This window comes from Rhodococcus sp. NFXS4 (assembly GCF_058139645.1).
The window spans coordinates 1,096,554-1,211,896 of sequence record NZ_CP192221.1 but is presented as its reverse complement, the minus strand read 5'-3'; the positions used below and the strand labels follow the sequence as shown (position 1 = coordinate 1,211,896).

Here is a 115,343-nt window from a genome sequence, read left to right as displayed (position 1 = left end):
GGTGGGTGTCCCCCTTGTCGGTGGTCACCGTGCGGGCGTCGCGATCGATCGCCGTGACCGTCGTCGACAACACCAGCGTCGCACCCGTCTCCTCGGTGCCCAACGGCACCTCGTCGGTGGTGAACTCCGCGTCGGTCCACAGCTTCTTGCTCAGCGCGGGGCGGGTGTAGGGACCGTCGACGTCGGAGCCGACGACGAGGATGGTGCCGTTCTCGTCGTGCTCGCGGATCCCCTTGGCGGCGTTGTCGGCCACCATTCCTCCGCCGACGATGACGTAGTCGTACTCGGACACGTTGTACCCCTCTTCATGAGCCGTGCGCGCCGACCGAGTCGGGCCGCGCGTCACCTGCACAGGGAGTAGCCGATGCGGGCTCCGCGGAAACCCGACCGTGTCGTACCTGCCTGCTGTGATGAGTTCCGACGCTCGGCCGAGTCACACCCGACGGGCGCATCGTCGTGTCACGTCCGGAAGGGAAGTCTCATGGCCTCACGCAGTTCGGGTGCCACCGCCATCAGCGCGGTCGGCCTCGTCAAACGGTACGGGGGCGTCGACGCACTCGACGGTCTCGATCTCGAGGTGCCCGAGGGCACGGTCATGGCACTGCTCGGGCCCAACGGAGCCGGGAAGACCACCACCATCCGCGTGCTCACCACACTGCTGCGGGCCGACGCCGGCACCGCACGGGTGGCGGGCCTCGACGTCGTCGCCGACGCGGCGGAACTCCGCTCACGCATCGGCGTCTCGGGGCAGTACTCCGCGGTGGACGAGTATCTGACGGGCTTCGAGAACCTCGACATGGTCGGCCGGCTGTACCACCTCGGGAAGAAGCGCAGCCGTGATCGGGCACGTGAACTGCTCGAACGGTTCGACCTCGTCGAGGCGGCCGACCGGCCGGTCAAGGGCTACTCGGGTGGGATGCGCCGACGCCTGGACCTGGCGGGCGCCCTCGTCGCCGATCCACCGGTCCTCTTCCTCGACGAGCCCACCACCGGGCTCGATCCTCGCGCCCGCCTCGAGCTGTGGTCGGTGATCGAGGAACTGGTGCAGGGCGGGACGACCCTGCTCCTCACCACCCAGTACCTCGAGGAAGCGGACCAGCTGGCCGACGAGATCGCGGTGATCGATCGTGGTCGCGTCATCGAGCGCGGCACCGCCGACGAACTGAAGTCGCGAGTGGGCGGAGCCAGGCTGGAGTTCGCCTTCGACACGGACGGCGATCTGACGACGGCGCAGGGCGTCATGGAGCGTTTCGCACCGGGTCAGGTCACCTCCGATGCCGCGTCCCGGCGGCTCACGGTCGGTGCGGACGACGGGACCACCACGTTCGTCGACGCGCTGGTCCTGCTCCGCGAGAACGGCGTCACCCCTGCCGACGCCTCGCTGGGCAAGCCCAGCCTCGACGACGTCTTCCTCACTCTCACCGGCCAGACGTCGACCCGGCCCGACGCGGCCGATCAGCAGCCCAGCGGACAGGAGACGGCCCGATGAACTCACCCACCACGGCGCTGAGCGACGGCGCGACCATCGCCCGACGCAACCTCATCAAGATCAAGCGCGTCCCCGACCTCATCGTCTTCACGCTGCTGTCGCCGATCATGTTCGTCCTGGTCTTCGCGTACATCTTCGGGTCGGCCATCGAGATCCCCGGCATGTCCTACCGCGAGTTCCTCATCGCCGGCATCTTCGCGCAGACCGTCATCTTCGGGTCCACGTGGACCGGCCTCGGGCTCGCGGAGGACATGCAGAAGGGCATCATCGACCGCTTCCGCTCCCTGCCCATGGCTCCGTCCGCGGTGCTCGTCGGACGGACCAGCAGCGACATCGTCATCAACGTCATCAGCCTGGTCGTGATGTCCCTGACCGGTCTGCTGGTCGGCTGGCGCATCCGGTCGTCGTTCTGGGAGGCCGCGGCGGGATTCGGGCTGCTGCTGCTCTTCGCCTACGCACTGTCCTGGGTGATGGCGGTGATCGGACTGTGGATCCGGACGCCCGAGGTGTTCAACAACGCCAGCTTCATCGTCATCTTCCCGCTGACGTTCATCGCCAACACGTTCGTGCAGAGTCAGGATCTGCCCGGGATCCTGCAACCCATCGCCGAGTGGAATCCTGTCTCCGCCATCACGCAGGCGAGCCGGGTGCTGTTCGGGAACACGAACCCGACGATGCCGCCTCCGGACGCGTGGCCACTCCAACACCCGGTGCTCGCGACGGTGGGATGGTCGATCCTCATCCTGATCGTCTTCGTACCGTTCGCCATCCATCGCTACACCAAGGCGGTGAGCCGCTGACGTGCTGAGCCGGGGCGGCCGCACCTCGCGTTCACAGCCTGATCACACGAAGTTCGTGTAGAAATTATCTCCTGTGACGGCAACCAGACCTTCTGCGGAGACTGCAGCGGCCGCCCCGTCCGGCGGGGCGCGCCGACCGCAGGAGATGCTGCGTCGCGCCCGCCGCGCGGATATCGCGGTCCCGGCGATCGCCTTCCTCCTGCTGACCCCGCTCTACAGCGCACTGTCCGTCGTCGGTCAGCACCAGCTGCGCACCTCCGGTTTCGACCTCGGCATCTTCGTGGAGCAGATCGCCTCCTACGCACGCCTCGACGCGCCGACGTCGGATCTGCTGGGCACGGGCTACAACACGCTCGGTGATCACTTCTCTCCAATCACCGCACTGCTCGCGCCCTTCTACCGACTCGCCCCTGTCCCCGAGACCCTGCTGATCGCCCAGGGCGTCCTGTTCGCCGTGGGTGTCGTGCCCCTCTCCCGGTGGGCGTGCCGCAGCCTCGGCACCGTCGCGGGCATCGTGGTGGCCCTCGGCTACGGACTGTCGTGGGGCCTGCAGTCGGCACTGAACTTCGACTTCCACGAGATCGCCTTCGGCGTCCCGATGCTGGCCTTCGCCATGGCAGCGCTCGGCCAGGGGCACTGGCGTGCCGCGGTGGCGTGGACGCTCCCGCTCGTCTTCGTCAAGGAGGACATGGGGCTCACCGTCATCGTGATCGGCGCCCTGATCGCCTGGTGGACCACGGGTCGCACACGGATTCTGGGCCTGGCGACGGCCGCGTGGGGCGCGGCGTGGATCGTGCTGGCCATCACGGTGGTCATACCGCTGCTGAGCGCCGACGACGCCTACGGTCAGGGTTCGAAACTTCCGCCCCTCGGTGAGGGCATCGCCGACACGACACACGGTCTCGTCAGCGGGGACTCGCGTGCCGCGACCGTGCTACTGCTGTTGGCCGTCACCGGCTTCGCAGCACTGCGGTCACCGTTGACGCTGGTGGCAGTACCCACCGTCGCATGGCGGTTCCTCAGCGACAACACCAATTTCTGGAAGCCGATCTTCCATTACAACGCGATCCTCATGCCGATCCTGTTCGCCGCGTTGATCGATGCACTCATTCGCGGTCGGCGCGACATGCACCTGTCACCGCGTGCCCAGAGAGTGGTGCTCGCCGCCGTCGCCGCCGTCGCTCTGGTCGCGCTGCCCTTCCAGCCGCTGGCTCGGCTCGCCGACGCCGACGGGTGGCGCGTCGACCCGCAGGTGACCACCGCGAGAGCCGTGTCGGCATCCATACCGCCAGGGGACCGCGTGTCGGCCTCCAACAACCTGGTCCCGCAGTTCGTGTCCGACCAACCCGTCTCGGTGTTCCCGCAGCGGGAGACCGATTCCACGACACCGGACTGGATCGTCGTGAACATCGGCCGGCCCGCCGGGTGGCCCAAGGACGAGTCGGGCGACAACACGGCGATCAGTGCAGCTCTCGCGGACGGTTACTCGGTCGTCTCCGACGTGAACGGCATTCTCGTACTTCGTCGGTGACGGGTCAGCGTCCGGGAACGGGATTCGTCCAACCCGGGTCGGGTGCCGCGTGTCGACCTTCTCCGGACCGCTGCACCGACTGCGGCGCGGTGTCGCTCGCCGACGGCGGAGCCGGGTTGCTCACCGACGGCGGAGCCGGGTTGCTCATCGTCGCAGCTCTCGGCGACGGCTGACGGGGCTCGTCGTCGTCACCGGGAGGCGGCGACGGAGGATCGATCGGGTCGCGATCCGGATCGGGGCCGGTGTGCGGCCCATGACCACCGGACTGCACCTGGGGAGTGGCGGGGAGCGGCGCGGGGCCGGGACCCGGTGTCGGGTCGGGGCGCGACGGTGCGGGGTCCGGCTCGGGAACCGGTGCCGGCGCGGCAGGTGCCGTGACGGCCGGCGTCGGCGCGGGAGCCTCCTCGACCTCGACGACGTCGGCGACGTCGTCGACCACCGGAGCCGGGGCCGTCGCGGGGGGCGGCGGTGCCGTGTCGACCGGCGGCGCGACCGGCTCGGGTGCCGTGACCGCCGGGGCGGGCGGCGTGACGCCGGGGATCTCGAACGGAAGCGGCGGAAGCTGGAAGACGAACGGCGCCGGCGCCGGCGCGGTGCCGTTCTGCACGGCCGCGGCCTGGTCCTCTCGCCGCTCCCTCCGCTCGTCGGCTTCCTGCGCCGCGAGGTCGTCGGCTGCCTGCTTCGCTTCCTTCTCCTGGCGTTCGCGTTCCGCGTCCTCTGCCGCGCGCTCCTTCTGCGACAACTCGTCGCGACGCCTGCTCTCGGCGACCTTCTCCGCCGCCGTGTTCGGTTCGTCGTTCACCGATGTCGGGGCAGCGGACGCCGCGGGAGCGACGAGGACGGACGCGCAGGTCACCAGCCCCCAGGCACCCACGGCCATCGCACTCACGGCCAGACCGGATCCCACTGTGCGTCGGCGGCGTACGGGCGCGCGGTGCGTCATCGTGTGTCTCTCTCGAGTAGTGGCGGGAGGAGGGCCGGAAGACGGGTCACGGAGCGGGACAGACGCCGGTGCAGTCGATCTTGCGGACGATGGCGAAGCCGTCGTCGTCCTCCCGCACCGTGAACTGCTGGTCGTACCGGAACTCCCGGCCGTCCGGAACCGTGAGTGTCAGGACGGCGTCGAAGACGAGCGGGTCGGAGGTGGGCGCCACGTCGATGCGGTGCCGTATCGCCGGGTTCACCGCGTCGATAGATCGCTGCAGATCGGCCACCGTGGCGTCCACACCGGCCGTGTCGGACAGATCCCAGAGCGCTGCGGCCGCTGCGGCGTCGCGATCTCGGTAGTACAGATCGTCGTAGCGCACGATCACGGCGGGACCACTCGCGCGGGCAGCATCGATCGGCGGCGGCGCCGCCGACGCGGTCTGATCGGCCGCGTCCGCACCGACACCCGCGGTGGCGACCGGGACTGGTGCGGAATCCGCGGGGGCGCGCTGCATCATGACGGCGGTGCCGAGTCCTCCCGCGACGAGAAGGGCACCGAGGGCGGCGAGGGCGGGAAGTCGCCCGCTGCGACGACTCGGCCGGGTGTCGGCAGAGCGCGCGCGCAGTGTCGCCGTCGTGCTGTCGAAGGAGGGTGTGTGGTCGTCGGCGTGCAGACCCGGGTGCGCGTCGGGAACGATCGGGCGTACCGGCCCGCGCGTCCGCATCACGACGGCGGCGACGTGCGACCAGGCGCGGCGAACGTCCGCATCGGAGTCCGACGTGGACGGCACGTCCAGCACGGTGCGGACGCCCGCATCCCCGAGCACGCGTCGCAGATCCGTGGAGCCGGATCGCGAACCGGCATGTACCGCATCGTGTTTGACGACGACGATGCGGTCCGACCAGGTGTCGCGGCCGCTGCCGCGGAGCGAGTCCATCAGTGCCACGACGCGCAGTGCGGCGGCCTCGGAATGGGGAATCGGGACGACGATCGAGTCCGCGTCGTCGATCATCGCGACGAAGTGCTGCTCGTCGCTGCGGGCGTGCACGACGACGGTCTGCCGGTGGTGCGTCAGGACGGTCAGAACGGCCTCGATGGCGTGCGGGTCCTGCAGCGACGCATCCGCTCCGAGAGCATCGTGCCCTTCGGGCCGGGTGTCGACGTAGTGGGACAGTGCTCGCGGATCGCACTCGGGCGCCACCAGGGCCTCGACGTCCTCGGCGATCTGCGCGGCGGCACCGTGCCCGGTGGCCTCACCGGCCAGATCCCAGGCGATCACGCCCCCCGGCCGACGCTCGCCGACCGCGGCGGACATCCCGGCCAGCGCATCGCTGCCGAGGATCTCGCCGAGACCGATGTCGGCGATCACGATGCGGTGTCGGACGGGGAGAGCGCCGGACAGAACCCGCCGATCCTCGCTCTCGGTGGTCCCGGGGTGCGAGCCGAACAACCCGCGGCGGTGCGGTCGCGGTTCGTGTTCGACGCCCGGGGTGAGGAATGTGGACACTAGGCGAGCTCGTCGTGGCTCGGTGCCGAGGTGGACCGGACGACGGGCAGGTGGTGACGACTCCTCATACCCTGTCCCCCGTCCTGTTTTCACCGCCTGTAACGGTCCCCCCGACCGCAGTCGAGGAGAATATAGCGCACACGCACGACGTGCGGGCAGTGCTCGGAGAACCGACTGCCACGAGACGCCGCGCGCGCGGTGGATCAGGAGTGACCGAAGGGCACCGGCGAGTCGCGACGCAGTCCGCTGGCCCGCAGCACCCGGCGACGGACACCGGCGCGCACCGACTCCTCGCTGCCGATGATGCGCACGGTGCGGCGGGCGCGCGTGATGGCCGTGTACAGCAGTTCCCTCGTCAACAGCGACGACGTCTCGTCCGGGATGACCACCGAGACGGTGTCGTACTGGCTTCCCTGACTGCGGTGAATCGTCATGGCGTACACCGTCTGCACGGCCGACAGCCTGCTGGGATGAACGAGGAACGGAGTCGACCCGCGCGCGAACGCGGCGACCACGCCGCCGTGTCCGTCGTCGACGACCACGCCGGTGTCGCCGTTGTAGATACGGTTGTCGTGGTCGTTCGTCGTCACCAGGAGCGGTTGCCCGAGATACCACTGTGCGGCGTCGAGGAAGGTCGAGGTGTCGGCGCCCACGCGGTCCATCGCCCACCGTGCCCAGTGATCCACACCGGAGGGGCCCTCACGGTGCGCGCACAACAGGCGGTGCCGCTCGAGAGCAGCGAGGGCCGCGGCCGCATCACCGGACGCGGCGGCCGCGGTCACGGCCCGGGCGGTCGAGACCACATCGCGTTCGAGCGACGACACGTCGGACCGCGGACCGAACTCGAGGGCGGGATCGCCCGAGTTCAGCAGGCGCACCACCTCGTCCTCGTCGCCGTCACGCACAGCGACGGCGAGATCGGCGATGACACCGCCGAACCGACGCCCGCGGCTCAGTCGCACGGTGCCCGCGGCGAGTCGGCGCACCTCGCCCGTCGAGAGACTCTTCTCCGACGAGTCCCCCGCCGCCGGGACGGACCCGAGGTCGGCGCCCACCAGGGCGGTGACCACCTCCGGCAACGCCGCCGTCACCGGCCGCGCGACCAGATCGGCCAACACCGCGCCCGCGTCCACCGAGGTCAGCTGGTCGGGATCGCCGACCAGTACGAGCCTGGTGTCGGCGCGGACCGCCTCCATGAGTCGGCTCATCAGCGTGGACGACACCATGGACGTCTCGTCGACGACGACCACGTCGTACGGGAGCCTGTTGTGTGCGTCGTGACGGAACCGACTGCGGCTGCCGGGCTGCCAGCCCAGCAGCCGATGCACCGTCATCGCCGGGATGTCGCCTCGCAGTCCGAGTTCCGGTGCCTGCTCGGCCACCGACTCCTGCAGTCGCGCAGCCGCTTTCCCGGTCGGCGCGGCGAGACCGATCCGTAGACCGGGGCCGTGCACTGCGGTGAGCAGAGCGAGAATGCGCGCGACCGTGTGCGTCTTGCCCGTTCCGGGGCCGCCCGCGATGACGGTGGTCCACCCGGTCACCGCGAGTGCCGCCGCGATGCGCTGCCTGTCGGGCACCTCGGTGCTCGGGAAGTAGGTGGCCAGTCCCTGCCGCACCGCCTCCACGTCGACAGCCGGCGCGTCGAGTGCGCGCGCAGCCAGCACGTCCCGGATCACTTTCTCCTGCAGGTAGTACCGCTGTAGGTAGAGCAACGGGCCGTCCGCGGTGTCCACCACGAGCACCGGTCGCAGCGGACCGCTCTCCCCGCCCAGGACGAGTGAGCTCGCCCGGAGGGCGGCCACGACCGCCGCGTCGTCCGGCCACGGCAGAGCGTCCGTGTCGACCCCGTCGTCGGCCGTGACGTCGCGCAGGCGGGTCAGGTCCAGGCACACCGAGCCGACGCGCACCGCGCGCACGGCGAGTGCCACGGCGAACAGCGCCAGTTCGTCCCGTTCCCCGCCGAGCGCGCCGAGTCGGAGGGCGACGTGCACGTCGGCCGCGGTGAGGACGCCGACGTCGTTGAACGCGCGCAGCACTCCCTTGCCGCGCTGCGCGACAGCGCCCGGGTACGCCGCGGTCACGACCGGACTCCTGCGAGCAGATCGGACAGCGCCGTCACGAGATCGGGGGACGGCGCCCAGGAGAAGACCCCGCGCCCGGGCGGAGTGTCCGGGCCGATCATGCCTCGGACGAAGTGGTACTGCACTCCTCCGAGGTGCACCCGGGGGTCGTATCCCGGTCGACGCCACCGCAGATAGCGATGCAGCGCAACGGAATAGAGCAGTGCCTGCAGCGGATAGTGCGACTCCATCATCTCGCCGGCCATGTCCTCGACCGTGAAGTCGTCGACGGTGAGGTCGCCACTTCTGATGCGATTGGTCTTGTAGTCCACCACCACGTAGCGGGAATCGTCGGACGACCCGACACGCAGGACCGTGTCGACACTGCCGGTGAGGTAGCCCCGGAGCGTCCGGTCGTCGAGTCGACGCATCCGCTGCGGATAGGCCGCGAGCACGTCGTCCGAAGTGAGGTGGTCCGCCACGAGATCGGCGACGGCGTGCACGGTCACGTGCGCCGTCGCGGCGTGGTCACCGCCCGACAACGGGATCTCGAAGTCCATCTCGGCGAGCCTGTTCGACGGGTGGACCTCGGCGAGCGTGCCGGTGCCCGCCGCGCCGAAGTCCAGGGGCGTGCGCAGGACGGCCGTCAGCGCCCGAGAGAGATGATCCGCATCGATGTCGGCACCGTGTGCCGAGACGGCCTCGACACACCGGCGCTGCACCTCTGCAGGCAGATCGTCGACGGAGGTGTCGACGTACTCGAGAATCTCGTGCACCAGGGTGCCGAACGCGGCTCCCGCGGGCAGACCGTTCATGAGCGAGGGGGCCCCCGCGCCCACACCTGCCGCGAACGGGTCCTCCACCGGTTCGTCGCCGAGTATCGGGTCCTCGGATTCGACGACCTCGACCGGCTGATCGTGCGCGCCCGCGGTCAGCGCAGAGTAGGACGTTCGCCGCCACGCGGTGTCCAGCCTCCGGTCGAAGTGCGCGACGGCCAGTGCGCCACCGCTTCTCTCGGACGTCCGCGCGGGCCGGGCCACCACCGTCACGTCCTGCACCGCCTCGACGCCGATCGCGCTGCCGCAGCGCGACTGCAGGGTCGTCGCCGCGGAGGCATCGTCCTGCAGGCGCACCGTCGACTCCGGTTCCGCGATGCCGAGCACTCTGCCGAAGAGCAGTCGATGCAACGGGGACGCCGCCGTGATCGCCGTCGGTGCCCACCACAGCACCAGACGGCACTGCGCGCGGGTCAGAGCGACGTAGAGGAGGCGCATCTCCTCGCCCGCCGCCTCCTCGTCGTGGCGCTGCTTGCGTTCGCGGTACCCCGGAGTGGAGGACCCACCGACGTCGCGCACACGCGCACCCTCGTCATCGTGGAAGAGCAGGGTGTCCGGATCGAACGATCCGGCGGCACCCCACGCGAACGGGACGTACACGATCGGGAACTCCAACCCCTTCATCGCGTGCACCGTGGCCACCTGCACGGCCTCGGCATCGCTGTCGAGCCGTCGGCTGCGGTCGGCCACAGCGCCGCTCGTGGGGTCCTGGATCCGGTCGGCCAGCCAGCGGGTCAACGAGGTCACCCCGTGTCCGCCCTCGAGCGACTCGCGCTGGACGAGTTGCGCGACGTGCCGCAGGTCCGTCAGATCGCGTTCACCGGATTCGGTTGCCAGCAGACGTTTCTGGAGCTCGGTGGATCCGGTGAGATTCTCGACCATCGCCGCGAAGCCCACCCCCGTGACGAGCGCGGACCACTCGCGGCAGCGCGCACTCAGTGCGGAGGTCGCGGCGTCGCCACCCTCGTCGAGGCTGCGAGCAGACCATCCGAGCAACGGTGTGAGCGCGGCGCGCCGCACGACGTCGGCACGGTGCGGTTGCTCCAGTGCCTGCAGGAGCAGCAGCCAGTGCACCGCGGACTCGGTGGCGAACACCGACGAGCCGCCGTACAGCACGGACGGCACGCCGGCGCGCTCGAGAGCGGACCGCACCTGCTCGGCCTGTCTGCCCGACCGGACGAGCACGGCGATGTCTCCGGGAGCGACAGGCCGCGGCGACGCGCCGTCGACCGTCAGCGTCGCGTCGCCGTCGAGAAGCGCGACGATGTCCTGCGCGACGTCGTCGGCGATACGCAGTCGAACCTTCTCGGTGGCCGGGAGGCCCTTGTTGTTCAGCGGACCGGAGCCCGTTCGACCGAACACGCGCAGGCGCACTGGAGGCAGCGGGTCCCGCGTCGTGGCGGCCAGCAGCCGAGGTTCCCGGTGCGATGCCGTCACCGGAGTGACGACGATGTCGGGATGTCCCAGTGCGGCACCCTCGTACAGGTGCGCGAGCGAGCCGATCACGGCCGCGTCGCTCCGCCAGTTGGTGGTGAGTGCCAGATGCCGGTCCGCCACCGCGACCGCGTCGAGGTAGCTGAGCACCTCGGCGCCGCGGAACGCATAGATGGCCTGCTTGGGATCACCGACGAGAACCAGGGTGCAGTGCCCGTGGAACGCCCTCCGCAGGATGGACCACTGCAGTGGGTCGGTGTCCTGGAACTCGTCGACGAGCACCACCGTGAACTTCTCGCGGACACGCGCGCACGCGGCCGAGCCGTGCGTCTCGTCCGACAGCACGCCGTGCAGGAGTTCGAGGAGGTCGTCGAAGTCACGGACCCCGAGCCGCCGCTTCCGGCGCTCGGTCTCCTCCCGCGCCTCGCGGGCCACCGCGACCCGCTGACCGGCCGCCGTGTCGTCGGGAGCGTCCGGACTGAGCACGGCCCGCCGGTCCGAGACCGCGGCCCGGGCCACCGTGCGCGCCTGCGCGACGGTCAGTGGCGGCGAACCGACCTCTGCGCTGTAGCGACGCAGATACAGGTCGTCGACCACGTCGTCGACGAGATCGTCCACGGACTCGACGAAGGTCGCGTCCGGTTCCCGCTCACCCGCGATCCCGAGTCCGTCGAGCATGCGTTGGCAGAAGCTGTGCGTCGTGGCGATAGTCCCGGCGTCGAACTCCGACAGCGCCGTCAGCAGCCGAGTGCGCCGCAGCACCACCTCGTCGTCGTCGACGTCGGCGAGCAGTGCGATCAGCTCGTCACCGCCCGTACGGGCCGCCGACGGATCCGCCAGGGCGGCCGCGACCTCGGCGAAGCGTGCACGCGTGCGTTCGCGTAGCTCGCGCGTCGCGCCCTTGCTGAACGTCACCAGCAGTACGCCCGCGATGTCGGTGACGCCCTCGGCGACGTAGCGGGCGGCGAGGCCCACGATGGCGTAGGTCTTGCCCGTGCCGGCGCTCGCCTCGAGCACGGTAGTGCCCAGCGGGAGCGGCCCGGTCAGATCGAACGTGCTCATCGCTGCTCCATACCTTCGGGAGCGCTCATCGCTGCTCCATACCTTCGGGAGCGCTCATCGCTGCTCCATACCTTCGGGAGCGCTCATCGCTGCTCCATGCTCTCGTGGGTGAGCAACGGCTGCCACACTCGTCGCGCGAGCACACCGAAGCGCGTGCCGTCGGCCGACCACGCCACCTCGTCGGCGGCCGGAGGAATCGCTGTCCACTGCCCGAAGTCGACTCCGCTTCCGTGCACCAGAAGTACCGCCGGCTCCGTGACGTCGCCGAACCGATCCGAGAACTGCTGAGCTGCCGCCGCGAGGGCCATCTCCTCGCTGCTTCCCCGAACGACTCTGGTGGCGTACGCCTCCCCGGACTTCAGCGCCAGGGGCAGTGGCTCGCGCAGACCGCGGTCACGCAGGTCCGCCAGCTCTGCCAGAACCGCGCGGGCGTCCTCGGGTGTCGTGAGGGTCGACCGCGACACGGGCCGTGAGGACCGACCCCGCGCGGTGGTGACCGCCGTCCACCCGTCCGAGCCGCTCTGCGCCGCGACCGCCAGCAGGTGGATCCAGGCCTCCAGTCGCCGCTTCGGTGCCATCCTCGAATAGGACGTGCGCGCCACGGTGGTGCCGTGCACCCCGGGAACGGTGCCGGTGAGCCGCCGCCCCCCGTCCAGATCCACGACGACGTCCACACTCTCCGGCGGCCCGACGTGGATCTCGGCCGCCGCGTCGGCGATGGGCACCACGTCGTTCTCGATCTGCTCGAGCAGGCGCGCACCCTGGGCGAAGGGCGGCAGCGTTCCGCGGCGCCATTCCGCGGCCCGGAAGTCGGCCAGTTCCACACCGGTCAGGAGCGCCGACAGCATGCGCTCTCCGATGTCCCAGGCCGACAGCGCGTCCAGCTCCACGGCGAGGGCGTCGACGACGTCGTCGTCCCGCCCCGACAGACCCACCTTCAATCGCTGCCGCACGAACGCGGTGACGGGGCTCTGCACGAACGCCACCAGCTCCGCCAACGCCACGTCCGCGGAGTCACGCGCTGGAAGCGGACCGTCGAGGAACGGCTGCCGCGGCACGAAGGGAGCGCTCGCCGCCACCGCGCCCGCGAGCGCGGCACTGTCGAACCCGGCGGGAGCGCTGCCGTTGAAGATCGACGGATCGAACGGCTGCAGCGGGTGCCGCGTGACCGCGCGGTTGTTCTCGACCCCCGCCGTGGCCGCCACGACCTCGATGACCTCGGACAACGGGATGGCGGGAGGTTCGTGGGCACCCGACACCGGATTCGCCCCGGTGTGGAAGAGAACCAGTTTCTCGCCGGCCGACATGAGGGCGTCGAGCAGCAGCTGACGGTCCTCGCTGCGGATGTCACGCTCGCCGATCAGCGCACCGCGTGCGAGGACGTCGTCGCCGTCGAGGTGGCCGGCGCGCGGGAAGACGTCGTCGTCGAGCCCGAGCAACACCACCACCCTGTGCGGCACCGACCGCATCGGGACCATGGTGCACACCGTCAGTTCTCCGGTGCGGAAGTTCGATCGCGTCGGGCGCCCGGCCAGGCGATCGCGCAACATCGACCGGATGTCGGCGAGCTGCAGGGAGATGTCGTCACCGTGTTCCAGCGCGGCGGACAGTTCCCGCAGCGCGTCGACCCGATGTCGGACGTCTGCCGGCCCGACCTCGGTGAGCAGGTCGATCGCTCGGATCAGGCTCGCGCGCCACGTCCGGACCGGATGCTCGCCCCGCATACCGCGCAACACGACAGAGACCCGGTCGACCAGTTCTGCGTACCGACCGGCGAGATCGATGTCGTTCCCGTCGACGTCGTCCACGGGAAGAGCCAGGCCCAGCCAGTCCCCCGTGGTCTCGTCGGCAGCGGCGCCGAGCAGCAGTCGGTCCATGGCCGCGGTGAACGTGTTCTGACGAAAGTCGCCCAGACCGAACAACTCTCGCTGCACAGAGTCGATGCCCCAACGCGCACCGGACACCCGTGTCCACTCGGCGAGCCGTTCGAGATCGTCGTCGGAGAAGCGGAACCGGGTCCGCACAGCCTCGGACGCAGCGAGATCGAGCATCTGCGACGCGGTGACGCGGTCCCCTGCCATCTCGATCATCGCCGCGATCACGTCGAGCACGGGATTGGTGCGCCGGAGCCCCCGATCCGCCAGCCGCACGCGGAGTCCGCGCGCCGGGTGCGCCGAGGGATCGCCCACCGCGCCCTCGTTCCCGAAGGCCGCTCGCACGAGCGGAGCGAAGGTGTCCACGTCCGGGCACATGATCAGGACGTCGCGCGGTTCGAGCGTCGGATCGTCCTGGAAGAGGTGCAGCAAGGTGTCGCGCAGCACGTCGACCTGCCGGGCGGGGCCGTGGCAGGCGTGGATCTGCACGCTGTCGTCCATCCCCGGGACGTCGGGCGCGGCCGGGGCGCGGTCGGCCACGATGTCGTTCTGCATCCGCCTCAGGACCGTCGTCGACGCCTCGACACGCCGCGCGTCGGACCGCTCCGGATCGGGGAGATGGCGGTCCGCATCGGCCGTCGGTTCGAGAAGCGGTTGCAACTCGCGCACGTCGCGGCCGAGGCTCACCAGCAGGGGATGACCCGCCGTCGACACCGGCGGCGCGTCGACACGCCGCACCGACCCGGCGCCCGCACGCCGGGACGTCGCAGCCCACGAGACCGGGCTGGGGTGTGGCAGCCACAGATGGACGTCGCGGTGATCGGCCACCGCCCGCAGCACGCGTCGCTGCAGGGTGGTGAGACGGGTCGCCCCGAACAGGGACAGGCGCGACGGAAGATCGAGCACCGACCCGTCCTCGGCGAGGGCGTCGCAGACCGGGTCCAGTCTCTCCGCGGGGCTGGGCACCCCGATGCGCTCCCGCACCCGGCGCCACAGCTCCGCCTGCCACAGGAGATCCGGCGCGAGCGGGGCACCGGCGCCGTCCGTGTCGGCACCGGCCGCCCAGTCGACGATCATCGAGGGCCGTTGTGCGGCATACGAACGGAAGAGCCCGGACACGTGGGACGCGGTGGACCAGCGTCGACCACGGCGGTGATCGTCGGGCGCCGCCGCCGCACCGCCGATGCTCCGGGAGAGAACCGAGCACCAGGGTTCGGTCGAACACTCGTCGATCACGCGTAGGACAGTCCACAGCAACGGGTCCGCGGCCCACGGATCCGAGTCGGCGTCCACGCCCGTCACCACGGCCAGGACGTCGTCGACCAGGCGGCCGGGCGACGGGAAGTCGATGTTCGCCGCGATGCCGTCCGACACTCCTGCCGCCCCCAACGAGAGGGAGAGCCGTTGTCGGAGCCACCGCTCCACGCCCTTCGCCGGGACCGCGACGACGTCTGCGGCGAAGGTGTCGGCGAGGGGCTCGGCGAGCAGCGTCGCGAGACCGGTGGCCAACGTGCTCGCGCGTTCGGCGCGGTGGAGCTCGAGCACGTGGCCCTCCTGGAACGTCGTGGTGTCCCACCGACCGTGAGGTCCGGTGTCGACCCGACCGTAGCGCCCGGCTCCGACAGATCACCGTTGACATCCACTGTGCCGTGGTTCACACTCAACCTGTCAGACAGCCTGACAGCAAGCGAAGGAGAACGCCGTGGCCGCCACCCGTACCGAGCACGACCTGCTGGGAGAGCGCGAGGTGCCCGCCGACGTGCTGTGGGGCATCCACACTCTGCGCGCCACCGAGAACTTCCCCATCACCGGACGACCGATCTCGTCGAACACCAAGCTGATCCGCGCGCTCGCCGCCGTGAAGTACGCGGCCGCGGCGGCCAACATCGAACTGGGTCTTCTCGACGAGGTGCGCGGCGACGCGATCCTGCAGGCCGCCCGCGAGATCCTGGACGGCCGGTGGCACGACCAGTTCGTCGTCGACGTGATCCAGGGCGGCGCAGGCACGTCGACCAACATGAACGCCAACGAGGTGATCGCCAACCGCGCGCTGGTGCTGCTCGGCCACCGTCCCGGCGAGTACGCGCACCTGCACCCCAACGAGCACGTCAACCTCGGCCAGTCGACCAACGACGTCTACCCCACCGCCTGCAACATCGCGACGATCCTCGCGGTGGCCGACCTGTCCGAGTCGATGCGCATCCTGCAGGACGCCTTCCGCGCGAAGGCAGAGGAGTTCCGCGCCATCGTCAAGATGGGCAGGACCCAGTTGCAGGACGCCGTGCCGATGACACTGGGCCAGGAGTTCGGCACGTTCGCCGTCATGATCGACGAGGACCGCGCCCGCCTCGAGGAGGCGTCACTGTTGGTGCACGAGATCAACATCGGCGCCACCGCGATCGGCACCGGACTCAACGCCGCCCCCGGCTACCGCGAGGCAGCGGTCCGGCACCTCCGCGAGATCACCGCACTCCCCCTCGTCAGCGCGACGGATCTCGTCGAGGCCACGCAGGACGTCGGTCAGTTCGTGCATCTCTCGGGAGTACTCAAGCGGTGCGCCGTGAAGCTGTCGAAGGTGTGCAACGACCTTCGACTCCTCTCCTCGGGACCGCGTGCAGGGTTCGGCGAGATCGACCTGCCCGCAGTACAGGCGGGCTCGTCGATCATGCCCGGCAAGGTCAACCCCGTCATCCCCGAGGTGCTCAACCAGGTGGCCTTCCAGGTCATCGGCCAGGACGTCACCATCACGATGGCGGCCGAGGCAGGTCAGCTGCAGCTCAACGCCTTCGAGCCCATCATCATGGAGTCGCTCACCTCCGGCATGACGCACCTGGGTGCGGCCTGCCGGACGCTCGCGGACAAGTGCGTCGTGGGGATCACCGCGCACGAGGCCCACCTGCGAGACAGCGTCGAACACTCCATCGGACTGGTCACGGCACTCAACCCGCACATCGGGTACCAGGCCGCGACCGAGATCGCCAAGGAGGCACTCGAGAGCGGACGTGGAGTCGCGGAGCTGGTGCTCGAACGCGGCCTCCTGACAGCGACACGTCTCGAAGAACTGCTCCGCCCCGAACATCTCGCGAACCTCCAGAACTGAGGACCCGATGACCACGACCACCGATCAGCACGGCGCCGACGACGCCCTCCACGCCGCCGAGAACGACGGCTATCACAAAGGCCTGAAAACGCGGCAGGTCCAGATGATCGCCATCGGCGGCGCCATCGGAACCGGCCTCTTCATGGGTGCAGGTGGGCGTCTCGCGCAGGCCGGCCCGGCACTCGTCATCGCGTACGCGGTGTGCGGGTTCTTCGCTTTCCTCATCCTTCGGGCGCTCGGCGAACTGGTGCTGCACCGGCCCACGTCCGGGTCCTTCGTGTCCTACGCTCGCGAGTTCTTCGGGGAGAAGGCCGCCTTCGTCTCCGGGTGGCTGTACTGGCTCAACTGGTCGATGACCGCCGTCGTCGACGTGACCGCGGTGGCGTTGTACATGAACTTCTTCGGCCGCTACTGGGACCCGATCGCGTCGGTACCGCAGTGGGTCTTCGCCCTCGCTGCACTGCTGCTGGTTCTGTCGCTGAACCTGGTGTCGGTCAGGGTCTTCGGCGAGCTGGAGTTCTGGTTCGCCCTGATCAAGGTGCTCGCCCTGGTGGCGTTCCTGTGCATCGGCCTCTATCTCCTCGTCAAGGGGACACCGAACCAGGAGCAGGGCCTGTCGATGATCGCCGACAACGGCGGGCTGATCCCCAACGGTCTGCTGCCCGCCGTCGTCATCATCCAGGGCGTCGTGTTCGCCTACGCCTCCATCGAGCTGGTCGGCACCGCCGCGGGCGAGACGCCGAACCCCGAGAAGGTCATTCCGAAGGCGATCAACACCGTCATCATCCGCATCGCGGTCTTCTACGTCGGGTCCGTGCTGCTGCTGTCGCTCCTGCTGCCCTACTCCGCCTACCGCGCGGGTGAGAGCCCGTTCGTCACGTTCTTCGGCTCGATCGGAGTCGAGGGCGCGGACACCGCCATGAACCTCATCGTCCTGACGGCGGCGCTGTCCTCGCTCAATGCCGGGCTCTACTCGACCGGTCGCATCCTCCGATCGATGGCCGCGGCGGGCAGCGCGCCGCGCTTCGCGATGAAGATGAGCAAGGCCGGCGTGCCCTACGGCGGGATCCTGCTCACGGCAGCGGTTACCCTGCTCGGAGTGGTGCTGAACGCGGTGGTGCCCGAGCAGGCGTTCGAGATCGTGCTCAATCTCGCCGCGCTCGGCATCGTCAGCGCCTGGGCCATGATCGTGTTGTGCCAGCTCAAGCTCTGGCACCTGTCGAAGGAGGGCGTGGTGACGCGGCCGTCCTTCCGGTTGTTCGGCGCCCCGTACACCGGCATCGCCACCCTCGTCTTCCTGGTGGTCGTCCTGGTCCTGATGGGCTTCGACTACCCGATCGGCACCTGGACGCTCGCCTCCCTCCTGGTCATCGTTCCCGCGCTGGTCATCGGCTGGCACGCAGCGCGCCCGGGCATCGAGCGGCTCGCCCGCGAGCGCGCCCGTGCGGGAGGGGGAACGGTCGCCCGATGAGTTCACCCGCACTGCCGACGGTCGTCGTCCTGACCACCGGCGGAACCATCGCCAGCCGCGTAGGCCCCGACGGTGTCAGCACCACGGGCCGTCACGCCCACGACGTCCTGGTGGATGCCGGACTCCGCGTGGGAGTCCGGGTCCGAGTCACCGACGTCCTGTGCGTCGACAGTGCCGCGATGTCGCTCCTCGACATGGACACCGTCCGCGGCGCCGTCACCGAGGCGCTGCGTGACGACGCGGTGAGCGGTGTCGTCGTCCTGCACGGCACCGACTCCCTCGAGGAGACGGCGATGCTGATCGATCTCTCCCACACCGACGTTCGCCCCGTCGTGATCACCGGCGCCCAACGCACCGCGGACCACGTCGAGAGCGACGGCCCGCACAACGTCGAGTCGGCGCTCCGCGTGGCCGCCGATCCCGAGCGACGGGGCCACGGTGTACTCGTCGCCTTCGGCCCGCGCGTTCTCCGGGCCCGCGGGGTACGGAAATCGCACACGACCGCGCTCGATGCCTACTCCGGAACGCCGGCGGTGGACCCGGTTCCGCGGGAGACGCTGCCGGACAGTTCGATCGACGGGATCCGGGTCGACGTGGTCGCGCTCTACCCGGGTGTCGACGGACTCGTCATCGACGCCCTGCGGTCCGCCCGCACCGACGGGATCGTGCTGCAGGCGATGGGCGCGGGCAATGCGAACGCCGCCGTCGTCGACGCTGTGCGCCGGTGTACCGATGCCGGTGTCCCGGTGATGTTGTCGACGCGGGTGCCGTCCGGCGGTGTCGTCACCACTTACGGCGGCGGCGGAGGGGGCGCCGACCTGGTACGTGCCGGTGCGGTGTCCGCGGGCGACCTCAGTCCCGCCCAGGCGCGAATCCTGCTGTGCGCGTTGCTGAGCAATCGCCTGCCGATCACAGCGGATCTGGCCTCGATCAGTACTGCTCGGTGACCATCACCGCAGTCGTCCCGTTCTCGAGTGCCTCGAACACGTGGGGCACGTCGCCGGGGTAGGACAGGTAGTCCCCCGGCCCCAGCTCCTCGGTCGCGTCCACCGGCCCGCACACCGCCCGGCCGGACGACACCACCACGTGTTCGATCACCCCGTGCATGTGCGGATCGGACAGCCGGGGCGTCCCCACCTCGGCGGCGAGCAGGTACAGGTCGCGGCGCGCGGTCGGTGGGCAGGACGACAGCAGTGTCGCGGTGTAGTCCGACGACTCCGCGGCGATCGACGGACCCTCACCGCGTCGTACCAGGCGGACCTCCTGCCGCGGCGGTTCCACCAGGCGCGCGAAGGGCACGTTCAGCGTCACGCTCAGAGCCCACAGCGTCTCGACGCTGGGATTGCCCGTTCCCGACTCTAGCTGGGAGAGGGTCGACTTCGCGATACCCGCGCGCCGGGCCACCTCGGCGAGAGACAGGCCCGTACGTCGACGCTCCCGGACGAGCGACGCGGCGATCGCGGCGATGGGTGCGCTGTCGGACATGACTGCATGATGCCACAGTGTTCGTCTCACACTCCCCTTGTTCGCCTTGACGAACGGCACCGCGACCGTTCACGATGAGCACCATGCGTTCGATATGGCGAACACCCCTGTGGCTCACGCTCCGGGACGACCCCGACGTGGCGGTGCGGGACATTGCCGTGGTGTGCCTGGCCGACGCCCTGGTCGGTGCCTCGCTCGGTGCGATCGCCGTCGCCTCCGATCTGCCGTGGTGGCTCCCCTGCCTCCTGTCGATCGCGGTCTTCGCGGGCGCCTCGCAGTTCGTCTTCGTCGGAGTGCTCACCGGCGGCGGCAGCGTTCTGGCGGCCGTCTCCAGCGCACTCCTCATCAACGGCAGACTGCTTCCCCTCAGCTTCTCGGTGGCACCGCTGCTCGGTGACCGACCCGCCGCACGACTGCTCGGGGCCCATCTGGTCACCGACGAGTCGGTCGCCTTCTCGATGGCCTCGACCACCAGGCGGGGCAGGACCCTCTCGTTCTGGTTCTGCGGCGCGTTCCTCTTCCTCGCGTGGAATCTGGGCGTGCTGGCCGGTGTGGGCCTCGGCGCCGGCGTGGAGAGCGCGGAGTCGCTCGGACTCGACGCCGCCTTTCCTGCCGTCCTGCTCGCACTCGTGATGCCCTCCCTGCGCGATCGCGTGACACGCATCGCCGCGGGTGTCGGCGCCGTGGTCGCCGTCGCCGCTGGGGTCGTGGTGCCCGCCGGCGTCTCCGTGGTACTCGCCCTGATCGCCGTCATGCCGTTCGTGCTCCGACACGGGCGTAGGAACGACGCCTCGTGAGCACCGGGGCCATTCTCGCGGGTGTCGCCGCACTCGCCGTCGGCACGTTCGCGTTCCGCCTGATCGGGATCGCGCTGCGCGGGCGCCGGGAACTGTCCGCGCCGGCCGAGAAGTCGATGACCACGGCGGTCGCCGTCGTGTTCGTCGCCCTCGTCGCGACCTCGACGTTTCCCCGTGACGCGGGCCTCGCACTCCCCGCCGGGGTCCTCGTCGCCGCTGTTCTCGCCTGGCGCAGAGCGCCTTTCGTGCTCGTGGTCGTCGCCGCAGCGGCAGTCACCGCGGGCCTGCGCTGGCTCGGCGTCAGCTGACCCGGGCACGGGCGTAGCATCGTCCGAGTGCCCTTGCTCCTGACCTCGCGTCGCTACGTCGACCTTCGCCTGCAGGCCAGCGCCATCTGTCGATAGACCGTGTTCCTCCCCGGTCCACTTGTCCACCGCGCACCCTTTTTCTCGGCCGTTGTTCTCGGCCGCCCCAGCATTCTCGGAAGGCACCACCATGTCCGCGCCCAGCGCTGCCCCCACCCGTCGACTGCCGCACTGGCTCACGTCGTTCGGGCCCCAGATCGTCGCCGGGTTGATCCTCGGCGTCATTGTCGGACTGATCGCCCGATCCATGCCCGACGCCGCCGACGGCAACCCCAACTGGCTCGTCGAGACGGTGTCGACCATCGGATCGAGCTACGTCAAACTGCTCACCGTCGCCGTGGTGCCCCTCGTGTTCACGGCCATCGTCAGCTCCATCGCCAACCTGCGCGCCGTCACCAACGCGGCACGCCTGGCGGGCCAGACCCTGCTCTGGTTCGCGATCACCGCGTTCATCGCCGTGATCGTCGGCATCATCATCGGGCTTGTCGCGCAACCGGGTTCGCGCACCGGCGTCTCGCCAGATCTCGGGAAGGAACCGTCGAGCACAGGGTCGTGGTGGTCGTTCCTCACCGGCCTCGTCCCCAACAACTTCCTGGCGCTCGGCGCCCGCACCAGCGAGACCGAGGGTGCGCTGAGCACCACACTGAACTTCAACATCCTGCAGCTGCTCGTCGTCGCCGCGGCGATCGGTATCGCCGCGCTGAAGGTGGGCAAGGCGGCCGAGCCGTTCCTGACGTTCAACGCCTCTCTGCTCGCGATCGTGCAGAAGGTGCTGTGGTGGATCATCCGGTTGGCCCCCATCGGTACGGCGGCGCTCATCGCCAACGCCGTCGCCACGTACGGCTGGGACGCGATCGGCTCGCTGGGTGTCTTCACGGTCTCGGTGTACTTCGGACTCGCCATCGTGTTCTTCGTCGTCTACCCGATCATTGTTCGGGCGCACGGTCTCTCGATCCGCAACTTCTACTCGGGCGTGTGGCCCGCGACGCAGCTCGGCTTCGTCTCCCGCTCGTCCATCGGCACCCTGCCGCTGACCCAGCGCGTCACCGAGCGCAATCTCGGTGTGCCCCGCGAGTACGCGTCGTTCGCGGTTCCGCTCGGCGCCACCACCAAGATGGACGGCTGCGCGGCCATCTACCCGGCCATCGCCGCGATCTTCGTCGCCCAGTTCTACGGCGTCGATCTCACGATCACCGACTATCTGCTCATCGTGGTCGTCTCCGTGATCGGTTCCGCGGCGACGGCGGGCACCACCGGTGCCACGGTCATGCTGACCCTGACGCTGTCCACGCTCGGCCTGCCGCTCGCCGGTGTCGGTCTGCTGCTCGCGGTCGAGCCGATCGTCGACATGGGTCGCACCGCCGTCAACGTCACCGGCCAGGCGCTGATCCCGGCCATCGTCGCCAAGCGCGAAGGCATCCTGGACCAGGAGCGGTTCGACGCCCCGCGCAACGGCGACCCGTTCGTCGACGACGTGGAGCTCGCGCGCTAACTCACGAACAGCGGCCCGCGCACGAAACCCACGATCAACACCAGTAGTCCGCCGATCTCGGTGGCCGCGAGCGCATACATGAACGCATGCGTTCCCGGCACCGGGCGGACGAACTGGTTGTCGGTGTCGCGCAGGAATCCGTGCACCACGTAGCTGACGATCGCAGCGACGAAGAAGAAGACGACAGCCCCCGACGCGACCAGATTCACCCACGTCGGCCACGCGCCGAAGTGCACCAGCGGCACCAGGACCAGAGTCGCGAACGAGTACATCAGCGCCGCCCGGTGAGCGATGTCCACGTACGGATGCGCCTGCCCGTTCTCGGACGTCGCCATCTGGCGGAATTTCCATACGCCGAGGATCAACGCGGCCAGCAGGATCAGTGCGGACGCCAGGATCAGGAGCGTCGCGTCCCAGTCGACCACGCGGTACGTACGGAGCGTCACGCGAGCATTCGATCATGGTGAGGCAGAATCCCCACCATGCGCCCCACGTCGTCCCCACCCTCACCGTCAGGGCTGCACAGCTCCGTCGAGGAGTACCGCGCGCGGTGGGATCACTTCGCCGCGGCCACGGCAGCGCTGTCGGCCGCCGTCGAGACGTTCGTCTCCGAGGCGGACATCGACATCGACGCCGTCGAGGCACGTACCAAGTCCGTGGAGTCCGCTGCCGGCAAGTTCGCCCGCCTCCGTGAGGACGGGTCGCTCGAGTTCAGCGATCCGCTCGCCGAGGTTACCGATCTCGTCGGGATCCGCGTCATCACATATCTGACGTCGGACATCGACCGCGTCGCGGACGCCATCTCGAAGCACTTCGTGCTGCTCAAGACCATCGACAAGTCGTCCCTCGCCCAGGAGTCCGGCGTGTTCGGCTATGCCGGACGGCACCTCATCCTCAGTGCGGACGGCGACCGCGTCCCGGCGGGATGCGAGCAGTTCACCGGCCTCGGCTTCGAGGTGCAGATCCGCACCGTGCTGCAGCACGCCTGGGCGGAGATCGAGCACGACATCCGGTTCAAGAACTCCCGCACGCAGGGTTCGCCGACCATCGACCGAGCGTTCACGCTCGCGGCGGGGCTGATCGAACTTGCGGACGCCCAGTTCGAACTCGCCGATCGGCACCACAAGGAGAAGATCACGGAACTGCGCGCGGCCGATGCCGCACGCGGGATGGATCTCCAGCTCACCGCCGATCAGCTGCGCACCATCGTCACCGACCTCCTTCCCGACTACACCCCCAGTCGGAGCGGTCACTACGAGTGGCTGCTGACTCTCGTCAACGCGAACGGGATCACGACGGGCGCGGAACTCGAGGAGGCCCTCGACCCCGCACGAGTCGAGTACGTGACGGCGGCCATGGACTACCAGTACCGCCCCGGTCAGGTGCGGATGGTGGACGACCTCCTGCTGGACCGCTTCGGCGAGGCCCACATCGCGCGCACCTCCTCGCTCACCACCGAGCGTGACCGTCCGGGCAAGCTGCGCTACCGACTGAGCAAGTTGCAGGGCCAGTCCGGCTGACGGGTGTCCGCTCGGTCTGGTATCCCTACGGCGTGACGACGCCACCGAACGACGCTCTGTCCACCATCACCGTGCGCGGCGCGCGGGAGAACAATCTGCGTGACATCGACATCGATCTCCCCAAACGGTCGCTGATCGTGTTCGCCGGGGTCTCGGGGTCCGGGAAGAGCTCGCTCGTGTTCGACACGATCGCCGCGGAGGCGCAGCGGCAGATCAACTCCACGTTCAGCGCGTTCGCCCAGACCTTCCTGCCGTCCTACGGTCGGCCGGACGCCGACCTCATCGCGAACCTGTCGGCCGTCGTCGTCGTCGACCAGAAGCGCCTCTTCGGCAGCCCTCGCTCCACCGTCGGCACCATCACCGACATCGGCGACTGGCTCCGCATGCTGTGGTCGCGCGGAGTCACCCCGTCCATCGGCTATGCCAACGCGTTCTCGTTCAACGATCCTGCCGGCATGTGTCCCGAGTGCGAGGGGTTGGGCGAGGCGAAGGTCATCGACATCGACGAGTTGGTGGATCAGTCGAAGTCGTTGCGTGAGGGCCCCGTCAAGCACCCGGACTTCCTGCCCGGCAAGTGGCCCTACCGGCTGTACGCGGATTCGGGACTGTTCGATCTCGACGTTCCAATCGAGCAGTACTCCCCGCGCGAGCGGCACCTGTTCTTCGACGCGTCGCCCGGCGAGGTCGAGATGGTCAACCCGGACGCCGTGTTCAAGACGTACGAGGGGCTGCTCTCCCGGTTCCGTCGAAGCTATCTCTCCAAGGATGCCGACGCGTTGAAGGGCAAGTCGAAGGAGGCGTACGACCGTATCGTCACGCGGGGAGTGTGCCCGTCCTGCAGGGGAACTCGCCTCAACGAGACGGTGCACGCCGCGACGCTCGAGGGACTCTCGATCCCCGACGCGTTCGCGATGCAGGTCTCCGACCTCGCCGACGTCATGGACACGTGGGCGCTCGGCGACCTGGACGGCCCACGCCGCGAGGTGGTGACACAGCTCCGTCGACTGGTCGATCTCGGACTCGGGTACCTGAGCCTCGATCGTGCGACGTCCTCGCTGTCGGGCGGCGAGTCCCAGCGCATCAAGATGGTGCGCCACCTCGGCGCCACGCTCAACGACATGCTGTACGTCTTCGACGAGCCCACCACCGGGCTGCACCCGCGCGACGTGCACCGGCTGAACGACATGCTGATCGCGTTGCGCGACAAGGGGAACACCGTGCTCGTCGTCGAACACGACGCGGAGGTGATGGCCATCGCCGACCGCATCGTCGAGATCGGCCCTGGCGCCGGAAAGCACGGCGGCACGGTGGTCTTCGAGGGCACCTGGCCCGAACTGCGGCAGTCCGAGACGCGTACCGGGACGGCGCTGCGTCGAGACGGTCGATCGCGGCGCACCCCGCGCACTCCGAACGGGTGGATGCGCATCGAGAACGCCGACAGCCACAATCTGAAGAACGTGTCGGTGGACATCCCGCTCGGCGTTCTCGTGGCGGTCACCGGTGTCGCGGGCTCGGGCAAGTCGAGTCTGATCCACGGCCACCTCCGCGACATCCGGCCCGACGCGGTGGTCATCGACCAGGCACCCATCCGCGGTTCGCGCCGCTCCTCACCCGCCACCTACACCGGACTGCTCGATCCGATCCGTGCACACTTCGCCAAGCGAACGGGACAACCCGCAGCGCTGTTCTCGCCGAACTCGGACGGGGCCTGCCCCGACTGTCAGGGCACCGGCATGATCTTCACCGACCTCGGCTTCACCGACCCGGTGTCGAGTACGTGCGAGACCTGCCAGGGTCGACGCTTCCGCTCCGGTGCGATCAAGCACACCGTCGACGGCGTCTCGATCGCCGACGTCTTCGACATGTCCGTCGACGAGGCCCGCGAATTCTTCACCGTGAAGAAGGTGCGCGACGTACTCCGGCGGTGCAGTGATGTCGGTCTCGGTTATCTGTCCCTGGGCCAGAACCTGACGTCCCTGTCCGGCGGCGAGCGTCAGCGCCTCAAGCTGGCGACGGAACTGGTGGGCAACTCCCCGGTCCTGGTGCTCGACGAGCCCACCACCGGACTGCACTCGTCCGACGTGGACAACCTGGTCGGACTGCTGTCCGGCATGGTCGACGAGGGTCGGTCGGTCATCGTGATCGAGCACAACATGGACGTCGTCGCGGCCGCCGACTGGGTCGTGGACCTCGGTCCCGACGGGGGTCACGACGGCGGCGAGGTGGTGTTCACGGGCACCGTCGACGAGCTCGTTCTGGCCCGGACGCACACCGGCACCCACCTCGCGCGGGCTCTCGCGGAGTAAACCCCCGGTAAAGTGCGGGCATGAGCGACACCGTCACCGCTGCCGCCAGTACGGAACTGGGTGGAATCGCAGGCTGGGCCGTCAGCCTGATGGAGAGCATCGGCGGGCCGGGCGCCGGCATCGCCGTGGCCGCCGAGAACTTCTTTCCACCGCTGCCCAGCGAGATCATCCTCCCGCTGGCCGGGTTCACCGCGTCGCAGGGTGGCTTCTCCCTCGCGAGCGCACTGTTCTGGACCACGCTCGGATCGGTGCTGGGCGCTCTCGGCCTCTACTGGCTGGGCAAGAAGCTGGGCCGCGACCGGATGTACGCCGCCGTGGACAGGATGCCGTTCGTCAGCACGGACGATCTGACCAAGGCCGACGAATGGTTCGTGCGCCACGGCCGCTCCGCCGTGTTCTTCGGTCGGATGATTCCGCTCGTGCGATCCGGCATCTCGGTGCCCGCAGGCGTGTCCGGGATGCCGGTCCTGCAGTTCCTGCTGTACACGACGCTCGGCAGCCTCCTGTGGAACACGATCTTCGTGCTCGCGGGCTACTTCCTCGGGGAGAACTGGCACTACGTCGAGGATTACGCCTCGGTGTTCCAGTACGTCGTCATCGGGCTCATCGCGGTGGCGGTGGTGGTGCTGGTGACCAAGCGAGTCCGACGGCGCCGACGGTCGGACGCCTGACCGCACCCTGCACCACCCTCCGCGAGTACGCCGATACTGCCGTGGTGGGAGCCAGGATCACGACAGTTCGGACGTACTCGCGGGGGGTAGTGACGGTCCTACTGCGCGAGCGTGGCCGCAGCCTGAGCCCACAGGAAGTACTTGTTGGTGCCGAGATCGCGCACCGTGGTGATGTTGAAGGCAGCCTTCAACTTCTCCGCATCGCCGTCGCTGACGCCCTTGAGGGCCGCGACCGGCGCGTCGGCCAGTTCCTCGATCGTCTTGTCCGCGTATGCCTTGTCGAACTTGTCGGCGATGCCTGCCATGATTTCCTCCTGACGACCGATGCGCCCGCTGCGCACCCCGGTCGACACTACGACTCGGGACTACTCGTGACCTGAGAGTGCGCTGAAAACACCGGCTGCACCATCATTTACGACGAACCGGACGTACTGCCACGTCAAGGAGACCCGGTAGCGTCGGCGCCATGACCCTCCACACCGCGGTGTTGCCGGGCGAACGTCGTCGAGCCACCGTGTTCCTTCATGGTCTCGGGTCGGCGGGTGTCGCTGCCTTCGGGACCGTGGCCGCGGGACTGGACGACCGCCTGCGGTTGCTCCCGGATCTGCTCGGATTCGGCGACAGCGCCGACGTGGCGACCGACGGCTACACCCTGGACGATCACGCGCTCGCCGTCGCCCGGATGCTGGATCAGCACGAACTCGTCGGACTCGACGTCGTCGGACACAGTATGGGTGGATCCATCGCCATCGTCCTGTCGCGGGCACGACCCGACCTCGTACGACGACTGACCGTCCTCGAGCCGAACCTTCTCCCCTTCGACGGCGAGGCGAGTGTCGAGATCGCGGGACAGTCGGAAGAGGACTTCGCAACACAGGGAGTGACGTCACTCATCGCCCGGGCCGACGCCGCGTGGGCGGAGACGCTTCGGCTGGCCGATCCGGTCGCGCTCCACCGCAGTGCTGTCGGCCTCTGTGTGGGCCCGCCGGACACCACCGTTCTCGACATCCTGCTCGCGTCCCACGTGCCGAGAACACTGCTGTACGGAGAACCAACGCACACCGGCCGGCTTCGTCAGGCCGGTGTCGAGGTCGTCGAGATACCGAACGCCGGGCACGTGATGATGGCGGACGATCCCGCTGCCGTCATCCAGGTGCTCAGGTGATCGATGTGCCGGAGCGAGGTCGGCCGAAGACCGCCCGCACGGACTCCAGATCAGCAGCGACGGCGGCGCAGTCCCGCTCGAACTCGTCGTCGGTCATGCTCAGTTGCCGGACCGTGAACACCACCTCGGAGCCGTCCGGATGAGCGAGCACCCGCAGCGGGTTGTTCACGATGGTGCCGTCGGGCAGCGTCACGTCGTGATCCAGCACCCCGAAAGCGTTGCGCGGGACGAACCGCACCCGGACCGTGCCCATCGGTGACTCGGCCAGCAAGTCATCACCGTCGCGGGTGAAGCCCGATGCGAGTCCTGCGGCCCAGGCAGTGAGGTTGTCGACGTCGGCCAGATAGTCGTACACGGCCTCGAGCGGCGCGGGTATCACTGCACTCACGTGTCGACTGATCATCGTAGGAGCGTAGCCACGCAGGAGGCTCTCCGCGAGTACGTCCACAGTGTCGTGATCAGCGGCGATGCGACGACACGTCGGACGTACTCGCGAGGCCCGGGATGGCTCGTCAGGCCGGCTCGGCGCGCGTCCAGGTGTTCACGAAGCCCACACCGCTGCGCACGAACAGCTGCGTCACGGGGCAGCGACGCTCGACCTCCGCGACGAAGTGATCGAACGCGTCACCGGTCGCGTCGGTCTCCACCGTCGCCTCGACGGTGACGGTGTCGAAGTTCGAGTTGCCGTCGGCGCCCTTGACCAGGACGTTGGTGTCCAGATCACCCTGCACACGGAAGCTGAACTTGCCCAGCGTGATGCCGAGGTCCTTGGCGACGAGGGTGGCGGTGACCTGGTTGCAGGAGGTCAGCGCACCGAGCGCGTAGAACAACGGACTCGGCGCCTCGTCCCTGCCGCCGAAGGCCGGGTATGCGTCGGCGTCGAACTCGTGCCCCGCCGTGCCCTCGACGACGAGGTGCTGGGCGACGCCGGTACCGGACGCCTCCACGACGAAGGGAACGACGGAGGTGCGAATGGTGGAAGTCATACCTTCCACGGTCGAGCACCGCACGCGCTCTCACCAGTGTTGCGATCACGCAGATTCTCGGGCAGTCCGTCCGCGACCCCCACGCCGAGGCGTCCAGGTGACGCGACAGGTGTGCGACGTTTCGGCGTTGCGCGTGCCTGCGCCGGACCGGGCAGACTGGAATGACCACAACCCACCTGAACAGGAGCCACACCGTGCCCTCAGTCGACCGGGACGTCGCCATCGTCGGAGCCGGGCCCTCGGGTCTAGCCGCCGCCACCGCGCTGCGGAAGGCCGGCCTCACCGTGGCCGTCCTGGAGGCACGCGACCGGGTGGGTGGCCGAACCTGGACCAAGGAGATCGACGGCGCCGTGCTCGAGCTGGGCGGCCAGTGGGTCTCGCCCGACCAGACGGCCTTGATCGACCTGCTCGGCGAGTTGGGGCTCGAGACGTTCGACCGGTACCGCGAGGGCGAGTCCGTCTACGTCGACACCGCGGGTGTCGCCACGCGCTATACCGGCGAGGACTTCCCCGTCGCGGAGTCGACCGTGAAGGAGATCGACCGTCTCATCGCGATGCTCGACACTCTGGCCGCGGAGATCGGGCCCGAGGAACCATGGGCCCATCCGCAGGCACGCGAGCTCGACACGGTGTCCTTCGAGGGATGGCTTGCGCAGCAGTCCGACGACGCCGAAGCCACCGCGAACATCGGCATGTTCATCGCGGGCGGGATGCTCACCAAGCCCGCCCATGCATTCTCTGCGCTGCAGGCCGTGCTCATGGCTGCGTCGGCAGGCTCGTTCTCGAACCTCGTCGACGACAGCTTCATTCTCGACAAGCGCGTCGTGCAGGGCATGCAGCAGGTGTCGGTCACCATGGCCGAGCGCCTCGGTGACGACGTGCACCTGAACGCGCCGGTGCGGACGATCCGCTGGACCGACGACGGCGTGACCGTTCTCGCGGACGGAAAGCTCGAGGTGACGGCGCGCCGGGTGATCGTCGCCGTGCCGCCGAATCTGTACACGCGGATCTCGTACGACCCGCCCCTCCCTCGCCGTCAGCACCAGATGCATCAGCACCAGTCCCTCGGTCTCGTCATCAAGGTGCATGCGGTGTACGACAGTCCGTTCTGGCGGGAGGAAAGGTTGTCGGGCACCGGTTTCGGCGCCACCCAGATCGCCCAGGAGGTGTACGACAACACCAACCACGAGGACTCCCGTGGCACCCTCGTCGCCTTCGTCTCCGACGAGAAGGCGGACGCGATGTTCGAACTCGGCGCCGCGGAGCGCAAGCGCACGATCCTCGAGTCGATCGCCACGTATCTCGGACCGAAGGCGCTCGATCCGGTCGTCTACTACGAGTCCGACTGGGGCACCGAGGAATGGACGCGCGGCGCGTACGCGGCCAGCTTCGATCTCGGCGGTCTGCACCGCTACGGACGCGACGTCCGCACCCCGGTCGGCCCGATCCACTTCTCCTGCTCCGACATCGCGGCCGAGGGGTACCAGCACGTCGACGGAGCCGTGCGCATGGGCCACCGCACCGCCGAGGTGATCGTGAGCGCGCTTCGAGGCTGACCGTCAGGTCCCGCGTGCGATGAGGGCGAGCAGCAGCTCGGCGCGCACACGGGCATCGTCGAGGGAGCACGGCACCGTCGCCTCGATGCGCGAGACCCTGCTGCGCAACGTGTGTCGATGCACCCCGAGGGCCGAGGCCGCCGACTCCCAGTGGCCGTTCGCCTCGAGGAACGCACGCAGGGACGCCACCAGATCGGTCCCGTTGGCGGTGTCGTACTTCTCGAGGGGCGCGATGGTCGCGTCACCGACGGTCGCGAGGGCCTGACGCGTCGAGGCGTGCGCCAACAGGACACCGCCCACCAACGAGCCGAACTCCACGGGATCGGCGCCCGCCGCGGCGGACGACGCCGCCAGCCGACTCTCCTCCACCGCCTGCGCGAGCTGCGGAACAGGATGCGGCGCACTGATTCCCACCCGGAGCCGCCGACGTTCCGAGATCTCCAGACCGGCGATCGTCGATGCCGCGAACGTCGAATCGTCCGTTCCGCGCACCACCAGGGTCACCCGCGACGACCATCGTCGAGCGAACAGCTGACGGCCCGCCGCTGCGCTGTGGGTCGCCATCGCGGCCTCGACACGCTGGGCTCGCGAGGGCGTGTCGGCATCGACGGTCACGGCGCGCACGGTGCCGTCGGCCCCCGCGGCCAGGTCGATCTGCGCCCACACGGGTGCCAGGCCGTCGAGATCGGACAGCACGAGGCTCAGTGCCACGGAGTTGAGCTTGTCCTGCGCCGACTGCACCCGCGCCGGCTTCTCGAAGTCGAGCGCCAGGAGTGACGCCGCGTGACCCACGAGAATGTGGTCGACGTTCCCCAGCACCGGCCCCACCACCGCCACGTGGCCGTGCGTCGCCGAGCCGATGGCGATGCGCTGCACACTGATCGAGATGCCCGCCGGGGTCACCGAGACCCGGCTGGACACGGTTCCGCGTTCGGCTGCGAGGGTGCGGATCTCTTCCAGCACACCGGAACCGCCACCGCGCGGATGCTGTTCGAGCACCCGTCCGGTGTCGTCGAGGAGCACCACCGCGGACGACGTGGCCGTCGCCAGCTCCCGTACGATCGCGGCGGCGCCCCCGGCGACCACGGCGCGGGTCATCCGCGGCTGCGCACGGGACGCACGCACGACGGCGTCGTACTGCTGCTCCGCCAATCGGTTCATCACGAGAGTCACCACCGCCGCGAACGGCGTGGGCAGGGGGACCTCGAGGACGGGCAGACCCAGCCGATCAGCGGCCTCGACGAGGTCGGACGGCACCTCAGCGAAGGAGAGGCCCGTGCCGAACCCCACCGCCGCCACACCGGCGTCGTGCAGTCCCTCGAGGTACGCCACCCGCTCCGGTGTCGTCACCGGCAGCCTCAACCCCGTGGTGAGCAGCAGTTCTCCGCCGGAGAGCCACCGGAACGGTTCCGACAGTTCCGTGGTGTGCACGAACGATACCTCGCGGTCCAGCCCGCCCGCGCCGGCTCGCAGTTCGAGGGCGAGCGCCTTCTGCGCCAGAACCCAGCGCACCGACACCGTCACGACGTACCCCTCTCCGGTCGGGAAGCTCCCGACGCAAGAGAACACCCCCGCTACCGCACTGGACAAGTCGGAGTGCCCCACCCCCGGACGATCATCGTTTTGTCCGCTGCCGTTTCGCAGCGTCAGGCGCACACTGATCGAACCACCCAGCCGCCCCGACGGAGAGGTACCTCGTGTCGCACGACGTGCTCCGCAACTACATCGACGGCGAGTTCGTCGCCAGTTCGTCCACCCTGACTCTCGACCTGATGAGTCCGGTCACCGAGGAGATCGTGGGCGTCTCCCCCATCTCCACCGAGGCCGACGTGAACGACGCCGTGGCCGCCGCGGAGCGCGCCTTCGCCACGTGGGGCAAGACGACTCCGAAGACCCGGCAGACCGCCCTGCTGAAGCTCGCCGACGCCCTCGAGGCCCACTCGGACGAGCTCGTCGAGGCGCAGAGCCGCAACACCGGCCAGCTGAAGCAGGTCATCGCCGACGAGGAGGTGACCGTCGGAGCCGACCAGCTGCGGTTCTTCGCGGGTGCAGCCCGGATGCTCGAGGGGAAGTCCGCCGGCGAGTACATGGAGGGTTTCACCTCCTACGTCCGCCGCGAGCCCATCGGTGTCGTCGGCCAGGTGACGCCCTGGAACTACCCACTCATGATGGCCATCTGGAAGATCGGGCCGGCGCTCGCGGCCGGCAACACGATCGTTCTCAAGCCGAGCGACACCACGCCCGAGAGCACTCTGGTGCTCGCGAAGCTGTCCAAGGGAATCCTTCCCGACGGAGTGCTCAACGTGGTGCTCGGTGACGGCGGGACCGGCGCGACACTCGTCGGGCATCGGTCGCTGGGCCTGGTGTCCATCACCGGGTCCGTTCGTGCGGGCATCGAGGTCGCCGTCGCCGCCGCCCGCCAGCTCAAGCGCGCCCATCTCGAGCTCGGCGGCAAGGCTCCGGCCATCGTCTTCGGCGACGTCGACATCGCCTCGGCCGCGAGCGGTATCGCCGAGGCGGCCTTCTTCAACGCCGGTCAGGACTGCACCGCGGCGACCCGCGTGCTGGTGCACGAGTCGATTCACGATCAACTCGTCGACGCGCTCGCGGCCAAGGCCCGCGAGCTGACACCGGGCAGCCCGGACGACGCGGACGCGTTCTACGGACCGCTCAACAACAGTCGTCACTACGCGACCGTCACCGACAAGCTCGCGAACCTCCCGGCCTCCGCGACGATCGTCACCGGTGGCAACCGAGTGGGAGACAAGGGCTTCTACCTCGAGCCCACCGTGATCACCGGAGTCGACCAGCGGGACGACATCGTCCAGGAGGAGACGTTCGGACCGGTGCTGACGGTGCAACCGTTCGCCGACGAGGCCGAGGCGATCGAGAAGGCCAACGACGTTCGGTTCGGGCTGGCCTCGAGCATCTGGACCAAGGACCACGGCGTCACCCAACGCGTCAGTGCGGCGCTGGACTTCGGCGCCGTCTGGATCAACTGCCACATCCCACTCGTCGCCGAGATGCCGCACGGCGGCTTCAAGTACTCCGGCTACGGCAAGGACCTCTCGGCCTACGGCGTCGAGGACTACACCCGCCTCAAGCACGTCATGAGCTCCCACGACTGACATTCCCTGCTCTGCGAAGGACTTCACCATGGACATCAGCTACCGCCTTCCTCAGAAGCGCGCTCTCCTCACCGAACTTCCCGGACCGCGTTCACAGGAACTGACGGCCCGACGACGCGCCACCGTCGCCGCCGGCGTCGGTTCCAGCGTTCCCGTCTACGCGGCCGATGCCGATGGCGGCGTGATCGTCGACGTCGACGGCAACTCGATGATCGACCTCGGCGCCGGCATCGCCGTCACGAGTGTCGGCGCCTCCGATCCCGCTGTCGCGGAGGCCGTCCGGGAGCAGGTCGGCCACTTCACGCACACCTGTTTCATGGTGACGCCGTACGAGGGCTACATCGCCGTCGCGGAGAAGCTCGCCGAGCTGACCCCGGGTGACCACGAGAAGCGCAGCGTCCTGTTCAACTCGGGCGCAGAAGCTGTCGAGAACGCGATCAAGGTCGCGCGACTGGCGACCGGCCGCGACGCCGTCGTGGCCTTCGACCACGCGTACCACGGCCGGACGAACCTCACGATGGCACTGACGGCGAAGACCATGCCGTACAAGACGAACTTCGGGCCCTTCGCACCGGAGATCTACCGGATGCCGATGTCGTACCCCTACCGCGACCAGCCGGGGCTGACCGGTGAGCAGGCCGCGCTGGCGTCGATCGACCGCATCGAGAAGCAGATCGGCGCCGACGCGGTGGCCGCCGTCATCATCGAGCCCATTCAGGGCGAGGGCGGGTTCATCGTTCCCGCACCCGGATTCCTGCCGACTCTGCAAGCCTGGGCGCGAGAGAACGGCGTCGTGTTCATCGCCGACGAGGTACAGACCGGGTTCTGTCGAACCGGGTCGTGGTTCGCGAGCGACGACGAGGGAATCGTCCCCGACATCATCACGATGGCGAAGGGAATGGCAGGCGGAATGCCGTTGTCGGCCATCACCGGTCGCGCGGATCTCCTCGACCTCGTCCACGCGGGCGGGCTCGGCGGAACGTACGGAGGCAACCCGGTGGCCTGCGCGGCTGCCCTCGCCGCCATCGAGACCATGACCGCACTCGACCTGTCCGGACGCGCCCGCCACATCGAGTCCCTCGCCATGCCGCGCCTGCGCGCCCTCGCCGAGGAGACCTCGGTGATCGGCGACGTCCGCGGACGCGGTGCGATGCTCGCCATCGAGCTCGTCCAGCCGGGCACCGACATCCCGGATCCCGTCATCACCAAGGCCATCGCGGCGCATGCTCTCGCGGAGGGTGTCGTACTGCTCACCTGCGGGACGTACGGCAACGTCATCCGGTTGCTGCCTCCCCTCGTGATCAGCGACGAGCTTCTCGACGACGCGATGACGGTGCTGGAGAACACGGTTCGAACGCTGGCGGCACAGTGACCGACTCTGCTTCCCTGCTCGCCTCCGTCCCCACCGGTCTGTGGATCGACGGCGCGTTCGTCGACGCCGCGGACGGCGGCACGTTCGCGGTGCACGATCCCGCCACCGGTGACGTGCTGGCCCGCGTCGCCGATGCCGGTGAGAAGGACGCACTGCGGGCGCTCGACAGCGCCGTCGCCGTGCAGGACGAGTGGGCGGCGACCGCACCTCGGACACGGTCGACGATCCTGCGCGCAGCGTGGGAGGCGGTGATCGAGCGCACGGAGGATCTCGCGCTCCTCATGACTCTCGAGATGGGCAAGGCCCTCCCGGAGAGCCGCGGCGAGGTGACGTACGGCGCCGAGTTCCTCCGCTGGTTCAGCGAGGAGGCGGTGCGCATCCAGGGCCGCTACACGCGATCTCCGTCCGGCGCGGGCCGCATCCTCGTCGCGAAGGTTCCGGTGGGTCCTGTTCTCGCGGTGACTCCGTGGAACTTCCCGCTGGCCATGGGAACCCGCAAGATCGGCCCCGCCCTGGCGGCCGGGTGCACGGTACTGGTGAAGCCGGCCGAGGACACGCCGCTGACGATGCTGCTGCTCGCCGAGATCATGGCGGGCGCCGGGTTGCCGGCCGGGGTCCTGTCGGTACTTCCCGCGTCGAACGCTCCCGCGGTCACCGAGCCCCTGCTCGCCGACGGGCGACTCCGCAAGGTCACCTTCACCGGTTCCACGCGGGTGGGCAAGATCCTCATCGAGCAGTCGGCGCGCAACGTTCTGCGTACGTCGATGGAACTCGGTGGTAACGCACCGTTCGTAGTCTTCGACGATGCCGACATCGATGCCGCCGTCGACGGCGCCATGGCGGCGAAGATGCGCAACGGCGGAGAGGCCTGCACGGCTGCCAACCGCCTCATCGTCGCCGAGAGCGTCCGCGAGGAGTTCACGGAGAAGCTCACCGCACGGATCGCGGCGCTCACCGTCGGGCCCGGCTCGAGCGACGGGACGAACGTGGGGCCGCTGGTGAACGAGAAGCAGCGCACCAACGTCCGATCCCTCGTCGACGATGCGGTCGCCGCCGGCGCCCGCGTGCGCACGGGTGGTCACGTCATCGACGGCCCGGGCTGGTTCTTCGAACCCACCGTGCTCGACGAGGTTCCGCCGTCCGCACGCATCGTGCGCGAGGAGATCTTCGGACCCGTCGCGGCCATCACGAGTTTCGTGGACGAGCAGGACGCCGTCGATGCCGCCAACGACACAGAGTTCGGACTCGCCGCATACATCTACACCCGCGATCTCGATCGGGCACTGCGTGTCTCGGACAGGATCGCGAGCGGCATGGTCGGTGTGAACCGGGGCGTCGTGTCCGATGTCGCAGCCCCGTTCGGCGGAGTCAAGCAGTCCGGTCTCGGCAGTGAGGGTGGCACCGAGGGCATCGACGAGTACCTCGACACGAAGTACGTGGCTTTCCAGTAGGTCCGGTTCCACCGAAGCTTCCCGAAGGGACGCACCATGCGGTTGATCGTCGGTTATCTCGCCACTCCCACAGGAGAGGACGGGCTCGTCCTGGGTGTGCAGCTGGCCCGCAGTCTGGGTGCGGCGTTGGACATCTGCATGGTGGTGCCGCCCGACCGCGCCGTCCCGGCCGAGGCCAGGTTCGCCGAACTGCTCGCCCAGCGCGGCCGGGCGTGGCTCGACCAGGCAGCCGCGTCGGTGCCCGACGACATCGAGACCGCGGTGCATCTGAGCTTCTCGGAGTCGTTCTCGTCCGGCCTCATGGACGAGGCGGCGCGGCTCGGGTCGGACGCCATCGTCGTCGGTGGCGCCAAGGACGGCCTGCTCGGACGCCACACTCTGGGCACCGTGTCGACCGAGCTGCTGCACTCCGCCCCGATCCCGTTGGCCCTGGCGCCGTTCGGGTATCGCACGTCGACAGCCGACCGGATCCGCGAGGTGACGTGTGCCATGGGCACCCGCACGGGCGCCGACCTCGTGCTGCGCACCGCGGTCCGGTCGTGCGAGCGGATGCACACGTCGCTGCGACTGCTCTCGCTCGTTCCGCTCGACGACACCTCCGACGTCGAGTCCCTGCGCGACCCGGACCGAGAGGCGCGCGCCATCGACCACGCACAGCAGATGCTCGACGCCGCCCGGTCCGGTCTGCCCGAGAGTCTGGCGGTGACGTCCTCGGTTGCCGACGGCTCGACGGTCGAGGCCGCGGTGTCCGGTCTGACGTGGGAGGACGGCGACGTGGTCGTCGTCGGGTCCAGCCGACTGGCACAACCGCGCCGCCTGTTCCTCGGCTCGACCGCGTCGAAGATGTTGCGGGCACTGCCCGTTCCCATGGTGGTGGTGCCCAGCACCGAGTTCCGTTCCGACATGCCCAGCAGCACCGATCCGACGGAGGCTTCCCGATGAGCAGTGAACTCACGTCGTCCAAGGGACTGGCCGTCGGACGGATCGGCACGTTGTCCGGCGCCGTTCTCGGCATCTCCTCCGTCGCACCCGGATACACGCTCACCGCCAGCATCGGGTTGATCGTCGCCGCGGTGGGCCTGAAGATGCCGGCCATCTTCATCGCCGGGTTCATCCCCATGTTCCTCACCGCCTACGCGTACCGGGAGTTGAACTCCGACTCCCCCGACTGCGGCGCCTCGTTCACCTGGTCCACCAAGGCCTTCGGGCCCTACGTGGGCTGGATGTGCGGCTGGGGCATGGTCATCGCGACCATCATCGTGCTCTCCAACCTCGCGGCCATCGCCGTGCAGTTCTTCTATCTGTTCATCGCGAAGCTGTTCGACACTCCCTCCATCGCCGACCTGCCGGGCAACAAACTGGTCAACGTCGGTACGACGGTCGTGTTCATCGCTCTCGCCACGTGGGTGGCCAGCCGCGGGATCACGACGAGCGAGAAGCTCCAGTTCGCGCTCGTCGGCTTCCAGATGGTGCTGTTGATCGCGTTCGCCGTCGTCGCGCTGGTCCACGTCAGCGCGGGGGACGCACCGGCCGGGTTGTCGTTCGACATCGGCTGGTTCGATCCGTTCAGCGGACTCACCATGGGCGCCTTCGTCATCGGCGTCACCGGCTCGATCTTCGCGTTCTGGGGATGGGACACGTGCCTGACGCTGGGCGAGGAGTCCAAGAACCCCACGAAGACACCGGGGCGCGCGGGGCTGCTGTGCGTCGCGACCATCCTGCTGACCTACCTGCTCGTCGCGGTCGCCGCGATGATGTACGCCGGTGTCGGCGAGGAGGGCCTGGGGCTCGGCAATCCCGACAACGCGGAGAACGTCTTCGGTGCCCTGGCCGATCCGGTACTCGGCAGCTGGGGCGGCATGCTGCTCTACCTCGCGGTCTTCGTCTCCTCGATCGCCAGCCTGCAGACCACGTTCCTGCCGGCGGCGCGGACGTCGCTCGCGATGGCGGCCTACGGCGCCTTCCCCAAGAAGCTCGCCGAGGTGAGCCCGCGGTTCCTCGTCCCCTCCGCCGCCACCGTCGCGGCCGGTGTGATCACCGCGGTCTTCTACACGGCGGTGACCTTCCTGTCGGAGAACACCCTGATCGACACCATCGCGGCACTGGGCATCATGATCTGCTGGTACTACGGCATCACCGCGTTCGCCTGCGTGTGGCACTTCCGCCGAACCCTGTTCGCCAGCGTTCGGAACACGTTGTTCCGGTTGACCTTCCCGTTGCTCGGTGGCCTGGTCCTGTTGGCGGTGTTCGTCGTCTCGGTCGAGGAGAGCATGGACCCGGAGAACGGCAGCGGCGCCGAGATCGGCGGCATCGGACTGGTGTTCTTCCTGGGCTTCGGCATCCTCATCGTGGGTGCGGTTCTCATGATGGTCATGCGCTTCGTGACGCCGGCGTTCTTCCGCGGCGAGACGCTCACCGTCGACACCGAGGCTCTGAAGGACGAAGCCGACCTGGTGGGCTGAGAGGCTCGTCAGCTGAGAGGCTCGTCAGCTGCGGGGCTCGTCAGCTGCGGGGCGAGCGTGCCTGCAGCCCCGCGATGAGCACTGCGAGCCCGAAATCGAACGCCGCGTCCGCGCGGCCGGCGCCCGAGGTCTCCAGCGCCGCGCGCATGGCGTCGTTCGCCTCGTCAGCCGAGGCCCAGACCTGTTCGGGCGCTGCGAGATCGAGCGCTGACCCCAGGACGAAACTGTCGACGGCGGTGATCGCGTGCAGCACCTCGGCGGGCGCGAAGCCGCCGTCGGACAGGGCCGTCGCCAACGCGTTGTACATGTCGAACGCCACGGCGGAGCGCACCGTGTGCGCCGTGAACAGCGGGATGGCGCGCGGATGTCGGGCGTAGTGGCGGCGGTACTCCTGCGCGATGTGGGAGACCGCCTCACTCCAGTCGCGGGAGTCGGCCGGGATCTCGATGCCCGCCATCATGCGCGTACGCATCAATTCCACGATCTCGGCCCGCCCCGCCACGTGGTTGTACAACGACGACGGCCGCACCGCCAGCCGCTCGGCGAGTCCCGGCATCGTGAAGTCGCCGTGCCGATCGACCAGCGCGAGTGCGGTATCGGTGATCAGGTCGGTGGACAGCAACCGTGTCGACGGACGCGGCATCGCCGGCTCCTTCCTCTTGCGTTCGGGCCGTAGTCACACCATACTTAACGAATCACATTCGTTTTACGGACGAGGACACCCGATGCTGACCATCACCGCCACCACCCCTCCGCCGTCGCCCGCCCGCACGCGCGAGACCGGCCGCCCACCGGTACGAGTGGCGCTGGTGCAGCATCGGTGGCACGAGGATCCGAGCGTGTTGCGCGCCGAACTGGAGGACGGGATCGCCACTGCGGCAGGGGAAGGCGCTCGCATCGTCTTCCTCCCGGAGCTGACCCTCAGCCGCTATCCGGCGTTCGTGCCGGGCGGCGAGAACCCCGCCCGCAGCGCGGAGGACCTGGCCACCGGGCCGACGGTCACCTTCGCCGCCGAGGTCGCCGCGCGTCACGGCATCGTCGTGCACGCGTCGCTGTACGAACGCGACGACACCGTCGGCGACGGCCTCGGGTACAACACCGCCGTCCTGGTCTCGCCCGACGGCGAGGTGACGGCCCGGACTCGGAAACTGCACATTCCCGTCACCGCCGGCTACCACGAGGACACGTACTTCCGCCCCGGACCTGCCGACGACCCGTACCCCGTGCACCGTGCGGCGGACCTCGCACTGGGAATGCCGACGTGCTGGGACGAGTGGTTCCCCGAGGTCGCGCGGGCCTACTCGGTGGCCGGCGCGGAGGTCCTGGTCTATCCGACGGCCATCGGCTCGGAGCCGGATCACCCCGACTTCGACACCCAACCTCTCTGGCAGCAGGTCATCGTCGGCAACGGCATCGCGAACGGCACGTTCATGGTGGTACCCAATCGCCACGGTGACGAGGGCGCCATCACGTTCTACGGTTCCTCGTTCATCTCCGACCCGTACGGCCGCGTTCTCGTGTCGGCTCCCCGCGACCGCTCGGCCGTCCTGGTCGCCGATCTCGACCTCGACCAGCGTGGCGACTGGCTGACGCTGTTCCCGTTCCTCGACACTCGACGTCCGGACACGTACGGCACCCTCACCCGGCCCGTGGCGGGTACCCGGTGACGTGGCGCATGCCCGCCGAGGGCGAACCGCACGAGCGCACCTGGATGGCGTTCCCCAGCCACGGTTACTCGCTCGGCGACACCGAGGAGGAGCGCCACGAGGCTCGCACGACGTGGGCCGCCGTCGCACGCGCCGTGGCCGAGTTCGAGCCGGTGACCGTCGTGGTGGATCCCCGTGAGGCACGCATCGCCGCGGAGTACCTGGGATCGGGCATCACGATCCTCGAGGCACCTCTCGACGACGCGTGGATGCGCGACATCGGGCCGACCTTCGTGGTCTCGGACGACGGAACCGTCGGCGCGGTGGACTGGATCTTCAACGGGTGGGGCGCGCAGGAGTGGGCGACGTGGGAGAACGACGCCCGGATCGGTGCACTGGTGGCGCGGGCGGCCGGCGTTCCGGTCGTCGCGTCCGACATGGTCAACGAGGGCGGCGGCATCCAGGCCGACGGCGCCGGAACTGTCCTCCTCACCGACACGGTGCAGCTCGACAGCGGACGCAACCCCACCTGGTCGAAGCAGGACGTCGAGGCGGAGCTGTCCCGCACTCTCGGTGTCGACCGCACGATCTGGTTGCCGCGCGGCCTGACTCGGGACTCGGAGACCTACGGCACCCGCGGCCACGTGGACATCGTCGCCGCGATGCCGACGCCGGGCGTCGCCCTCGTGCACGATCAGCGCGACCCCGCGCATCCGGACCACGAGATCAGCCGCGACGTCATGGATCTCCTCACCCGGGAGGGACTCCGTGTCGTTTCGGTTCCCGCACCGACCGTGCTGCGGGACGACGAGGGCGTCGTCGACTACAGCTACATCAACCATTACGTGGTCAACGGCGGGGTCATCGCCTGCAGCTTCGACGATCCGAACGACGACGAGGCGGTGCACATCCTGTCCGAGGCCTATCCCGGCCGACGCGTCGTGAGCGTCGACGCCCGGCCGCTGTTCGCCCGGGGCGGCGGCATCCACTGCATCACTCAACATCAGCCGGCGCCTGTCGTACCCCTCCCCTAGCGTGACGCCACCGACAACGGGGGGACGGACATGGGCGGACATCGCCGGGGGCAGCGCAGACGCAGCGAGCAGAGGACGGTGCGCGAGGTCGCCGCACTCGTCGCGGAGCCGGGGTCGCAGTACGGCAGCCGCTGGAACGCGGAGCCGTACAGGTTCTGCGACTGCGACGACGAGGAGTGCGTCGGCGGCGCCGTCTACTGCGAGAACAGGGTCTACGCGCACGAGGAGCTGGGCCGCGTTCTCGGCCGACCGGACCGGCAGCGCGGCGCCTCGTAGGGTGGCAGGCATGACCACGCGCCCTGCCCCTGCGACCGTGCCTCGTATCGTCGGGCGGCTCGTCCTCGGCGCGTTCCTGGTGTTCGCCGGACTGAGCCACCTGTTCTGGGCCCGGCAGGAGTTCGCCGCGCAGGTACCGACGTGGATGCCGCTCGACACCGATCTCGTGGTGGTCGCATCGGGTGTCGTCGAGGTGGTGCTGGGCCTGGCTCTCATCGCCGTGACGCGGTACCGGGTGGCGGTGGGGTGGGTCACGGCGCTGTTCTTCGTCGCCGTGTTCCCGGGCAACATCTCTCAGTTCGTCACGCACACAGACGCTTTCGGTCTGGACACCGATCGGGCACGAGGTATCCGGCTGCTGTTCCAGCCATTGCTGGTGATCTGGGCTCTGTGGGCCACCGGCGCCTGGTCTGCGTGGCGAGCACGTCGGCGATGACCGGTCATCCGACGGCCCGCGTCGTCATGCGGTGCACCTCGGCCGAGTAGGCCACCAGGGTCACGAGATCCACGGACACGGGCGCCGACGTCACCGCGCGCACCTGTTCGGCGACCGCCAGCTCCACCGGCCATCCGTACGCACCGCCCGAGATGAGCGGGAACGCGATCGAGGATGCTCCGAGCGAGTGAGCCAGGAGAAGGGAGCGCTCGTACGCTGCGCGCAGGATCGGCGAGCGGTCCTCGCGGGCCGAGTACCGCGGCCCCACTGTGTGGACGACCCACCTCGCCGGCAGACGGCCTGCGGGCGTCGCGACGGCGGCACCCGTGTCGAGTCCGTTCGGGAGGGTCGTCGCCCGCAGAATCTTGCAGGCGTCGAGGATCTCTCGTCCGCCTGCGCGGTGGATGGCGCCGTCCACCCCGCCTCCACCGAGGAGGGTCGAGTTGGCGGCATTGACGATCACGTCCGCGCGCACGGTGGTGATGTCTCCGGTGACCACATCGATGACACTCATGCTGCTGCTCCTTCTGCGAGGCGACGTCCCAGATCCGCGAGGTCCGCGGCTCGTCGTCCGGGGTACCCGTGCAGGATCGTGGTCCACGCCTCGGGGATCACCGAGGCGCCCCAGCGTGCGCCGAGAAGCCCACCGGCTATGGCCGCGGTGGTGTCGGTGTCGCCGCCCGCGCGGACACACGCCTCCAGCGCCGCTGTCAGCTGGTCCCCGTTCTCCTCGGTGGTCGTGATGGCCGACCAGGCCGTCTGGAGCGCGTGCACCACCCACCCGTTCCTGTCGAAGTCCGACGGGCGCCCCTTCTCCGCGGCGTCGAGCAACGGCGCCCAGGTGTCGCGCACCGACGGCTCCGCCGCGTCGAGGTACAGCGAGATGCCGTCGTAGGTGCCGTGCAGGACGGCGTGCCGGATGCCGGCACTCCAGATCTGGCATGCCTCCCCCGCCTGCGGATCACTGTGCGTCAGGGCGCTGATCTGCGCAGCGGCCACCGAGAGCTGATCCGGGTCGTCGAGATACGCCAGCGCCACCGGGGCAGTTCTCATCAGCGAACCGTTGCCACCTGTCCTGCCGGACAGTCCTGCGGCGACGGCGGTCATCTCGGTAGCCGACCTGCTGCGCCGGGACAACACCGTGCGCGTCTGGATACCGACGTCCGCCGGGTTCGTGTCGATCCAGGCCACGAAGTTCGCCGCGACGCCGTCGAGTCCCCGGCCCTCCACCAGCGCCTCGGCGATGCAGAGGGCCATCGACGTGTCGTCCGTCCACTCGCCGGGCGCCCAGTCGAAGGTGCCGCCGCCGATCATGTCGATCACCGTCTCGGGCGTCGGGTAGCCGAATTCGTATCCGGCGCCCAGTGCGTCACCGGCTGCGGTGCCGAGCACGACGCCCTCGGCGCGGTTCTTCTGTTCGTCGGTCAGCTTCATGTCTTCCCCTTTGCTCGTTTGTGCGCTAACCATAACGCACCACTGCGCTAAGCTGCAACCCATGCCCTCCGATCTGACGACGTACCCACGACCGTCCGTCGCTGTCGACGTCGCCGTTCTCACCGTCCACGGCGGAACGCTGAACGTGGTGACGGTGGAATCACCCTGGGGAGCTGCACTTCCCGGCACATTCCTGCATCCGGGCGAGACGCTCGCCGATGCGGCGAGGCGCGCGTTGAGCACCAAGGCCGGCATCGACGGCGTCGAGTTCCATCAGATCCGGATGTTCGACGCTCCCGACCGCGACGATCGAGGATGGGTCCTGTCGATGGCGCACTGCGCGGAGGCGCCCACCGACTCCCTGCCTTCCGACACCGATCTCCTGGCCGTCGAGGCGGATCGGCCTGTGGAACCGATGGCCTTCGACCATGCCGACATGGTGTCGGCCGCCGTGGGCGACCTGCGGTCTCGCTACCTCACCCGTCCTGATCCGTCGCACCTGCTGGGAACCACCTTCACGCTGCTCGACCTGCGCACCCTGTACGAGACCGTGTTCGACCGCCCGCTGCGCAAGGACACCTTCCGCCGTCATGTGATCGGGGCGCTGGTCGGTACGGGCGCCACCACATCGGCTGCGGGCGGACGCCCCGCCGAGCTCTACGAACGCAGGCCCGACGAGACGTTCCCCGGGTCCATCGCCGCGCTGCTCGTGTGAGTCAGTTGGGGGTCGGGCGCCGTGGCGTCGGGATCCACCACGCCAGCGCAGAACCCGCCTGCACCACCACCAACGGCCACACCATCGGGGAGTGCACCAGCGCCACCGCCCACACGAGGGCCACTGCCGTCACGACGACGCGTGCCGAACGTCGGCGTTGCACGATCATCGTCGCGAGCACCCCGTGCCCCACCGCAGCGACGACGAGAACGAACGCCCACGCATCGGCGAGTGAGCCCACGAACATCGCGCCGGGCGACTCGTCCGCACTCGCGAAGGCAGCGAGGGCACTGACGACGACGGCGCCGAATCCCGCGATCGCGGCGACACACGACACCGCACACTGGGTCGCGAACGCGACGAGCACGGCCAATGATGTTGCGTTGGTCAGACTTCCGATACCGCTGGAAGGAACGGGCAGAGTAGTCGAGTGCATGGTCAAGGCCTTCCGATCGTCCGCCGTGGCGCGGTACAGCCTTCGACGCCGCAACCACCCGCTCGGTTCCCGCCGCGCATTTCTGCACACAGAACGGTTCCGGATGGTCGGATGTGCCCGTGGGGACACCGTTGTGTGCAGTGGGAGCACGGAACCGCAGGAGCGGAGCGTGCGTCCAACGACGTGTGCACAGGAACTGTGGGGTACTCGCTGTCGCGGCAGTCGTCGCGTCACTCACCGGGTGCGGTGGGGTGAGCGGCACCGCCGAGCCGGTCGCGATGGAACTCTTCGACCCCTGCATCGTGGTACCCGACGAGGCCATCCGGGCGGCGGGGGCAGATCCGGCTGTCGTTGTCGACCAGCTCACGCTTCCACTCGACGACACCTGGAAGTGGTGCACATGGAAGGGGAGCGATCAGTTCCTGACCGTCTTCTCCACTACCCGGACGCTCGACGCGCTCAGGACCAGTCCGACCTCGGACAGGTTCAGCGCTGTCGACGACTTGGGTGTCGGCGCGTTCTCGTTCCGCGATCGCGGCGACCAGCAACTCGCTGCCTGCAGTATCGCGTTCGATTGGCGAGAGGGTTCTGTGGTGTTTCGTGCTGAACGGAATCTCGCTTCCTCCGTCACCGCGGATGTGTGCGCTGTGGCGAGGACCGGGGCGCAAGCATTCGCTTCCAGCATCCCCCGTTGACCCGCGAAGGAAGAACTTTCCATGACCGATGACCTCATCATCTCCGCCGATTCTTCGCGCAGGTGCGCGTCAGCGTGCGAACAATTCGTCAGTGACCTCGCCGAACTGCTGCCGTCGATCAATGCGCTCGAATTCAGCGCGGGTTTCGGCACCCTTCCCTCCGGAATCGCGCTAGCACGCAAGTACTCCGACCTCACCCACGGCCCGGAGGGTTCACTGAGCTCCGTGCTCGCGGCCCACATCACCGCCGTCACCAACCTCCGCGAGGCCTTCCTCGAAGCGGGTCGCGGGTACCAGGAAACGGAGGTTGACTCGACGTCCCGCATCGGCAACACCGGCCCTCGCTGACCGACCCGCACTACTTCCAGCCACCTTCACCCCGCTCCGCCGGCGGAAAGGGGTGTGCGCGCCACGCAACCCGCGCACACCACCGCCACGAGCCGCCAACCACCGGCAAAGCACCACCCAGCCGACCGACCCGCACTACTTCCAGCCGCCCACACCCCGCTCCGCCGGCGGAAAGGGGTGTGCGCGCCACGCAACCCGCGCACACCACCGCTACGAGCCGCCAACCACCGTCGCGCACGCACCGACCGACCGACCGCACCTCACGCAACCAGCGCACACCCCAAGCCACCCCCTACCGCTCAGGCACACCGACCACGGTGAAGGGCTCCACCGGAGTGCCACCGCGCTTGTCGAATTGGCTGTTGACCACCAGCAGCTGATCGTCGACGTCGGCGACGGTGGTGGGGTAGGCGAAGCTGGGGTCGGTGATCTCACCGGTCACCCGCCCACGGTTGCCGTCGTCGTCGAGATCGACTGTGGCGATGAGGCTGTCGCGGTTGCGAACCACGTAGAGCGTGTCGTCCTCCATCTCCATGCCGTCGCCGTTCTGAAGTGTCGCGCCGCCGAGGTCCACCTGCGTGACGGCCTTCGAGTCGCGGGCCACGCGGTACAGGTTGCCGGTGCTGGACTGCACGATCACCAATGCGTTGTCGTCGTCCGCCTCGACGATGCCGTTGGCGTTGAAGCCCTCGCCGTACGCGAACGGGGATCCGGTGAAGTCGACGAACGGCTCCAACTGGCCCTCGCCGGTGGCGTTCGCCGGGATGCGCCACAGCGTGGGGTTGCGCGAGTCGGTGATGAAGGCGTCGCCGTTGTCGGCGATGACGACGTCGTTGAGGAACGTGGCGTCCTGGCCGAGCCCGTTGGTGAACTTCCCGCGCAGTGCGCCGGACTCGGCGTCGTAGATCCAGACGGTGCCGGTCGCGCCGCCCGCCACGACGAGGGTGTTCTCGTCGTCGTCCCCGTCGACGTCCAGTCCCGCCGCGCCGGTGCGACCGTCCTGTCCACCGGGGAGGAACGGTTCGACGGTGGTGTTGCCGACCGTGCCGCGGAAGATGGCGCCGTCGGAGGTCGACGAGACGTAGAAGGTGTCGTCGTCGGCGGTGATGCCCTCGGGGAACACGCCGGTTCCCGGCAACGTGTAGACGGTGGCATTCGAGGCGGCGCTCGAGGACGTACTCGCCGCCGACGATGACGGAGCAGTGCTGGACGACGACGGAGCAGCGCTGGAGGACGCCGGCGTCGCCTGCCCCTCCTCGCTCGACGACGAGCAACTGGTCAGAACGAGGGCGGTGGCGCCGGCGAGGGCGACAGCGGCGGACAGTCTGGTGCGGTTCATGACTCCACCATGCCCCATTGGTCCGAAAAGCGAGGTCAGGCTGTGTGACGGTCCGAACGAGAGGTGTTGTCGATCGCGACCTCGAGGTACTCGCCGAGCTGCTCCTGCAGGTTGCGGTCGAGTGTGCGGCCGAGCAACGAATGCACGGAATCGACTGCGAGAGTGCGCATGATCTGCAACATCTCGGTGGCTCGGAGGACGTCGTCACCCTCGGGAATCCAGCCCTCGCCGTAGCGGTCGACGATGTGACTCTTCACAGTCGAGATCATGTCCTTGGACATTCCGTCGACGGCCGCATGGAGCCGTTCGTGGATGTCCATGACCTCGCGGATCCCGAAGCCGTAGGTCGCGAGGGAGGTGAAGCCCTGCAACAGCTTCGGATCGGTGAATGTGCATCGGTCGCCGTCGATGCGGGCGAGTCCGTACTCCACGAGCCTGGACAGCTGGACGCCGTCGGGGTCGCCGAGCATCTGCCGCGCCTCGTCGACGGAGACCGACTGCACCTCGCCGGTCGTCGACCACGGCTCGGTGAGGGCGCGCTGCAGACCGAGAACCTCGGTGAGGTCCTTGCCGCTCTCCCAACCGTCGATGAAGTCGCTGATGTGTGTGGTCGTGTAGCCGCGCTGGAGCAGGATGTCGATCAGTCGCAGCCGGGCGAGGTGCGAGTCGTCGTAGATGCCGACCCGCCCCCGCTTGCGCGGGGGCGGGAGCAGTCCACGTTCACGGTAGGCCCGGACGTTGCGCGAGGTCGTGCCCGCGGCATGAGCCAGTTCGTCGATGCGGTACTCGGTCATCGACTCACTCCTCCACTCGGCCGGACCTCCAGACTAACGCTCGGTCACACCGCGGCGACGACCTCGTCGACCGGTGCCGTCGCTGCCGCCGTCACCGAGTAGTCCGGCAACAGCACCGTCTCGAGCTGCTTGACGTACTGCGTGGCGAAGCCCGGGAACATCGTGGCGTTGAAACCGTCCTCGGTGAGGTACCAGCTCGAGCACCCCGAGTTCCACGTCGTCTTGGTCAGCCGCTGCTGCAGGTCCGCGTTGTACTCGGCCTGCACCGAGGCGCGGACGTCGAGCACGAAGTTCTGGTTCACGGCGGTGGCGATGGCATCGACCAGGTAGTCGATCTGCGCCTCCATGTAGACCAGGGCGGAGCTGTGGCCGGGTCCGGAGTTGGGCCCGAACGTGAAGTACATGTTCGGGTACCCGGACACCGCGATCGACTTGTAGGCGTGCGCTCCCCGGCTCCACTCGTCGGCGAGGACGCGCCCGTCGCGCCCGGTGATGGGGATCGGCGACCCGGTCTTGGAGACGTCGAACCCGGTGGCGAAGACGATCGCGTCGAACTGATGCTCGACTCCCTCGACCGTGCGGATTCCCTTCTCGGAGATCTGTGCGATGGGCCAGGTGACGAGCGTGCAGTTGTCCTTCTGCAGCGCCGGGTAGTACTTGCTGGTCATCAGCAGGCGCTTGCACCCGGCGCGGAACTCCGGCGTGAGCTGGCGCCGCAACCACGGATCCGGAACCTGACTGCGGAGGTGCAGCTTCGACACTCCCTCCACCACGCGGGTGAGCGGCGAGTTCCAGACGACCCCGAGGGCGACCGACTCGTGGCCCCAGAACCAGGCCTTGCGCGCGACGCTCTGACTGAAGGGCACGCGGCGGTAGATCTCGCGAGTCAGTCCGCGGGTGCGGAAGTTGGTGCGGGGCAGCACCCATCCCGGCGTGCGCTGAAAGACCTTGACCGACTCGGCGACCTTCACCAGCTCGGGAACGATCTGCACGCCGCTGGCTCCGGTGCCGACGACGGCGACCTTCTTGCCGGCGAAGTCGTAGTCGTGGTCCCACCGGGCGCTGTGGATCTTCGCTCCCGCGAAGGTCTCGACGCCGCGGATCTTGGGCAGGCTGACGTTCGCCAGCGGTCCCGACGCCATCACGACGGTGCGGGCGAGGACGGGTTCCCGATCCTGGACCGAGATCTCCCAGAGCGACCGGGACTCGTGCCAGGTGACGTCCACGACGGTGTGACCGAACCGGAGGTAGCGGCTCAGCTCGAACTTCTCGACCATCGAGTCGATGTAGCCCAGGATCTCCGCACTCCCGGAGTAGGTGTGCGACCAGTCCGGATTGGGGGCGAAGCTGTACGAGTACAGGCGGGACGGAATGTCGCAGGCTGCACCGGGATACGTGTTGTCACGCCAGGTCCCACCGGCACGTGTGCCGCGTTCGAGGATGGCGATGTCGCGAATCCCCCGTTGCTGCAGCCGGATCGCGGCACCGATGCCGGCAAATCCGCCTCCGATGATGGCGGTGGAGAGAATCTCGGTCATGCGACGGGCTCGTACGTGAGTTCCTTGGACCACGTGGGCTGCGGGCGCAGCAGCCGCTTCGGGTACTTGGCCGTCAGCGTCACCATCGAGTCGGCGAACTTGTGGTACGGGTGGTCGCGGTTGATGACGACGCTCCCGTGCCAGCTGATGAAGCGGTACATCGGCAGACGCTTCGGGAACTCGCTGCGTTCGCCCACCTTCTTGAAGCGCTTCATCGCGGTGTAGAGGCGCTCCTCGTCGACACCCATCTCGACGATGTTGTCCCGCATCTTGTTCAGCAGTGGGATGTACCGCAGGGTGCCGATGATGAGCGACGGATGCATCCAGGCGCCGATCGTCTCGACGAGAATGCGGCGCATCTTCGCGTGGCCCAGCAGATCGATGACCTCGAAGTCGACGGCGAGGTGCCGCGACTCGTCGGCGTTGATGCGCTTGAACACTTCCTGGCAGACCGGGTCGTCGATCTCGTCGACGATGAACTTGACCAGCGCACCGTCGAGCGCGACCTCGAGCATCGGGATGACGGTGCCCAGCACGGCGAGCGGCGTCTGATCCGAGTACTTGTCGAGCCAGTCGATGATCAGCTTGACGTTGACGTTCGGCTGCGGGATCTCGTCGTTCTCGAGCATGCCCCACCGACGCATCAGTGCCAGTTCGGCATTCGCGTGCTTCTGCTCCTCCGCGTGGAAGTAACGGTAGATCTCGCGCAGCGTCTCGGTGGGCGCCTTGCGTGCCATCGCGGCGAATCCGCGCGCACCGACGTTCTCGATCCACATGAGGTCGGACAGGAACGGCTTGAGCTTGGCGTGCTGCTCGGGCGGGATCATCTCGGCGCCGGGGGCGTCCCAGTCGATGTCCGCGAGGGACCACTGGCGGTCCTTGATCTTGTCCAGCATGGCGTCGAAGTCGAAGGCCATCGTCATACTCCTGTCGAGGCGGAAACAGCGGGAAGGGACTGTGCGGCGGGCTCGCCGGGGAGCAGGCGGTCGAGCAGCCCTGCTCCGCGGGTGTAGAGGGTGGGGAGGAGCCGTTTCGTCAGCCAGATCGCTTTCGCGTCGAGCTGGGGCACGACGTAGAGGCGGTTCCTGTCGTGCGCGTCGAGCGTGGTGACGGCGATCCGCTCGGGTGAGAAGCCGGTCCACCGCATCAACTTCTGCGCGAGTTCCGTGGAGCGCTCGGTGATGCGACCGTCGACCGCGACGTTGGTCTTGACGAAGGTCGGGCACAGCACGGTCACGTGGACACCCGACCCGGAGAGTTCGGCCGCGAGAGTCTCGGACAGCGACATGACGCCCGCCTTGCCGACGTTGTAGGGCCCCATCGTCGGTGCCGCCGCGAATCCCGCGGCCGAAGCCACGTTGATGATGCCGCCGCGGCCCGCGGTACGGAGCAGCGGAACGAACGTCTCGCAGCCGTGGACCACTCCCCACAGGTTGATGCCGAGCGCCCAGTTCCAGTCCTCGAACCCGATGTCGCCCACCGGCTTGCCACCGATGCCGACGCCGGCGTTGTTGATCACGAGCGTCGGCGCGCCACCGAACTCCAGTTCGGCGAACAGCGCGAGATCCTCGACCTGCGACTGCACGGCGACGTCGCACTGGACGGCGAAGCCGGGGCCGTCGAGCATCCGCACCGTCTCCTCGGCGCGTTCGAGCGAGATGTCCGCGCAGACGACGCGGCCACCGCGGCGGGCGATCTCGAGCGCGAAGGCGCGGCCGATGCCACTGCCGGCGCCGGTGACCACGGCGTCCGCCCCGTGAGTGAGGCGTGGTCTGGACCGAGAGAACATCAGTGTCTCGTCTCTGTTCGATGGAGGGCTGTCAGGGCATGTGCGGCGCGGGCGAGTGCCCGGTCCGCTTCCGGGCTGATGCGCGGCAGAGCCTGGAACACGTGCATCTGGTCGGGCCAGATCTCGAGCGTGCAGGTGCCACCGGCATCGACCACCAGATCGCGCAGGTGCTCGGCGTCGGCGACGAGCATCTCCGCACCGCCGGCCTGAACCAGGAAGTGTGGCAATGCCGTTCCCGCCTCGACCGCGAGTCGTAGGCGCCGCCCGTCGGGATCCTCGCCGCGTGTGTAGAGCGCGGTGAGTGCCCGCGCCGCCGCTGCGGAGATCATCGGGTCGCGACGGATACGCTCCCGGTTCTGCGCGAGGGTGAAGGTCAGATCGATCAACGGCGAGAACAGGAGGACCGCACTCGGCTGCAAAACCGATCGTCGGGCGTTGTCCAGCACCAGGTCCAGCGCGAGGTGACCGCCCGCCGAGTCACCGGCCACGACGACCGACTCGGGTGCGTGGCCGCTCGACAGCAGCCAGCGGTACGCCCGCTCGACGTCGTCGGCTGCGGCGGGGAAAGGGAACTCCGGGGCGAGTCGGTAGTCGACCACGAAGACCGGACGCTGCGTCGCGCGGGAGAGCCGCGACGCCAGGCCGCGGTGCGTCCGTGCGGAACAGATCGCGTACGCGCTGCCGTGCAGATAGAGGATCGGGCCGGCGGTGTCCACGGAACCGTCCCCACCCTCGACCGGCGTGCGATCCGCCCCACCCTCGACCGGCCTCCGGCCTGCCCCATCTCCGACCGGCCTCCGGCCTGCCCGGGCGTCGACCCACTCCCCGACCACACCGTCCTCGCGCACGGTGCGGACGACCGTGCCGGGTGCGATTCCGCCGCAGGCACGCATGGCCACCTCGACGAGGACGCGGGCGACGCGTTCGCCGCCGCGTCCGAACGGCAGTCGGGACGCGATGGGTCGCAACGTCGACTGCGTGGCTCGGGCCGCGGCGCGGGACCGCAGGGACCCCCGCTCGGGGATCGGACGCGTCGATGTCATGCCGGAAGCGTCACGGATGACTGTGCCATTTGTCAATGGCCTATAGTTCAATGAAACAATCTTCGGTGTAGTCCGGAGTGCCGGACACACCCGGCCGACGAGGGGAAGACATCGTGGCGATCGACTCCGCGGACACCGCCGTCCGCACACTCCGACTGCAGGTCGACGAGGTGATCCGCGAGACGGCGAACGCGGTGACGTTGGTCCTGTCCACCGCCGACGGCGAGGCCCTGCGCTACCGCCCGGGCCAGTTCCTCACGGTCGAAATTCCTCTGAGCGACGGCGGTTCCGCCGCTCGGTGCTACTCGTTGTCGAGCAGTCCCGACACCGGCGAGCGCCCCGCTATCTCCGTCAAGCGCACCGCGGGCGGCCTCGGGTCGAACTGGCTGTGCGACACCGCGGCGACAGGATCCGCACTGACGACGCTGGCTCCCGCGGGCACCTTCGTTCCCGCGCGATGGGATCGCCCGCTCGTCCTGGTCGCCGCCGGCAGCGGCATCACGCCCGTGCTGTCCATCCTCAAGACCGCGTTGGCGTCGCACGACGTGCAGGTCGTGTTGTTCTACGCGAACAGAGACCCGGACTCGGTCATGTTCGCCGCCACCCTCGACGATCTGCAGCAGCGGCATCCGGACCGCCTCACGGTGCGGCACTGGCACGAGTCGGCGTCGGGCCTGCCCACTGCCACCGGTCTCACCGACGCCGTCTCCGGCATCGCCGACGCCGACGCGTACCTCTGCGGGCCGGGGCCGTTCATGGACGTGGCGCAGCAGGGGCTCCTCGCGGCGGGGGTGTCGCCCGAGAACATCCACCGTGAGGTGTTCACGTCGATCACCACCGACCCGTTCCACACCACCCTCGTCGAGACGTCCTCGGCCACGGGCGTTCCCGTGTCCGCGGAGGTCGAGGGCGACGATCACTCGTTCCACTGCGCACCCGACACCGTGCTGCTCGACGCCATGCTCGCCGAGGGAATCGACGCCCCGTTCGTGTGCCGCGAGGGCAACTGCGGCGCCTGCGCGTTCACTCTCGTCAGCGGTGACGTGCACATGCGCGTCAACGACACACTGGATCAGTACGAGCTCGACCGGGGAGTGCGCCTGGCCTGCCAGTCGGTGCCCGTGTCCGACGCTCTCACCATCCGCATCGACTGACCGACCGAATCCCTGACACCACAGCCGCACCAGGAGACCTCATGCCCGTCATCACCAAGCACGTCGAGATCGCCGCACCGGCGTCGGCGACCTTCGACTACCTGTCCTCGTACGAGAACGTGCCGGACTGGATGTTCGGCGTCACCTCGTTCGTCCCCGTCGGACCGGTGTCGCGCGGCACCGGCGATCGCTTCGACGCCGAGATGAAGCTGGGACCCAAAGCTCTGCACTCCACGGTGGACATCGTCGAGTGGGTCGACGGTTCCGTCATCGCGTTGTCGTCGGTGAAGGGTTTCGAGACCAGTTCTCGCTGGGTGGTCACCCCCGTGGACGACGGACACTGCGTCGCCGACGTCGAGTTCCGCTACGAGTTCCCCGGCGGGTTCACGGGCAAGGCACTCGCGAAGGTGGTCGAACCCTTCATCAACCAGGGGATCTCCGTCACCGATCGGACCCTGCGCTCCCGGTTGGAGTCGCCGCGCAGCACCTAGACTCACCCGGTGACCACGAAGGACCAGCGAGGACGCATCGCCACCGCACTGTGGCGGTGGTGTTCCCGCTTCGAGCCGATCGGCCTCGTCGTCGGACTGGTCTTCTACTGCTGGTCGATGTCCCCGTCGCTTCTCCCCCGACCGTGGTACCTGCAGGCCGTCGCCACGGGCCTCTCGGTCGCATGCGGTTACGGCGTCGGCGTTCTCGTCGTGTGGGGCGTCCGGCGGATGGAGCTCACTCGCGAGTGGCCCGAACGACTGAGGCGGTGGGGCTGGTACGCGATCGGCGCCGCCGCAGTCGTCGTGCTCCCGCTGTTCCTCGTCCTCGGGGCGTGGTGGCAGAACATCTCTCGCGAACTCGTGGGCATCGAACCGAGCCAGTCGTGGGACTACGCCGGAGTCTTCGTCGTCGCCGCGATCGTCGTCGTCCTGGTGATCACGCTGGCACGCGGAATCCGCCGCGTCACAGACCTTCTCATCGCACTGATCGGTCGTGTTCTCCCGCCGCCCGTCTCGCGCGGTCTCGCCGTCGTCGCCGTCGGTGTGGTGCTGGTGTTCGCCGTCGAGGGGCTCCTTGCCACCGGGATCTCACGCATCTCCAACGGGTCCGCCGCTGCGGCCGACACCGGGAGCGCCGAGGGCGTGGAACCGCCGTCGGCGCCCGAACGGTCGGGCTCGCCCGAGTCGAACGAGGAGTGGGACACCCTGGGCCGCGAGGGGCGCACCTTCGTCGCGGGCGGCCCGACGTCGGACGAGATCGCATCCGTGACGGGACGGCCCGCCCTCACCCCGATCCGGGTCTATGCGGGACGCAAGTCCGTCGACGCCGACGGGCTCGGCCTCGGCCGGGACACCGTCGACTCGCTCGCCGACCGACTCGTCGCCGAACTGGACCGAACCGGCGCCTTCGATCGCGAGTACCTGGCGATCGCGACGACCACCGGTCGAGGGTGGGTCAACGCGTCCGTCGCGTCCTCACTCGAGTACCTCGCCGGCGGCGACACGGCGATCGCGGCGGTCCAGTACTCGTACCTGCCCAGTCCGTTGGCGTTCCTCGCCGATCGCGACACCCCGCTCATCGCGGGCCGCGCCGTCTTCGAGGCCGTCTACCAGCGCGTGCAGGACCGTCCCGAGAGCGATCGCCCGACGCTCCTCACCTTCGGTGAATCGCTCGGGTCGTACGGCGGCCAGGACGCCTTCTCCGGAGTGCAGGACATGCTGGCTCGCACCGACGGCGCGCTGTGGGTGGGGACGCCCAACTTCTCCGAGCAGTGGTCGCGTGTCACCGACTCACGGGACCCGGGCAGCCCCGAGATCCTGCCCGTGATCTACGGCGGGCAGAACGTCCGCTTCGCCGCGGAGCCGTCCGATCTCGACGCACCCGGTCTGGTGGACTGGGAGAGCCCGCGCATCGTGTACTGGCAGCACCCCAGCGATCCGATCGTCTGGTGGTCGTTCGACCTGCTGTTCGGCAAGCCGGACTGGCTCCGGGAACCGCGCGGCGTCGACGTCGACAAGGGGATGACGTGGATCCCTCTGGTCACCTTCTGGCAGGTGACGCTCGACATGGCGCTCGCCGCCGAGGTGCCGGAAGGCCACGGTCACGCCTACGGCGCCGATGCGGCCTCCATGTGGGCGCCCATTCTGAACGTCGACGGCTCAGAGCTGGTGGACCGCGTCACCGACGCGATGCGGTGACTCCCTGAGCGCGCTCGCGCGGACCCACGACGCGAGCGAGATCAGCGCGATCACCTCCACGACGACGAGGATCCGTTCGACGTGGCCGAGGGTGACGACGCGGTACCACGGTGTCGAGGTGGTCATGCCGACGAGCAACGCGTACCCGATGGGCGTGATGGCCACGACGGACAGCACACCCAGCACGAACGTCCGTCGGGCGTGACGGGCCCACTCGCTCGACCGGATCCACGGCGCGGCGAGGGCGATCACCGCCACCGGGATGCTGACGAACGCGACCGCGGCGCCCGCGCGGTGCACCGCGCCGCCGAGTCCGAGCGTCGCGTCGTTGCTCCAGTCCTGCTTGGGAACCGCGACCACGGCGACGAGTCCCACCGTCCACAGTGTCATCGCCACCGCGGCGACCGACGACGCGCGCAGCAACGACTGCCGGACGGCCGCGATCAGAACGGCGCCGGATCCGACGGCGAGGAGCAGCACCCCGGCCGTGAACACCCACTGCTGCGCGCCCAACCCGTACTCGCTGATGGTGCGGCGCAGATGCGACGGCGACCCGATCGCGGTGACGACATCGAGGACGACGACCGTCGCGGCGCCGAGCAGGATGGAGAGAAGCCCGAGAGAGGCGAGGCGGGTCTGCACAGGGTCCTTTCCGCAGCGGATCTACGACTCCACTGTGCCTGACGGTGAGCCGGACACGGCGACCGTACGGAGACGCCCACGCGCGCGGTCGATCTGGTCGAGGCAGGAATCCCGCCCGGCCGGATCCGTCATCTCCCGTCGGCACGCCTCGTCGAGGAGGTCGAGGTGGTACCGGACGCGGTCGATCGACGCGGTGTCGGTCGCTGCCGCACCGAGCCGCTCCGCCATCCGGATACCGGCAGCGACCACCATGGGGCTCGCCATCGCGTAGATCCGAACAGCTCCCAGCGCGTGGTCGATCAGGTCGACCACGGGCACCCGACGCAGAACGATCCGTACCGTCCGGGCATCGTCGGTCCGGGCACCGCACGGCGGCGGACGACCGACGAGAGTGGCCATCCCGACGGACAGATCGTCCAAGGCGTTGCGAGCGGTGTACGGATCGTTCGTACCCGAGGACAGAGCCCGCACCGCCATCTCGGCCAGCTGCTCGACGGCGAACTCGATGTCGTGCTGCGGAGTCCGTTCGTCGCCGATCTCGACCGCGGACTCGATCTCGCGCAGGTGTGACGCGGAGGCGGATCCGCTCCACCGTCGTGACTCCGCGATGGCGTCTCCCTCGATCACGTGCTCGCCCGGTCTGCAGAGCAGCACCACGACGGCATCGGCGTCGACGGCCGAGGACAACGCCGCGTCCTCGTCCACGTCGACGACGACTCCGGAGCGCGGAGCACGCACCGTGTCGACGTGGTCGGGCAGCGTCACCTCGGAATCCGACGCCGCGTCGGCCGGCGGCTCCGTCGGGTAGAGCTCGTCGACAGCGGCGGAGAGTTCGTCCCGCACGCGCGAGGACAGCGTCGCCACCTGGATCGACTGGGCGATGTGGTGGATGAAGTACACCAGGACGCCCACGTCGAGCACCGCGAGGAGCACGGCGACGTTCACCGCGATGTCGGGTACGAAGACGTCGCCGTCCGAGTCGAGCGACCGGATCGAGCGCAGCACCATCAGTGCGTAGAGGAAGGTCGCCCCGAAGATGCCGAGCACCACCTGGTTCCCGCGGTCCGCCATGAAGTTGCGCACCAGTCGCGGGCCGTAGGTCGAACTGGCCGTCGCGAGGACCGAGATGGTGATGGAGAAGGACGTCGCCGCGACTCCGAGCATCGACCCGCCGATGGCGCCGAGGATGTCCCGGCTGCCACTCGCACCCACGTGGTACAGCAGCGACCCACCGATCCCGATGCCCCGATCGAGGAGCCACCGGTCCAGGGCGACCAGGAGTTGAGCCAGGACGACGGCGACGACGCCCAGGACCGCGGGAACGAACCAGAACGTGCCCTGCAGCCGTACCCACCGTCGTCTCATGGGTTCATGGTGCCCTGACGGTGGGTCGACGTGTCAGACCACCGCGATCGCGTCGATCTCGACGAGCATCTCCTCGCGCGGGAGTCCCGTGAAGACCGTTGTGCGACTGGGCAGGACGTCACCCTTCGTGTGCTCGAGCACGAAGGCGCCGTACGCCTCGTTCATGACGGCGAAGTCCTCACGCTTCGTCAGGTACACCCGCAGCATCACGACGTCGTCGAAAGTCGCACCACTCGCCTCGACGATGGCCTTGACGTTGGTCAGCGTTCGCGTGGTCTGCGCCGCGACGTCGCCGGGGTACAGGTACTCGTTGGTCGCCGGGTCGACGGGTCCCTGACCGGACACCTGGACGAACGGGCCCTTGCGTACGCCCTGCGAGAAGGTGTGGGCGGGTGCAGGCGCGTCGGTCGTGAGGACGGCGATCTTGTCGGTCATGCGGGTTCCTTCGTCGGGGTCGGACTCCAGCCGAGTTCGGCGGAGATGGTCTCGGCCACCGCGCGCACCTGCGGCAGGGTGCCGAGGACGCGGGCGTGGTCGAGCAGCATGTCGGGCACGGACATCGACACCGCGGCGACGATCGAGCCGGTCCCGTCGCGCACCGGCACGCCGATGCAGTTGACGAACGACTCGTGTTCCTCGTGGTCCTCGGCGTATCCCTGACGGGTCACGAGGGCCAGTTCCTCGAGATAGCGCTCGGGCGTGTCGATGGTGCGGTCGGTGAAGCGGGTGTACTCGATGCGATGGGCGACGCGGGACTGCTCGTCCGCAGGCAGCCCGGAGATCAGGATCTTTCCGACGGCGGTGCAGTGCAACGGTGCCGGGCGTCCGACACGCGAGTACATCCGCACACTCTGGGTGGCGTCGAACTTGTCGATGTAGACGGCCTCCCCCGACTCGTAGGTGGCGAGGTGGATCGTCTGCCTGGTGTCGGCGTTCAGCGCAGCCAGATGCGGCCGCGCCAACGTCCGGATGTCGCGCTGCTCCAACGAGCGATTGGACAGTTCGAACAGTGTCGATCCCAGGCGATACCGGTGTTCGTGGTCGTGCTGCACGAACCGCTCCGCCTCCATCGCCCGCAGCAGACGCAGGACCGTGGTCTTGTGCACGTCGAGGTGGGCAGCCAACTCGTCCAGCGATCGCGGACCGTCGGCCAGCACCCGGAGCAGGGTGAGCGCGCGGGACACACTCTGACTCATACGGCGATTCCCCTCTCGGCGTCGTAGTCGATGCTCGACCACTCCTCGTCCGAGGATGTCACCAGTGCGTCGAGACGGTGCAGCGGAAGCAGATGGGCCGCGTCGCCGTGCGCGGTGAGAGCGCCGGCCGCGCACAGGTGCCCCAGTCTGATCGCACGCTGCTGATCGTCGCCGCGGAGGACACCGGCCAGGTAGCCACCGGCGAACGCGTCTCCCGCACCGATCTTCTCGACCACCGACAACCGCAGGGCCGGGACGTCGACACGCTCGGCGCCGTCGAATCCCACGACCACGTGGGCGTCGTTCTTGATCACCAGGCGGCGCGGCTCGGGGAACAGGCCACGCAGCGCGTCGGGGTCTCCGGTGCCGAACACCGCGTGTGCTTCGTCGGCGCCCATCAGCACGATGTCACTGCGTCGGACCTGCTCTGCAAGAACCACATCGGCGCTCTCGGCGGTCCAGAGTCGGGGACGGTGGTTGAGGTCGAAACTCAGCAGACCGGGCGACGACGCCAGCGCGGCCGCAGCGTCGCGCGCGGTGTCCGACAGGGCGAGCGTGATGCCGCTGACGTGGACGAGGTCGGCAGCCGTGAGCACCGGTGTCGCCCCGACGATGTCGTCGACACACAGCGCACTGGCGGCGGAACCGCTGCGGAAGTAGGTCATTCGACTCTCCCCGGCGGGTAGGTCGGACGCATGACCGCTGCCCGAACCACGCTCCTTGACGTACATCCCGGTGGTGCGGGTCTGGTCGACGATCACCGCCGACGTGTCCACCCCACTCGCGCGCAGCGTTTCCGTCAGGTAGCGGCCGAAGCCGTCGTCACCGACGCGCGAGAGCCAGGACGCCTCGACGTCCAACTGGGCTAAGACCCGCGCGACGTTCGCCTCGGCTCCCCCGGCCGACCGCTCGAACGTGTCCGAGTGTTCGAGGGGGCCGGGCTGAGCGACCATGACCACGAGTCCCTCACCGACACACACCACCCGTGGAGTCGCCGCGCCGGGTGATCTCACATCAATTCCCTTCGATGTCTTGCGAGTTGTCCCTGTTCGTTGCAGACTAACGACACCGAACACAGTTTGCAATCAGCGTTGCAACATACGCAACGCTACAGCGCCATATCCGGCGCAGGAGGATTCGATGATCGACAAGGCTGCCGTCGAGGCGCTGCACGACCGCACTCTCGGCCCTGAGTACAAGGCCGTCCCACCCGCCGCGTGGGGCCTCGCCGTGCGCGACTATCTGGCGACGGCGCCCACTCTCGCCGAGTTCGCGACCCCGGTCGTCACACTGGATCGCCGACACCTCACGTCGAACATCGATGTGATGGCGCGGTGGGCCGATGCGGCCGGCATGCGTCTGGCACCGCACGGCAAGACCACGATGGCGCCGCAGCTCTGGGCCGAGCAGCTCGAGGCGGGCAGCTGGGGAATCACCCTCGCCACCGGGTGGCAGGTACAACTTGCTCGCGCATTCGGCGTGCAGCGCATCCTTCTCGCCAATGCACTGATCGACCCGGTGACACTCCGCTGGATCTCGGCGGACCTCGACGCTCACGACGACGTCGAATTCGTCTGCTGGGCAGACAGTGTCGACACCGTGACACGCATGACGGAGATCCTGGGCGCCGTGACACGACCGATCCCGGTGATTGTCGAACTCGGTGGGCCGCACGGCCGCACCGGGGCACGCAGCGTGGACGAGGCACGACGCGTCGCGGCCGCGATCTCCTCGTCGCCGTCGGTGACCCTCGCCGGCGTGGGCGGATACGAAGGCGCGCTGGCCCACGACCGCACACCCGCAGGACTGGACGCCGTGCGCGCCTACCTCGACGAGGTCGCCGCCCTGCACGCCGGTCTCGCCGCCGACGGCCTGTACGAGGGACGGGCGATCGTCACCGCGGGTGGGAGCGCGTACCAGGACCTGGTGGTCGAGCGGCTCTCGTCGGTCATCGACGACGACACGGCCGTCATGCTGCGCTCGGGCGCCTACGTGGTGCACGACGACGGCTTCTACGCCGACATCTCCCCGCTCATCGCCTCCCGCGTCGGCGAGCAGCACCTGTCCTCCGCGATGCACGGCTGGGCGCGGGTGGTGTCGCGTCCGGAACCCGAACTCGCACTGCTCGATGCGGGCAAGCGCGACTTCCCGTTCGACGAGGGGCTGCCGACACCGCAGCGCATCGGCGGCCGGGACGCGGAGGCGGGGCACCACATCTCGGCGCTCAACGATCAGCACGCCTTCCTCCGGACGCCGGGCACGGCCCGCGACGACGTTCCCGTCGGGACGGTCGCACGGCTCGGCCTGTCGCATCCCTGCACGGCGTTCGACAAATGGCGCCTGCTTCCGGTCGTCGACGACGCCGACGCGGCGAACCCGCGCATCGTCGACCTGATCCACACCTTCTTCTGATCATGGCGGACATCCTCTTTCGCGGCGGTGACGTCGTCGACGGCACCGGATCCGACCGAGTCCGCGCCGACGTTCTCGTCGACGACGGACGCATCACGCGGGTCGCGGCACCGGGCACTGTCGCCGACGCGCAGACCGTCGTCGACGTGCCACGGGGCCACGTCGTCGCACCGGGTTTCATCGACATGCACGCCCACTCCGACCTCGGCCTGCTGACCGCACCTGGACACGTTCCGAAGATCACCCAGGGCGTCACCACCGAGGTGCTCGGTCAGGACGGCCTCTCCTACGCACCCGTCTCCGACGAGACGCTCGCGGTGATCCGCCGTCAGATCTCCGGGTGGAACGGCAATCCCACCGATCTCGACATCACGTGGCGCTCGGTCGCCGAGTATCTGGACCGGCTCGACCGGGGCATCACCCCGAACGCCGCGTACCTGGTGCCGCAAGGAACGCTGCGCTATCTGGCGGTCGGGGCGGATCAGCGTCCTGCGACCGCCGCCGAGGTCGAGCACATGCGAGAGCTGGTGGCACAAGGCATATCCGAGGGCGCAGTCGGCATGTCCAGCGGACTGACCTACACGCCCGGGATGTACGCCGACACGGGCGAACTGCGCGCGCTGTGTGAGGTCGTCGCCGAGTTCGGTGGCTTCTACGCTCCGCACACCCGCTCCTACGGCAAGAACGCTCTCGGCGCATACCGGGAGATGATCGAGCTCTCCCGTGAGACCGGCTGCGCCCTGCACCTGACCCACGCCACCATGAACTTCGGCGAGAACAAGGGCCGCGCCGGCGAATTCCTCGACATGGTCGACGCCGCGATCGCCGACGGGTGCGACATCACGCTCGACACCTATCCCTACCTGCCCGGCGCCACCACCCTGTCCGCGCTGCTGCCCAGCTGGGCGATGTCCGGCGGACCCGATGCGGCGCTGGGCCGTCTCGACGATCCCGACGTGCGGCGCCGCATCACCGACGACGTGAATCGCTACGGCTCGGACGGCTGCCACGGCGTCACGGTGGAATGGGAGACGATCCAGCTCAGCGGCGTCGCGAACGCGGATCTCGACCGCTACGTCGGGAAGACCGTCCTCGACATCGCGACCGAGGAGGGCCGCGCACCCGTCGACGTGTTCTTCGACGTGCTCCAGCGAGATGCGTTGAGCACCACCATCCTGCAACACGTCGGGCACGAGGAGAACGTGCGCGCCATCATGGTGCATCCCCACCACATGGGCGGCAGCGACGCCATCCTGGTGGGCGAGCGTCCGCATCCGCGGGCCTGGGGCACGTTCCCGCGCTACCTCGGTCACTACGTCCGCGACGAGGGCCTGATGTCGCTCGAGGACTGCGTCCATCACCTCACGGGACGGCCCGGTGCACGACTCGGTCTCGCCGACCGTGGCCTCGTCCGCGAGGGCCACGCAGCGGATCTCGTGGTCTTCGATCCGGCCACCGTCCGGGACACCGCCACCTTCGACCACCCCAAGCAGCAGGCCGTCGGCATCGCGCACGTTCTCATCAACGGCTCCTTCGCCGTGCGCGACGGCGTCCCCACCGGAACACTCGCCGGCCGCTCCCTCCGCCGCACCTCTCACGGAAGAACCTCATGACGACCCGTTTCGATGATGCACTTGCGACGATTCTCGAGGACCGCGCGCTGGTGGTGGTCCGCGCCCCGTCCATTCCCGACCCCGCCGCGTTGGCCGACGCCCTCGTCGCCGGCGGACTGCGCGCCGTCGAGCTGACCTTCACCACACCGAACGTGCTGGACTGCCTGCGCGCCGCGTCGTCGTCTGGTGCCGTGATGGGTGCGGGCACCGTGATGACGGGGGACCAGGCGCGCGCCGCCATCGACGCGGGTGCACGCTTCCTCGTCACTCCCGGACTGCGTCCCGACGTCGCCGCGGTGGCGCACGAACGGGACGTGCCCGTCATGATGGGCGCGCTCACGCCCACCGAGATCATGGCGGCGCTCGATCTGGGCGCCGCCGCGGTGAAGGTGTTCCCCGCGAAGCTGTTCGGCCCCAGCTACTTCGGCGATCTTCGCGGACCGTTCCCCGACGTTCCCCTCGTTCCGTCCGGCGGCGTCAATGCCGACAATGCCGCCGACTACCTCGCCCGCGGCGCCGTCGCCGTCACCGCGGGCACCGACGTCGTTCCACCGGCCGCGGTCGCGGCCGGGCTCTGGGACGACATCACCGCTCGCGCCACCTCGTTCGTCCACTCACTCCTCCGCTGACTCTCCACATACTTCGAAAGGCAACCTCATGGGTTCCGTCGTCGACTGGTTGAGGACGTCCACTCCCGGACTCCTCGTTCTGTGCGGTATCGCGATCGCGGTCCTGCTCGTCGTCATCATCAAGGTCAAGCTCGAACCGTTCATCGCCCTCCTCATCGTCGGCCTGGGACTCGCTGTCGCAGCCGGACTCCCGGTGTCGCAGATCGTGGGTACCGCCATCAAGAGCGGCGACTCGATTCTCGAGACGGGCTTCGGCGGCATCCTCGGCCACATCGCCGTCATCATCGGACTGGGCACCGTCCTCGGTGCCATCCTCGAGAGGTCCGGTGGTGCGCAGGCACTCACCGCCAAGCTTCTCGGCGTCTTCGGTGATCGCGGCGCACCCATCGCGATGGGTCTGCTCGGCCTCATCTTCGGCATCCCCGTCTTCTTCGACATCGGCATCTTCGTTCTCGCCCCGCTCGTCTACGTCGCGGCGCGACAGGGCGGAAAGTCGTTGGTGCTGTATGCGCTTCCGATGCTCGCGGGCCTGTCGATGACGCACGCGTTCCTCCCGCCGCACCCCGGCCCCGTCGCGCTGGGCGGCCTGCTCGAGGTCAACCTGGGCTGGCTCATCCTCATGGGCTTCATCTGCGGGATCCCCGGCTTCATTGCGGCCGGCCTCGTGTGGGGCAGCTACATCGGCAAGCGCATCATCGTCGAGGTGCCCGAGGACTTCGTCAACGATGCCGACGACAACGGACCGCACACGTCGGGCGGCACCGCCGTCGAGACGAAGCGACCCGTGGTCACCACTCCCCCGTCCGTCGCGACCATCGGCGCCATCATCGCCGTGCCCCTGGTGCTCATCCTCGGCGCCACGTTCGGCACCATTCTGCTCGACGAGGGCAACCTGCTCCAGGTCCTCACGTTCTTCGGCACCCCCGCGGTCGCTCTGCTCATCGCGGTGCTCATCGCGTTCTACGTCCTGGGCATCCGCCGCGGTTCGACGGTGCAGGAGTTGTCCACTCTCACCGGCGAATCGCTCCGCCCGGTCGGCATGCTGCTCCTCGTCGTCGGGGCCGGCGCGTTCTTCGGCAAGGTCATCTCGGCCACCGGCATCGGTACCGCACTCGCGGACACCATGTCCGCCGCGGGACTGCCGATCATCGTGCTCGCGTACATCATCAGCTGTGCGCTGCGCATTGCTCAGGGATCGGCGACCGTCGCCATCGTCACGACCGGTGGCATCGTCGGACCGCTCGTCGCGGCGCAGGACTACTCGCAGATGTCGGTCGCGCTCATCGCCATGGCCATCGCTGCCGGCTCCATCATCCTGAGCCACGTCAACGACGGCGGGTTCTGGATCATCGCCAAGTTCTTCAACCTCACCGTCAAGCAGACGCTGCAGACGTGGACCGTGTTGGAGACCGTGCTGTCGGTCGTCAGCTTCGCCGTGGCAGGGGGGTTGTTCGCGATCGTAAGCTGACGATCATGCCCACTTTCGTGACGGACGACGACGTGACCCTGAGCTACCTCGACGAGGGCAGCGGTCCCGTCGTCGTCCTGGTCGCCGGGTTCGGCGCTCCGGCGACCACGTGGGTGTTCCAACAGGATGCGCTCGTGCGGGCCGGGTATCGCGTGCTCGCGCTCGACCGGCGCGGCCACGGCGACTCCGAGGCACCCGATCACGGCGCCACCATGGCGCGGCACGGCCGGGACCTCGACAACTTCCTCACCGCGGTGGGCGTCGAGACTGCCGTGCTGATGGGTGGCTCCATGGGCGCGAGCACCGTCTGGTCCTACATCCGTACGACCGGGACGTCGAGGGTCCGCGGTGTCGTCTCGGTCGATCAGACGCCGAAGATGATCAACGACGCGTCGTGGCCGCACGGCTTCTACGGTCTGACCGACGCCACCGTCGACGGGTTCTTCGCGAAGGGCATTCCCGCCACGGGACACGGACCCTCGACATTCGCCTCGCTCCTCCCCGTCGCGAAACTGATTCTGCGCCTGCGGTCGATGCCCAGAATGGTGTCGTCCGAGACACCGCCCATGAGAGCACTTCTCGACGACCACTCCCGCCAGGACTGGCGCGCGGACATCCGGGCCGCGGACGTACCGATCCTCATGATCGCGGGACGGAACAGTCAGTTCTGGCCCTCGGATCACGCAGTGGTCACCGCGCGCGACACCGCGCAGGGTCAGGTCGCGCTGATCGACAGCGGCCACGCCGCGAACATGGACCGTCCACGTCAGGTGAACGAGGCCGTGCTGACCTTCCTGCGCGGCATCGGGTACTGACTGTCGTCTGCGCGACGGACAGTGGAGATGCCCGTCGTCTGATTGCATGGACCGGTCACAGTCCGCAGATGGTGAGCTCTGCGAAGCATGCCCCCGACGTCGGGGTCCCCCGAAGTCGTGGCTACCGAGCTGCCCGGAACAAAACGTACGGTCCTCCCAGAACAGCAGCGCAGCGCTGCTGCGCCGAGCAGGGGGACCGATACAGATGCAGGCAATGATGACCGACGACGACATCGTGAGACCGGCCCTCAGCGTGCGGGAGGTGGAGGTCCTGCGGGCGTGGATCATCAGCGACTCGAAGGGCACCGTCGCACGGTCGCTCTTCATCTCCCCCGCCACGGTCAACACCCACATCGCGCGCATTCGCGAGAAGTACGAGGCGGTAGGCCGCTCGGCCGGGTCCAAGGCCTCGCTGGTCGCCCGAGCACTGCAGGACGGTCACGTGGGGTTGGACGAGCTGTAATCCGCGGCTGGCGTTTTCGCTCCGCTCACGCCACCTACCGACGGGATCCCGCGCGACAGGGCGCCGAGAGGAGCAGAAACTCCAGCGCTCAGACCACGACGACCGTGACCCCGGCGTCGCGGAAGGGCTGCACCTGTTCCTCTGTCGCGCCGGCATCCGTGACCAGGGTGACGCCCTCGGGCAGGGGCGCCCAGGCGTGGAACGGACGCTGACCCAGCTTCGCCGCGTGCGCGAGCACGTAGACCGTGCCGGCGCGTTCGATCATCAACTCCTTCAGCCGCGTCTGCTCCAGCTCGGCCTCGCAGATGCCGCGGTCGGCGGTCACCGCGTCCGCACCGAGGAAGGCGCGGTCGAAGGACACCCGTGCCAACGACGCCTCGGCGAGCGGTCCGACGAATCCCTGCGACAGGTGACGCAGCGTGCCGCCCAGGCACTCGACGCGGACGTCGTCGGCATCCGCCAGCGCCTCGAGCGCAGTGAGACCCGCGGCGATGACCGTGAGGCCCGTCGAGTCACGGAGGTACTCCCCCATGGCACCGACGGTGGTGCCGGCGTCGAGAAGCACCGTCTCGCCCGGGCGCACCTCTCCCGCAGCCCACTTCGCGATCGAACGCTTGGCGTCGAAGCCCTCGACCGCACGCTGTCGCAGCGACGACTCGGGGTGTGGGTCGAGCGCGATCGCGCCACCGTAGGTGCGCGCGAGAAGCCCCTCGGCGGTCAGCTGCGACAGATCCCGACGAATGGTCGAGGCCGTCACGCCGAACTGCACGGACAGGTCTTCCACACTCGCCAGACCACTCGTCTTGGCCAGGCGGACGATCTCCGCGCGCCGCGCCTGTGACTCCCTGAGCGCCATACCCGAAACCTAGCCGACGTCGGCGGTGCTGGTCGCCAGTTCGGCGGCCTGTCGCAGGGCTTCCACCATGCTGCCGGCCTCGGCGATGCCCTTGCCCGCGATGTCGAACGCGGTGCCGTGATCCACGGAGGTACGGATGACGGGGAGTCCCACGGTGATGTTCACGCCGGCCTCGATGCCGAGAACCTTGACCGGTCCGTGGCCCTGGTCGTGGTACATAGCGACGATGAGGTCGTAGTCACCGCGACCCGCGAGGAAGAAGGCGGTGTCGGCGGGCAGCGGTCCGACGGCGTCGATTCCGTCGGCCTGCAGCTTCTCGACGGCCGGCACGATCTTCTGATCCTCCTCGCCGTACCCGAACAGGCCGTTCTCGCCGGCATGCGGGTTGATACCGCACAGGCCGATCTTCGGGTTGCTGTTGCCCGATCGCACCAGCGCCTCGTACCCGCGGCGGACGGTCCGCTCGACGAGACCCGGCTCGATCTTCGCGACGGCGTCGAGCAGTCCGATGTGGGTGGTCACGTGGATGACCTTGAGCTTGGGCGTCGAGAGCATCATCGACACCTCCTCGGTACCGGTGAGGTGCGCGAGCAGCTCGGTGTGACCGGGGAAGATGTGTCCGGCGGCGTGCAGCGCCTCCTTGTTGAGCGGCGCGGTGCAGATCGCCTGGACGTCACCGGCGACGGCCAGTTCGGCTGCGACACGGATGTATTCGTAGGCAGCATGTCCCGCCACTGCGGACAGCTCGCCCCAGGCCAGATCCGCGGGCAGCAACCCGAGGTCGATGACGTTGATGCGCCCGCTGGTGAACTCGGCATCGGCGATGCGCTCGATCGAGACGATGTCGCACTGCACACCCAGCACGTCGGCCGCGAGTCGCAGACGCGCGGCGTCACCGATGACGACGGGCTTGCACCACCCCGCCACCTTCGCGTCGAGCACGGCGGGGACGATGACCTCGGGGCCGATGCCCGCGCCGTCGCCCATCGTCAGGGCCACGACGGGCAGGTCGAGGGTCTGGAGATCGGTCGATGTCATGGCTGTGTCCTTCGGTCGGAGCGTGGTGTCCGGCGAGCCGCCGGTGAGGTAGGAGTGGATGGCGGACAGGCTCTCTCGGTCTCCGAAACTGCCCGGCCGCGTGACGACGCGTCGGCCCCGCGGGTCGACGGACACGACAGCGCCGTAGTGCACGTGTCCTAGCGGGCGCAGGGTGTCGATACCGAGCGCGGTGATGACGGCCCGTGCCGTCTCACCGCCGGTGAGGGCGAGGTCGACCGACAGTCCGTCGGCCCCCGCTCGGACGTACTCGGCCAGGGCGACGGACAGGTCACGGGTACGCGCGACGTCCACGGACCCGGTCACGGTGAGCGCGACCGAGCCGTCACGCAGGGCGGAGGAGAGCTCCCGTGCGTCGGCGAGGCCGGCAAGCACGTCACCCGCGTCCACGGTGAGCAGCCGCACCCCGTCCTCGACGAGACGACGAACCTGCTCGACGGCGACCGAGGAGGCGGTGCCCACGACGACGAGGACGGGATCGCCTGTGCAAGCAACGGTCCGAGGCTCGGCCGACCCGTCGAGACCGCGGGCGACGGCGGCAGCGAGGGCAGAGGTACCCACCAGGATCACGTCGGGTCGCTCCGCCACTGCCGCCACCACCGCGTCGAGATCGGCGTCGGACTCGATGTCGCACACGACGACCCCGGTCGCGGCGGAGAGCGTGTCGATGGTGACGAGCGGAGCATCGAGCATGTGCGGCAACGACTCCGGGGGCTCGTCGAACTCGGCGTGCCACAGGTCGGTGTCGACCAGGGGCGCTCTGTCGACGTGGAGCACGCCGCCACGGACGACGCGGTCCAGCAGTGGCAGACCGCCCGCGACGACCACCGGCCCGCGGGCCGACAACGCGCGCACCGTGGCGGCGACGTTCCCGCGCAGAAGCGAGTCGATCTTCGCGAGCACGCGTGCGCCTGCGGGTACGGAACGCAGTGCAGAGGACACCAACGATTCCGCATGCTCGGCCGCCAGCGCTCGGGTATCGAGGTCCACGACAGACACTGTGGCGGAACCGATCACGGCATCAAGGGTCAGAGACACATCGGACGTGCGGTCGAGGAACACCCCGGCGACCTCCGCGGCGCCCGAGAGGTCGTCGGCCAGTACGACGAGTGAGGTCATCCTCGTACCACCCTTCCCCCTTGTTGCGCGAACCACGCATACAACTGTAGCCCAATTGCGTGTTTCGCGCAGGTGGTTCACAACGACGCTCCCGCGCACTGCACGATCGCCTGGCCGGTGATGTTGCGGCCGAGAGGGCCGAGCAGGAAGCGGATGAGCCCCGCGACCTCCGACGGGTCGATGAAGGCTCCGAGAGGCGGGAGCTTGGGCGGAGTGTGCGCGCGCGACGGATCCCCCAGCATGGCGGTGTCCGTGGGCCCGGGCGCAACGACGTTGACGGTGATGCCGCGGGACACCAGTTCCATGGCCCACGACCGTGCCATGCCCGTCAGCGCGGACTTCGTGGCGACGTACTGGCTCTTGCCGGCATTGCCGGTCATGGTGCGACTTCCGACGAGAACGACTCGGGCACCGGGTTCCAGAGCGTCGACCACGCCGTTCACCAGGACCTCGGCCGCGGCGACATGGACCTGCCACATGTCGCGGAGGTCGTCGACGTTCAGCGACCCGAGCGGAGCCGAACGCTGCAGTCCCGCAGCGTGAACGACGGCGTCGACCGCGGACAGACCCGACGCGATCTCCGCCACCGAGTCCAGATCACCCAGGTCGGACTCGACCCACGTCAGGTTCTCGTGCTCGATCTCCGGTTGCCGACGACTCAGCCCGGTGACACGCCACCCGTCGTCGAGAAGCGAGAGGGCCGTCGCCGCACCGATTCCGGAGCTGACGCCCGTGACGACGGCGTGCTTCACGACAGCCACTCCGGCTGCACCTCGCAGTACTCGATAGCCTGACGGAAGCGCGTGAAGGCCACGTGCAGCGTCGGACCGTCGGCCACGATGGACGGGTACGAGAACTCGCGGTTCAATCCGTCGCGGGAGTTGTTCGACAGGCAGTACCCGTCGCCCTCCTCCAGGTTTCGGCGCACCGGCCAGGTGACACCGCGATCGGATGAGATCGCCAGGGCCATCGGCGCTCGGGGTGCGCCCCAGAAGGCGTGCCGCGGGTCGCCGTCGTCCAGGGGCGAGTCCTCCTCGACCGTTTCCTGCTTGTCCGCGATGCCGTGATCGTCGATCTCGTCGTACAGCGACAGTCGGCGCGCCGTGGCGTCCTCACGACTGGACTCGTTGTACACCAGGGCGAGTCGATCGTCGGCCAGCACGACGAACTGCACCGACGAATTGTTGTTGGGCAGCTCGGTGGGGACGGGAGCGCTCCACGTGTCACCGTCGTCGTCCGAGACAGAACGGTAGACGTGGTCCGCCCAGCGGCTGCGGTAGAGGGCGACGAGCTGATCGTCGGACACCCGGCCGATGTTCATGTGGACGCACCCGATGCTGTCGGGAACGACTACCTCGCGCCAGGTGACGCCGTCGTCGTCCGACACCATGACGCCGGAGTAGTCGCGGTCGCCCACCCACTTGCGGCCTTCGATGCGGACGCAGTGGAAGACAGGCAACAGGATCCGGCCGGAGGGCAGCGTGACCATGGGCTGGCGTACGAACACGCCACCCGCCTCGGTCTCCGGGATGAGGACGTCGGTGTCACCCCAGGTGCGCCCGCCGTCGGGCGAGATCCGCCGAAGCACCCGTGCGGTGTCCTGGTTGCCGGCGTGTTGCGAGGTCCACAGCAGCCAGATCTCGCCGGACTCACGCACGTTCAGCACGGGATTCTGCTCCGACCGCGTCCCGTCGTCCGACAGACGAATCGGCTGCGACCACTCGTCGCCGTCCCGTCGGGAGAACCACACGCTGATGTCCGGAACACCTTCCTGTGTGCCGGCGAACCAAACGCATGCAAGCGAACCGTCGGGCAGCACAGCCAGATTGGCCGCGTGGTTCTGCACCTCGGGCGGGGTCAACAGCGCATCACGGCGCCCGGGCTCGGCGGTGGGGCGCACGATGCCGTCGGCATCCAGTGTGGTAGTCACGGGGATCTCCTCGATCAACTGACGAGTGTCGCGGCGGACAGGTTGTAGGAGTTGGTGGGACGCAGGGTCACGTCCTGGATGCGTTCGCGACGCGCCATCACCGACTTGGGAACGAAGGACCACAGGCAGGGCACGGTGTCCCAGATCTGGCGCTGCGCGTCGGCGAGAAGCTGAGTGCGTCGGGTCTCGTCGACCTCCTCGGACGCACGCGCGATGGCCGCGGCGATCTCGGGGAACATGTACCCGTGGTACGTGTCTCGGGTCTGTTCCTTCTCCGGGGTGCCGGCGTACATGCCCTGCATGATGGTGATCGCCAGTCCGGTCGGACTCGGGAATCCGTTACCCAGGATGTCCCAGTCGCCCGCCTTGCCCTGACGCCACTGCATGATGTCGCCGCCCGGCTCGAACTGCTGCAATGTGGTGCGGACGCCGATCGCCGAGAACATCTGGACGACCGACTCCATGATGTCGGTGTCGGCAGCGAACTCGCCCGACTCCCAGATGATCTTGAGTTCCAGATCGGAGATGCCGAGAGCGTCGAGCTCGCCACGCGCCCGCGCCGGGTCGTACGTGTACTCACCGGTCTCGATGGCGCCGTCGAGGATCGCGGGGATGACGCCCTTGGACGCTGTCGCCGATCCCTGCATCACCTGGTCGATCAGCGCCGGCCCGTTGATGGCGTACGTCAGCGCGCGGCGCACCCGAGCATCGGCGAGCGGATGGTCGGCGGGCTTGCGGAAGTTGTAGAAGAGCTGATTGAGCCGCACGCCGTCGACACGATCGACCACGACGTTCGACAGGCCCTCGAGCTGGTCCGCCGCGTCGGGCGTGATGGAGTCGATGACGTCCACCTCGCCGCTACGCAGCGTGACGACGCGCGAGGACTCCTCGGGGACGAAGCGCACGCGCACCGTCTCGATGTTCGGCGCAGTGCCCCAGTACTTCGTGTTGCGTTCGAGCGTGTAGTTGCCGGTACCGCGATCGGCCGACGTCACGACGTACGGGCCCGAGCCGAGACCGGTCTGCAGTTCCTCGGGCTTGTTGTCCGCGGCCGGCGTGATGAGGATGTTGGACATCAGGTAATCGAGCACGGGGACGGGCTTGGTGGTCAGCAACGAGAAGCTGGTGTCGTCCATCTGCTCGACCGTCGGCCACTCGGGGAAGAAGCCGCCGACGAACGATCCGTCGACCTCGCTGTACATCCGGATGGCCGTGGCGACGTCCTGCACCTGCACGGGCGAGCCGTCGGAGTACACGGCACCCTGCCGCAGGTGGACGAACCAGCGGGTGGGCTCGACCAGATCGAAGCGGTCGGCGAGGACGAGCTGCGGCTTCAGGTTGGCGTCGATCTCGGTGAGGGCCTGACGCACGCCGCGCTGCACGGTGAGGGCGGCGTCGAACTGGTTGAGCTTGTTGTCCAGGCTCACCAGCGACCGGTTGAGCGCCAGGCTCACCGTGGTCGGGCCCGGTGTGCCGGTAGGCGTGGCGCACGCACTGGCACCCGCGCCCAACACCACGCCACCACCGAGCAGCATCCCGCCGCGCAGGAGATTGCGGCGGGAGAACTGCTGGTTGAACGGCGATCTGGTCATCGTCGACCTCTCTTCGAACTTCGAGCGTCATGAGGGGCTGCGGGTCAGGAGCGGAGCTGCACTGTGACCGCAAGCACACCTGGACTGTACGCAGGTCTGCACACAACACGCAACTATGAATTACTACTTGCGTGATTCGCGCACAAGTGCCATTGTGAGCTGAGTTACATCGAAGCCCGCGCTCGTGACCAGCCAGCGCAGAGGCATCTCCCGAAAGGTCGTTCGATGCACACCACGAACACATGCGCGGTCCGACGGACGGTGACCCGGTGACCGCCGGCATGATCACGCCCGCCGACGCGCCGGCCGCCGAACCCGCGAAGTCGAAGTCGAAGTCCGCGGGCACGGCGCGCTACATCGTCAAGCGGCTCGGTCAGAGCGCGCTCGCGATCTTCCTGACGCTCACCACGGTGTTCGTGCTGATCCGTCTCGCACCCGGCGATCCCGCCTACGCGATGGCGGGCCCGCTGGCCTCCAGCGAGGACATCGAGCGGATCCGCCAGAGCATGGGTCTGGACCAGTCGATCATCACGCAGTACCTGAAGTACCTGCAGGGACTGCTGCAACTCGATCTCGGAACGTCGTACTCGTTCCAGGCGCCCGCCTTCGACGTGGTGCTCGATCGCCTCCCTTACACACTGACGCTCACAGTTGCCTCGATCGGACTGACGACACTGCTCGCCATCCCGCTCGGTGTCTGGATGGCACGCCGCGCGGACACCCGCCGCGAACTGGGCGCCAACGTCGTCACGATCGCAGGACAGTCGATGCCCGACTTCTGGACGGGCCTGATGCTCATCACCATCTTCGCCGTGGTGATCCCGATCTTCCCGGCCGCCGGCTTCGCCACGTGGTCGTCGCTCGTCCTGCCCATGGTCACCGTCGCCATCCTGCAGATCGCCCTGATCTCCCGCATGGTGCGTCGGGAGATGGTCGGCGCCTTCGGGTCCCAGTACGCGACGGTGGCGCGCGCACGCGGTGTGTCGGAGCGGAAACTCATCTGGCGCTACGCCCTGCGCAACTCGTCCATCCCCGTTCTCACTGCCCTCGGCACACGCTTCGCGTCGATGCTCAACGGTGTCGTGGTGGTCGAGGTCGTGTTCGCCTGGCCCGGTGTCGGATCGCTCGTCGTCCGCGCGCTCGAGACCCGCGACTACCCCCTCATCCAGGCCACCGTGCTCGTCACCGCGGTGCTCGCCGTCCTCGTCCAGCTCCTCGTCGACCTCTGCTACCCGCTTCTGGACCCCCGTGTCCGCCTGGGGAAGGGAACGTCCTAGATGACCACAACACTCGAGCCCCCGCAGGCGGAGCGCCCGTCGGCGGTCACCGCGAAGGACATCGCCAAGGCAGGCTCCACTCGGCGCGCCCGCGACAGCCGACTGAAGATCTGGGTGGGCAGCGTCTGCGCACTCGTCGTGATCCTCCCCGTCGCGTTCGCTCGCGTACTGCCGCTGCAGGATCCGGACGCCACCGATCTCGGTGCTCGCCGTCTCGCACCGCTCACCGACGGCCACCTGTTCGGAACCGACCAGCTCGGACGCGACCTTCTCGCCCGCGTTCTCTACGGCGGTCAGGTGTCACTGCTCGTCGGCATCCTTGCCGTGCTGGTCTCCGGCCTCATCGGCCTGACCCTCGGCTCCATGGCCGGCTACTTCGGCGGCTGGGTCGACACCGTCATCAGCCGGTTGCTCGAAGCGCAGCTGTCCCTGCCGCTGCTCATGATGCTGCTCCTCGTCGTCGCCCTCTTCGGGCCGTCCATCCCGGTCATCACGTTCGTCATCGCGATCGCCCAGTGGCCCGAGATCGCCCGTCTGACACGCTCTCTGGTGCTCGTGGAGCGAGAGAAGCCCTACGTCGCCGCGTCGCGGGTACTCGGACTCGGCAAGGTCGCCATCCTCACGCGCCACATCATCCCGAACGTCATCAAGCAGACCTCGCTGGTGGTGCTGCTCCTGCTCGCCCAGGCGGTGCTCCTCGAGTCCGCGCTGAGCTACCTCGGCGCCGGACCGCAGCGACCGTTCGCCACGTGGGGCCGCATCATCTCCGACGGCCAGGACTACATCACGACGTCGTGGTGGCTGGTCACCCTGCCGGGCCTCGTCATCGTGCTCCTCGTCATCGGCGTCAACCTCCTCGGCGACGGTCTGCGCGACCGTCCCGCCGGCTCGGGTCTGAAGGCTCTGCTGGGACGCTTCGCCATCTCGGGAAAGAAGGCCTGACATGACCGAGTCACTGCTCACCGTCGACGAACTGCAGATCGAGCTGGTCACGGACAACGGCATCGTCCGCGCCGTCGACGGGGTCTCCTTCGACATCGCGCCCGGCGAGACCGTTTGCATCATCGGCGAATCCGGCTCGGGTAAGTCGACCACCGCGATGGGAATCCTCGGGCTGCTGCCCGACGATCTCGCGGTCCTCTCCGGCCGTGCACGCTGGAAAGGGACCGACATCCTCGGCGACGACAAAGCGCTGCGGAAGGTCCGAGGGACGGACATCGCCCTCATTCCCCAGGATCCGATGACGGCCCTCTCCCCCGTCCACACGGTGGGGTCGCAGCTGCGAGAGGCCATTCACCACAGCGGTGTCCGCGGCAAGTCCGCGCAGACCACCCGCGCCGTCGAGCTGCTCGATCAGGTCCACATAGTCAACCCGGCGGACCAGCTGAACAGGTACCCACACCAGTTGTCGGGCGGCATGTTGCAGCGTGTCCTCATCGCATGCGCCCTGGCCGCCGATCCCGACCTCATCGTCGCCGACGAGCCCACCAGTGCACTCGACGTCACCGTGCAGGCCAGCATCCTCGACCTCATGCTCGAACTGCAGGAGCGCACCGGCATCGGCATGCTGCTCATCACCCACGACCTGGGTGTCGCCCGGCTGATGTCCGACCGGATCCACGTCATGAAGTCGGGCCGGTTCGTCGAGAGCGGCGACGCCCAGTCGATGGTCCGCAATCCCCAGAACGCCTACACCAAGAAGCTTCTCGACGCGGTCCCCCAGCTGGGCACCTGGTCGGGCGCACCCGCCGATCAAGGAGTCCCGGCATGAGCCTGTTGACCGTCGACGACCTGGTCGTCGAGTATCCCGTCGCCACCGGCACCTTCCGCGCCGTCGACGGTGTCAGCTTCAGCGTCGACAAGGGCGAGACCCTCGCGATCGTCGGCGAGTCCGGCTGCGGGAAGTCGACCATCGCCAAGTCGATCGTCCGGCTGCTGACACCGACGTCGGGACGCATCCTCGTCGACGGTGTCGACATCGCCGGGATGAAGGAGCGAGCCCTCAAGCCCTTCCGCTCGCGCGTGCAGATGGTCTTCCAGGACCCGTACGGCTCGCTGGATCCGCATCTCACGGCCGTCGACATCGTCGGTGAGCCGTTGCGCCTCAGAGGTGTTCGCTCCAAGGCGGACCGGGCCCGACGTGCCGCCGAGCTGATCGACCAGGTCCAGCTGCCGGCGTCGTCTTTGCACCGCCGACCGGGCGAGTTCTCGGGGGGCCAGCGTCAGCGCATCGGTATCGCGCGTGCGCTGGCGTCCGAACCCGAGATCCTGGTGTGCGACGAGGCCACCAGTGCGCTCGACGTGTCGGTGCAGGCGCAGGTGCTCGACCTGCTGCGCACCATCCAGCACGACACCGGCATCACGTACGTCTTCATCTCGCACAACCTCGGCGTGGTGCGGGAGATCAGCGACAACGTGGTCGTGATGCGCAAGGGCGGCGTGGTCGAGAGCGGCCCCACCACAGACGTTCTGACCAACCCGCAGCACCCGTACACGGCAGCCCTGCGCGCCGCGGCGCTCGACCCCTCCACGATGGAGGGCGTCAAGCCGCGCTACGTTCTGTCGGGTCGACCGGCACCTACCTCTGGAGTACCCGCATGATGTTCGGCTCCCCGCCTTTCGGCCCGATGGTGCTGGGCACCATGACTTTCGGCGATACCGTCGACCTGGAGGGGTCGCGCGCTCTGCTCGACACGGCACTCGACGCCGGCATCACCCACATCGACACCGCCAACGGGTACGCAGGCGGAGAGTCCGAACGCATCCTCGCGCAGTTGCTCGCCGGTCGACGCGACGAAGTCACCCTCGCCACCAAGGGCGGCATGTTCCTCGGCGACGCAGACGGCCACTCGCCCCTGTCACCCGAGGGGCTGCGGCTCGGACTCGAGGCAAGCCTGCACCGGCTCGGCACCGACCACGTCGACCTCTTCTACCTGCACCAGCCCGACCGCGCGTCGTCGCTCGAGGACACCCTCGGGACCGTCGCCAAGTTGGTGGCCGAAGGCAAGGTGGGAGCGCTCGGCGTCTCGAATTTCGCCGCCTGGCAGATCGCCGAGGTGAACCGCGTGTGCGATGAGGTGGGTGCGCCGCGGCCCGTCGTCGCGCAGCAGCTCTACAACCTGCTGGCCCGCCGCGTCGAGGAGGAGTACGTCGAGTTCGCCGCCGTCAGCGGCATCACCACGATGGTCTACAACCCGTTGGGCGGCGGCCTCCTCACCGGCAAGCACTCGTTCGACGAAGCTCCCGGCGAGGGGCGGTTCGGCGATTCGCGGCTGGCCGCGATGTACCGCGAGCGGTACTGGAACACCCAGATCTTCGACGCGATCACGCGCTTGTCCGCGGTGGCGTCGGACGCCGGCATGCCGCTCACCGAGCTCGCCCTGCGCTGGTTGCGATCGAAGCCCCTCACCGGACCGATTCTGTTGGGCGGCTCCAAGACCAGCCACCTGCAGGCCAACATCGACGCCCTGGGCCGCGGTCCGCTCTCCGACGACGTCGTCGCCGCGTGCGACGAGGTCGGTGCGGCACTGCGCGGTCCGATGCCTGCCTACAACCGATAGGAAACCTTTCATGTCTGCCGCCGATTTCGCCCGCCGCATCCGTTCCCGTGAACGGACACTGGGCTACTGGTCCGTCATCGACTCCCCCGTCTCCACCGAGTGGCTCGCTCACGTCGGGTGGGACTACATCTGCCTCGATCTGCAGCACGGCCTCATCGGTTACGACGGGATGCTGCGCGGACTCACCGCTATCGACGCGGCGCAGGGCCCGGCCGGACTCGTGCGGGTCGAGTCCAACGACCAGACCTACATCGGCAAAGCACTCGACGCCGGTGCGCGCGGCGTCATCGTGCCGCTGATCGACACTGCCGAGGACGCCGCCCGCGCCGTCTCCTACGTGCGCTATCCCCCTGCCGGCGTGCGCTCGTACGGTCCGATGCGCTCACAGCTGCGCGTCGGACCGCTTCCCGCCGACGCGAACGACAGTGTCGTCGTGCTCGCGATGATCGAGACCCCCGACGGCCTCGAGAACGTCGAGGCCATCTGCGCCGTGCCCGGACTCGACGGCGTGTACGTCGGGCCGTCGGACCTGCGCATCGCCGTCGGTGGCGCCTCCCCCTCGGACAGCTCCGTGGACGACGTGTTCGACGCGGCACTCGTGCGTGTGCAGGAAGCAGCCGCCGCGGCGGGGATCGCGGCCGGCATCCACACCCCCTCCGGCGAGGTCGCGGCGAAGCGCCTGGCGCAGGGCTACACCTTCGCGACCGTGGCCTCGGACCTCACCCACCTCAAAGCTGTGTCCGAGGGGCACCTGAAGGCTGCGCGGGGGTAGGGGTTCCGGTCGAGCGATCCGCGCCGAGAGGAGCGCGAGTGGGCCTGGTGTTCCACTCGTGAGCCGTGCGGGCGGGATCCCGCGCGCAGGACACGCACGTGGAACACCACGACCAGAGCTGCACCGCCTGTCGTACCGCCGCGTTACCTTCCTCCTCCGCATCGACTTCCGGGGGGAAACTATGTGCAGAGGGTGCGTCTCAGTGCCGGACATCAAGAGGAAGATCGCGCGCCACGGGTGGGCGGTGACTGCCGTGGCGGGGTCGGATCACGAGGTACCCGACGTCGCGTACACGACGGGCCTCACCAGCAGGTCGTTGCCCGAACTGATCGTCTACGGACTGCCGTTCCATCTGTCGGGGAGCCTGCTCCACGACATGGCGTCGCAGATGGTCGCCGGTCTCGCACTGTCGTCCGGGATCACGATCCGCAGTGCGACCGGCGACGAACCGGACATCGTGGTCATTCAGGCCGTCAATACCGCGGACATGGTGGTCACCGGTGCGCTGTACTCGGACTTCACTGCGCTGCAACTGGTGTGGCCGGACGTCGACGGCCACTTCCCGTGGGAGGAGGAGTACTCCATCTGTGCCCACCACCAGCCATTGATGGGCGTGGGGTGGGTATGACGGTTCGGGGCTGACCCGGGCGTGGTGTTCCACTGTCCGCCCTGTCGAGCGGGTTCCCGCGTCCGACATCGGAGGAAAGGGACACCACGCCCAGCGCGGAAGAACAACGAAATGGTCACAAACCATTCGGCCGAGTAACGAGTCGCCCGGAGATGCAGACACACTGAGGACACCAGACCACCCGAGAGGATCCTCATGCGCTCGCTCACGAAGCTCGCCGGAGCCGCGTTCGTCGGCATCACTGCCGCGACGATGTCCGTCGTCGGTGCCGGCACCGCGTCCGCGGTCGACTACCCCGCACCGGTGCCCGTCGATCCGGCGGCCTTCCTGCAGGGCGATGTCGCGTACTTCTCCACCGGCGCCGCCAATTGTTCCATCACCCCGGCGGGGGTCGTGGGTTGCGATCTTCCGGGCGGCGAGTACCTCACCCAGATCCCCTTCGCCCCCGTGGTCTACGACGTGGCGATCGACGTGCCGTGGTTCCCGGCTCACCCGACCTTCGGGATCGGCGGCCCGCGTGGGCGTGCCGGGAGCACTCCCCTCGGTGGCTCGCTCAGCTACGGCGGGGCCACCTGCTACATCGGCTTCAAGGGATCGCTGAACTGTTCCTCGATGGGTCACTCGTTCACGGTGTGGACGCCGTACATGACGTTGAGCTGACCTGAACGCAACGAGTCACTTCGGATCGGAGCCGCCGTTCTGCTGTGATCGCGCAGTGGACGGAGGAGCAGCCATGGAACCGAGTGCCGAGATCGACGGCCTGATCGCCCGACACCCCGACTGGCGCGGTGACGCCCCGGCGGAAGCACGACGGGTGATTCTGTCGGTGGACGACGGCATCGTCGAGGGTTGAAATACATGGGCTCCCCCGCCCGGGATCTCGACGGGCCGCTCATCGTCGGCGACATCTTCAAAGCGAAAGTGAAGCTCGGCTTCCAGTACGGGGCGGCGCTGGACGACCCGAAGGGCATCTTCAACGGTGAGCTCGGCGGGAAGCAGCGGTGCTCGTACGAACTCTTCGAAGGTGACGTCGTCGACGCGGAGGCATTAGCCGGACTGGTCCGTGCGGCGATCGAGCGGAATCGGAACAAGAAGGCCGAGTCGCGCAAGAGATAGCCCCGCAGCCCTACACTCAGCCCCCGTACTTGGACGTCACCCGGTTCTCTAACCACTGCAACGCCATGGTGGGCGGCAGCGCCATCACCAGGATCAGCACCACGGTTCCCATGATGTTCTCCATGCGGATCAGGCTGACGTTGCGCAACAGTTCGTACCCGATGCCGCTCGATGCCGAGAACATCTCAGCGAGAAGTAGACCCAGGAACGCCAGACCGAACGTCATGCGCATACCCGTCGCGAGCGAGGGCAGCACCGACGGAACGACGATCTGCCGCACCAGCCGTGGCCAACTCACCTGCAGGGACGCGGCCATCTTGAGGTGGATCCGCTGCACGGACGCCGTGCTCTCCACGGCGACCAGGAACATGGGAATGAAGGCCGCGTAGAACGCGAAGCCCGCGCGGCTCAGCTCCCCGATACCCAGGAACGACAGGAAGATCGGGTAGAGCACGATCTTCGGGATGCTGTTGATCGCATAGAAGATCGGGACCACCGTGCGGGCCCAGAACGGGGTGAGCCCGAGCGCGAGGCCCAGGAGCGACCCGACGATCGTGCTGCCCAGGAAGGCGAGCACCAGGATGCGGAGCGAATCGAGCACGTTGGCACGGAAGTCCGGATTCCCGAGATCGGCGACCAAGGATCGCATCGCCTCGAGCGGCGTCGGGAAAATCAGACTGTCGGCGACGACAGCCGACACCCACCAGATCACCACGGCGAGCACTGCCACCACGAGCGGCGGCACCACACGACGTGCGGTGTGCACACCTCGACGCCGGGGCGCTACGGCCGGCGCGGCGATGGTCGGGGGCAGAGTGGCCACGGAGCGACTCATCAGCGACGCCTCCAATCGAATCGGTTGAGGGCGGCGGAGATGCCGAACGTCGCGATCAGGGCGATGGCCGCGACCACGAGGATGCCTGCGTACATGTCGGCGATGTCGAAGCTGTCGTACGCGATGGAGATGAAATGCCCGAGACCCTGTGTGGACAGGATGAACTCGCTGGCGAGCACCGAGATGATCGCGTAGGAGAGCCCCAGCTTGAGGCCTGTCACGATGTTGGGCAACGCGTACGGTAAGAGAATCGACCGAAAGTACTGCCAGCGGCTGAGCATCAGCGTGGTGCCCAGTTTGGTGACGATGGGCGACACGGCGTTGAAGCCAGTGCGCGCGTTGAGGGCCACCACACCGAACGCGAAGATGGTCGACAGGATGGCGATGGGTGCGACGCCGGCACCGAACAGCACCACCATGATCGGGTAGAGCGCGAAGGTGGGCACCGCGTAGTACACGTTCAGGTACGGCTGGAACGCTCTGTCCCACAGCTCGAATCGCCACAGGACGTAGGCCGCGGCCACCCCGGACACGGAACTGAGCACGAACGCGACCACGATGATGCCGAGCGTCCGCCCGAGAGCGTCGACGAGGAAGTCCGTGTCGGTCAACAGTCGGAGGGCGGTGAAGAACATGTCGGACACCGGAACGATGTCGAGGGGGGACGCGAAGAATCGTGCCGCGATGTCGACGGCCACCAATGCAGCGACCAGGATGACCACCGTCCACCCCCACGCCGGTAACCCCAGTGACGTGGCGGGTGCCGACCGCAGATAACCGGGAACGACGGAGCTGCGTTCGGTGGTGCTCACGGCTCGATGCTCATCGTCTTCTTGGCCTCGTCCCGCAGCGTCGACCAGATGCGCTCGTGCAACGCGACGGCATCGGGACTGGCCAGCACGTCCTCGGACCGGGGCCGCGGCAGATCGATCGGTACCTCGTCGATGAATCGGCCCGGGCGGGCGCTCATCACGAGCACGCGGTCGGAGAGCAGCACGGCCTCCTGGATGCTGTGCGTGATGAACAGGACTCCGCAGGTGAGCTTCTCGACGATCTTCAACAACTCGTAGGACATCACGAGCCGGGTCTGCTCGTCGAGAGCGCCGAAGGGCTCGTCGGCGAGAACGAGATCGGGCTCCATCGACAGGCACCGTGCGATGGCGACGCGCTGTCGCATACCGCCCGACAGCTGCGTCGGGTAGTGGTCGCCGAATCGCGCGAGCCCGACGGTCGCGAGCAACTCGTCCGCGCGCTCGCGTCGCTCCTTCTTGCCGACTCCCCGCACTTCGAGTGCGAAGGCGACGTTGTCGCGAATGGTGCGCCACGGCAACGTCGCGGACTCCTGGAAGATCACTGCCGTCTTGGTGCGCGGTCCACTCATCGGCTGGTCGTCGATGGTCACCGTACCGCTGTCATGATCCTGCAGGCCTGCGAAGATCTCGAGAAGTGTCGACTTCCCGCATCCACTCGGACCGACGATCGACACGAACTCACCGCGCCCGATGGTCAGGTCGATCTCGTGCAGGGCGGTCACGTCACCGAAGTGTCGGGAGACCGAGGAGGCGATGGCTATGGCCGACGACGTCTCGGGTCGGGGTCTGGTCGCAGCGTGGGTCACGTCGATACCTTCTTCTCGAGGAGCAGGTCAGGCGGGGCAGTTGCCGGGAACGTCGGCGTCGACGTCGGGGGCGAGGAACTCGGGATCGAACAGGGTGCAGAAATCGGGCACACGGTCGCTGCCCGACGCGTCCACACCCGACTGGGCGGCCTCGACGGATGCCGCGTCGAATCCGCCGCCCCAGGTGTCCACGGACGAGGCACGTTCGACGACGGCGGTGGCCGACTCGACGTCGAATCCTGTGTAGTCCGCATAGATTCGGGCGGCTGCGACGGGGTCTGCCTTGATCGAGGCGACCGCGTCGGTGTACCCGTGGTTGATGGCGCGGACGACGCCGGGGTTGCTCGCGGCATAGTCCTTGGTCGTGGTGATGGTCGACTGCAGGAATCTCTTCATGTAGTCGGGGCTGCTGACGATGAGCTTGAAGTCCTCCGGCCGCTGTTCGGCGACGATGGACGGAATCAGGGCGATGTCGACGGAACCCGCTTCGAGCAGGGCCAACCCCTCCCCGATTCCACCCGACGACACGCGCTCGATCCGCGCAGGATCTGCGCCGGCGAGGGAGGGCAATAATCGGGTGAGCGCGTCCGACGCGGAGTTCGGTCGCGTGTACGCCCACCGGCGGACGTCGTCGATCGAGTCGACCGCCGAGTTCGACGCCAGCGCATAGAAATTCATCGGATACGGACCCTGGGTACCGCCACCCACGATACGCAGCTCGGACCCACCGGCGTCGGCCTGCACGATGGAGGGGTAGCTGACCTCACCGATGGGGATGTTGCCGTCGAGGAGGGTGCGCATGGTCGCGCTGCCGCCCTTGCCCGGAACGATGTTCTCGACGATGACGCCGTACTTCTCGAACAGTCCCTGCTTCTGTGCGACGAGCCACGGGATGCTGTAGATCTCGGCGGCAGCCGACACCGTCACGTCGATGGTGACGGGGTTCGCGGGGTCTGCGTCGCGGCCCGGTCCCGAACTGCAGGCGGTCAGTCCGACGGTCAGTCCGAGTACCGCCAAAAGCGGCGCGACTCTGCGTCTGTACATCTGTTCCTCGCTGGCTGGTCGATGTGGTGACGGACCACGAGAGGCGTCTCCGACGCCTGATCCGTTCGGCTGCAGTGCGGTTGGTGATCCACGCAACACAGACTTTACGGGATACATACGATGATTGACAGCGTTCGTGGTGATTTGTCACCGGCATTCCGACAATTGCCGCTCAATCATCTGATGTATGGCGAGCCAGGGCGTCGCTCGTGCCAGTCCGTCGTGCCCTGATACCGCATCCCTGCCTCGAAGAGCACACCCTCTCGACTTCGCGCAGCGGTGAGCTGGGCACCGACCGGCATCCCCGACAGTGGGTGGAACCCCACCGGCAGCGCGAGAGTCGGTCCGTCGTGCAACGACCACGGATAGGTGAACTGACCCATCCGTCGAGACAGGGCGACCACGTCGTCACCGCCGGCGAGGGGCGGCACGTCCACGGGCATCGTCGGGGTCAGCACCAGGTCGACGTCCTCGAGGACCGGACGCAGCAGGGCTCGGAACCGTTCGCCCGCCTCGTGCGCCGCGGCGCGATCCTCGTCGGTGATGCCGAGTCCCAGCATGATTCGTTCTCTGGTTGCCGCCTGGAACAGGGACGGTTGCGTACGCAGCCTCGCTCGATGGTGACGCGCGAGATCGCTGTAGACGATCGTGTAGACGATGTCCTGGGCGTCGGCCGCGAAGGGCAGCGACACGGGAACGATCGTCACGTCCAGCTCGGCGAACAAGCTCACGGCGTTTCGGACGGTACGGGCCACACCCTCGTCCACGTCGGCGGAGATGAACACGTCCGGCACTCCGACACGGACTGTGCCCGTGACGTTCTCGGTCGAGCGGGAGGACAGTGCGTCGAACAGGGCGGCCACCTCCCCGACCGTGCGCGCCATCGGGCCCACCGTGTCGAACTCCTCGCTGACGGGGTGAACACCGGCCGTGCTGATCGACCCTCTACTCGGACGCAGGCCGGTGACACCGCACGCAGCGGCGGGCAGTCGGACCGAACCGCCGGTGTCGGTACCCAGCGCAGCGTCCACGATTCCCGCCGCGACGGCGATACCGGAGCCTCCGCTGGAGCCACCCGGAATCCGGCCGAGGTCCCACGGGTTGCGGGACGGCCCCGCGGCCGAGTTCTGCGACGTCACGCCGACGGCGAACTCGGCCATGTTCAGTTTGGCGGTCACCCGAGCGCCGGCCGCACGCAGGCGTGTCACCACGTCAGCGTCCTGGTCCGCCCGGTGGTCGGTGAAGTAGGCCGAGGCACAGGTGGTCTCGATGCCGGCGACGTCGATGTTGTCCTTGACCCCGACGGTCTTCCCCGCGAGAGGCCCCTCGCCGGCCGGGGGTGCATCGATCCACCGGATGACGCTCCCCAACCGACGGTCGAGAGCGAGCGGGGACAGGTCCGGTGTCTCACCGGCCTGTCCCCCACTCTCGGTCAGGCTGCGCTCCGCGCTCGCAGCTCCGCCGTCGCGTGCTCGTCGACGGTCCACGATGCGGTGTTCACGACCACACCGTAATCGCGTCGCGCGTCCTCCTCGGTGAGGTACTCGTCCCAGACGTCGCTCAACACCTGGAACGGGTCCCGCTCGAAGGGATCGCCGAAGCCGCCACCGGACGGGAGCTTGATCTCCAGGGTCTCACCGGCACGGATCGTTTCCTGGGTCACCTTGGAGTAGAGCACCTCCTCGCGGTCGGTCCCGGCGTTACGAGTGAACGCACCCGAGACGCCCTGGTGCCCACCGAGAGCTCCCGCCGGCGGATCCGAGCGGTTGTCCGCCTCGGAGCCCAGGAACGTGTCGGTCTCCATCAACCACTTGCGCACACTGCCGATACCGCCACGCCACTTGCCGGGAGCCGGTGCCTCGTCGCGCAGCTCGTATCGCAGCGCCCGCATGGCATGGTTGAGCTCGAGCTCCTCGATGGGGTTGTTGCGGGTGTTGGCCATCAGCGCGTCGACGGCGTCCATTCCGTCCTTGCCGTTGCGGCCGCCGTACGACCCCTCGTTGATCTCGATGTACACCCAGTACGACTCGCCGTCGGGCGCGATTCCGGAGTACGCGATGGCACACAGCGCCGCGGACGATCCTGCGATCGCATGGTCCGGAAGGACCGGTGCGAGAGCGAGATTGATCGAGTCGAACACCCGGTTCACCTGAGAGAACCGCGCGAAGCACGACGCCGGGAAGTCCGGGTTGAAGATGGTGCCCTCGGGTGCATAGGCCTTGACGGGTCGGAAGCAGCCGTCGTTCTGCGGAACGAAGTCCTCGGTGAGGTCCTCGTCCAAGAGGATGGTACGGATGGCCGAGACCGCGACCGGGAGGACCGACCCCTCGAAGGGGACGTTGAACGCGGTGGGGACCTGACTGTTCGAGCCGGTGAGGTCGATCAGGATGTCCTCTCCCTCGACCTGCACGCGTACGGCCACCTTCAGCGGCTCGTCGCGGTTTTTGCCGTCGTCGTCGAGGTAGCCGATCGGTGCCTCGTAGCTGCCGTCGGGGATCTCGCGGATCTTGGCACGCAGCATGGACTCCGAGTAGTCCATCCACCGTTCGCCCGCACTCATGACGGTGTCGAGACCGTACTTCTCGAGCAGCTCCGTGAAGCGCTTCTCGCCGATCCGCGAGCACGCGATGAGGGCCTCGAGGTCGCCACGGTTCTGCTCGGGGGTGCGGACGTTGTCGAGAATGTGCTGGATGAGGTAGTCGTTGCGGACGCCCGCCTGGTAGATCTTCATCGAGTCCATGAGCTTGCCCTCGGCCCACACGTCGACGACGTCCATGCACAGTCCGGGGAAGTTGCCGCCCACGTCGGAGACGTGGCCGGTGCAGCCCGCGAAGCCGATGTGTTCGCCCTGCCAGAAGATCGGAATGATGACGCCGTAGTCCGGCGAGTGTGCGGCGCCGTGGTACGGATGGTTGTGCAGGATCACGTCACCCGGCTCGTACGTTCCCGCGAGCCTACGGTTGACACCCCGGATGTAGGCGGGGATCGAACCGCAGTGCATCGGTGTGGAATCCGACTCGCACAGCTCACGACCGTTGATGTCGAAGATGCCGGCGCCGAGGTCCTCCGACTCGCGGATGAGGCTCGAGTACGCCATCCGGTAGAGCACCTGAGCCATCTCCTTGGCCATCGACTGCAGAGCACCGCCGATCACCCGGAGCGTGATCGGATCGACCTCCACGTCGTTCCACGTGCGCGTGGAGTCACCCGCCAACGAGACTCCGGTGATGGGCATCAGCGTCTTGCTCATGCGAGGTTCCTCTCGATGATGATGTGGCCGACGGCGTCGACGGTGGCATGCTGATTCATTCCGACGATGGTGGTCGAGTCGAACTGCTCGACGATCGCGGGTCCGTCGAACCTGTTGCCCGCCAGCAGGAGCGATCGCTCGTACACCGGGGTCTCGACCCATTCGGGCTTCGCGGTGTCGTCCTTCCAGAAGAGCGCGCGGGCCGTGGTCTTGATCGCGGCGGAAGCGTCGGCGGTGCCCTTCTCGATGTCGGCGATGCGCACGTGAGGCACCGCACCGACGCCCGTGACACGGACGTTGATCAGCTGCACGGGTTTGTCGTCGAAGCGCTGGGAGTACGTGCGCCCGTGCGCCTCGTGGAAGGCCTCGGCCGTCGTCTTAACCCAGACGTCGTCGATCTCGCCGTCGGGTGCCTGCACGCGGAGCTCGTACCCTTGCCCCACGTATCGGCAGTCGACGCTGCGCTCGAGCGAGATGTTCTCCGGTGCAACCCCGTCCGCCCGCAACTGGGCCACTGCCTGCTCGGACAGCCGCTCGACCTGCTGACGCAGCAGCTCGATGTCCGGGTCGGCCGACGAGGTCCACACCGTGGTGGGCTCCTCGTAGCGGATGTCGGTGGTGAGCAGACCGACCGCGGACGTGATGCCGGGGTGGCCGGGCACGATGACGCGCGGGATACCGAGCTGATCGGCGATCTGCCACGCGAACAGCGGCCCTGCTCCACCTTCCGCGATGAGGGAGAAGTCGCGGGGGTCGTACCCCTTGCGCACCGAGTGCAGGCTGATGGCTTCCGTCATGGAGTGCGCGAGGATCTTGAAGATGCCCATCGCCGCCTCGTCGAGAGGCGCGTCCAGCTTGTCGGCGATGTGGGTCTGGATGGCGGTGCGGGCGAGTTCCGGCTGAACCCGCATGGTGCCGGACAGGAAACTGGTCTCGCGCAGCCACCCCATCATGACCATCGCGTCGGTCGAGGTCGGCTCGGTACCGCCGTGGCCGTAGCACGCAGGTCCGGGAACGGCACCGGCGCTGCGCGGTCCGACGCGGAACATGCCGCCGTCGTCGACCACCGCGATGGAGCCACCGCCGGCGCCGATGGTGTCGACCTCCGCCATCGGCACCATCGCGTGGTAGTCGCCGATGCGGGTGTCCAGGAGGTGCTTCATCCGCAGTGCGCCGTCGGGCGCCACTCCCACGTCCGCCGAGGTGCCGCCGACGTCGAGGGTGATGACGCTGGGGAAGCCCGACGCCTTGCCGATGGCGCAGCCGCCGAGGAGACCGGCGACCACACCGCTGGTCAGCAGTGACACGGGAATCTCACTGGCGCTCCGGGAGGTGACCAGTCCGCCGGCGGAGGTCATGAGGTGCACGTCCTCGCCGACTTGTGCCGCGCTCGCCTTCTGTGCGAGGTTCTCGATGTACTGCGACGTCTTCGGCCCGATGAACGCATTGAGCGCGGCGGTGGAGAAGCGCTCGTACTCGCGGTACTGCGGAGCGACCTCACTGGACAGCGACACGAAGACGCCGGGGAACTCCTCGGCGATGATCGCCTTGACCCGCTGCTCGTGGGTCGGGTTGCGGTAGGAGTGCAGAAAAGCGACGGCGATGGCGTCGACACCTCGCTCGCGCAGGAGCCGAACCTGTTCCCGCACAGCATCTTCGTCCAGGGGTGTCAGGACGGCGCCGGAGGCGTCGATACGCTCCGGAACGACGCGCCGGTTCCGCCGCGGTACCAGTTGCCACTTCTGCCACGGCAGATCCTGGTAGTTGGAGTAGTTCAGGGGTCGCTTCTTGCGCGCGATGTGCAGGAGGTCGCGGAACCCCTCCGTCGTGATCATTCCGACGTCGCACCCGTTGTGCTCGAGGACGATGTTGGTGGCCACCGTCGTGCCGTGGAAGAACATGTCGATCTCGGCCGGGTCGATTCCCGCCCGCTCGGCCAGGACAGCGATGCCGTCCATCGTGCCGATCGAGGGATCGTGGTTGGTCGACGGCGTCTTGTGCACCACCACGGTGCCGTCGTCGTCCCACAACACGAGGTCGGTGAAGGTTCCACCGACGTCGACTCCGATTCGTTTCATGTGCCATCCAATTCTGTCGGCTCTCACGTGGGGAGCAGGAGTGGGACGACCGGGACGCGTCGCTGCAGTCCGGGAGTCCGTGCGGGGTCTCTGTGCACCCTGCGAAGGTGACCCGAGTCATAGTGCGCCACCCTGTGCCCGAATGCAATACCTCTGATGTTTTGGGCAGGTGACGCCTCGTCAGGTGCCCTTCAGTCCCACTCGACGGCATTCGACACCCTAAACAGCCGATGTATTGCCATGGTGCCCGATCTTCGGATGCCGCTGCTCGCCGCAGTCGCTCGCGCTACGCTCGTGCTGTTCCGCCACCGTCGCCCCACGTGATCGCCCGTCGTCACGAGCCGGACGACCGACCGAGAGGCCCGCCTCAGTGCCCGAATCCTCGACCGCCGATCCGAGCGCCAAGAGCACGCCGGCCTACGCCGCACTCGCGACACGACTGCGCGACCGCATCCTGTCGGGCGAACTGCAGCCGGGTGAGCGCCTCCCCAGCGACACGGAACTGACGGCGGAGTTCGGCGTCGGCCGGAGCACCATCCGCGAAGCCCTACGGTCGTTGGCTAGCCAGAATTTGATCCTCACCACTCGCGGCGTCACGGGCGGCAGCTTCGTGGCGGTGCCCAGCGTCGGCCACATCAGCGAGCACCTCGAAACCGGTGTCGCGCTCATGACCACGGCCGATGCCGTCACTGTCGACCAGCTGATGGAGGTACGCAACCTCATGGAGGTGCCTGCGGCGGGCATGGCCGCCTTCCGCCGCACCGAGGACCACCTCGATCAACTGCGCGCCTCGATCTTCGATCCCACCGACGCCCAGGGGCCGGAGACCTTCGTCAAGAACCAGGAGTTCCACCTCGTCCTGCTGCGCGCTGCGCAGAATCCCCTGCTCGAACTCATCACGGCACCGGTGTTCCGGGTGCTGTCGAAGCGTTTCGGTCGTGATCACGCGCCGGAGGGCTTCTGGCAGTGCGTCGACCACGACCATCGGGCGATTCTCGACGTCGTCGCCGCGGGCGACTCGATGTCCGCGATGGACATGATGCGTCGCCACCTCGACCATCTGGGCGGCTCCTACCGACAGATGGACAAGCTGCGCACTCAGTAGCACCAAACATCTGCTCTTTCGTGAGAATTGACCGCATCAGATCTCGCAGATCCGGTCAGAACTCCCCCTTGACGGTCTAATCATCTGATGTTTATGGTTCAGGTGCAGGCTTCGCCGACCGACACAGGGAGACACCGTGGCAGTCCATCCGGCCGTTCTAGGGCGCTTCTTCGAGGATTACGTGGTGGGTGACGTCTACCAGCACCCTCTGGGACGCACCGTCTCGCAGGCCGACAACACGTGGATCACGCTGCTGTCGATGAACACGAACCAGAATCACTTCAACGCACATCTCGCGGCGCAGAACCCGATCACCGAGGGGCGCGTCATCGTGAACTCGGGCTTCACGGTTGCGGTGATTCTCGGCATCTCCGTACTCGACATGAGCCAGAACGCGATCTCCAATCTCGCGTTCACCGACATCAAGATGTCTCACCCCGTGTACGAGGGCGACACGCTGTACGCAGAGAGCATCTGCACGGGCCTGCGACTCTCCGAGTCCCGCCCCTATGCCGGCATCGTCTCGATGATCACCCGTGGCCTCAATCAGGATGGCGTGGAGGTCATCTCGTGGAAACGCTCCGTCATGGTGGCGACGCGAGAGAGCGGCATCGGCCAGAACTACTTCCCGGAGGCGCAGAGCGGTCCGCTGCAGCTGCCGTCCGACACGAAAGGCGACGCACGATGAAACCACTCGAGGATGTCCGCATCATCTCGCTGGAACAGTACGGCGCAGGCCCGTTCGGCAGTCTTCACCTCGCCGACCTCGGTGCCGACGTCATCAAGATCGAGGACCCCAACGTCGGCGGTGACGTCGGCCGGTACGTGCCGCCGTTCAACGAGGGCGAGGACTCGCTCTTCTTCGAGACGTTCAACCGCAACAAACGCAGTCTGTCGCTCGATCTCTCCACACCCGCCGGGCGCTCCGTCTTCGAGGACCTCGTGAAGTCCAGCGACGCAGTCTATTCGAACCTGCGCGGTGACGTTCCCGCCAAGATCGGCATCACGTACGACGACCTCAAGCACCTCAACCCCGCCATCGTCTGCTGCAGCCTGACCGGGTTCGGTATGACCGGTCCGCGCGCGAAGGAACCCGGCTACGACTACATCCTGCAGGGACTCGCGGGCTGGATGAGCGTCACCGGTGATCCCGACGGCCCACCCACCAAATCCGGTCTCTCGCTTGTGGACTACTCGGGCGGGTTCGTCGCCGCGATCAGCCTGCTCTCCGGTCTGCACGCCGCGCGGCGCGACGGTGTCGGCGGGGACTGCGACGTGTCGCTGTACGACACCGCGATGTCGCTGTTGACGTATCCCGCGACGTGGCATCTCAACGCGGGTTTCGAGCCGGTGCGAACCAAGAATTCGGCCCACCCGTCGCTGGTCCCGTTCCAGGCCTTCGAGGCCACGGACGGCTGGCTCATCGTCGGCTGCGCCAAGGAGAAGTTCTGGGAACGGCTCGTCGTCGCCATCGGCCGACCCGATCTCGGTGCCGATCCTCGCTTCGCGAGCTTTTCCCTGCGGGGGCAGAACAAGGACGTTCTGCTGCCGATGTTGGAGGACGTGTTCGCCACCGACACCGTCGCACATTGGTTGTCGCTGCTGGGCCCGGCAGGCGTTCCGTCCGGACCGATCAACGACGTGGCGCACGCGCTCACCGAACCCCACACGCTCGCACGCAATCTCATCGTCGAGACCGAGCACCCGGTGTACGACACGGTGCGCCAACTCGCCTCCCCCGTCAACTTCGGGCCGCAGCGTCCCGAATACCGACGTGCACCGCAGCGCGGGGAGAACCTCGAGGAGATCGTGGCCGACCTCGGCTACGACGAGGAGACCATCGCCAGCCTGCGCCGTAGCGGCGCCTTCGGCGAGGTGACGGCCGAGGCACACGCGTGACCTCCACAGTGCTGTCCGAGTGGGCGACGGGAGTGACCCTCGACGATGTGCCGCCGGCCGTGCGGCACGCGACCGCTCGTCACCTGCTCGATTCGGTGGGTACCGCGGTGGCCGCGCAGCGTCTGGGCCACGGACGCGCCGCATGGACCGTCGCCGACGGTCTGGGCGGCCCTCCCGAGGCCCGCCCGTTGACGGGAACCCGCGCCTTGTCCGCGCCGGCCGCCGCCCTGGCCACCGGCGTTCTGGTGCACGCGCTCGACTTCGACGACACGCACGCCGGGGCGCTCGTCCACGCCACCGCCGTCACCCTGCCGGCAGCCTTCGCCGTCGGCCAGCAGACCCACGCCACCGGTGCCGAGGTACTCACAGCCGCGACACTCGGCCTCGAGACGGCCTGCCGACTGGGCGCTGTCAGTCCCCACGGGTTCCACGCTCGGGGGATCCACGCGACCGCGGCGGTGGGCCCGTTCGCCGCGGCCGTCGTCGCCGGGCGGCTCGGGAAGTTCGACAGTGAGACTCTGGTCCATGCGCTCGGCATCGCTGGATCGTCGAGCTCCGGTCTCCTCGAGTTCCTCGACACCGATGCCGACACGAAAGCGCTGCACCCCGGCACGGCCAGCTTCAACGGCATTCTGGCCACCCGCCTCGCAGCCGCCGGCGCCACCGGACCGGGCTCCGTGTTGGAAGGGCGACGGGGCGTCTATGCGGCACTCACCGATCGACCCGTCGACCTGACCGTTCTGACCGACGGATTCGGAACCCGCTGGGAAGCACTGGGGATCGGCATCAAGCCTTACCCCAGTTGCCAGCTGATGCACGTCACCCTCGACGCGGTGTCCGCCGCTGTCGCGGGCCACGACGTCCACGTCGACGACATCCGTGACATCGAAGTGCTGGTCCACCCGGACTCCACCCCGTTCGTGTGCGGACCCAACACGGGCGTCGCCTCCCCGCGCAGCACGTACGACGGCAAGTTCGATCTGCCGTGGAGCGTGGCCGCGTTGCTGCGCGACGGGGCAGTCGACGTCTCCACCTACACCGACGCGTCGATCGCCCGAGCCGACGTGCTGACGACGGCGCGCACGGTCCGCGTCGTCGAACGTCCCACCGACGGGCCCGCGGCCGCCGCTCCCGGACACGCCACCATCACCCTCGCCGACGGCCGTGTGCTCGTGGGAGACGTCGGCGGAAGTCGCGGCAGTGCCGCATTCCCACTCGACGACGCGGCACTGCGGGAGAAGTTTCTCGGCAACTGCGGCCACGACGCTCGTGCGGACGAACTCGCCGATCGCGTTCTCGGACTCGCCGACGAACACGACCTCTCCGCCGTGCTCGATCTCGCCGCGGCCATCGCGCCCGCCCCCTGACCCTCGCCTGGAAGAAGGACACCACCATGGATTTCACGTACGACGAACAGCAGACGGCGTTCCGTAAGGCATTGCGCACCTTCGTGGACAAGGAGATCGTCCCGGTCGCGAACGAATGGGAGAAGACCGGCCGCTACCCCACGGAGATCGTCGACCACATGAAGGCAATGGGCCTGTTCGGGATCACGACGCCGGAGGAGTACGGCGGCCTCGAACTCGACAAGGTCTCCTTCACTCTCGTCTACGAGGAGTTGGCGCGTGGATGGATGGGCATTGCCGGCATCGTCGGCAGCCACAACCTCTCGTGCTGGATGATCGCCAAGCACGGCACGGACGAGCAGAAGCAGTCTCTCCTCCCGAAGCTGGCCACGGGTGAGTGGCGCACCGGCGTCGGCCTCACCGAGCCAGGTGCGGGCACGGACCTGCAGGGCATCAAGACCACCGCCAAGCGCGACGGCGACCACTACGTCGTGAACGGCGCGAAGACGTGGATCACCAACGCGCGGCATGCGAACGTCCTGCCCGTGCTGGTGAAGACCGACACCTCCGCCACCCCTCCCCACAAGGGCATGAGCCTGCTGCTCATCGACACCACCAGTGAGGGTTTCGAGGTCCAGCGTGACATGGGCAAGCTCGGTTACAAGGGCACCGAGTCGTGTGAGATCAGCTTCGACAACGTTCGGGTGCCGGTCGACGCACTCCTCGGCGGCGTCGAGGGCCGTGGACTGCAGCAGGCGTTGTCTGGACTCGAGATCGGTCGACTCAACATCGCGGGTCGCAGTGTGGGAATCGCGCAGGCGGCCTACGACGCCGCGCTGCAGTACGCGAAGGAGCGCACCGCCTTCGGGCAGCCCATCGCCGAGTTCCAGGCGATCCAGTTGAAGATCGCCGACATCGCCACGCAGCTGCAGGCGGCCCGACTCATGACCTACTGGGCTGCATCGCAGGCAGATTCGGGCAAGCGCGTCGACATGGAGGCGGGCATGGCCAAGTACTTCGCGTCGGAGGCCGCCATCACCGCCAGCCTCGAGGCCATGCGCATTCACGGCGGCTACGGCTACTCGACCGAGTTCGTCGTCGAGCGTCTCTACCGCGACGCGCCGCTCATGGCCATCGGCGAGGGAACCAACGACATCATGCGCACCGTCATCGCGAAGTCGTTGGTCGCGGGATCGAGCGTGATCGGGTGAGTGGGGCGCTCACCTACCTCTACGTCCCCGGCGACATGCCGGCCCGCTTCGACAAGGCGCTCGCCTCGGGTGCGGACGCCGTCGTGCTCGATCTCGAGGATGCAGTCGCTCTGCGGGACAAGGACTCCGCACGCGCGGAGGTCGCCGCCTGGGTCGCTACGTGCGAGCCCGGTGACGTCGAGGTGTGGGTGCGCGTCAACCCGGGCCCGCTGCAGGAGGCCGACATTCGCGCGGTGGCGCATGCCCGGCTGACCGGGGTGTGGCTCCCCAAGGTGGGGTCACCCGAGGAGATCGCGATCGCCGATCGGGTGCTCGCCGACGTGTGTCCACACGCCGCGGTGTCGCCGTTGCTCGAGACGGGTGCGGCGCTGTTCGACGCGCTCGCCATCGCGCAAGGACCCCGCGTGCGCTTCCTGCAGATCGGTGAGGCCGATCTCGCCGTCGACCTCGGTATCGACGGCGAATCGGACCCCAGCGCGCTGCTGTTCGCGCGGTCACAGGTGGTCGCGGCCAGCGCCGCCGCAGGCCTCCTCCCCCCGCTGGGGGCCGTGTCCCGCAACTTCCGCGACCTCGACGCGTTCACCGCGGACACGCAGTCGCTGTCGCGTCTCGGCTTCGTGGGCCGCGCGTGCATCCACCCGGCCCAGGTCCCGGCGGCGCGCGCGGTGTTCGAGCCCACGCCCGAGGACGTCACCCGAGCACGCGCCGTGCTCTCCGCCCTCGAGTCCGGTGGGGCCGGGGTCGACCAGGACGGTCACCTCATCGACGAGGCAGTCGCGAAGCGGGCACGGCGGGTGATGGAGCGCGCGTAGAGGGCAAGTGGGTTCGGGCCCGAAACATGTCGGTGCCCTGCTGTAAACAGTGAGTAGGCAGACGGATGATTCCTGCCACCGACGCTCGGTTCTCCGACGTCGAGCTAGCTGTTCGCACAGAATCGAGAACCCATGGACCACGACAGTCGCGGCTTGGGCGGTATCCCCGCCGGCAATCCCGGATTCACCGTCGCCGTCGAGATCGACCGGCCCTTCGACCAGATCGAACCGGACGAGTACCTCCGGCTGCTGCACCAGGTCGGTGACGACGCGGCCAGGATCGACCGATCCCTACTCGGTCATGCACGCGTCGTCCTCGACGTACCCGGCAGCGGATGGTGGGTCTCCGGACAGGCTGCTCTCCATGCTGTCGACAGGCTCGCAGAGGAGTGGAGCGTCCTCGGTGTCGAGACGAGCCGGTCGGACCTCTGGTCCACCAGCCCTCACATGGCCGACAGTCGCCTCCCCCGCACTCGCCGACTGCCGGCGAGTGAGGGCACGCGGTACACCGTCATCATCGAAATCGAGCCGTACGACGAGCTCGTCGATGACGTGGAGCTGTCCGACTACTTCCGGTCCAGGGAACGCGCGGACGTCGTCGTCGCCGACAACGGGCGTCGGCACATCATCGTGTCGAGGCGCGACTGGGACGTCTCCTGGGCCTGCCAACTCACCGCCAAATCCCTCCATGTCATCAGCAACGCGTGGTCCATCACACGCATCAGGACGGTCGAGACCGCGGTATGGAAACGAGAGCACTCTCGTCCGCGCGCCGACAATCGGCCGACGGCAATCCCGGAGTGGCAGTACGCACTCCGCATCGACGGCACCAGATGCGTCGTCGTCACCGACAAGGATGTCGACCTGGACAACTGGTACGCGAAGTACACCAACTCGGACGGCATGTCGGGCGTCGAGCAGTTCTTCCACGGCCCCGCCTGGTTGACCGACGACGGCGTTGCGAACCTTCGGAGGAACGGCGACGCCATCGACGCATGGATCGCTCCCCTGCCCCGCGGTGGACTCCTCGACAACATCACCGACGGATACGGCCGAGTTCTGCCCGTCGACGACTCCGAGGGCACCGCAGCATGGTTGATGGAATCGATGTTCGACAAGCCCGCCGGCCTGATCATCGAACTCGGTCCCAGCGACTACGACCCCGACGACGAGAGGGACGTGTTCAACGCGCAGATCCACGTCCTCGACGACGGCGTGTACATGGTGCGCCGATCGCGAGCCGTTCTCCAGCGACTCCGACTGGCCGACCATGGTGTCGAGGGGTTGGAGCTGGATCACTGGCATCACGACGATCACTTCGACGACTGCACGGACGGTTATCTGTTCAGCCGCGACACCCAGCTCATCGCCAACGCGTGCGTCGCGTGGTTCCGGCAGAACGGCGTGACCGACGAGCGCAGTGCGCTGGGCTGCTCGTACGAGTTCGTCGACGAACTCCCCCGCACCTCCTGACAGTCCCACGAGAGGACCCCATGACATCGACGTCCGACGCCCTCACTCGCGCACTGAATGACGTGCCGTTGAAGGAGATGGACCCGTCACTGCTCGCCCACGCCATCCGGTACGAGGCGCGCGGTCGAGGACTGGAGACCTCACCGCTCGAGGATGCTCTCGCCGTGGCGTCCTACGCCCATCTGATGCAGCGCCGCACCACTCGCGGCGATCAGATCAACGATCCGTACATCACGCACCCGTCTCGAAACGTGCTGCGTCTCATGAGGTACGGCTGTGCTGATCTCGACGTACTCGTGGCCACCGCCCTGCACGACACCGTCGAGGATCAGTCCGACCGCATCGTCGATCTACTCGGCGGGACCCAGGCTCTCGGCGCACTGGAGGCACACTTCGGTGCGGAGGTCGCACGCCTCGTCGAGGCCGTCACCACCCCGCCGCGCACCGGCGAGGACCGTGCCGCGCAGTACGTCGAACACGTGACGGCGGTGATCCGCGATCCAAAGGTGTTTCTGGTGAAGGTGTCCGACTTCGTCGACAACGCCGGCAGTCTCGAGTATCTCGCGGACGACGCCAAGCGCACGAAGCTGCTGAGCAAGTACGCGCCGCTCGTCGAGATCGTCGAGGCGGCGGCCACAGAGCACGGCGAGGCGCTCGGACTGACGGCGGACGGGATGGCGAATCTGCGCGGACACCTGGCGTCGATCAGGGGGCAGACCAGGGGCTGATGATCACGCGTCGACGAGAAACCCGGCGACAAATTCGCACAGAGTACGCACCTCTGTAACGGTGGGCGACAACTCGTAGGCGTGGTGGTGGCACGCCTGAGACAGACGGCCCCAGGCATAGTCGAGTGTGCGTACCGACTCGTCGTTCGGCGCGAGCGCATACAACACGATCAGCCTTACTTTCATGCTGGCGTGAACGACACCCTCGCCGACCGCTGCGCAGCGCGCCTCGACCACCGACTCGAGTGCCTGCCGGGCGAGTACGGCTGCGAGACGGGCATTCTGGCCGGTCACCGGTTCCTCCTCGAGAAGTCGCCGGGCGTATCCGAGCAACTCCGCGGGCGTCGTCACGGCGCCGCCAAGAGTTCGTCGACAAGTTTGTTCAGATCGCTCGCGTGAGACTTGGTCGGGATGGAGCCGGCACCGTGCACACCCTTGTTGGCGTAGTTCAGCGAGCCGCCTCTCCATTCTCGATAGGACAACCACGCGCCGATCTCCTGGTCGGACTTTCCCATTGCCAGCGCGATCCGGGCCCTGGTCCTCTGAGTCTCGGACCACGTGCGCTCCAGGTCGACCCATGCCGTGCCGTCTGCAGTCTGGGTCCGGACGTAGCGATCCCAGGCTGCTGCTTCGATCGCCAAGCGGAAGATCGCTTGCACTGCCCGACGCTTGACCTCGTCGGGTAGGAGCTCGTCTCGCACCGTGGCATGAACGTCGGTGACGTAACGCTGAGCAGGCGTGTCGGCCTCGGCCAGCCGAACCGAGGATCCAGCCTCGCGCGTCACCTCGACGAGTCGGGCTCCGATGGACCGTCGGCGCAGTGCGGCCGGCAGTCGATCGTCGTGCGAGAAGACCACGACCTATCGGGTGGCTGCGAGATCGACGAGAACGTCGACGAATCCGTCGATCTTGGCCGGGTCCATCGCCTGGATGGGATCGTCGAGAACCAGGAATCGGAACGGGCTTCCCTCGGTGGTCGCACGCGGAATGAACAGCGCCAATGTCAGTGCGTGCAGCTCGCCCTGACTCATCACGGACAGGGCCCCCGTCGGCTGACCGTCGACCGACGCTTCGATGCTGGCTTTACGGCGAGTCGCGCGGCCCTCCAGAGTGATTCGACCGATGTCGACGTTGGACTCCTGCCTCAGCATCGACCAGATGCGACGGGCCTTGTCACCGATGGGCGCCAACCGCTCGTCGCGCAGGACATCGATGTGCCCGGAAAGCCACGTCCGCGCGGCGTCGACGCGGGTGAGCTGTTCCTCGACCGCTCGCGCCTCGCGTTCGAGGTCGACCCATCGGGCGAGCTGTTCCGCGAGTGGCGTCCACTCGGTCTCCAACTGGGCGAGTGCCTGCGCTGCCTGCTCTCGCACTCCGGCTGCGGCGTCGATGAGCACCGGCAGCGATGCTGTGACGTGGTCGCCCAGAGACATCGTGTCCGAGGGCACGGCCCGCGCTGTGTCACGAGCGGCCCGGTAGACCTCAAGGTCCAGTCCACCGGTGTCATCGACGGCAAGCGGTGCTGAGAGAGCGAGGTCTCGCAGGGAGCGCGCTGCCGCATCGAACTCCGACTTCGCGTCGCGGTAGCGCTGGGTGTCCGTTCGACCAGCCTCGAGCGCGAGTCGCGAACGTTCGGCCCAGACGTCGTCCAAGATCCCCTCACCACACACGGGGCACGGTCGACCGTCACCGCCGGAATGCAGTTCCAGAGCGCTGGCCAACAGGTCGAGCAACCGTTCCTGTTCGTCTGCCACCACGCCGGTCACAGCTGATAGAGCGTCTCGGGCGCGTTCGAACCGCGACACCGTCCGGTCAATGTCGCTGATCTCAGCCGTCCGCAGTGTGGCCAGACGCCGCAGGGCCGCCACGACCGTCGACGACGCCGCCTCGGAACCTGTCGCGATGCCCGCGACGACGTCGAGGTCGGGCTTGTGCTTGCGGAGCTGTTGGAATGCCGCAGCGGCACGTTGATCGCTCGACGCTTCGACTGCCGCCTTGACCGACTTCTTCGACTGGGTCGCTGCGGTGCGCGGCTTCTTCAGCTCGCCGTGCCTCTCGGCCAAGCGCTTCTCTGCAGCCGCCACCGCGTCGAGACCCAGTAGTTTCGCAATGGCGTCGTAGAGGGCCGACGGTTCTTGTTCGAACATCCGGCCGACCTCGTCGTACGACAGAATCGGTCGATGGGAATCGAGTGCGTCGCGCCACCCCAGGGTGTCCGTTCCGGTCGACCTCGCCGCCTTCTTCTCCTGAACCCAGAATGCGGCATCGTCGAGCTCCGCCCCAGCGGACCAGTCGACACCGACCGTGGTCTCGGGTCGCCCGTCGATGGTCAGCCCCACACGGATCGACGCCTCGCCGTCGTGGTGCATGTTGCGCCAGGACGACGCCCACACGACGCTCTTCTTGTTCGCACTCCAGCGGTACGACTTGCTGGTGAGAGCGAACTCCAGTGCTTCCGCGAAACTCGACTTGCCGGATCCGTTCCGTCCCGACACCACCGTGATGCCAGGCCCGGGTACCAGGGACAATCTCGACGTCGGACCGATGCCCCTGAACCCGGTCACCTCGATGGAGGACACGAATGCCCCGACGGGACCGTCCTGGGACGCGGGTGAGTCCGGCTGCAGCGCCTCGTGTTCCACGGTTCCGTGAAGTTCGCTGGCGAGCTCGGCGTCGCCCTCCAGCGCCGCGAGAACGACATACGCGATCTCGTCGGTGACAGACGCGTCGTCCGTCAGGGCCTGAGTCACTGTGTTGATCAGTTCTGTGTCCGTCACGGTCACGATCTGTGGCACTCCCTCGTACGTTCGACGCCGCCGGTCGAGCGCGACGAATCAGAACGTACCTGCCGGTTCCGACAGCGCGAGTCGTTTCCGATCGGACGGGCCGGGACGTGCCGAGGCCGCTCCTCAGTCGGCCGGCGCAGCCGTGCTCGCTCGGGTGACCAGGCTGGGGGCGATGCTGAAGCGTCGGGTGCTCGACTTCCCGGACTCGATCTGCTCGAGCAGGATCTCGACGCTCCGGACGCCCACCTCGCTGAACTCCTGGCGGACCGTGGTGAGCGGCGGTGAGTAGAACTCGGCGTCGGGAACATCGTCGAAACCGACCAGGCTGATGTCCTCGGGAACCCGCCGCCCGTGGGCGTCGAGCGCGCGCAGCACTCCGAGCGCCATGGAGTCGTTGCCTGCGAACACGGCGGTGACACCTTTTATCTGCGCGAGGACGGTGCCGGCCGCGTAGCCTGACCGGGCGGTCCAGTCCCCGTTCATCATCGGCGGCGGATCGATCCCCCGCTCCTCCTGCACCGACCGCCACCCACTCACCCGGTCCGCGGCCTCGTACCATCCCAGAGGCCCGGCCACGTGCCACACCTCTCGGTGCCCGAGTTCCAGGAGATGCGACGTGGCGTCCCTTGCTCCGAGGACCTGGTCGACGGACACCACCGCGAGATCTCCGGCGGGCGATCCCTCGACCGCGACGAGCGGCAGTTCGCCGGCCAGCCCCGCGATGTCGCCGTTGTCGGTGCGCAGCGGCGCCACCACGACCACCCCGTCGACACCCTGCTTGTGCAGACTCCGAACGCACGCGTTGATGGCGTCCTCCTCCAGCGAGGTCGGAACCCCCACCAGCACCGAGTAGCCGGCTTGCCGGGCGGCCCGCTCGACGCTGTACAGCGTCGAGACCGGTCCGTGCAGAGCAACTCCCGTCGCGACGATGCCGATGGTGCGGTTGCTTCCGGTGACCAGAGCCCGAGCCGCGGTGTTGGGCCGATAGCCCAGCTGGGTGATGGCCTGCGTGACCCGCGCCCTGGTCGCGTCGGTGACGTGGGGATGACCGTTGATCACCCGCGAGACGGTCTGGTGGGACACCCCGGCAAGTTTGGCCACGTCCGTCATGGCCGGCCCTCGAATCGGCGTCACAGTTCCCCCCAGTTCACTCGTCCGTCGTCCAGGATCGCAGGTTCTGCCCCGCCGCGCCGATCTACCTCGACACGGGCGGCGACGCGGTGGCTGCGGGGGCAGCTTTCGTGTCGGTGGAACCGCCCAACATCTCGGCCGGAACCGGGAGGCCCATGTAATTGGACGGCGCCGGTTTCTCGGCCTTGTCCGGTCCACCCCCGCGTCCGCTGGCGGCTCGACGCTTCGTCCAGATGTCGAAGGCGACGGCCGCGAGAAGGACGAGGCCCTTGACCAACTGGACTCGCTCGCTGGGTGATCCGATGAGCGACATCCCGCTGTTGATGACGGCGATGATCAGTCCGCCGGTGAGTGCACCGACGATGCGCCCGACGCCACCCTGCACGGCTGCGCCACCGATGAACGCGGCCGCGATGGCGTCGAGCTCGAATCCGTTGCCTGCGGTGGGGCCGGCCTGGTTCAGTCGGCCGGCGAAGATGATTCCCGCCAGGGCCGACAGGACACCCATGTTCACGAACAGCCAGAACGTGACCGGCTTGACCTTGATGCCGGAGAGCGATGCGGCGTGGATGTTGCCGCCGATGGCGTAGACGTGCCGGCCGAACACGGTCTTGCCCGCCAGTGTCGAGTACCCCATCACCAGTACCGCGAGGAGGATCAACACGTACGGCAGGTTCTTGAAGCGGGCCAGCTGCACGGCGATCGCCAGCACGAGCAGTCCGGCGAAGGTGACCTTGGCCAGGAACAGCGGCAGTGCATCGACGACCTGGCCGTACTTCTGACGTCCGGTTCGAGTCCGCCACTGGCTGAACACGATTGCGCCGATGGCGGCGATGGCGACCAGCAGCGTGAAGATGTCGGCTCCGCCCAGGGGTCCGAGGCCGACGTTGCCGAGGAATCCGGGGAGGAAGCCGTTGGACAGTGTCCGCACCGGTCCGGGGAACGGCCCGATGCCCTGATTGCCCAGCACGATGAGGGTGACGGCGCGGAAGACGAGCATGCCGGCCAGCGTGACGATGAACGCGGGGATGCCGAAGTACGCGACCCAGTAGCCCTGCCACGCTCCGATCAGTCCGCCCACGACCAGCGTGATCAGCACTGCCAGCGGCCATGGCACGTTCTGTTGAACCATGAGGACACCCGCGATGGCGCCGGTGGCCGCGACCACCGATCCCACGGACAGGTCGATGTGGCCGGCGATGATGATCACGACCATGCCGATGGCCAGGATCAGGATGTAGGAGTTCTGCACCACCATGTTGCTGATGTTCTGCGGCACCAGAAGTTGTCCACCGGTGAGCGCGGTGAAGAGCAGGATGATCAACGCGAAGGCGATGAAAATTCCGCTCTGGCGGAGGTTTCGCGTGAGCAGCCCCCGGACGGTCGACAGCTGATTCATCGAAGTACTCCTGTTCCACGGGTCATGAGATGCATGAGAGATTCCTGCGTCGCGTCCTCCCGAGTCACCTCACCGGTGATGCGGCCTGCGGACAGCGCGTAGATCCGATCGCACAGCCCCAACAGTTCGGGCAGCTCGGACGAGATCACGAGAACGGCCTTGCCTGCATCGGCGAGGCTGTTGATGATCGAATAGATTTCGAACTTGGCGCCGACGTCGATTCCTCGCGTCGGCTCGTCGAGAATGAGCACGTCCGGGTCACTGAAGATCCACTTGCTCAACACGACCTTCTGCTGGTTGCCGCCGGACAGCTTGTCGACGACGGCCTCCACGTTGGGAGCCTTGATGTTCATGCTCTTGCGGAAGCCCTCGGCAACCTCGTACTCGTGGTTGTCGTCGACGAATCCGTGTGCGACCAACTTGTCCAGGGCCGCGGTGGAGATGTTGCGCTTGATGTCGTCGATCAGATTGAGGCCGTAACGCTTGCGATCCTCGGTCGCGTACGCGAGACCGTGCTCGATCGCGTCGTTGACGGACTTGACGTGAATCTCTCTGCCGTACTTGTACAACCGTCCGGAAATGTCCGTGCCGTAGCTGCGCCCGAAGACGCTCATGGCCAGTTCCGTGCGGCCGGCACCCATCAGACCGGCGAGACCGACGATCTCCCCGCGACGGAGCGTCAGATTCGCCTTGTCCACGACGGTCCGACCGTGCTGGGTGGGGCTGTGCACGGTCCAGTCCTCGATCCGCAGCACCTCCTCTCCCACCGTGGATTCGTGCGGCGGGAAGCGGTGCTCGAGATCGCGGCCGACCATGAGCGAGATGATGCGATCCTCGGTGACATCCGGGTTGCGCATGTCCAGCGTCTCGATGGTCCGACCGTCCCGGATGATCGTGGTCCGGTCGGCGATGGCCGCGATCTCGTTGAGCTTGTGCGAGATGATCACGCACGTGATGCCCTCGTCCCGCAGACCGCGCAGCAATTCGAGGAGGTGGGTGGAATCCGAATCGTTCAGTGCTGCGGTCGGTTCGTCGAGAATCAGCAGCGTCACGTCCTTGGACAGTGCCTTCGCGATCTCCACGAGTTGCTGCTTTCCGACACCGAGGTCGTTGACGACGGTGACCGGGTTCTCCCGCAGCCCTACACGGTTCAGTAGGGCTGCGGCCTCGGAGTTGGTGCGGTTCCAGTCGATGAACCCACGCTTCGACCGCTCATTGCCGAGGAAGATGTTCTCGGCGATCGACAGATACGGACTGAGCGCGAGTTCCTGGTGGATGATGACGATGCCCTTGGCTTCGCTGCTCCGGATGTCGGAGAACTCGCAGGCCTGACCGTCGAACACGATGTCGCCGTCGAACGTGTCATGGGGATACACACCCGACAGAACCTTCATGAGCGTGGACTTTCCCGCGCCGTTCTCGCCGCAGATCGCGTGTATCTCGCCGCGCTCCACCGTCAAGGTGACATCCTGCAGTGCTTTCACGCCCGGGAACGTCTTGGTGATCCCGCGCATTTCCAAGATCTGGCTCGTCATCGCCGAACTCACTTCAATTGATCCTCGGTGTAGTAGCCGCCGTCTAAGAGGAGCTTCTCGTAGTTGTCCTTGTAGACGATCTCGGGCTGCAGCAGGTAGGCGGGAACGACCTTCTCACCGTTGTCGTAATCGGTCGTGTTGTTGGTCTCGGGGGTCTGGCCCTCGAGAACTGCCTGCGCCATCTGGATGGTGACCGCCGCCAACTCGCGGGTGTCCTTGTAGATGGTGGCGTACTGCTCACCGGCGATGATCGACTTGACCGACGGAACCTCGGCGTCCTGACCGGTGACGATCGGGTACGGCTGACCGGCGGTTCCGTATCCGTTGCTCTTGAGCGCGGACAGGATTCCGATGGACAGACCGTCGTAGGGCGAGAGCACGCCCTGCACCTTCTGACCCGACGAGTACGTCTTGGTCAGCAGGTCTTCCATGCGCTTCTGGGCGGTCGCCGGGTCCCAACGAAGGGTTGCGGCCGTCTCGAAGTCGGACTCACCGCTGCCGATCTTCAGGGTTCCCTTGTCCAGGTACGGCTTCAGGGTCTCCATGGCACCGTCGAAGAAGAAGGTGGCGTTGTTGTCGTCGGGCGAACCGGCGAAGACCTCGATGTTGAACGGGCCGGCGGGGGCGTCGGCCTTGTCGGTGCCGTCCTCGTTCTTCAGGCCGAGGCCGACCAGCAGGGACGTGGCCTGGTCGACGCCGACCTTGTAGTTGTCGAAGGTGGCGTAGTAGTCGACGTTCGGCGAGTTGCGGATGAGGCGGTCGTACGCGATGACGCCGATGCCGTTGTCCTTGGCTTCCTGCAGCTGCGTGGTGATGGCGGTGCCGTCCACGGAGGCGACGATCAGCAGCTTCGCGCCCTGGGTGATCTGGTTCTCGATCTGGTTGACCTGGGTGGGGATGTCGTTCTCGGCGTACTGCAGGTCGACCTTGTAGCCCTTCGACTCGAGCGCGCTCTTGAGGTTGTCGCCGTCGGCGATCCATCGAGCGGACGACTTGGTCGGCATGGTGACACCGATCAGAGCGCCGGCCGTGTCACCGCCCGCCGAGGGGGCGACGTCGGCGGTCTTCGTGCTGGACCCGCACGCGGTCACCGTGATCGCTATCGCCACCGCGGCCGCAGCCACCGGTAGGTGTCGGAACTTCATCGTGTCTCCTCGGGTGGTGGCTGGTCGGCAGGGACGGCATTCGATTCGCCGTGCTGCGGATCATGCTGCTGTCGAGTGGTGTGAATCACACCGCTCAGCGAGTGTGAGCGATAACATCAGAGATGTCAACGGGTCCTCCGAACTGGACTTTGCGACGTGTTAGCGCTAACAGAATCCGCCAGTCGATCCGCGGTGTCACCACCCCGCTCAGACCACCGTTATGCTTTGGCGCATACAACCACCGAATCAGGACGACTCATGACTCACCCCGGATCGCACGCCTTCGACGACGGCCTCAACCTCGAGCCTCTGGGCGACGGTCGCTACCGCGGCCGGACCTCCGCGCCGTACAACAACATGGTCGGCCCCTTCGGCGGGCTCACCGCCGCGACGCTGGTCCGGGCCGTCGAGCTTCATCCCGATCGACTGGGCGACCCGGTGACGCTGACCGTGAACTTCGCGGGGCCCATCGCCGAGGGCGAGTTCGAGATCTCCACTCGCGCCGTGCGGACGAATCGCAGCAACCAGCACTGGTACCTGGAGCTGAGCCAGGACGGCACGGTCGCCACCACCGCGACCGCGGTCTTCGGTACGCGCCGCACCACCTGGGACGCCCTCGAGTCGTCGCCGCCCGCGATGCCCGACCCCGCGGACGTCGACACGGTCGACTTCCCCGAGTTCATCGCCTGGGCGAACAACTACGAGATGCGGTTCACCGCCGGTGCATTGACCGAGACGGAGTCCGCCGATTCCGTTGCGACGCTGTGGGTCCGGGACTCTCCCCCGCGTCCGATGGACTTCGCGTCCCTGACGTCGATGAGCGACATCTTCTACCCGCGGGTCTTCCAGCGGCGCGGGAAGTACGTCGCCGCCGGAACCATCTCGCTCACCGTGCACTACTTCGCGACGGCGGAGGATCTGGCGGCTCAGTCCGACGGGTACGTCCTCGGGACCGCGCACGCACGACGATTCCATCAGGGCTACTTCGACCAGACCGCCGAGCTGTGGAGCACGAGCGGCACTCTCCTCGGCACCGGACACCAGGTCGTCTACTACAAGGACTGATATCGGGTCCCTGCCGAGCCGCAGTGTGCACAATGTGACACAGGGCACGTAGGTCGTGCGCCTCGCGGATCGACCGGCAGGAGAGTCATGAAGAGCACCATGCAGGACACCCCGTTGTCCATCGGCCAGCTCGTTCGATACGGCACGTCGATGCACGCGTCGGCGACGATCACCACGTGGAGCGAGGCGGGGCCGTCGAACATCACCTTCGCCGAGCTCGGTCGACGCGCCGCCAAACTCGCCCACGGTCTCCGAGCGCTCGGGATCGACGGGGACCAGCGCGTCGCCACCTTCATGTGGAACAACTCGCAGCACATGGAGGCCTACATGGCCGTGCCGGCCATGGGTGCCGTGCTGCACACGCTGAACATCCGCCTGTTCCCCGAGCAGCTCACGTACATCGTCGAGCACGCCGAGGACAGCGTCATCATCGCCGACGCCAGTCTGCTCCCCCTGCTGACGCCGCTCCTGCCGACAATGACGACCGTGCGGCACCTCGTCGTCGTGGGCGCCGACCCCGCACAGGTGCAGGCACCGGACCACATCGAGGTGCTCGGCTACGAGGACGTGCTCGCAGGCCACCCCGACGAGTACGACTGGCCCGAGCTCGACGAACGATCCGCTGCAGCAATGTGTTACACCTCGGGCACGACCGGTGACCCGAAAGGCGTCGTCTACTCGCACCGATCGATTTGGCTGCACTCGATGCAGGTCTGCATGACCGATGCCATGGCGCTCGCGCAGTCGGACACCGTGCTCGCCATCGTGCCGATGTTCCACGCCATGTCCTGGGGACTGCCGTACGCCGCGCTGATGGTGGGGGCCTCGCTCATCATGCCGGACCGCTTCCTGCAGCCGGCGCCGCTCGCAGAGATGATGACGACGCTGCGACCCACGGCGGCCGCCGCCGTCCCCACCATCTGGCAGGCACTGCTCGCCCACCTTGAGGACCACCCGGCGGACCTGTCGAGCCTGCGCGACGTCACCGTGGGCGGCAGCGCGTGCCCGCCGAGCCTGATGCGGGCGTTCCACGAGAAGTACGGCGTTCCCATCTCTCAGGCGTGGGGCATGACGGAGACGTCGCCGCTCGGCACGTCCGGGCGCCCCGACGTCGGACTGTCTCCGGAGGACGAGTTCGACTTGCGTTGCACTCAGGGACGTTTCGTGTCCGCTGTCCGCGCTCGCCTGGTCGACGATTCGGGCACCGTCTTGCCGTGGGACGGCACGCACGTCGGCGAACTCGAGGTGCGCGGGCCGTGGATCACGGGCAGCTACTACCGCAGCGACGCGTCCGACAAGTTCGACGACGGGTGGCTGCGGACCGGTGATGTCGGCACCATCTCCGAGGGCGGATACCTGACGCTGACGGACCGGTCGAAGGACATCATCAAGTCCGGTGGGGAATGGATCTCGTCCGTCGAGCTCGAGAACCACGTCATGGAGCATTCCGCTGTGCGCGAGGCCGCGGTCATCGGTGTGCCCGATGAGAAGTGGGACGAGCGACCACTCGTCGCCGTCGTCGTGCGCGAGGGTCAGACCGTGACCGCGGAGGAGCTCCGCGACTTCCTCGACGGCCGAGTTGCGCACTGGCAGTTGCCGGAACGCTGGACCTTCATCGACGAGGTGCCGAAGACGAGTGTCGGCAAGTTCGACAAGAAGCGGCTGCGCGGGTCGCATGCGGATGGTGCGTTGGAGGTCGTCGAGGTCGGCTGACACGAACGTCAGACGCGGGACACGAGTACTTCCGTCGACCCGTCGAAGGCGCTTCCCGGTGAAGCTGTGGGTGGGGCGTAGTTGAAGCGGTACCGGGTCGGCTCACTCAGTCGAGTCCGCGCCCATTCCTGCGCCAAAGGCTGGACCGGGAAGGTCGAGACGATCTGGGTCTTCGAGCTCGTCACCAGTCCGTACACGACTGCGGTGGAACCGCTTCCGGGATCGGCCACGAAGACGGTGCGCATCGCGTTGACGGTGTCGACCACCTCGTCGAAGGCGAGGACGACGCGTGTGGTTCCGACCGGATCGCTGAGCGCCGGCAGGACCGTGGATGCGACGCGCTCCATCAGAGGGGTCTCGGATGCCGTCGGCTGAAGGTGAGTGGGCTCCTTGCCGAAGGCGACGGTCAGGTCGCTCGTGAGCCACCTCTGACGTTTCAGTCCGTACGGGGTGACCACTGTCGACAGCAGATAGCCGTACGTGTGCATCAGTCCCGCATGACCGATGGGGAAGTCGTAGACATCGGTCAGCCCTCTGTGGAGCCAGGCGAAGGTCGCCTGGTCGAACACCGGTGCCTGCACGTTGTCGTCGATCACCGTCGACGACGTCCAGTGGGCCAACTGCTCGTCATCGTGCTGCGATGCAAGCACCTGCCTCACCAGCCAGGGGGCCGGTGAGCTCGGCTCGTCGAGGTCGCCCGTCATGCTGAGAAGCTCCGCAGTGGCGGACAATTCGGCGGACAGGCCCTCCTCGCCGGTCACGCCAGCGGGAGCAGGTATTTCGTGACCTGGGCCCAGGTCTTGAATTTCTCGCTACCGAACGCGATCAATTCGCCCTCGAATTGATCTGCCCCGTTGGCACGTCGATCATCCACCAGGAAATCACCCCGGTTGAGATTTTTGTGATGAGAGAGGATGAGGCGCTTGTAGGCCACCGATCCCGACTCGTAGCCCAAGTGCCACTGCACCCACTTGACCTTGTCGTGCCACGCCTGGGCGTTCTTCCACGGAGCAGTGGACAAGATGTACGTATCGAAATGCTCCGCAAGCAGCGTGTATGCGTCCAGCGCACCCTTGATCGGATCCATGAGCGAGAAGATTCGTGGAACCTCGTCCAAGTCATCCTCAAGCCCGACGATCTCCGACGGATGCAGTCGGTCGATCCCGGATTGAAAATCGACCAGCGTGTTGTCTAGGTCGACGTACAGGATTTTCTTCTTTTCAGGCATGCGTCTCCCGGTTGAAAATATGAGGGGTTTGCCGTCCGAGTGGAGGCAATTTCAACATAGCAGTGCGTACTGACACGAATGCGGACACGATTATTCACTCACACATTCCACTGAATGCTCTGTGCACTGGCTGTGTCACCCCGGGGCAAAACCGGTCGTTGGGCCCACCGCGCCCCCTGGCGTGCTGAGCAACGCAGGGACTGAGGTAGGCCCCTACACCGGGCCATACCCAACCTTATGGCCACAAGGTTGGATATGGCCCGGTCGTATCCAACCTTGTCGACGGTGTCGGACGTCGATGCCACTCTCGGCAGCGCCTGGTTCCCACGGCACAGGACCCCACTCCCGCCGACGACCCTTGTCGTGACCACCAGTTGCGATCGGAGAGGATGTTCCCGATGCCACCACGTAGACGCTCCACCACGACTCGCACCGTGAAGGCCGGTCAGAGCAGCGCAGCCCGGAAGTTCGCCGGCACCGCGAAGAAGCCGACCAAGCGCCGCGCACCCGCGAAGAAGACCGCAGCTCCCGACCTGCGCGTGCCCGACGCCGGCGAGCGTGTGTGGGTGCTGGATGTTCCCTTCGAGGACCGCTCCGCAGCCAGCGCTGCGGGGGCGCGCTGGTACCCCGGCCCACGAGTGTTCGCGTACTACGGCACCGAGTTGCCCGAGTACCTGCAGCCGTACGAGTCGATGCCGTACAGCCTGCAGCGGTGGCTCGAGGATGATGCCAACGAGACCTGGCGCCCGGAGACCGTGCATGCCCGTTCCCTGCTCCCTCGCGACACCCAGCTCGAATCGGTCCGTCGGCACCTCACTGCCCTCGACGAGGGCTTCCCGTACTTCGCGCAGATGGACTCCACCGGCTTGGGCAAGACCCTGTCGGTGTGCGAGGCCGTGCGGCAGATGTCTGCCGCCGAGATCGGCACCGTCCTGGTCGTCGCACCGAAGGGTGCGCTGCCCGGATGGCGTCGCACGATCGCGGACAGTGAAGCCGACATCGAGCCCTCCGACCGTAAGCGCTGGCTCCTGGTCACCTACCAGTCGACGAAGAAGCTGCTGTCCGTCCCACCCGACACCGATCTGGGCAAACGCAAACGGACACAGAACAAGCGAACCATCACGCTCGGCGAACTGCGATTCGAGATCGACGTGGTTATCGCCGACGAGTGCCATGCGTTGATGAACATCGAATCGCAGCAGTCGCAGATCGTGTGGCGCTATCAGGAAGCCGCGCGGTCGGTGGTGTGGATGTCCGCGACCCCCGGTTACCAGCCGCTGCACTTCGCGTACATGGCGCGCGCGATCGAGCAGTCACGCGGCGTCGAAATCGTGGGCGACGACGACCAGCTCGGTTACGCCCTCACCGTGAAGTGGGCCAACTTCCTCGAAGAGTCCGGCTTCGCGATCAAGGCCGGCAAGGCGTCGACAGGGCTGGCCACGTGGCGCTGGGAGCCGGAGGATGCTGCCCGTCGCGAGCGCGACATCGCCGCCGTGCACGGGTGGTTGTCGGGAGGTGCTGTGCCGTGGTCGATCTCGCGACCGTCCCCGCCCACACCACGTGAACCGCTCGGGCAAGAACTGACCGCCGCGCAGAAGCGGCTGTACAACTCTGCATGGGTCGACTATCGCAAGGAGGTCGGTCTGCCGATGGGGAAGGTGTCCGGCGGCAAACGGGTGCTGCAGAAGAATCCGAGTGTTCGCGCTGCAACGCTGCGGTTCCGCCAGAAGTGTTCGTACCTTCGCATTCCCGCGTCCGCCGACCAAGTGCGCACGTGGGTGAAGGCCGGCAACCAGGTGTTCGTGTCGATGTTCTACCGCGAGTCCGTCGCCGCTCTCGCCGACGACTTGCGCGAGAGCGGGCTTGCCGTTGCGGTGGTCGACGGGAGCATGAGCAGTCCGGAGCAGGAGGCCGAGATCCGGCGCTTCCAAACCGGGGACGCGACCGTCATCGTGTCGACCACAACGAGCGCCATCAACCTGCACACCAACGAGATGCTGCTGCCCGAAGGCACGACGTCCACGCTCGCGCCGCGGGTGACGCTGATCCACGACCCTCGGTGGACACCCATCGACATCCGCCAGATCGAGGGCCGCGCCAACCGCATCGACAAGGACCACAACCACACGACCTCCACCTGCTATTACGGCTACGCAGAGGGGACCGTCGAGGAGGAGATGGTGCTGACCGGGGTGGAGCGAATCGCCGACCTGGGATCGATCGTCGGGCAGGCCGATCTGATCGATCCGGAAGCGTTCCTGGCTGCTCGGGTTACTGCTGACAGCTAGTCATCATCCGGCAGTACATAGCTGTGGCAGATTGCTACACTAGGTGCACGACAACGAACGGAGCATCTCATGGGCACGACGTCATCGCTACGGGTCGACGATGAACTGTATGCATCGGCGAAGCTGGTCGGCAGTGCGTCGAGCCGGAGCGCAGCCCAACAAATTGCACACTGGGCACTGGTCGGGCGTGAGATCGAGGCCTCACATCACATAGCCTCACGCGACATCGCCGGGGTATTGGCAGGTCGGCAGAACTACGACGCGCTCACCCCGCGAGAGCAGGCAGTCGTACGCGCGGAATGGTCCGAGCGAATCGACGCGATGTCAGAAGGCCTGGATCTGCGCAGCGAATTCGAGGCAGAAGGACGGGCCTTCGTCGAATGCGACGAAGACGGCGCTGTGATCGAGCATCGTCCCTGACGGAATGACCCGCGACCCGGTCCTGCACCTGCTTGCCGGCCCGAACGGCGCCGGCAAGAGCACCTTCTTTGCCCGGGTGCTGGCGCCCGTCACTAATCTTCCCTTCGTCAACGCCGACGAGATCGCTACAGAGAACTGGCCCGGTGACGAACAAGCGCACGCGTACGACGCATCGAGGTTGGCCGCCGAACAGCGGGTGGCCTTACTCGCACAGGCCGCGTCGTTCGTCACCGAGACAGTCTTCTCGCATCCGTCGAAGCTCGATCTGATCGAGACGGCGAACGAGGACGGGTACCTCGTCACGCTTCATATCGTCGCCATTCCGGTCGACCTGGCCGTAGCCCGCGTCGTCAACCGCGTCGAGATCGGCGGTCATTCCGTGCCCGAGGCAAAGGTCCGTGAGCGATACGTGCGCTTGTGGCCCTTGGTTCGATCCGCGATCGATGTCGTCGAAAATGCCCGCGTCTACGACAATACCAACGCAAGAAACCCCTTTCGCGTTATCGCTCGTTACGACCATGGTCGACTGGTTGGGGACCCGTCATGGCCGTCGTGGGCTCCCGCCGCACTGATGACCTGACACCTCAGCCACGCAGCGACACGTGCAGACCTTGCTCGGATGCCGTGTGGATCGGATAGGCGTTGTCCGGGTGCGTCGTGTCCACCGCGGCGTCCGGGTGCGCCTGAAGGAAGTCGTGCACGAACACCGCGATCATCGACGACGCGAACGACTTGCCAGGGCACGATCTCGGCCCCTTCCCGAAGGGGATCACCAGCGGGGCCACGTAATCCGTCGCGTGGGCGTTCAGTATCCGGTTCGGATCGAATGTCGGGCCGTACACCGCGTGCACGGCATGAATGTTCGGCATCACCAGCGTATTACGGTGCAGATCGATAGTGCCGTCACCGAGAGCGATCCGGCAGTCGTCGATCACCCGCCCGTTGAACACGGACCCCGGGGTGTCGATGCGCAACGCTTCCATCACGCACGCACGGACCACTGCAGAATCGCCCAACGACTCGACGGGCACAGCCGAGAAGGCGTCCTTCCACTGCGTGTTGGCGGGATCGAGCAGATGCTTCAGCGTGGCGAGAATGGCCGTGCGCGTCGTGTCGACGCCGGCAATGAAGGACGTCGTGGTGTCGTCACGGACCATGGTCGACGAGAACCCCGAGATGCCGTGCAACCGCCTGATGTGGCCGGCGATGGTGTCGTCGAGCGGCATATCCGCCAGAACCGAGGCGTGCTGCAGAAGCATCCGAGTGTTGATCCGCATCCACCGCTGCTCCTGGGACAACGTCCAGCGTTGCAGCCGTGGCTCGACTCTCATGGCGTATGTGTTCGCACAGCGTCGAAGCCGTAAGAAGTTGTCGTACATCGCATCCGCAAACGGCAACGTCTGATGGGCGCCGCTCTCGTCGACATAGTCGATCACCGCCGTCGCCGCGTCACCCCACACCGCCTCTGCCACAGCCGTGCGCACGCACTCGGTGACGATCGGCCGCAGGTCCATGCTGTCGTCACCCGCACGAACATGCGTCGGCAGCGCGCGCGTCATCGCTGCACGGGCGGACCCCGCGCTCGTCGCCACGATCATGTTGCGTTTGCGGTCACGGAAACGAGGCTGTTGCGCCGAGGAGAACGTCAGCGCGTCGGGGCTCAGCTGACCGAACGAATACTGCGCGGCGGTGTCACGATCGATATGCACACCGGCGATCTTCGGATTGACGATTGCTTCGATGGCCCGGCGCGATACCGCATACAGCTGCACTCGACTGCCACGCCAGGTACCGATGAAGTCGGACTCCCGATTGTCCATGAACAGGTAATCGCGCGACAACTTCTTGCCGAATGCGTCGGACACCCTCCGCTCCGACGACAACGGCAACGGTCCGCCGACGAAACGGATTCCCTGCCGTTGGTAGCTGGCGCGCTGAGCGAACACCGACGCCACGCCACCACGCTCCTCGACAGGGCCGACTTTGCCACGAGCCGGACTCAGCGTGACAGTAGTGCCCAGCAGGTCACCGCGCTTGGGATGATTCACAACCGGCGACGGCCGGCCTCACGGAACGGTCAGCAGGCCCAGCCCCGGGAACAGTGTTTCGGAGAACGGCGCGGGGAACTGTCGACTCTGAGTCACCACAACGGCGACCTGACCGGGTCCGGTATCTGCAACGACGTCGAGCGGGAGCCCTCGGGCGCCGGCGTTCGGATCGACGGCCGAGAGGTCCTCGGAGGCCCAGTGGCGGAAGTCGACGGCGCCGGCCGTTCCCGTCGAGAGATTGCGCCACTGCACCGTCATCCACCGGTAGTTGTACTGGTAGTAGTACGGCTTGATGTCGGCGGCGGAGAACCGGACCGAGCCCGGCCTCTCCCCCACCGTCGCCTTGATCGGCGTGGTCTGGATTAGCCCGCCGGGCACGCTGACCGGGCCGATCTCCAGACCCGTCACGACGGGCACCTGCAAGATCGAGGTCTGGGGTGCAGCGGATGCCGTCCCCGCGCCCACCCCCAGGAACACCGGAATCGCGAGTGCCAAGGCCACTGCCGCTCGACGCGTTGTCTGTCGCATGGTCATCACTCTGACACCGTCAGGCGGAAAAAGACCGATCGTTTTGTGACTGTTACCGAGTCTTGATGTCTGCCGACCGCTTGGATTGGAGTTCCCTGATGAAACAGCAGCTTCCATCCATCGTCCGCCCGACGCCACAACGAGCTTCGGCGCGCGTGCCGACCTCCATGCCTGGTCTCGTACGTCAGGTGAACCATGTCGTCGGCGATCCTTCGGCCGTTGAAGTTCGCGCTCTCGATGGGCTCCGGCTCGGGTGCTTCGATCAGCGCTGCAATCATCTCGCGCCGAGTCCACAGCCGGCCCGACGCGCCGATCTCCTCGAACGACGGGTCGAGCAATCGGTCGAGTTCAGTTGGCGATGAGCGCGTCTCCGGCTCGAGCAGTGTCTTCTCCAGACCGATCACGTGCTCCATCGTCATGTCTTCCACCTCATGA

108 protein-coding genes (1 of these 108 only partly in view) are annotated in these 115,343 nt (G+C 67.7%); 57 read left to right on the top strand and 51 right to left on the bottom strand.

Annotated features, from left to right (window positions below; all coding sequences use genetic code 11):
- On the bottom strand, positions 1-292 hold the beginning of the coding sequence (locus J4E04_RS05575; protein ID WP_490150116.1) for an NAD(P)/FAD-dependent oxidoreductase. 890 nt of this gene lie to the left of the window's left edge; 292 of the gene's 1,182 nt are visible here — the first part of the coding sequence; the start codon lies at positions 290-292; its stop codon lies off the left edge, out of view.
- 189 nt (positions 293-481) lie between these two features.
- On the opposite strand from J4E04_RS05575, the gene J4E04_RS05570 reads away from it, so the two are divergent.
- The 3 genes from J4E04_RS05570 (at position 482) to J4E04_RS05560 (ending at position 3,820) form a co-directional block, all read left to right on the top strand.
- A complete protein-coding gene (locus tag J4E04_RS05570; protein ID WP_027504945.1) occupies positions 482-1,489 on the top strand; it encodes a daunorubicin resistance protein DrrA family ABC transporter ATP-binding protein in 1,008 nt (335 codons plus the stop codon).
- A complete protein-coding gene (locus tag J4E04_RS05565) occupies positions 1,486-2,289 on the top strand; it encodes an ABC transporter permease (RefSeq protein WP_027504944.1) in 804 nt (267 codons plus the stop codon). Before J4E04_RS05570 ends, J4E04_RS05565 begins: the two co-directional genes overlap by 4 nt.
- 73 nt (positions 2,290-2,362) lie before the next feature.
- Complete coding sequence (locus J4E04_RS05560) at positions 2,363-3,820, top strand: DUF2079 domain-containing protein (protein ID WP_490150115.1); 1,458 nt, start codon at positions 2,363-2,365, stop codon at positions 3,818-3,820.
- 4 nt (positions 3,821-3,824) lie between these two features.
- Here J4E04_RS05560 and J4E04_RS05555 read toward each other — a convergent pair whose 3' ends face one another.
- From J4E04_RS05555 to recC, 5 genes are all read right to left on the bottom strand, one after another.
- Complete coding sequence (locus J4E04_RS05555) at positions 3,825-4,763, bottom strand: hypothetical protein (protein ID WP_490150114.1); 939 nt, start codon at positions 4,761-4,763, stop codon at positions 3,825-3,827.
- 46 nt (positions 4,764-4,809) lie between these two features.
- Positions 4,810-6,255 (bottom strand): DUF8176 domain-containing protein, encoded by a 1,446-nt coding sequence (locus tag J4E04_RS05550; RefSeq protein ID WP_490150113.1) that lies wholly within the window; start codon positions 6,253-6,255, stop codon positions 4,810-4,812.
- A gap of 203 nt (positions 6,256-6,458) precedes the next feature.
- Positions 6,459-8,336 (bottom strand): exodeoxyribonuclease V subunit alpha, encoded by a 1,878-nt coding sequence (recD, locus tag J4E04_RS05545; RefSeq protein WP_490150112.1) that lies wholly within the window; start codon positions 8,334-8,336, stop codon positions 6,459-6,461.
- A complete protein-coding gene (locus J4E04_RS05540; protein ID WP_490150111.1) occupies positions 8,333-11,647 on the bottom strand; it encodes a UvrD-helicase domain-containing protein in 3,315 nt (1,104 codons plus the stop codon). Before J4E04_RS05540 ends, recD begins: the two co-directional genes overlap by 4 nt.
- Before the next feature lie 83 nt (positions 11,648-11,730).
- The gene (recC, locus tag J4E04_RS05535) at positions 11,731-15,066 is read right to left on the bottom strand and encodes an exodeoxyribonuclease V subunit gamma (protein WP_490150110.1); all 3,336 of its coding nucleotides are present in this window, start codon (positions 15,064-15,066) and stop codon (positions 11,731-11,733) included.
- A gap of 157 nt (positions 15,067-15,223) precedes the next feature.
- Here recC and J4E04_RS05530 point away from each other — a divergent pair, with 157 nt between their 5' ends.
- Genes J4E04_RS05530 through J4E04_RS05520 form a run of 3 tightly spaced genes read left to right on the top strand, consistent with a single transcriptional unit; the run spans position 15,224 to position 19,039 of the window.
- Positions 15,224-16,621: an aspartate ammonia-lyase gene (locus J4E04_RS05530; RefSeq protein WP_027504938.1), complete on the top strand. Its 1,398-nt coding sequence runs from the start codon at positions 15,224-15,226 to the stop codon at positions 16,619-16,621.
- A gap of 7 nt (positions 16,622-16,628) precedes the next feature.
- Complete coding sequence (locus J4E04_RS05525; protein ID WP_490150109.1) at positions 16,629-18,092, top strand: amino acid permease; 1,464 nt, start codon at positions 16,629-16,631, stop codon at positions 18,090-18,092.
- A complete protein-coding gene (locus J4E04_RS05520) occupies positions 18,089-19,039 on the top strand; it encodes an asparaginase (protein WP_490150108.1) in 951 nt (316 codons plus the stop codon). The genes J4E04_RS05525 and J4E04_RS05520 overlap by 4 nt, the downstream gene beginning before the upstream one ends.
- Here J4E04_RS05520 and J4E04_RS05515 read toward each other — a convergent pair.
- Positions 19,023-19,577: a helix-turn-helix domain-containing protein gene (locus J4E04_RS05515; protein ID WP_056448549.1), complete on the bottom strand. Its 555-nt coding sequence runs from the start codon at positions 19,575-19,577 to the stop codon at positions 19,023-19,025. The genes J4E04_RS05520 and J4E04_RS05515 overlap by 17 nt on opposite strands.
- A gap of 74 nt (positions 19,578-19,651) precedes the next feature.
- On the opposite strand from J4E04_RS05515, the gene J4E04_RS05510 reads away from it, so the two are divergent.
- From J4E04_RS05510 to J4E04_RS05500, 3 genes are all read left to right on the top strand, one after another.
- Positions 19,652-20,374: an AzlC family ABC transporter permease gene (locus J4E04_RS05510; protein WP_490150107.1), complete on the top strand. Its 723-nt coding sequence runs from the start codon at positions 19,652-19,654 to the stop codon at positions 20,372-20,374.
- Complete coding sequence (locus tag J4E04_RS05505) at positions 20,371-20,682, top strand: AzlD domain-containing protein (protein WP_222632771.1); 312 nt, start codon at positions 20,371-20,373, stop codon at positions 20,680-20,682. The genes J4E04_RS05510 and J4E04_RS05505 overlap by 4 nt, the downstream gene beginning before the upstream one ends.
- Positions 20,683-20,869: 187 nt before the next feature.
- A complete protein-coding gene (locus tag J4E04_RS05500; RefSeq protein WP_490150106.1) occupies positions 20,870-22,231 on the top strand; it encodes a dicarboxylate/amino acid:cation symporter in 1,362 nt (453 codons plus the stop codon).
- Here the strand turns inward: J4E04_RS05500 and J4E04_RS05495 are convergent.
- Positions 22,228-22,677 carry a hypothetical protein gene (locus J4E04_RS05495; protein ID WP_222651226.1) on the bottom strand — a complete coding sequence of 150 codons (450 nt, stop codon included), beginning with the start codon at positions 22,675-22,677 and terminating at the stop codon, positions 22,228-22,230. The genes J4E04_RS05500 and J4E04_RS05495 overlap by 4 nt on opposite strands.
- Positions 22,678-22,713: 36 nt before the next feature.
- On the opposite strand from J4E04_RS05495, the gene J4E04_RS05490 reads away from it, so the two are divergent.
- From J4E04_RS05490 to J4E04_RS05480, 3 genes are read left to right on the top strand one after another with little or no spacing between them, the layout of a single operon-like run.
- On the top strand, positions 22,714-23,751 hold the full coding sequence (locus J4E04_RS05490) for a GTP pyrophosphokinase (RefSeq protein ID WP_490150105.1): 1,038 nt from the start codon (positions 22,714-22,716) through the stop codon (positions 23,749-23,751).
- Between the two features lie 32 nt (positions 23,752-23,783).
- Positions 23,784-26,057: an ATP-binding cassette domain-containing protein gene (locus J4E04_RS05485; protein WP_490150104.1), complete on the top strand. Its 2,274-nt coding sequence runs from the start codon at positions 23,784-23,786 to the stop codon at positions 26,055-26,057.
- A 20-nt stretch (positions 26,058-26,077) separates the two neighbouring features.
- The gene (locus J4E04_RS05480; RefSeq protein WP_222645872.1) at positions 26,078-26,728 is read left to right on the top strand and encodes a DedA family protein; all 651 of its coding nucleotides are present in this window, start codon (positions 26,078-26,080) and stop codon (positions 26,726-26,728) included.
- Between the two features lie 98 nt (positions 26,729-26,826).
- Here the strand turns inward: J4E04_RS05480 and J4E04_RS05475 are convergent, their stop codons facing one another.
- A complete protein-coding gene (locus J4E04_RS05475; protein ID WP_027504928.1) occupies positions 26,827-27,033 on the bottom strand; it encodes a hypothetical protein in 207 nt (68 codons plus the stop codon).
- A 161-nt stretch (positions 27,034-27,194) separates the two neighbouring features.
- On the opposite strand from J4E04_RS05475, the gene J4E04_RS05470 reads away from it, so the two are divergent.
- A complete protein-coding gene (locus J4E04_RS05470) occupies positions 27,195-27,893 on the top strand; it encodes an alpha/beta fold hydrolase (RefSeq protein WP_490150103.1) in 699 nt (232 codons plus the stop codon).
- On the opposite strand, the gene J4E04_RS05465 is transcribed toward J4E04_RS05470, so the two are convergent.
- Both J4E04_RS05465 and J4E04_RS05460 read right to left on the bottom strand, forming a co-directional pair.
- Positions 27,886-28,296, bottom strand: a complete 411-nt coding sequence (locus J4E04_RS05465) for an SRPBCC family protein (protein WP_490150102.1) — start codon at positions 28,294-28,296, stop codon at positions 27,886-27,888. The genes J4E04_RS05470 and J4E04_RS05465 overlap by 8 nt on opposite strands.
- Before the next feature lie 109 nt (positions 28,297-28,405).
- Positions 28,406-28,879: an OsmC family protein gene (locus tag J4E04_RS05460; protein ID WP_490150101.1), complete on the bottom strand. Its 474-nt coding sequence runs from the start codon at positions 28,877-28,879 to the stop codon at positions 28,406-28,408.
- Positions 28,880-29,073: 194 nt separating this feature from the next.
- Here J4E04_RS05460 and J4E04_RS05455 point away from each other — a divergent pair, with 194 nt between their 5' ends.
- Positions 29,074-30,435 (top strand): flavin monoamine oxidase family protein, encoded by a 1,362-nt coding sequence (locus tag J4E04_RS05455; protein WP_490150100.1) that lies wholly within the window; start codon positions 29,074-29,076, stop codon positions 30,433-30,435.
- A 3-nt stretch (positions 30,436-30,438) separates the two neighbouring features.
- Here J4E04_RS05455 and J4E04_RS05450 read toward each other — a convergent pair whose 3' ends face one another.
- Positions 30,439-31,959 (bottom strand): PucR family transcriptional regulator, encoded by a 1,521-nt coding sequence (locus J4E04_RS05450; RefSeq protein ID WP_490150099.1) that lies wholly within the window; start codon positions 31,957-31,959, stop codon positions 30,439-30,441.
- A gap of 173 nt (positions 31,960-32,132) precedes the next feature.
- Here J4E04_RS05450 and J4E04_RS05445 point away from each other — a divergent pair, with 173 nt between their 5' ends.
- From J4E04_RS05445 to J4E04_RS05425, 5 genes are read left to right on the top strand one after another with little or no spacing between them, the layout of a single operon-like run.
- Positions 32,133-33,563: a gamma-aminobutyraldehyde dehydrogenase gene (locus J4E04_RS05445; protein WP_490150098.1), complete on the top strand. Its 1,431-nt coding sequence runs from the start codon at positions 32,133-32,135 to the stop codon at positions 33,561-33,563.
- A 28-nt stretch (positions 33,564-33,591) separates the two neighbouring features.
- On the top strand, positions 33,592-34,935 hold the full coding sequence (gene gabT / locus J4E04_RS05440; protein WP_307091842.1) for a 4-aminobutyrate--2-oxoglutarate transaminase: 1,344 nt from the start codon (positions 33,592-33,594) through the stop codon (positions 34,933-34,935).
- Positions 34,932-36,386, top strand: coding sequence for an NAD-dependent succinate-semialdehyde dehydrogenase (locus tag J4E04_RS05435; RefSeq protein ID WP_490150097.1), 1,455 nt, complete (start codon positions 34,932-34,934; stop codon positions 36,384-36,386). The genes gabT and J4E04_RS05435 overlap by 4 nt, the downstream gene beginning before the upstream one ends.
- A 36-nt stretch (positions 36,387-36,422) precedes the next feature.
- Positions 36,423-37,328: a universal stress protein gene (locus J4E04_RS05430; RefSeq protein WP_490150096.1), complete on the top strand. Its 906-nt coding sequence runs from the start codon at positions 36,423-36,425 to the stop codon at positions 37,326-37,328.
- Positions 37,325-38,848, top strand: a complete 1,524-nt coding sequence (locus J4E04_RS05425) for an APC family permease (RefSeq protein ID WP_490150095.1) — start codon at positions 37,325-37,327, stop codon at positions 38,846-38,848. Before J4E04_RS05430 ends, J4E04_RS05425 begins: the two co-directional genes overlap by 4 nt.
- Positions 38,849-38,888: 40 nt before the next feature.
- Here J4E04_RS05425 and J4E04_RS05420 read toward each other — a convergent pair whose 3' ends face one another.
- The gene (locus tag J4E04_RS05420) at positions 38,889-39,491 is read right to left on the bottom strand and encodes a TetR/AcrR family transcriptional regulator (RefSeq protein ID WP_490150094.1); all 603 of its coding nucleotides are present in this window, start codon (positions 39,489-39,491) and stop codon (positions 38,889-38,891) included.
- Between the two features lie 82 nt (positions 39,492-39,573).
- On the opposite strand from J4E04_RS05420, the gene J4E04_RS05415 reads away from it, so the two are divergent.
- Genes J4E04_RS05415 through J4E04_RS05400 form a run of 4 tightly spaced genes read left to right on the top strand, consistent with a single transcriptional unit; the run spans position 39,574 to position 42,240 of the window.
- Positions 39,574-40,515, top strand: coding sequence for a nitrilase-related carbon-nitrogen hydrolase (locus J4E04_RS05415; RefSeq protein WP_490150093.1), 942 nt, complete (start codon positions 39,574-39,576; stop codon positions 40,513-40,515).
- Positions 40,512-41,528, top strand: a complete 1,017-nt coding sequence (locus J4E04_RS05410) for an agmatine deiminase family protein (protein ID WP_490150092.1) — start codon at positions 40,512-40,514, stop codon at positions 41,526-41,528. The genes J4E04_RS05415 and J4E04_RS05410 overlap by 4 nt, the downstream gene beginning before the upstream one ends.
- Before the next feature lie 30 nt (positions 41,529-41,558).
- On the top strand, positions 41,559-41,804 hold the full coding sequence (locus tag J4E04_RS05405; RefSeq protein WP_027504915.1) for a hypothetical protein: 246 nt from the start codon (positions 41,559-41,561) through the stop codon (positions 41,802-41,804).
- A 10-nt stretch (positions 41,805-41,814) separates the two neighbouring features.
- Complete coding sequence (locus J4E04_RS05400; protein ID WP_490150091.1) at positions 41,815-42,240, top strand: DoxX family protein; 426 nt, start codon at positions 41,815-41,817, stop codon at positions 42,238-42,240.
- 4 nt (positions 42,241-42,244) lie between these two features.
- Here J4E04_RS05400 and J4E04_RS05395 read toward each other — a convergent pair whose 3' ends face one another.
- Both J4E04_RS05395 and J4E04_RS05390 read right to left on the bottom strand, forming a co-directional pair.
- Entirely contained in the window at positions 42,245-42,754 is a 510-nt protein-coding gene (locus tag J4E04_RS05395; RefSeq protein ID WP_056448287.1) for an O-acetyl-ADP-ribose deacetylase, read from the bottom strand.
- Positions 42,751-43,674, bottom strand: coding sequence for an ADP-ribosylglycohydrolase family protein (locus J4E04_RS05390; RefSeq protein WP_222645852.1), 924 nt, complete (start codon positions 43,672-43,674; stop codon positions 42,751-42,753). Before J4E04_RS05390 ends, J4E04_RS05395 begins: the two co-directional genes overlap by 4 nt.
- Before the next feature lie 61 nt (positions 43,675-43,735).
- Here J4E04_RS05390 and J4E04_RS05385 point away from each other — a divergent pair, with 61 nt between their 5' ends.
- A complete protein-coding gene (locus J4E04_RS05385) occupies positions 43,736-44,389 on the top strand; it encodes an NUDIX hydrolase (RefSeq protein ID WP_490150090.1) in 654 nt (217 codons plus the stop codon).
- A 1-nt stretch (position 44,390) separates the two neighbouring features.
- On the opposite strand, the gene J4E04_RS05380 is transcribed toward J4E04_RS05385, so the two are convergent.
- Complete coding sequence (locus tag J4E04_RS05380; RefSeq protein ID WP_490150089.1) at positions 44,391-44,825, bottom strand: hypothetical protein; 435 nt, start codon at positions 44,823-44,825, stop codon at positions 44,391-44,393.
- 251 nt (positions 44,826-45,076) lie between these two features.
- On the opposite strand from J4E04_RS05380, the gene J4E04_RS05375 reads away from it, so the two are divergent.
- Together J4E04_RS05375 and J4E04_RS05370 are read left to right on the top strand one after the other, a co-directional pair.
- Entirely contained in the window at positions 45,077-45,520 is a 444-nt protein-coding gene (locus tag J4E04_RS05375; RefSeq protein WP_490150088.1) for a DUF3558 family protein, read from the top strand.
- A gap of 21 nt (positions 45,521-45,541) precedes the next feature.
- The gene (locus J4E04_RS05370; RefSeq protein WP_490150087.1) at positions 45,542-45,868 is read left to right on the top strand and encodes a hypothetical protein; all 327 of its coding nucleotides are present in this window, start codon (positions 45,542-45,544) and stop codon (positions 45,866-45,868) included.
- 292 nt (positions 45,869-46,160) lie between these two features.
- Here the strand turns inward: J4E04_RS05370 and J4E04_RS05365 are convergent, their stop codons facing one another.
- Genes J4E04_RS05365 through J4E04_RS05340 form a run of 6 tightly spaced genes read right to left on the bottom strand, consistent with a single transcriptional unit; the run spans position 46,161 to position 52,371 of the window.
- A complete protein-coding gene (locus J4E04_RS05365; protein ID WP_490150086.1) occupies positions 46,161-47,207 on the bottom strand; it encodes an SMP-30/gluconolactonase/LRE family protein in 1,047 nt (348 codons plus the stop codon).
- A gap of 35 nt (positions 47,208-47,242) precedes the next feature.
- Complete coding sequence (locus tag J4E04_RS05360) at positions 47,243-48,001, bottom strand: MerR family transcriptional regulator (RefSeq protein ID WP_222645844.1); 759 nt, start codon at positions 47,999-48,001, stop codon at positions 47,243-47,245.
- A 44-nt stretch (positions 48,002-48,045) separates the two neighbouring features.
- Positions 48,046-49,539 (bottom strand): flavin-containing monooxygenase, encoded by a 1,494-nt coding sequence (locus tag J4E04_RS05355; RefSeq protein WP_222632788.1) that lies wholly within the window; start codon positions 49,537-49,539, stop codon positions 48,046-48,048.
- Positions 49,536-50,456 (bottom strand): hypothetical protein, encoded by a 921-nt coding sequence (locus tag J4E04_RS05350; RefSeq protein WP_027504905.1) that lies wholly within the window; start codon positions 50,454-50,456, stop codon positions 49,536-49,538. The genes J4E04_RS05355 and J4E04_RS05350 overlap by 4 nt, the downstream gene beginning before the upstream one ends.
- A 2-nt stretch (positions 50,457-50,458) precedes the next feature.
- On the bottom strand, positions 50,459-51,328 hold the full coding sequence (locus J4E04_RS05345; protein ID WP_490150085.1) for an SDR family NAD(P)-dependent oxidoreductase: 870 nt from the start codon (positions 51,326-51,328) through the stop codon (positions 50,459-50,461).
- The gene (locus tag J4E04_RS05340) at positions 51,328-52,371 is read right to left on the bottom strand and encodes an alpha/beta hydrolase fold domain-containing protein (RefSeq protein ID WP_490150084.1); all 1,044 of its coding nucleotides are present in this window, start codon (positions 52,369-52,371) and stop codon (positions 51,328-51,330) included. Before J4E04_RS05340 ends, J4E04_RS05345 begins: the two co-directional genes overlap by 1 nt.
- A gap of 113 nt (positions 52,372-52,484) precedes the next feature.
- On the opposite strand from J4E04_RS05340, the gene J4E04_RS05335 reads away from it, so the two are divergent.
- The 3 genes from J4E04_RS05335 to J4E04_RS05325 all read left to right on the top strand — a co-directional run bounded on the left by J4E04_RS05335 (position 52,485) and on the right by J4E04_RS05325 (position 55,714).
- The gene (locus tag J4E04_RS05335) at positions 52,485-53,525 is read left to right on the top strand and encodes a 2Fe-2S iron-sulfur cluster-binding protein (RefSeq protein WP_490150083.1); all 1,041 of its coding nucleotides are present in this window, start codon (positions 52,485-52,487) and stop codon (positions 53,523-53,525) included.
- A gap of 41 nt (positions 53,526-53,566) precedes the next feature.
- Positions 53,567-54,016 (top strand): SRPBCC family protein, encoded by a 450-nt coding sequence (locus tag J4E04_RS05330; protein ID WP_051613146.1) that lies wholly within the window; start codon positions 53,567-53,569, stop codon positions 54,014-54,016.
- 117 nt (positions 54,017-54,133) lie between these two features.
- Positions 54,134-55,714 carry an alpha/beta hydrolase gene (locus J4E04_RS05325; protein WP_490150504.1) on the top strand — a complete coding sequence of 527 codons (1,581 nt, stop codon included), beginning with the start codon at positions 54,134-54,136 and terminating at the stop codon, positions 55,712-55,714.
- Here the strand turns inward: J4E04_RS05325 and J4E04_RS05320 are convergent.
- From J4E04_RS05320 to J4E04_RS05300, 5 genes are read right to left on the bottom strand one after another with little or no spacing between them, the layout of a single operon-like run.
- A complete protein-coding gene (locus J4E04_RS05320; RefSeq protein WP_490150082.1) occupies positions 55,676-56,356 on the bottom strand; it encodes a DUF998 domain-containing protein in 681 nt (226 codons plus the stop codon). The two genes, J4E04_RS05325 and J4E04_RS05320, sit on opposite strands and share 39 nt — an antisense overlap.
- A 21-nt stretch (positions 56,357-56,377) precedes the next feature.
- Positions 56,378-57,721 carry a DUF2254 domain-containing protein gene (locus J4E04_RS05315; protein ID WP_490150081.1) on the bottom strand — a complete coding sequence of 448 codons (1,344 nt, stop codon included), beginning with the start codon at positions 57,719-57,721 and terminating at the stop codon, positions 56,378-56,380.
- A 33-nt stretch (positions 57,722-57,754) separates the two neighbouring features.
- Positions 57,755-58,156, bottom strand: a complete 402-nt coding sequence (locus tag J4E04_RS05310; protein ID WP_027504901.1) for a RidA family protein — start codon at positions 58,154-58,156, stop codon at positions 57,755-57,757.
- Positions 58,153-58,917, bottom strand: a complete 765-nt coding sequence (locus tag J4E04_RS05305) for an IclR family transcriptional regulator (protein ID WP_490150080.1) — start codon at positions 58,915-58,917, stop codon at positions 58,153-58,155. The genes J4E04_RS05310 and J4E04_RS05305 overlap by 4 nt, the downstream gene beginning before the upstream one ends.
- Positions 58,914-59,930, bottom strand: coding sequence for a sugar kinase (locus tag J4E04_RS05300; protein WP_490150079.1), 1,017 nt, complete (start codon positions 59,928-59,930; stop codon positions 58,914-58,916). The genes J4E04_RS05305 and J4E04_RS05300 overlap by 4 nt, the downstream gene beginning before the upstream one ends.
- A 127-nt stretch (positions 59,931-60,057) precedes the next feature.
- On the opposite strand from J4E04_RS05300, the gene J4E04_RS05295 reads away from it, so the two are divergent.
- The 6 genes from J4E04_RS05295 (at position 60,058) to J4E04_RS05270 (ending at position 66,317) form a co-directional block, all read left to right on the top strand.
- A complete protein-coding gene (locus J4E04_RS05295) occupies positions 60,058-61,329 on the top strand; it encodes a type III PLP-dependent enzyme domain-containing protein (RefSeq protein WP_490150078.1) in 1,272 nt (423 codons plus the stop codon).
- Positions 61,330-61,331: 2 nt separating this feature from the next.
- Complete coding sequence (locus tag J4E04_RS05290; protein WP_490150077.1) at positions 61,332-62,942, top strand: N-acyl-D-amino-acid deacylase family protein; 1,611 nt, start codon at positions 61,332-61,334, stop codon at positions 62,940-62,942.
- Positions 62,939-63,571 carry a bifunctional 4-hydroxy-2-oxoglutarate aldolase/2-dehydro-3-deoxy-phosphogluconate aldolase gene (locus J4E04_RS05285; protein WP_490150076.1) on the top strand — a complete coding sequence of 211 codons (633 nt, stop codon included), beginning with the start codon at positions 62,939-62,941 and terminating at the stop codon, positions 63,569-63,571. Before J4E04_RS05290 ends, J4E04_RS05285 begins: the two co-directional genes overlap by 4 nt.
- 28 nt (positions 63,572-63,599) lie before the next feature.
- A complete protein-coding gene (locus J4E04_RS05280; protein ID WP_490150075.1) occupies positions 63,600-65,039 on the top strand; it encodes a GntP family permease in 1,440 nt (479 codons plus the stop codon).
- Positions 65,040-65,044: 5 nt separating this feature from the next.
- Positions 65,045-65,854: an alpha/beta fold hydrolase gene (locus J4E04_RS05275; protein ID WP_490150074.1), complete on the top strand. Its 810-nt coding sequence runs from the start codon at positions 65,045-65,047 to the stop codon at positions 65,852-65,854.
- A 214-nt stretch (positions 65,855-66,068) separates the two neighbouring features.
- Entirely contained in the window at positions 66,069-66,317 is a 249-nt protein-coding gene (locus J4E04_RS05270) for a LuxR C-terminal-related transcriptional regulator (protein ID WP_027504894.1), read from the top strand.
- An 88-nt stretch (positions 66,318-66,405) separates the two neighbouring features.
- On the opposite strand, the gene J4E04_RS05265 is transcribed toward J4E04_RS05270, so the two are convergent.
- The 5 genes from J4E04_RS05265 to J4E04_RS05245 form a co-directional block, all read right to left on the bottom strand.
- Positions 66,406-67,173, bottom strand: a complete 768-nt coding sequence (locus tag J4E04_RS05265; RefSeq protein ID WP_056448224.1) for a DeoR/GlpR family DNA-binding transcription regulator — start codon at positions 67,171-67,173, stop codon at positions 66,406-66,408.
- Positions 67,174-67,182: 9 nt separating this feature from the next.
- On the bottom strand, positions 67,183-69,348 hold the full coding sequence (gene pdxA, locus J4E04_RS05260) for a 4-hydroxythreonine-4-phosphate dehydrogenase PdxA (protein ID WP_490150073.1): 2,166 nt from the start codon (positions 69,346-69,348) through the stop codon (positions 67,183-67,185).
- Between the two features lie 77 nt (positions 69,349-69,425).
- Positions 69,426-70,109: an SDR family NAD(P)-dependent oxidoreductase gene (locus J4E04_RS05255; protein ID WP_056448218.1), complete on the bottom strand. Its 684-nt coding sequence runs from the start codon at positions 70,107-70,109 to the stop codon at positions 69,426-69,428.
- Positions 70,097-71,278, bottom strand: coding sequence for a sialidase family protein (locus tag J4E04_RS05250; protein ID WP_027504890.1), 1,182 nt, complete (start codon positions 71,276-71,278; stop codon positions 70,097-70,099). Before J4E04_RS05250 ends, J4E04_RS05255 begins: the two co-directional genes overlap by 13 nt.
- 14 nt (positions 71,279-71,292) lie before the next feature.
- Entirely contained in the window at positions 71,293-72,870 is a 1,578-nt protein-coding gene (locus J4E04_RS05245) for an ABC transporter substrate-binding protein (protein ID WP_490150072.1), read from the bottom strand.
- A gap of 242 nt (positions 72,871-73,112) precedes the next feature.
- Here J4E04_RS05245 and J4E04_RS05240 point away from each other — a divergent pair, with 242 nt between their 5' ends.
- From J4E04_RS05240 to J4E04_RS05200, 9 genes are all read left to right on the top strand, one after another.
- On the top strand, positions 73,113-74,147 hold the full coding sequence (locus tag J4E04_RS05240; protein ID WP_328812339.1) for an ABC transporter permease: 1,035 nt from the start codon (positions 73,113-73,115) through the stop codon (positions 74,145-74,147).
- On the top strand, positions 74,148-75,089 hold the full coding sequence (locus tag J4E04_RS05235) for an ABC transporter permease (protein WP_042575606.1): 942 nt from the start codon (positions 74,148-74,150) through the stop codon (positions 75,087-75,089). It begins immediately after the preceding gene.
- A 1-nt stretch (position 75,090) separates the two neighbouring features.
- A complete protein-coding gene (locus tag J4E04_RS05230; protein ID WP_052493323.1) occupies positions 75,091-75,918 on the top strand; it encodes an ABC transporter ATP-binding protein in 828 nt (275 codons plus the stop codon).
- On the top strand, positions 75,915-76,748 hold the full coding sequence (locus J4E04_RS05225; protein WP_490150071.1) for an ATP-binding cassette domain-containing protein: 834 nt from the start codon (positions 75,915-75,917) through the stop codon (positions 76,746-76,748). Before J4E04_RS05230 ends, J4E04_RS05225 begins: the two co-directional genes overlap by 4 nt.
- Positions 76,745-77,707: an aldo/keto reductase gene (locus J4E04_RS05220; RefSeq protein ID WP_490150070.1), complete on the top strand. Its 963-nt coding sequence runs from the start codon at positions 76,745-76,747 to the stop codon at positions 77,705-77,707. Before J4E04_RS05225 ends, J4E04_RS05220 begins: the two co-directional genes overlap by 4 nt.
- Before the next feature lie 10 nt (positions 77,708-77,717).
- Entirely contained in the window at positions 77,718-78,479 is a 762-nt protein-coding gene (locus J4E04_RS05215) for an HpcH/HpaI aldolase family protein (RefSeq protein ID WP_490150069.1), read from the top strand.
- A gap of 202 nt (positions 78,480-78,681) precedes the next feature.
- On the top strand, positions 78,682-79,107 hold the full coding sequence (locus J4E04_RS05210) for a DUF4262 domain-containing protein (RefSeq protein ID WP_307091769.1): 426 nt from the start codon (positions 78,682-78,684) through the stop codon (positions 79,105-79,107).
- A gap of 195 nt (positions 79,108-79,302) precedes the next feature.
- On the top strand, positions 79,303-79,767 hold the full coding sequence (locus tag J4E04_RS05205; protein ID WP_027504884.1) for a hypothetical protein: 465 nt from the start codon (positions 79,303-79,305) through the stop codon (positions 79,765-79,767).
- A 198-nt stretch (positions 79,768-79,965) separates the two neighbouring features.
- A complete protein-coding gene (locus J4E04_RS05200; protein WP_490150068.1) occupies positions 79,966-80,223 on the top strand; it encodes a hypothetical protein in 258 nt (85 codons plus the stop codon).
- A gap of 16 nt (positions 80,224-80,239) precedes the next feature.
- Here J4E04_RS05200 and J4E04_RS05195 read toward each other — a convergent pair whose 3' ends face one another.
- The 7 genes from J4E04_RS05195 to J4E04_RS05165 form a co-directional block, all read right to left on the bottom strand.
- Positions 80,240-81,046, bottom strand: coding sequence for an ABC transporter permease (locus J4E04_RS05195; RefSeq protein ID WP_307108445.1), 807 nt, complete (start codon positions 81,044-81,046; stop codon positions 80,240-80,242).
- Between the two features lie 11 nt (positions 81,047-81,057).
- Positions 81,058-81,870 carry an ABC transporter permease gene (locus J4E04_RS05190; protein WP_490150067.1) on the bottom strand — a complete coding sequence of 271 codons (813 nt, stop codon included), beginning with the start codon at positions 81,868-81,870 and terminating at the stop codon, positions 81,058-81,060.
- A complete protein-coding gene (locus J4E04_RS05185) occupies positions 81,867-82,676 on the bottom strand; it encodes an ABC transporter ATP-binding protein (protein ID WP_037184864.1) in 810 nt (269 codons plus the stop codon). Before J4E04_RS05185 ends, J4E04_RS05190 begins: the two co-directional genes overlap by 4 nt.
- A 27-nt stretch (positions 82,677-82,703) precedes the next feature.
- Complete coding sequence (locus J4E04_RS05180) at positions 82,704-83,720, bottom strand: ABC transporter substrate-binding protein (RefSeq protein ID WP_027504879.1); 1,017 nt, start codon at positions 83,718-83,720, stop codon at positions 82,704-82,706.
- Between the two features lie 176 nt (positions 83,721-83,896).
- Complete coding sequence (locus tag J4E04_RS05175) at positions 83,897-85,207, bottom strand: amidase (RefSeq protein WP_490150066.1); 1,311 nt, start codon at positions 85,205-85,207, stop codon at positions 83,897-83,899.
- A complete protein-coding gene (locus J4E04_RS05170) occupies positions 85,153-86,970 on the bottom strand; it encodes a hydantoinase B/oxoprolinase family protein (protein WP_222639095.1) in 1,818 nt (605 codons plus the stop codon). The genes J4E04_RS05175 and J4E04_RS05170 overlap by 55 nt, the downstream gene beginning before the upstream one ends.
- Positions 86,967-89,048: a hydantoinase/oxoprolinase family protein gene (locus tag J4E04_RS05165; protein ID WP_490150065.1), complete on the bottom strand. Its 2,082-nt coding sequence runs from the start codon at positions 89,046-89,048 to the stop codon at positions 86,967-86,969. The genes J4E04_RS05170 and J4E04_RS05165 overlap by 4 nt, the downstream gene beginning before the upstream one ends.
- A gap of 370 nt (positions 89,049-89,418) precedes the next feature.
- Here J4E04_RS05165 and J4E04_RS05160 point away from each other — a divergent pair, with 370 nt between their 5' ends.
- The 8 genes from J4E04_RS05160 to J4E04_RS05125 all read left to right on the top strand — a co-directional run bounded on the left by J4E04_RS05160 (position 89,419) and on the right by J4E04_RS05125 (position 97,622).
- Complete coding sequence (locus J4E04_RS05160) at positions 89,419-90,153, top strand: FadR/GntR family transcriptional regulator (protein WP_027504876.1); 735 nt, start codon at positions 89,419-89,421, stop codon at positions 90,151-90,153.
- A 136-nt stretch (positions 90,154-90,289) separates the two neighbouring features.
- Positions 90,290-90,841 carry a MaoC family dehydratase gene (locus J4E04_RS05155; protein WP_027504875.1) on the top strand — a complete coding sequence of 184 codons (552 nt, stop codon included), beginning with the start codon at positions 90,290-90,292 and terminating at the stop codon, positions 90,839-90,841.
- Entirely contained in the window at positions 90,838-92,052 is a 1,215-nt protein-coding gene (locus tag J4E04_RS05150) for a CaiB/BaiF CoA transferase family protein (protein ID WP_204868763.1), read from the top strand. Before J4E04_RS05155 ends, J4E04_RS05150 begins: the two co-directional genes overlap by 4 nt.
- Positions 92,049-93,419, top strand: coding sequence for an MmgE/PrpD family protein (locus J4E04_RS05145; RefSeq protein ID WP_328812327.1), 1,371 nt, complete (start codon positions 92,049-92,051; stop codon positions 93,417-93,419). The genes J4E04_RS05150 and J4E04_RS05145 overlap by 4 nt, the downstream gene beginning before the upstream one ends.
- A gap of 26 nt (positions 93,420-93,445) precedes the next feature.
- Positions 93,446-94,609 (top strand): acyl-CoA dehydrogenase family protein, encoded by a 1,164-nt coding sequence (locus J4E04_RS05140; RefSeq protein WP_027504872.1) that lies wholly within the window; start codon positions 93,446-93,448, stop codon positions 94,607-94,609.
- Entirely contained in the window at positions 94,606-95,421 is an 816-nt protein-coding gene (locus tag J4E04_RS05135) for an HpcH/HpaI aldolase/citrate lyase family protein (protein ID WP_037185149.1), read from the top strand. The genes J4E04_RS05140 and J4E04_RS05135 overlap by 4 nt, the downstream gene beginning before the upstream one ends.
- A gap of 132 nt (positions 95,422-95,553) precedes the next feature.
- Positions 95,554-96,894, top strand: coding sequence for a hypothetical protein (locus J4E04_RS05130; RefSeq protein ID WP_308115684.1), 1,341 nt, complete (start codon positions 95,554-95,556; stop codon positions 96,892-96,894).
- Between the two features lie 20 nt (positions 96,895-96,914).
- Positions 96,915-97,622 carry an HD domain-containing protein gene (locus J4E04_RS05125; protein WP_490150064.1) on the top strand — a complete coding sequence of 236 codons (708 nt, stop codon included), beginning with the start codon at positions 96,915-96,917 and terminating at the stop codon, positions 97,620-97,622.
- Between the two features lie 3 nt (positions 97,623-97,625).
- Here the strand turns inward: J4E04_RS05125 and J4E04_RS05120 are convergent, their stop codons facing one another.
- The 7 genes from J4E04_RS05120 to chvE all read right to left on the bottom strand — a co-directional run bounded on the left by J4E04_RS05120 (position 97,626) and on the right by chvE (position 105,618).
- Entirely contained in the window at positions 97,626-97,973 is a 348-nt protein-coding gene (locus J4E04_RS05120; RefSeq protein WP_490150063.1) for a hypothetical protein, read from the bottom strand.
- Positions 97,970-98,479 carry a hypothetical protein gene (locus J4E04_RS05115; protein ID WP_490150062.1) on the bottom strand — a complete coding sequence of 170 codons (510 nt, stop codon included), beginning with the start codon at positions 98,477-98,479 and terminating at the stop codon, positions 97,970-97,972. Before J4E04_RS05115 ends, J4E04_RS05120 begins: the two co-directional genes overlap by 4 nt.
- Before the next feature lie 3 nt (positions 98,480-98,482).
- Complete coding sequence (locus tag J4E04_RS05110) at positions 98,483-100,399, bottom strand: AAA family ATPase (protein ID WP_490150061.1); 1,917 nt, start codon at positions 100,397-100,399, stop codon at positions 98,483-98,485.
- Positions 100,400-100,531: 132 nt separating this feature from the next.
- The gene (locus J4E04_RS05105) at positions 100,532-101,518 is read right to left on the bottom strand and encodes a LacI family DNA-binding transcriptional regulator (RefSeq protein WP_490150060.1); all 987 of its coding nucleotides are present in this window, start codon (positions 101,516-101,518) and stop codon (positions 100,532-100,534) included.
- An 85-nt stretch (positions 101,519-101,603) separates the two neighbouring features.
- Positions 101,604-102,938 carry a multiple monosaccharide ABC transporter permease gene (mmsB, locus tag J4E04_RS05100; protein ID WP_490150059.1) on the bottom strand — a complete coding sequence of 445 codons (1,335 nt, stop codon included), beginning with the start codon at positions 102,936-102,938 and terminating at the stop codon, positions 101,604-101,606.
- On the bottom strand, positions 102,935-104,473 hold the full coding sequence (gene mmsA / locus J4E04_RS05095; protein WP_490150058.1) for a multiple monosaccharide ABC transporter ATP-binding protein: 1,539 nt from the start codon (positions 104,471-104,473) through the stop codon (positions 102,935-102,937). The genes mmsB and mmsA overlap by 4 nt, the downstream gene beginning before the upstream one ends.
- Positions 104,474-104,481: 8 nt before the next feature.
- Positions 104,482-105,618 carry a multiple monosaccharide ABC transporter substrate-binding protein gene (gene chvE / locus J4E04_RS05090; protein WP_490150057.1) on the bottom strand — a complete coding sequence of 379 codons (1,137 nt, stop codon included), beginning with the start codon at positions 105,616-105,618 and terminating at the stop codon, positions 104,482-104,484.
- Positions 105,619-105,876: 258 nt separating this feature from the next.
- Between chvE and J4E04_RS05085 the strand changes: the two genes are divergently transcribed.
- Complete coding sequence (locus J4E04_RS05085; protein ID WP_490150056.1) at positions 105,877-106,683, top strand: acyl-CoA thioesterase; 807 nt, start codon at positions 105,877-105,879, stop codon at positions 106,681-106,683.
- An 87-nt stretch (positions 106,684-106,770) separates the two neighbouring features.
- Positions 106,771-108,396, top strand: coding sequence for a long-chain fatty acid--CoA ligase (locus tag J4E04_RS05080; protein ID WP_490150055.1), 1,626 nt, complete (start codon positions 106,771-106,773; stop codon positions 108,394-108,396).
- 8 nt (positions 108,397-108,404) lie between these two features.
- Here the strand turns inward: J4E04_RS05080 and J4E04_RS05075 are convergent, their stop codons facing one another.
- On the bottom strand, positions 108,405-109,157 hold the full coding sequence (locus J4E04_RS05075; RefSeq protein WP_490150054.1) for a hypothetical protein: 753 nt from the start codon (positions 109,155-109,157) through the stop codon (positions 108,405-108,407).
- Positions 109,154-109,624, bottom strand: coding sequence for a 5' nucleotidase, NT5C type (locus J4E04_RS05070; RefSeq protein WP_490150053.1), 471 nt, complete (start codon positions 109,622-109,624; stop codon positions 109,154-109,156). The genes J4E04_RS05075 and J4E04_RS05070 overlap by 4 nt, the downstream gene beginning before the upstream one ends.
- A gap of 398 nt (positions 109,625-110,022) precedes the next feature.
- On the opposite strand from J4E04_RS05070, the gene J4E04_RS05065 reads away from it, so the two are divergent.
- The 3 genes from J4E04_RS05065 to J4E04_RS05055 all read left to right on the top strand — a co-directional run bounded on the left by J4E04_RS05065 (position 110,023) and on the right by J4E04_RS05055 (position 112,912).
- Positions 110,023-111,912, top strand: coding sequence for a helicase-related protein (locus J4E04_RS05065; protein ID WP_490150052.1), 1,890 nt, complete (start codon positions 110,023-110,025; stop codon positions 111,910-111,912).
- Between the two features lie 69 nt (positions 111,913-111,981).
- Positions 111,982-112,332, top strand: a complete 351-nt coding sequence (locus J4E04_RS05060) for a TA system antitoxin ParD family protein (RefSeq protein ID WP_052493090.1) — start codon at positions 111,982-111,984, stop codon at positions 112,330-112,332.
- A gap of 4 nt (positions 112,333-112,336) precedes the next feature.
- Positions 112,337-112,912, top strand: coding sequence for an ATPase (locus J4E04_RS05055; protein WP_490150051.1), 576 nt, complete (start codon positions 112,337-112,339; stop codon positions 112,910-112,912).
- Between the two features lie 4 nt (positions 112,913-112,916).
- On the opposite strand, the gene J4E04_RS05050 is transcribed toward J4E04_RS05055, so the two are convergent.
- The 3 genes from J4E04_RS05050 to J4E04_RS05040 all read right to left on the bottom strand — a co-directional run bounded on the left by J4E04_RS05050 (position 112,917) and on the right by J4E04_RS05040 (position 115,327).
- Complete coding sequence (locus J4E04_RS05050) at positions 112,917-114,287, bottom strand: cytochrome P450 (protein WP_490150050.1); 1,371 nt, start codon at positions 114,285-114,287, stop codon at positions 112,917-112,919.
- A 111-nt stretch (positions 114,288-114,398) separates the two neighbouring features.
- Positions 114,399-114,908, bottom strand: a complete 510-nt coding sequence (locus tag J4E04_RS05045) for a hypothetical protein (protein WP_490150049.1) — start codon at positions 114,906-114,908, stop codon at positions 114,399-114,401.
- A gap of 5 nt (positions 114,909-114,913) precedes the next feature.
- A complete protein-coding gene (locus J4E04_RS05040) occupies positions 114,914-115,327 on the bottom strand; it encodes a nuclear transport factor 2 family protein (protein WP_490150048.1) in 414 nt (137 codons plus the stop codon).
- Positions 115,328-115,343: the final 16 nt, after the last annotated feature.

What these genes read in the sequence shown, in the direction of transcription:
- J4E04_RS05570 (WP_027504945.1), top strand. Translation starts at nt 482, where the DNA reads ATGGCCTCACGCAGTTCGGGTGCCACCGCCATCAGCGCGGTCGGCCTC.
- J4E04_RS05565 (WP_027504944.1), top strand. Translation starts at nt 1,486, where the DNA reads ATGAACTCACCCACCACGGCGCTGAGCGACGGCGCGACCATCGCCCGA.
- J4E04_RS05555 (WP_490150114.1), bottom strand. Translation starts at nt 4,763, where the DNA reads ATGACGCACCGCGCGCCCGTACGCCGCCGACGCACAGTGGGATCCGGT.
- J4E04_RS05540 (WP_490150111.1), bottom strand. Translation starts at nt 11,647, where the DNA reads ATGAGCACGTTCGATCTGACCGGGCCGCTCCCGCTGGGCACTACCGTG.
- J4E04_RS05525 (WP_490150109.1), top strand. Translation starts at nt 16,629, where the DNA reads ATGACCACGACCACCGATCAGCACGGCGCCGACGACGCCCTCCACGCC.
- J4E04_RS05520 (WP_490150108.1), top strand. Translation starts at nt 18,089, where the DNA reads ATGAGTTCACCCGCACTGCCGACGGTCGTCGTCCTGACCACCGGCGGA.
- J4E04_RS05515 (WP_056448549.1), bottom strand. Translation starts at nt 19,577, where the DNA reads ATGTCCGACAGCGCACCCATCGCCGCGATCGCCGCGTCGCTCGTCCGG.
- J4E04_RS05510 (WP_490150107.1), top strand. Translation starts at nt 19,652, where the DNA reads ATGAGCACCATGCGTTCGATATGGCGAACACCCCTGTGGCTCACGCTC.
- J4E04_RS05500 (WP_490150106.1), top strand. Translation starts at nt 20,870, where the DNA reads ATGTCCGCGCCCAGCGCTGCCCCCACCCGTCGACTGCCGCACTGGCTC.
- J4E04_RS05490 (WP_490150105.1), top strand. Translation starts at nt 22,714, where the DNA reads ATGCGCCCCACGTCGTCCCCACCCTCACCGTCAGGGCTGCACAGCTCC.
- J4E04_RS05480 (WP_222645872.1), top strand. Translation starts at nt 26,078, where the DNA reads ATGAGCGACACCGTCACCGCTGCCGCCAGTACGGAACTGGGTGGAATC.
- J4E04_RS05475 (WP_027504928.1), bottom strand. Translation starts at nt 27,033, where the DNA reads ATGGCAGGCATCGCCGACAAGTTCGACAAGGCATACGCGGACAAGACG.
- J4E04_RS05470 (WP_490150103.1), top strand. Translation starts at nt 27,195, where the DNA reads ATGACCCTCCACACCGCGGTGTTGCCGGGCGAACGTCGTCGAGCCACC.
- J4E04_RS05465 (WP_490150102.1), bottom strand. Translation starts at nt 28,296, where the DNA reads ATGATCAGTCGACACGTGAGTGCAGTGATACCCGCGCCGCTCGAGGCC.
- J4E04_RS05460 (WP_490150101.1), bottom strand. Translation starts at nt 28,879, where the DNA reads ATGACTTCCACCATTCGCACCTCCGTCGTTCCCTTCGTCGTGGAGGCG.
- gabT (WP_307091842.1), top strand. Translation starts at nt 33,592, where the DNA reads ATGGACATCAGCTACCGCCTTCCTCAGAAGCGCGCTCTCCTCACCGAA.
- J4E04_RS05430 (WP_490150096.1), top strand. Translation starts at nt 36,423, where the DNA reads ATGCGGTTGATCGTCGGTTATCTCGCCACTCCCACAGGAGAGGACGGG.
- J4E04_RS05425 (WP_490150095.1), top strand. Translation starts at nt 37,325, where the DNA reads ATGAGCAGTGAACTCACGTCGTCCAAGGGACTGGCCGTCGGACGGATC.
- J4E04_RS05420 (WP_490150094.1), bottom strand. Translation starts at nt 39,491, where the DNA reads ATGCCGCGTCCGTCGACACGGTTGCTGTCCACCGACCTGATCACCGAT.
- J4E04_RS05415 (WP_490150093.1), top strand. Translation starts at nt 39,574, where the DNA reads ATGCTGACCATCACCGCCACCACCCCTCCGCCGTCGCCCGCCCGCACG.
- J4E04_RS05405 (WP_027504915.1), top strand. Translation starts at nt 41,559, where the DNA reads ATGGGCGGACATCGCCGGGGGCAGCGCAGACGCAGCGAGCAGAGGACG.
- J4E04_RS05400 (WP_490150091.1), top strand. Translation starts at nt 41,815, where the DNA reads ATGACCACGCGCCCTGCCCCTGCGACCGTGCCTCGTATCGTCGGGCGG.
- J4E04_RS05395 (WP_056448287.1), bottom strand. Translation starts at nt 42,754, where the DNA reads ATGAGTGTCATCGATGTGGTCACCGGAGACATCACCACCGTGCGCGCG.
- J4E04_RS05390 (WP_222645852.1), bottom strand. Translation starts at nt 43,674, where the DNA reads ATGAAGCTGACCGACGAACAGAAGAACCGCGCCGAGGGCGTCGTGCTC.
- J4E04_RS05385 (WP_490150090.1), top strand. Translation starts at nt 43,736, where the DNA reads ATGCCCTCCGATCTGACGACGTACCCACGACCGTCCGTCGCTGTCGAC.
- J4E04_RS05380 (WP_490150089.1), bottom strand. Translation starts at nt 44,825, where the DNA reads ATGCACTCGACTACTCTGCCCGTTCCTTCCAGCGGTATCGGAAGTCTG.
- J4E04_RS05370 (WP_490150087.1), top strand. Translation starts at nt 45,542, where the DNA reads ATGACCGATGACCTCATCATCTCCGCCGATTCTTCGCGCAGGTGCGCG.
- J4E04_RS05365 (WP_490150086.1), bottom strand. Translation starts at nt 47,207, where the DNA reads ATGAACCGCACCAGACTGTCCGCCGCTGTCGCCCTCGCCGGCGCCACC.
- J4E04_RS05360 (WP_222645844.1), bottom strand. Translation starts at nt 48,001, where the DNA reads ATGACCGAGTACCGCATCGACGAACTGGCTCATGCCGCGGGCACGACC.
- J4E04_RS05355 (WP_222632788.1), bottom strand. Translation starts at nt 49,539, where the DNA reads ATGACCGAGATTCTCTCCACCGCCATCATCGGAGGCGGATTTGCCGGC.
- J4E04_RS05350 (WP_027504905.1), bottom strand. Translation starts at nt 50,456, where the DNA reads ATGGCCTTCGACTTCGACGCCATGCTGGACAAGATCAAGGACCGCCAG.
- J4E04_RS05345 (WP_490150085.1), bottom strand. Translation starts at nt 51,328, where the DNA reads ATGTTCTCTCGGTCCAGACCACGCCTCACTCACGGGGCGGACGCCGTG.
- J4E04_RS05340 (WP_490150084.1), bottom strand. Translation starts at nt 52,371, where the DNA reads ATGACATCGACGCGTCCGATCCCCGAGCGGGGGTCCCTGCGGTCCCGC.
- J4E04_RS05330 (WP_051613146.1), top strand. Translation starts at nt 53,567, where the DNA reads ATGCCCGTCATCACCAAGCACGTCGAGATCGCCGCACCGGCGTCGGCG.
- J4E04_RS05325 (WP_490150504.1), top strand. Translation starts at nt 54,134, where the DNA reads ATGTCCCCGTCGCTTCTCCCCCGACCGTGGTACCTGCAGGCCGTCGCC.
- J4E04_RS05315 (WP_490150081.1), bottom strand. Translation starts at nt 57,721, where the DNA reads ATGAGACGACGGTGGGTACGGCTGCAGGGCACGTTCTGGTTCGTTCCC.
- J4E04_RS05310 (WP_027504901.1), bottom strand. Translation starts at nt 58,156, where the DNA reads ATGACCGACAAGATCGCCGTCCTCACGACCGACGCGCCTGCACCCGCC.
- J4E04_RS05305 (WP_490150080.1), bottom strand. Translation starts at nt 58,917, where the DNA reads ATGAGTCAGAGTGTGTCCCGCGCGCTCACCCTGCTCCGGGTGCTGGCC.
- J4E04_RS05295 (WP_490150078.1), top strand. Translation starts at nt 60,058, where the DNA reads ATGATCGACAAGGCTGCCGTCGAGGCGCTGCACGACCGCACTCTCGGC.
- J4E04_RS05290 (WP_490150077.1), top strand. Translation starts at nt 61,332, where the DNA reads ATGGCGGACATCCTCTTTCGCGGCGGTGACGTCGTCGACGGCACCGGA.
- J4E04_RS05285 (WP_490150076.1), top strand. Translation starts at nt 62,939, where the DNA reads ATGACGACCCGTTTCGATGATGCACTTGCGACGATTCTCGAGGACCGC.
- J4E04_RS05280 (WP_490150075.1), top strand. Translation starts at nt 63,600, where the DNA reads ATGGGTTCCGTCGTCGACTGGTTGAGGACGTCCACTCCCGGACTCCTC.
- J4E04_RS05275 (WP_490150074.1), top strand. Translation starts at nt 65,045, where the DNA reads ATGCCCACTTTCGTGACGGACGACGACGTGACCCTGAGCTACCTCGAC.
- J4E04_RS05270 (WP_027504894.1), top strand. Translation starts at nt 66,069, where the DNA reads ATGATGACCGACGACGACATCGTGAGACCGGCCCTCAGCGTGCGGGAG.
- J4E04_RS05265 (WP_056448224.1), bottom strand. Translation starts at nt 67,173, where the DNA reads ATGGCGCTCAGGGAGTCACAGGCGCGGCGCGCGGAGATCGTCCGCCTG.
- pdxA (WP_490150073.1), bottom strand. Translation starts at nt 69,348, where the DNA reads ATGACCTCACTCGTCGTACTGGCCGACGACCTCTCGGGCGCCGCGGAG.
- J4E04_RS05245 (WP_490150072.1), bottom strand. Translation starts at nt 72,870, where the DNA reads ATGACCAGATCGCCGTTCAACCAGCAGTTCTCCCGCCGCAATCTCCTG.
- J4E04_RS05240 (WP_328812339.1), top strand. Translation starts at nt 73,113, where the DNA reads ATGCGCGGTCCGACGGACGGTGACCCGGTGACCGCCGGCATGATCACG.
- J4E04_RS05235 (WP_042575606.1), top strand. Translation starts at nt 74,148, where the DNA reads ATGACCACAACACTCGAGCCCCCGCAGGCGGAGCGCCCGTCGGCGGTC.
- J4E04_RS05230 (WP_052493323.1), top strand. Translation starts at nt 75,091, where the DNA reads ATGACCGAGTCACTGCTCACCGTCGACGAACTGCAGATCGAGCTGGTC.
- J4E04_RS05225 (WP_490150071.1), top strand. Translation starts at nt 75,915, where the DNA reads ATGAGCCTGTTGACCGTCGACGACCTGGTCGTCGAGTATCCCGTCGCC.
- J4E04_RS05220 (WP_490150070.1), top strand. Translation starts at nt 76,745, where the DNA reads ATGATGTTCGGCTCCCCGCCTTTCGGCCCGATGGTGCTGGGCACCATG.
- J4E04_RS05215 (WP_490150069.1), top strand. Translation starts at nt 77,718, where the DNA reads ATGTCTGCCGCCGATTTCGCCCGCCGCATCCGTTCCCGTGAACGGACA.
- J4E04_RS05205 (WP_027504884.1), top strand. Translation starts at nt 79,303, where the DNA reads ATGCGCTCGCTCACGAAGCTCGCCGGAGCCGCGTTCGTCGGCATCACT.
- J4E04_RS05200 (WP_490150068.1), top strand. Translation starts at nt 79,966, where the DNA reads ATGGGCTCCCCCGCCCGGGATCTCGACGGGCCGCTCATCGTCGGCGAC.
- J4E04_RS05180 (WP_027504879.1), bottom strand. Translation starts at nt 83,720, where the DNA reads ATGTACAGACGCAGAGTCGCGCCGCTTTTGGCGGTACTCGGACTGACC.
- J4E04_RS05170 (WP_222639095.1), bottom strand. Translation starts at nt 86,970, where the DNA reads ATGAGCAAGACGCTGATGCCCATCACCGGAGTCTCGTTGGCGGGTGAC.
- J4E04_RS05165 (WP_490150065.1), bottom strand. Translation starts at nt 89,048, where the DNA reads ATGAAACGAATCGGAGTCGACGTCGGTGGAACCTTCACCGACCTCGTG.
- J4E04_RS05150 (WP_204868763.1), top strand. Translation starts at nt 90,838, where the DNA reads ATGAAACCACTCGAGGATGTCCGCATCATCTCGCTGGAACAGTACGGC.
- J4E04_RS05140 (WP_027504872.1), top strand. Translation starts at nt 93,446, where the DNA reads ATGGATTTCACGTACGACGAACAGCAGACGGCGTTCCGTAAGGCATTG.
- J4E04_RS05130 (WP_308115684.1), top strand. Translation starts at nt 95,554, where the DNA reads ATGGACCACGACAGTCGCGGCTTGGGCGGTATCCCCGCCGGCAATCCC.
- J4E04_RS05125 (WP_490150064.1), top strand. Translation starts at nt 96,915, where the DNA reads ATGACATCGACGTCCGACGCCCTCACTCGCGCACTGAATGACGTGCCG.
- J4E04_RS05105 (WP_490150060.1), bottom strand. Translation starts at nt 101,518, where the DNA reads ATGACGGACGTGGCCAAACTTGCCGGGGTGTCCCACCAGACCGTCTCG.
- mmsB (WP_490150059.1), bottom strand. Translation starts at nt 102,938, where the DNA reads ATGAATCAGCTGTCGACCGTCCGGGGGCTGCTCACGCGAAACCTCCGC.
- mmsA (WP_490150058.1), bottom strand. Translation starts at nt 104,473, where the DNA reads ATGACGAGCCAGATCTTGGAAATGCGCGGGATCACCAAGACGTTCCCG.
- chvE (WP_490150057.1), bottom strand. Translation starts at nt 105,618, where the DNA reads ATGAAGTTCCGACACCTACCGGTGGCTGCGGCCGCGGTGGCGATAGCG.
- J4E04_RS05085 (WP_490150056.1), top strand. Translation starts at nt 105,877, where the DNA reads ATGACTCACCCCGGATCGCACGCCTTCGACGACGGCCTCAACCTCGAG.
- J4E04_RS05080 (WP_490150055.1), top strand. Translation starts at nt 106,771, where the DNA reads ATGAAGAGCACCATGCAGGACACCCCGTTGTCCATCGGCCAGCTCGTT.
- J4E04_RS05070 (WP_490150053.1), bottom strand. Translation starts at nt 109,624, where the DNA reads ATGCCTGAAAAGAAGAAAATCCTGTACGTCGACCTAGACAACACGCTG.
- J4E04_RS05065 (WP_490150052.1), top strand. Translation starts at nt 110,023, where the DNA reads ATGCCACCACGTAGACGCTCCACCACGACTCGCACCGTGAAGGCCGGT.
- J4E04_RS05060 (WP_052493090.1), top strand. Translation starts at nt 111,982, where the DNA reads ATGGGCACGACGTCATCGCTACGGGTCGACGATGAACTGTATGCATCG.
- J4E04_RS05055 (WP_490150051.1), top strand. Translation starts at nt 112,337, where the DNA reads ATGACCCGCGACCCGGTCCTGCACCTGCTTGCCGGCCCGAACGGCGCC.
- J4E04_RS05045 (WP_490150049.1), bottom strand. Translation starts at nt 114,908, where the DNA reads ATGCGACAGACAACGCGTCGAGCGGCAGTGGCCTTGGCACTCGCGATT.
- J4E04_RS05040 (WP_490150048.1), bottom strand. Translation starts at nt 115,327, where the DNA reads ATGACGATGGAGCACGTGATCGGTCTGGAGAAGACACTGCTCGAGCCG.